This is a genomic window from Dyella subtropica (assembly GCF_026283965.1).
GTDB classification, from domain to species: domain Bacteria; phylum Pseudomonadota; class Gammaproteobacteria; order Xanthomonadales; family Rhodanobacteraceae; genus Dyella_D; species Dyella_D subtropica.
This window is the reverse complement of sequence record NZ_JAPDPD010000017.1, coordinates 1-115,343: the sequence shown is the minus strand read 5'-3', so window position 1 is coordinate 115,343 and position 115,343 is coordinate 1. Positions and strand designations below refer to the sequence as shown.

General features: G+C 64.0%; 94 protein-coding genes (1 of these 94 running past the window's edge). 48 read left to right on the top strand and 46 right to left on the bottom strand.

Going from position 1 to position 115,343, the window contains the following annotated elements:
* From OUZ45_RS15390 to OUZ45_RS15380, 3 genes are all read left to right on the top strand, one after another.
* Positions 1 to 765 carry the 3' portion of a LysR substrate-binding domain-containing protein gene (locus tag OUZ45_RS15390; protein ID WP_266171016.1) on the top strand. The gene continues 129 nt to the left of window position 1, outside the view, so only the last 765 of its 894 coding nucleotides appear in the window; its start codon lies beyond the left edge, outside the window; it ends in the stop codon at positions 763 to 765.
* A gap of 116 nt (positions 766 to 881) precedes the next feature.
* Positions 882 to 2,714, top strand: a complete 1,833-nt coding sequence (locus OUZ45_RS15385; RefSeq protein ID WP_266171015.1) for a monovalent cation:proton antiporter-2 (CPA2) family protein — start codon at positions 882 to 884, stop codon at positions 2,712 to 2,714.
* Between the two features lie 160 nt (positions 2,715 to 2,874).
* A complete protein-coding gene (locus OUZ45_RS15380) occupies positions 2,875 to 3,954 on the top strand; it encodes a glycosyltransferase family 9 protein (RefSeq protein ID WP_266171014.1) in 1,080 nt (359 codons plus the stop codon).
* Positions 3,955 to 3,978: 24 nt separating this feature from the next.
* Here the strand turns inward: OUZ45_RS15380 and OUZ45_RS15375 are convergent, their stop codons facing one another.
* Positions 3,979 to 7,446, bottom strand: coding sequence for an ankyrin repeat domain-containing protein (locus OUZ45_RS15375; RefSeq protein ID WP_266171013.1), 3,468 nt, complete (start codon positions 7,444 to 7,446; stop codon positions 3,979 to 3,981).
* A 72-nt stretch (positions 7,447 to 7,518) separates the two neighbouring features.
* Positions 7,519 to 7,812: a YcgL domain-containing protein gene (locus tag OUZ45_RS15370; RefSeq protein WP_266171012.1), complete on the bottom strand. Its 294-nt coding sequence runs from the start codon at positions 7,810 to 7,812 to the stop codon at positions 7,519 to 7,521.
* Positions 7,813 to 8,119: 307 nt separating this feature from the next.
* Here OUZ45_RS15370 and OUZ45_RS15365 point away from each other — a divergent pair, with 307 nt between their 5' ends.
* Positions 8,120 to 9,556 carry an OmpP1/FadL family transporter gene (locus OUZ45_RS15365; protein WP_266171011.1) on the top strand — a complete coding sequence of 479 codons (1,437 nt, stop codon included), beginning with the start codon at positions 8,120 to 8,122 and terminating at the stop codon, positions 9,554 to 9,556.
* A 107-nt stretch (positions 9,557 to 9,663) separates the two neighbouring features.
* Here OUZ45_RS15365 and OUZ45_RS15360 read toward each other — a convergent pair whose 3' ends face one another.
* The 5 genes from OUZ45_RS15360 to OUZ45_RS15340 form a co-directional block, all read right to left on the bottom strand.
* On the bottom strand, positions 9,664 to 11,073 hold the full coding sequence (locus OUZ45_RS15360; protein WP_266171010.1) for a coniferyl aldehyde dehydrogenase: 1,410 nt from the start codon (positions 11,071 to 11,073) through the stop codon (positions 9,664 to 9,666).
* Between the two features lie 5 nt (positions 11,074 to 11,078).
* On the bottom strand, positions 11,079 to 13,538 hold the full coding sequence (locus OUZ45_RS15355) for a TonB-dependent receptor (protein ID WP_266171009.1): 2,460 nt from the start codon (positions 13,536 to 13,538) through the stop codon (positions 11,079 to 11,081).
* 227 nt (positions 13,539 to 13,765) lie between these two features.
* A complete protein-coding gene (locus OUZ45_RS15350) occupies positions 13,766 to 14,926 on the bottom strand; it encodes an SO2930 family diheme c-type cytochrome (protein WP_266171008.1) in 1,161 nt (386 codons plus the stop codon).
* Between the two features lie 268 nt (positions 14,927 to 15,194).
* Positions 15,195 to 16,433 (bottom strand): parallel beta-helix domain-containing protein, encoded by a 1,239-nt coding sequence (locus tag OUZ45_RS15345; protein WP_266171007.1) that lies wholly within the window; start codon positions 16,431 to 16,433, stop codon positions 15,195 to 15,197.
* A gap of 142 nt (positions 16,434 to 16,575) precedes the next feature.
* The gene (locus OUZ45_RS15340; protein ID WP_266171006.1) at positions 16,576 to 17,661 is read right to left on the bottom strand and encodes an AraC family transcriptional regulator; all 1,086 of its coding nucleotides are present in this window, start codon (positions 17,659 to 17,661) and stop codon (positions 16,576 to 16,578) included.
* Positions 17,662 to 17,858: 197 nt separating this feature from the next.
* On the opposite strand from OUZ45_RS15340, the gene OUZ45_RS15335 reads away from it, so the two are divergent.
* A complete protein-coding gene (locus tag OUZ45_RS15335) occupies positions 17,859 to 18,671 on the top strand; it encodes an acid phosphatase (protein ID WP_266171005.1) in 813 nt (270 codons plus the stop codon).
* A gap of 139 nt (positions 18,672 to 18,810) precedes the next feature.
* On the opposite strand, the gene OUZ45_RS15330 is transcribed toward OUZ45_RS15335, so the two are convergent.
* Together OUZ45_RS15330 and putA are read right to left on the bottom strand one after the other, a co-directional pair.
* The gene (locus OUZ45_RS15330; protein WP_266171003.1) at positions 18,811 to 19,701 is read right to left on the bottom strand and encodes a class I SAM-dependent methyltransferase; all 891 of its coding nucleotides are present in this window, start codon (positions 19,699 to 19,701) and stop codon (positions 18,811 to 18,813) included.
* A 140-nt stretch (positions 19,702 to 19,841) separates the two neighbouring features.
* Positions 19,842 to 23,030 (bottom strand): bifunctional proline dehydrogenase/L-glutamate gamma-semialdehyde dehydrogenase PutA, encoded by a 3,189-nt coding sequence (putA, locus tag OUZ45_RS15325; protein WP_266171002.1) that lies wholly within the window; start codon positions 23,028 to 23,030, stop codon positions 19,842 to 19,844.
* Between the two features lie 236 nt (positions 23,031 to 23,266).
* On the opposite strand from putA, the gene OUZ45_RS15320 reads away from it, so the two are divergent.
* The 5 genes from OUZ45_RS15320 (at position 23,267) to OUZ45_RS15300 (ending at position 27,489) form a co-directional block, all read left to right on the top strand.
* Positions 23,267 to 23,707, top strand: coding sequence for a DUF2244 domain-containing protein (locus OUZ45_RS15320; RefSeq protein ID WP_266171041.1), 441 nt, complete (start codon positions 23,267 to 23,269; stop codon positions 23,705 to 23,707).
* 20 nt (positions 23,708 to 23,727) lie between these two features.
* Positions 23,728 to 24,669, top strand: coding sequence for a cytochrome c oxidase subunit II (gene coxB, locus OUZ45_RS15315; protein WP_266171000.1), 942 nt, complete (start codon positions 23,728 to 23,730; stop codon positions 24,667 to 24,669).
* Positions 24,670 to 24,722: 53 nt separating this feature from the next.
* Positions 24,723 to 26,339 (top strand): cytochrome c oxidase subunit I, encoded by a 1,617-nt coding sequence (ctaD, locus tag OUZ45_RS15310; protein WP_266170999.1) that lies wholly within the window; start codon positions 24,723 to 24,725, stop codon positions 26,337 to 26,339.
* Positions 26,340 to 26,393: 54 nt separating this feature from the next.
* Positions 26,394 to 26,525: a hypothetical protein gene (locus OUZ45_RS15305; RefSeq protein ID WP_266170998.1), complete on the top strand. Its 132-nt coding sequence runs from the start codon at positions 26,394 to 26,396 to the stop codon at positions 26,523 to 26,525.
* Between the two features lie 76 nt (positions 26,526 to 26,601).
* Positions 26,602 to 27,489, top strand: coding sequence for a cytochrome c oxidase subunit 3 (locus OUZ45_RS15300; protein WP_266170997.1), 888 nt, complete (start codon positions 26,602 to 26,604; stop codon positions 27,487 to 27,489).
* A 188-nt stretch (positions 27,490 to 27,677) separates the two neighbouring features.
* Here the strand turns inward: OUZ45_RS15300 and OUZ45_RS15295 are convergent, their stop codons facing one another.
* The gene (locus OUZ45_RS15295) at positions 27,678 to 27,893 is read right to left on the bottom strand and encodes a twin transmembrane helix small protein (RefSeq protein ID WP_131151818.1); all 216 of its coding nucleotides are present in this window, start codon (positions 27,891 to 27,893) and stop codon (positions 27,678 to 27,680) included.
* A 59-nt stretch (positions 27,894 to 27,952) separates the two neighbouring features.
* Here OUZ45_RS15295 and OUZ45_RS15290 point away from each other — a divergent pair, with 59 nt between their 5' ends.
* The 4 genes from OUZ45_RS15290 to cyoE are packed head-to-tail and all read left to right on the top strand — an operon-like array spanning position 27,953 to position 31,327.
* A complete protein-coding gene (locus OUZ45_RS15290) occupies positions 27,953 to 28,693 on the top strand; it encodes an SURF1 family protein (RefSeq protein ID WP_266170996.1) in 741 nt (246 codons plus the stop codon).
* Positions 28,690 to 29,259: a hypothetical protein gene (locus OUZ45_RS15285; protein WP_266170995.1), complete on the top strand. Its 570-nt coding sequence runs from the start codon at positions 28,690 to 28,692 to the stop codon at positions 29,257 to 29,259. The genes OUZ45_RS15290 and OUZ45_RS15285 overlap by 4 nt, the downstream gene beginning before the upstream one ends.
* Positions 29,259 to 30,428, top strand: coding sequence for a COX15/CtaA family protein (locus OUZ45_RS15280; RefSeq protein ID WP_266170994.1), 1,170 nt, complete (start codon positions 29,259 to 29,261; stop codon positions 30,426 to 30,428). The genes OUZ45_RS15285 and OUZ45_RS15280 overlap by 1 nt, the downstream gene beginning before the upstream one ends.
* Positions 30,425 to 31,327, top strand: a complete 903-nt coding sequence (gene cyoE / locus OUZ45_RS15275) for a heme o synthase (protein ID WP_266170993.1) — start codon at positions 30,425 to 30,427, stop codon at positions 31,325 to 31,327. Before OUZ45_RS15280 ends, cyoE begins: the two co-directional genes overlap by 4 nt.
* Here the strand turns inward: cyoE and OUZ45_RS15270 are convergent.
* Together OUZ45_RS15270 and OUZ45_RS15265 are read right to left on the bottom strand one after the other, a co-directional pair.
* On the bottom strand, positions 31,312 to 32,469 hold the full coding sequence (locus OUZ45_RS15270; protein WP_266170992.1) for an amidohydrolase family protein: 1,158 nt from the start codon (positions 32,467 to 32,469) through the stop codon (positions 31,312 to 31,314). The genes cyoE and OUZ45_RS15270 overlap by 16 nt on opposite strands.
* 10 nt (positions 32,470 to 32,479) lie before the next feature.
* Entirely contained in the window at positions 32,480 to 33,499 is a 1,020-nt protein-coding gene (locus tag OUZ45_RS15265; protein ID WP_266170991.1) for a radical SAM/SPASM domain-containing protein, read from the bottom strand.
* 456 nt (positions 33,500 to 33,955) lie between these two features.
* Here OUZ45_RS15265 and OUZ45_RS15260 point away from each other — a divergent pair, with 456 nt between their 5' ends.
* The 6 genes from OUZ45_RS15260 to OUZ45_RS15235 all read left to right on the top strand — a co-directional run bounded on the left by OUZ45_RS15260 (position 33,956) and on the right by OUZ45_RS15235 (position 44,959).
* Positions 33,956 to 34,204 carry a hypothetical protein gene (locus OUZ45_RS15260; protein ID WP_266170990.1) on the top strand — a complete coding sequence of 83 codons (249 nt, stop codon included), beginning with the start codon at positions 33,956 to 33,958 and terminating at the stop codon, positions 34,202 to 34,204.
* A 166-nt stretch (positions 34,205 to 34,370) separates the two neighbouring features.
* Positions 34,371 to 37,037, top strand: coding sequence for a magnesium-translocating P-type ATPase (gene mgtA, locus OUZ45_RS15255; protein WP_266170989.1), 2,667 nt, complete (start codon positions 34,371 to 34,373; stop codon positions 37,035 to 37,037).
* A gap of 293 nt (positions 37,038 to 37,330) precedes the next feature.
* Entirely contained in the window at positions 37,331 to 38,992 is a 1,662-nt protein-coding gene (locus OUZ45_RS15250) for a Na/Pi cotransporter family protein (RefSeq protein ID WP_266170988.1), read from the top strand.
* Between the two features lie 267 nt (positions 38,993 to 39,259).
* Positions 39,260 to 40,387 (top strand): efflux RND transporter periplasmic adaptor subunit, encoded by a 1,128-nt coding sequence (locus OUZ45_RS15245; protein WP_266170987.1) that lies wholly within the window; start codon positions 39,260 to 39,262, stop codon positions 40,385 to 40,387.
* The gene (locus OUZ45_RS15240) at positions 40,380 to 43,475 is read left to right on the top strand and encodes an efflux RND transporter permease subunit (protein WP_266170986.1); all 3,096 of its coding nucleotides are present in this window, start codon (positions 40,380 to 40,382) and stop codon (positions 43,473 to 43,475) included. The genes OUZ45_RS15245 and OUZ45_RS15240 overlap by 8 nt, the downstream gene beginning before the upstream one ends.
* A gap of 2 nt (positions 43,476 to 43,477) precedes the next feature.
* Positions 43,478 to 44,959, top strand: coding sequence for an efflux transporter outer membrane subunit (locus OUZ45_RS15235; protein WP_266170985.1), 1,482 nt, complete (start codon positions 43,478 to 43,480; stop codon positions 44,957 to 44,959).
* Between the two features lie 19 nt (positions 44,960 to 44,978).
* On the opposite strand, the gene OUZ45_RS15230 is transcribed toward OUZ45_RS15235, so the two are convergent.
* Complete coding sequence (locus tag OUZ45_RS15230; RefSeq protein WP_266170984.1) at positions 44,979 to 47,060, bottom strand: M3 family metallopeptidase; 2,082 nt, start codon at positions 47,058 to 47,060, stop codon at positions 44,979 to 44,981.
* Positions 47,061 to 47,597: 537 nt separating this feature from the next.
* On the opposite strand from OUZ45_RS15230, the gene OUZ45_RS15225 reads away from it, so the two are divergent.
* Positions 47,598 to 50,585, top strand: coding sequence for an Ig-like domain-containing protein (locus OUZ45_RS15225; RefSeq protein WP_266170983.1), 2,988 nt, complete (start codon positions 47,598 to 47,600; stop codon positions 50,583 to 50,585).
* Between the two features lie 316 nt (positions 50,586 to 50,901).
* Here OUZ45_RS15225 and OUZ45_RS15220 read toward each other — a convergent pair whose 3' ends face one another.
* The 5 genes from OUZ45_RS15220 to dnaG form a co-directional block, all read right to left on the bottom strand.
* Positions 50,902 to 52,071 (bottom strand): serine hydrolase domain-containing protein, encoded by a 1,170-nt coding sequence (locus OUZ45_RS15220; protein WP_266170982.1) that lies wholly within the window; start codon positions 52,069 to 52,071, stop codon positions 50,902 to 50,904.
* 87 nt (positions 52,072 to 52,158) lie between these two features.
* A complete protein-coding gene (locus OUZ45_RS15215; protein WP_266170981.1) occupies positions 52,159 to 52,383 on the bottom strand; it encodes a hypothetical protein in 225 nt (74 codons plus the stop codon).
* A 253-nt stretch (positions 52,384 to 52,636) separates the two neighbouring features.
* A complete protein-coding gene (locus OUZ45_RS15210; RefSeq protein ID WP_266170980.1) occupies positions 52,637 to 53,098 on the bottom strand; it encodes a GNAT family N-acetyltransferase in 462 nt (153 codons plus the stop codon).
* 75 nt (positions 53,099 to 53,173) lie between these two features.
* Positions 53,174 to 53,803 carry a DedA family protein gene (locus OUZ45_RS15205; protein ID WP_266170979.1) on the bottom strand — a complete coding sequence of 210 codons (630 nt, stop codon included), beginning with the start codon at positions 53,801 to 53,803 and terminating at the stop codon, positions 53,174 to 53,176.
* Between the two features lie 124 nt (positions 53,804 to 53,927).
* On the bottom strand, positions 53,928 to 55,667 hold the full coding sequence (gene dnaG / locus OUZ45_RS15200; RefSeq protein ID WP_266170978.1) for a DNA primase: 1,740 nt from the start codon (positions 55,665 to 55,667) through the stop codon (positions 53,928 to 53,930).
* A gap of 80 nt (positions 55,668 to 55,747) precedes the next feature.
* On the opposite strand from dnaG, the gene OUZ45_RS15195 reads away from it, so the two are divergent.
* The gene (locus tag OUZ45_RS15195) at positions 55,748 to 56,383 is read left to right on the top strand and encodes a GNAT family N-acetyltransferase (protein WP_266170977.1); all 636 of its coding nucleotides are present in this window, start codon (positions 55,748 to 55,750) and stop codon (positions 56,381 to 56,383) included.
* 142 nt (positions 56,384 to 56,525) lie between these two features.
* Positions 56,526 to 56,828, top strand: coding sequence for a hypothetical protein (locus tag OUZ45_RS15190; protein ID WP_266170976.1), 303 nt, complete (start codon positions 56,526 to 56,528; stop codon positions 56,826 to 56,828).
* Positions 56,829 to 56,834: 6 nt separating this feature from the next.
* Here OUZ45_RS15190 and OUZ45_RS15185 read toward each other — a convergent pair whose 3' ends face one another.
* Entirely contained in the window at positions 56,835 to 57,281 is a 447-nt protein-coding gene (locus tag OUZ45_RS15185) for a GatB/YqeY domain-containing protein (RefSeq protein ID WP_266170975.1), read from the bottom strand.
* A 165-nt stretch (positions 57,282 to 57,446) separates the two neighbouring features.
* On the bottom strand, positions 57,447 to 57,662 hold the full coding sequence (rpsU, locus tag OUZ45_RS15180; protein ID WP_055999514.1) for a 30S ribosomal protein S21: 216 nt from the start codon (positions 57,660 to 57,662) through the stop codon (positions 57,447 to 57,449).
* Positions 57,663 to 57,717: 55 nt separating this feature from the next.
* Here rpsU and tsaD point away from each other — a divergent pair, with 55 nt between their 5' ends.
* From tsaD to OUZ45_RS15160, 4 genes are all read left to right on the top strand, one after another.
* Positions 57,718 to 58,770, top strand: a complete 1,053-nt coding sequence (tsaD, locus tag OUZ45_RS15175) for a tRNA (adenosine(37)-N6)-threonylcarbamoyltransferase complex transferase subunit TsaD (protein ID WP_266170974.1) — start codon at positions 57,718 to 57,720, stop codon at positions 58,768 to 58,770.
* 133 nt (positions 58,771 to 58,903) lie between these two features.
* On the top strand, positions 58,904 to 59,263 hold the full coding sequence (folB, locus tag OUZ45_RS15170) for a dihydroneopterin aldolase (RefSeq protein ID WP_266170973.1): 360 nt from the start codon (positions 58,904 to 58,906) through the stop codon (positions 59,261 to 59,263).
* Positions 59,263 to 59,745 carry a 2-amino-4-hydroxy-6-hydroxymethyldihydropteridine diphosphokinase gene (gene folK, locus OUZ45_RS15165; protein ID WP_266170972.1) on the top strand — a complete coding sequence of 161 codons (483 nt, stop codon included), beginning with the start codon at positions 59,263 to 59,265 and terminating at the stop codon, positions 59,743 to 59,745. The genes folB and folK overlap by 1 nt, the downstream gene beginning before the upstream one ends.
* An 87-nt stretch (positions 59,746 to 59,832) precedes the next feature.
* On the top strand, positions 59,833 to 60,690 hold the full coding sequence (locus tag OUZ45_RS15160) for a DUF6159 family protein (protein ID WP_266170971.1): 858 nt from the start codon (positions 59,833 to 59,835) through the stop codon (positions 60,688 to 60,690).
* A 50-nt stretch (positions 60,691 to 60,740) separates the two neighbouring features.
* On the opposite strand, the gene OUZ45_RS15155 is transcribed toward OUZ45_RS15160, so the two are convergent.
* On the bottom strand, positions 60,741 to 61,487 hold the full coding sequence (locus OUZ45_RS15155; RefSeq protein WP_266170970.1) for a pteridine reductase: 747 nt from the start codon (positions 61,485 to 61,487) through the stop codon (positions 60,741 to 60,743).
* An 83-nt stretch (positions 61,488 to 61,570) separates the two neighbouring features.
* On the bottom strand, positions 61,571 to 62,332 hold the full coding sequence (locus tag OUZ45_RS15150; RefSeq protein ID WP_266170969.1) for a hypothetical protein: 762 nt from the start codon (positions 62,330 to 62,332) through the stop codon (positions 61,571 to 61,573).
* A gap of 214 nt (positions 62,333 to 62,546) precedes the next feature.
* Between OUZ45_RS15150 and OUZ45_RS15145 the strand changes: the two genes are divergently transcribed.
* Together OUZ45_RS15145 and OUZ45_RS15140 are read left to right on the top strand one after the other, a co-directional pair.
* Positions 62,547 to 64,742 (top strand): TonB-dependent receptor, encoded by a 2,196-nt coding sequence (locus OUZ45_RS15145; protein WP_266170968.1) that lies wholly within the window; start codon positions 62,547 to 62,549, stop codon positions 64,740 to 64,742.
* 150 nt (positions 64,743 to 64,892) lie between these two features.
* Positions 64,893 to 66,098: a class I SAM-dependent methyltransferase gene (locus OUZ45_RS15140; RefSeq protein WP_266170967.1), complete on the top strand. Its 1,206-nt coding sequence runs from the start codon at positions 64,893 to 64,895 to the stop codon at positions 66,096 to 66,098.
* 238 nt (positions 66,099 to 66,336) lie between these two features.
* On the opposite strand, the gene OUZ45_RS15135 is transcribed toward OUZ45_RS15140, so the two are convergent.
* The 6 genes from OUZ45_RS15135 to OUZ45_RS15110 all read right to left on the bottom strand — a co-directional run bounded on the left by OUZ45_RS15135 (position 66,337) and on the right by OUZ45_RS15110 (position 74,858).
* Positions 66,337 to 67,506 (bottom strand): acyltransferase family protein, encoded by a 1,170-nt coding sequence (locus tag OUZ45_RS15135; protein ID WP_266170966.1) that lies wholly within the window; start codon positions 67,504 to 67,506, stop codon positions 66,337 to 66,339.
* Between the two features lie 246 nt (positions 67,507 to 67,752).
* Complete coding sequence (locus OUZ45_RS15130) at positions 67,753 to 67,905, bottom strand: glycosyltransferase (protein WP_266170965.1); 153 nt, start codon at positions 67,903 to 67,905, stop codon at positions 67,753 to 67,755.
* Between the two features lie 117 nt (positions 67,906 to 68,022).
* Entirely contained in the window at positions 68,023 to 70,014 is a 1,992-nt protein-coding gene (locus OUZ45_RS15125) for an LTA synthase family protein (RefSeq protein ID WP_266170964.1), read from the bottom strand.
* A 76-nt stretch (positions 70,015 to 70,090) separates the two neighbouring features.
* Complete coding sequence (locus OUZ45_RS15120; RefSeq protein ID WP_266170963.1) at positions 70,091 to 71,320, bottom strand: multifunctional CCA addition/repair protein; 1,230 nt, start codon at positions 71,318 to 71,320, stop codon at positions 70,091 to 70,093.
* Between the two features lie 490 nt (positions 71,321 to 71,810).
* On the bottom strand, positions 71,811 to 72,758 hold the full coding sequence (locus OUZ45_RS15115; RefSeq protein WP_266170962.1) for a complex I NDUFA9 subunit family protein: 948 nt from the start codon (positions 72,756 to 72,758) through the stop codon (positions 71,811 to 71,813).
* Positions 72,759 to 72,776: 18 nt separating this feature from the next.
* A complete protein-coding gene (locus OUZ45_RS15110; RefSeq protein ID WP_266170961.1) occupies positions 72,777 to 74,858 on the bottom strand; it encodes a transglycosylase SLT domain-containing protein in 2,082 nt (693 codons plus the stop codon).
* Positions 74,859 to 75,059: 201 nt separating this feature from the next.
* On the opposite strand from OUZ45_RS15110, the gene OUZ45_RS15105 reads away from it, so the two are divergent.
* Complete coding sequence (locus tag OUZ45_RS15105; RefSeq protein WP_266170960.1) at positions 75,060 to 76,655, top strand: glycoside hydrolase family 17 protein; 1,596 nt, start codon at positions 75,060 to 75,062, stop codon at positions 76,653 to 76,655.
* Here OUZ45_RS15105 and OUZ45_RS15100 read toward each other — a convergent pair.
* From OUZ45_RS15100 to OUZ45_RS15080, 5 genes are all read right to left on the bottom strand, one after another.
* Positions 76,578 to 76,994 carry a hypothetical protein gene (locus tag OUZ45_RS15100; RefSeq protein WP_266170958.1) on the bottom strand — a complete coding sequence of 139 codons (417 nt, stop codon included), beginning with the start codon at positions 76,992 to 76,994 and terminating at the stop codon, positions 76,578 to 76,580. The genes OUZ45_RS15105 and OUZ45_RS15100 overlap by 78 nt on opposite strands.
* The gene (locus tag OUZ45_RS15095) at positions 76,991 to 77,800 is read right to left on the bottom strand and encodes an endonuclease/exonuclease/phosphatase family protein (RefSeq protein WP_266170957.1); all 810 of its coding nucleotides are present in this window, start codon (positions 77,798 to 77,800) and stop codon (positions 76,991 to 76,993) included. The genes OUZ45_RS15100 and OUZ45_RS15095 overlap by 4 nt, the downstream gene beginning before the upstream one ends.
* Before the next feature lie 100 nt (positions 77,801 to 77,900).
* The gene (locus tag OUZ45_RS15090) at positions 77,901 to 78,554 is read right to left on the bottom strand and encodes a thiol:disulfide interchange protein DsbA/DsbL (RefSeq protein WP_266170956.1); all 654 of its coding nucleotides are present in this window, start codon (positions 78,552 to 78,554) and stop codon (positions 77,901 to 77,903) included.
* A gap of 44 nt (positions 78,555 to 78,598) precedes the next feature.
* Positions 78,599 to 79,492, bottom strand: coding sequence for a thiol:disulfide interchange protein DsbA/DsbL (locus tag OUZ45_RS15085; protein WP_266170955.1), 894 nt, complete (start codon positions 79,490 to 79,492; stop codon positions 78,599 to 78,601).
* 63 nt (positions 79,493 to 79,555) lie between these two features.
* A complete protein-coding gene (locus tag OUZ45_RS15080; RefSeq protein ID WP_266170954.1) occupies positions 79,556 to 80,332 on the bottom strand; it encodes a c-type cytochrome in 777 nt (258 codons plus the stop codon).
* A 124-nt stretch (positions 80,333 to 80,456) separates the two neighbouring features.
* On the opposite strand from OUZ45_RS15080, the gene yihA reads away from it, so the two are divergent.
* Complete coding sequence (gene yihA, locus OUZ45_RS15075; protein WP_266170953.1) at positions 80,457 to 81,095, top strand: ribosome biogenesis GTP-binding protein YihA/YsxC; 639 nt, start codon at positions 80,457 to 80,459, stop codon at positions 81,093 to 81,095.
* A 215-nt stretch (positions 81,096 to 81,310) separates the two neighbouring features.
* Here the strand turns inward: yihA and OUZ45_RS15070 are convergent, their stop codons facing one another.
* Positions 81,311 to 81,802, bottom strand: coding sequence for a GAF domain-containing protein (locus OUZ45_RS15070; protein ID WP_266170952.1), 492 nt, complete (start codon positions 81,800 to 81,802; stop codon positions 81,311 to 81,313).
* Positions 81,803 to 81,861: 59 nt separating this feature from the next.
* Between OUZ45_RS15070 and OUZ45_RS15065 the strand changes: the two genes are divergently transcribed.
* From OUZ45_RS15065 to dcp, 4 genes are all read left to right on the top strand, one after another.
* Positions 81,862 to 82,542, top strand: coding sequence for a TMEM175 family protein (locus OUZ45_RS15065; RefSeq protein ID WP_266170951.1), 681 nt, complete (start codon positions 81,862 to 81,864; stop codon positions 82,540 to 82,542).
* A gap of 2 nt (positions 82,543 to 82,544) precedes the next feature.
* Positions 82,545 to 83,216 (top strand): dethiobiotin synthase, encoded by a 672-nt coding sequence (bioD, locus tag OUZ45_RS15060; RefSeq protein ID WP_266171040.1) that lies wholly within the window; start codon positions 82,545 to 82,547, stop codon positions 83,214 to 83,216.
* A 35-nt stretch (positions 83,217 to 83,251) separates the two neighbouring features.
* A complete protein-coding gene (locus tag OUZ45_RS15055) occupies positions 83,252 to 83,602 on the top strand; it encodes a hypothetical protein (protein ID WP_266170950.1) in 351 nt (116 codons plus the stop codon).
* Between the two features lie 98 nt (positions 83,603 to 83,700).
* Positions 83,701 to 85,902 (top strand): peptidyl-dipeptidase Dcp, encoded by a 2,202-nt coding sequence (dcp, locus tag OUZ45_RS15050; RefSeq protein WP_266170949.1) that lies wholly within the window; start codon positions 83,701 to 83,703, stop codon positions 85,900 to 85,902.
* A gap of 50 nt (positions 85,903 to 85,952) precedes the next feature.
* Here the strand turns inward: dcp and OUZ45_RS15045 are convergent, their stop codons facing one another.
* The 4 genes from OUZ45_RS15045 to bufA2 form a co-directional block, all read right to left on the bottom strand.
* Positions 85,953 to 86,819, bottom strand: a complete 867-nt coding sequence (locus OUZ45_RS15045) for an AraC family transcriptional regulator (protein WP_266170948.1) — start codon at positions 86,817 to 86,819, stop codon at positions 85,953 to 85,955.
* 125 nt (positions 86,820 to 86,944) lie between these two features.
* Positions 86,945 to 87,724 carry an HvfC/BufC N-terminal domain-containing protein gene (locus OUZ45_RS15040; protein WP_266170947.1) on the bottom strand — a complete coding sequence of 260 codons (780 nt, stop codon included), beginning with the start codon at positions 87,722 to 87,724 and terminating at the stop codon, positions 86,945 to 86,947.
* Positions 87,721 to 88,572 carry an MNIO family bufferin maturase gene (gene bufB / locus OUZ45_RS15035; protein WP_266170946.1) on the bottom strand — a complete coding sequence of 284 codons (852 nt, stop codon included), beginning with the start codon at positions 88,570 to 88,572 and terminating at the stop codon, positions 87,721 to 87,723. The genes OUZ45_RS15040 and bufB overlap by 4 nt, the downstream gene beginning before the upstream one ends.
* A gap of 61 nt (positions 88,573 to 88,633) precedes the next feature.
* Complete coding sequence (gene bufA2 / locus OUZ45_RS15030; RefSeq protein ID WP_266170945.1) at positions 88,634 to 88,912, bottom strand: BufA2 family periplasmic bufferin-type metallophore; 279 nt, start codon at positions 88,910 to 88,912, stop codon at positions 88,634 to 88,636.
* 307 nt (positions 88,913 to 89,219) lie between these two features.
* Between bufA2 and OUZ45_RS15025 the strand changes: the two genes are divergently transcribed.
* Positions 89,220 to 89,681 carry a DoxX family protein gene (locus tag OUZ45_RS15025; RefSeq protein ID WP_266170944.1) on the top strand — a complete coding sequence of 154 codons (462 nt, stop codon included), beginning with the start codon at positions 89,220 to 89,222 and terminating at the stop codon, positions 89,679 to 89,681.
* A gap of 62 nt (positions 89,682 to 89,743) precedes the next feature.
* Here OUZ45_RS15025 and OUZ45_RS15020 read toward each other — a convergent pair whose 3' ends face one another.
* The 5 genes from OUZ45_RS15020 to trxA form a co-directional block, all read right to left on the bottom strand.
* Positions 89,744 to 91,111 carry a glutamate--cysteine ligase gene (locus tag OUZ45_RS15020; protein WP_266170943.1) on the bottom strand — a complete coding sequence of 456 codons (1,368 nt, stop codon included), beginning with the start codon at positions 91,109 to 91,111 and terminating at the stop codon, positions 89,744 to 89,746.
* Positions 91,112 to 91,177: 66 nt separating this feature from the next.
* Positions 91,178 to 92,602: a sensor histidine kinase gene (locus OUZ45_RS15015; RefSeq protein WP_266170942.1), complete on the bottom strand. Its 1,425-nt coding sequence runs from the start codon at positions 92,600 to 92,602 to the stop codon at positions 91,178 to 91,180.
* Positions 92,577 to 93,242 carry a response regulator gene (locus OUZ45_RS15010; RefSeq protein WP_266170940.1) on the bottom strand — a complete coding sequence of 222 codons (666 nt, stop codon included), beginning with the start codon at positions 93,240 to 93,242 and terminating at the stop codon, positions 92,577 to 92,579. Before OUZ45_RS15010 ends, OUZ45_RS15015 begins: the two co-directional genes overlap by 26 nt.
* A 125-nt stretch (positions 93,243 to 93,367) precedes the next feature.
* Positions 93,368 to 95,146, bottom strand: a complete 1,779-nt coding sequence (gene rho / locus OUZ45_RS15005; RefSeq protein ID WP_266170939.1) for a transcription termination factor Rho — start codon at positions 95,144 to 95,146, stop codon at positions 93,368 to 93,370.
* 151 nt (positions 95,147 to 95,297) lie between these two features.
* Positions 95,298 to 95,624 carry a thioredoxin TrxA gene (gene trxA, locus OUZ45_RS15000; protein WP_266170938.1) on the bottom strand — a complete coding sequence of 109 codons (327 nt, stop codon included), beginning with the start codon at positions 95,622 to 95,624 and terminating at the stop codon, positions 95,298 to 95,300.
* Between the two features lie 442 nt (positions 95,625 to 96,066).
* Between trxA and OUZ45_RS14995 the strand changes: the two genes are divergently transcribed.
* From OUZ45_RS14995 to ung, 5 genes are all read left to right on the top strand, one after another.
* Positions 96,067 to 97,791, top strand: a complete 1,725-nt coding sequence (locus tag OUZ45_RS14995; protein ID WP_266170937.1) for a DEAD/DEAH box helicase — start codon at positions 96,067 to 96,069, stop codon at positions 97,789 to 97,791.
* A 95-nt stretch (positions 97,792 to 97,886) separates the two neighbouring features.
* Positions 97,887 to 98,564: a cell division ATP-binding protein FtsE gene (gene ftsE, locus OUZ45_RS14990; protein WP_266170935.1), complete on the top strand. Its 678-nt coding sequence runs from the start codon at positions 97,887 to 97,889 to the stop codon at positions 98,562 to 98,564.
* A 35-nt stretch (positions 98,565 to 98,599) separates the two neighbouring features.
* Positions 98,600 to 99,550: a permease-like cell division protein FtsX gene (gene ftsX, locus OUZ45_RS14985; protein ID WP_266171038.1), complete on the top strand. Its 951-nt coding sequence runs from the start codon at positions 98,600 to 98,602 to the stop codon at positions 99,548 to 99,550.
* Between the two features lie 137 nt (positions 99,551 to 99,687).
* Complete coding sequence (locus tag OUZ45_RS14980) at positions 99,688 to 100,530, top strand: response regulator (RefSeq protein WP_266170934.1); 843 nt, start codon at positions 99,688 to 99,690, stop codon at positions 100,528 to 100,530.
* Positions 100,527 to 101,234, top strand: coding sequence for a uracil-DNA glycosylase (ung, locus tag OUZ45_RS14975; protein ID WP_266170933.1), 708 nt, complete (start codon positions 100,527 to 100,529; stop codon positions 101,232 to 101,234). The genes OUZ45_RS14980 and ung overlap by 4 nt, the downstream gene beginning before the upstream one ends.
* Before the next feature lie 21 nt (positions 101,235 to 101,255).
* Here ung and OUZ45_RS14970 read toward each other — a convergent pair whose 3' ends face one another.
* Complete coding sequence (locus tag OUZ45_RS14970; protein WP_266170932.1) at positions 101,256 to 101,930, bottom strand: Fe2+-dependent dioxygenase; 675 nt, start codon at positions 101,928 to 101,930, stop codon at positions 101,256 to 101,258.
* A gap of 207 nt (positions 101,931 to 102,137) precedes the next feature.
* Here OUZ45_RS14970 and OUZ45_RS14965 point away from each other — a divergent pair, with 207 nt between their 5' ends.
* The 7 genes from OUZ45_RS14965 to OUZ45_RS14935 all read left to right on the top strand — a co-directional run bounded on the left by OUZ45_RS14965 (position 102,138) and on the right by OUZ45_RS14935 (position 112,749).
* A complete protein-coding gene (locus OUZ45_RS14965; RefSeq protein ID WP_266170931.1) occupies positions 102,138 to 103,094 on the top strand; it encodes a hypothetical protein in 957 nt (318 codons plus the stop codon).
* Positions 103,095 to 103,263: 169 nt separating this feature from the next.
* Entirely contained in the window at positions 103,264 to 104,121 is an 858-nt protein-coding gene (rpoH, locus tag OUZ45_RS14960; RefSeq protein ID WP_266170930.1) for an RNA polymerase sigma factor RpoH, read from the top strand.
* Positions 104,122 to 104,219: 98 nt separating this feature from the next.
* Positions 104,220 to 104,921: a response regulator transcription factor gene (locus OUZ45_RS14955; protein WP_266171037.1), complete on the top strand. Its 702-nt coding sequence runs from the start codon at positions 104,220 to 104,222 to the stop codon at positions 104,919 to 104,921.
* Entirely contained in the window at positions 104,918 to 106,330 is a 1,413-nt protein-coding gene (locus OUZ45_RS14950; protein ID WP_266170929.1) for a sensor histidine kinase, read from the top strand. The genes OUZ45_RS14955 and OUZ45_RS14950 overlap by 4 nt, the downstream gene beginning before the upstream one ends.
* 588 nt (positions 106,331 to 106,918) lie before the next feature.
* Complete coding sequence (locus OUZ45_RS14945; protein WP_266170928.1) at positions 106,919 to 110,125, top strand: efflux RND transporter permease subunit; 3,207 nt, start codon at positions 106,919 to 106,921, stop codon at positions 110,123 to 110,125.
* Positions 110,115 to 111,320: an efflux RND transporter periplasmic adaptor subunit gene (locus OUZ45_RS14940; RefSeq protein WP_266170927.1), complete on the top strand. Its 1,206-nt coding sequence runs from the start codon at positions 110,115 to 110,117 to the stop codon at positions 111,318 to 111,320. The genes OUZ45_RS14945 and OUZ45_RS14940 overlap by 11 nt, the downstream gene beginning before the upstream one ends.
* Positions 111,304 to 112,749: an efflux transporter outer membrane subunit gene (locus OUZ45_RS14935; protein WP_266170926.1), complete on the top strand. Its 1,446-nt coding sequence runs from the start codon at positions 111,304 to 111,306 to the stop codon at positions 112,747 to 112,749. Before OUZ45_RS14940 ends, OUZ45_RS14935 begins: the two co-directional genes overlap by 17 nt.
* Before the next feature lie 56 nt (positions 112,750 to 112,805).
* Here the strand turns inward: OUZ45_RS14935 and tal are convergent, their stop codons facing one another.
* Positions 112,806 to 113,795, bottom strand: a complete 990-nt coding sequence (gene tal, locus OUZ45_RS14930) for a transaldolase (protein ID WP_345781261.1) — start codon at positions 113,793 to 113,795, stop codon at positions 112,806 to 112,808.
* Positions 113,796 to 113,797: 2 nt separating this feature from the next.
* Positions 113,798 to 115,153, bottom strand: a complete 1,356-nt coding sequence (locus tag OUZ45_RS14925) for an NAD(P)/FAD-dependent oxidoreductase (protein WP_266170924.1) — start codon at positions 115,151 to 115,153, stop codon at positions 113,798 to 113,800.
* Between the last annotated feature and the right edge of the window lie 190 nt (positions 115,154 to 115,343).

Genomic DNA, 115,343 nt, shown 5'->3' with positions numbered 1-115,343 from the left:
AAGCTGGAGGATCAGGCCGGCACGGAGATCCTACGGCGGCACGGGCGCGGCATGGCGCTGACCGAGGCCGGCGAAACCATGCTGGCCTATGCGCGCCGTCTGCTTGAACTCAACGACGAAGCCGCCGCGGCGATCCACGGTGTGGCGCTGGAGGGCTGGATTCGCCTGGGCTTGCAAGAGGATTTCGGCGAATCGTTGTTGCCGGATGTGCTCGGCCGCTTCGCGCGGGCACATCCCAAGGTGCGCATCGAGGCGCGCATTGCACGCAATTCGGAATTACTCGATCGGGTGACCACAGGCCGGCTCGATCTCGCATTGGCGTGGGATGCCGGCATCGTCACGCCTCATGTCGAACGCATCGGCGAGGTGCCGATGTGCTGGATCGGCTCGGGCGTTGGCGAGCTTGGCTGGTCACGCGATGGTGATGAGCCCTTGCCGCTGGTGTCGCTGGATGCGCCCTGCCTGATGCGCACGGCCGCGACCACGGCGCTCGATCGCGCCGGCATTCCGTGGCGCATCGCCTTCACCAGCGCGAGCCTCGCGGGTATCTGGGCCGCGGTGGCGGCGGGACTTGGCGTGGCCCTGCGCACTCGTGTGGGTTTGCCTGGCACAGTGCGGGGGTTGGACGCGCGAGAGGCGGGGCTTCCTGAGATGCCGCTGCTAGGCTTGAACTTGCATCGCGCGGAGAAGGAATCGGCACCAGCGATTGCGCGACTCGAAGACATACTGCGCCAGCGCCTTGAAGGTTTTCCGTGGCGCGCTTGAATGTCGCCAGAGCGCTCGTCTCGACCCTGATGTTGGCGCCGTTCTTGAGCATGTGGCGTTCGCAATGAAGAGCAGCGTGGAATAATCGGGCCAATCCTTCGCTGTCGGGCGTGCACGTGGAAAGCCATTCCTTCCTCAACACCGCGCTGGTGTTTCTGCTGGCGACGGTTATCGTCGTGCCGCTGACCAAGCGGTTCCGCCTGGGCGCGGTGCTGGGTTTTCTGCTGGCCGGCATGGCGGTCGGCCCGCAGGCGCTGGGACTGGTCAGCGATACGGCCGGCGTGTCGACCATCTCCGAGTTTGGCGTGGTGCTGATGCTGTTCGTGATCGGCCTGGAGCTGTCGCCGCAGCGTCTATGGGTGATGCGGCGTTCGGTGTTCGGTGCCGGCGTATTGCAGGTGCTGTCGTGCGGCCTGGTGATCGGCATGGCTTGCTATTACCTGTTCGGTCTCACCGCCCATGCCGCAGTCATGGTCGGCGGCAGCCTGGCGCTGTCGTCCACCGCGTTTGGCTTGCAGATCCTGGCCGAGCGCAAGGAGGCCGGTTCGGCTTATGGACGTCAGACCTTCGCCATCTTGTTGTTTCAGGATCTCGCGGCCATCCCGCTGATCGCGGCGGTACCGCTACTGGCCAGTACCGCCTCACCGCACGGGTTGGACCCGCGAGCTATCTTGCAAACCGTCGGTGCGATCGTGGCGGTGGTGGTAGGCGGACGTTATCTGTTGCGTCCGGTGTTCCGCTTTGTGGCGCGCGCCAAGGCGCAGGAAGTCTCCACGGCCACCGCGTTGTTGGTGGTGCTGGGCACGGCCTGGTTGATGGAAGAGGTCGGTGTGTCGTCGACGCTGGGCGCCTTCCTCGCGGGCGTGCTGCTGGCCGATTCAGAATACCGGCACGAGCTGGAGTCGCATATCGAGCCGTTCAAAGGCTTGCTGCTCGGGCTGTTCTTCGTCAGCGTCGGCATGTCGATGGATCTGTCGCTGCTGTTGCATCAGCCGTTGCTGGTGCTCGGCCTGACGCTCGCTGTGTTGTTGGTGAAGGCGCTGCTGCTGTGGCCGTTGGGGCGCATCGTCGGCGCGCTCAACAACGCCGACACCTTGCGCATGGTGGTGCTGCTGGCCTGCGGCGGCGAATTCGCCTTCGTGGTGTTGAAGCAGGCGGCGGAGCAGCGCTTGATCGCCGAATCGCTGCAAGGCCTGATCGTGCTCGCCATCACGTTGTCGATGGCAGTGACGCCGCTGGTGGTCGCGCTGGTCGCCAAGCTGATCGACGTGAAGGCGAAGAAGCCCACGCGTGAGTACGACACCATCGAAACCGATGCGCCGCGCGTGATCATTGCGGGCTTCGGCCGCGTGGGACAGATCGTCGGCCGCGTGCTGCGCGCGCAGCGCATCCCCTTCGTGGCGCTGGAGTCGTCGGTGGAGCAGATGGAGACGGTGCGCCGTTTCAATAACACCTCGCTGTTCTTCGGCGATCCAGCGCGGCCGGACTTGCTGCGCGCCGCGCAGGCGCACCAGGCCGAGGTGTTCGTGCTGGCCACGGACGACCCGGAGGCGAATCTGCGCATCGCACGGTTGGTACGCCGCCAGTATCCGCACCTCAAAATCATCGCGCGTGCGCGCAATCGCCAGCACGCGTTCCGTCTGATGGACCTGGGCGTGGAAGAGCCCGTACGCGAGACCTTCCATTCCAGCCTCAAGATGACGCGCAAGACGCTGGAGGCGCTGGGCCTGTCCGGCGAGCTGGCGGCGGATCGTGTCGAGCGCTTCCGCCAGCACGACATCAAGTTGCTGAAGGCGCAATACCTGGTGTACGACGACGAGACCCGTCTGGTGCAGACCTCGAAGGAAGCACTCGACGACCTGATGCATTTGTTCGACGCGGATGACGACCCTGTCGCCAAGCAGGAGCGCGAGCAGGTCTCGCTGGGGCCTTTGCAGGATCAGAGCTGAGAGTCCGTAGTCGGTTTTAAGAACTTGCGGCGCCAATGGCACCGGATTCGTAACTCATTTCGACACTGACCATGGAATGATGGCGATACCGGGAAGCCGTGCCGCCGGGGGGCGGGCCGCTTCCGGATCGGGCAGGTCCCGATGTGCGCGTGTGTGGTTCATGGTTACGTCTGCAGTCCAGTCTCCGGTAGTGATTCGTTTTGGCCGTGTCGGCGACACGGTGATGTTGCAGCCGCTGCTGCACAAGCTGCACCTGCGCTATGGCGCACCCTGCCGCCTGGTGGCGATCGGCGATTGGTCGCGTGTGCTGTACGAAGGCAATGATGACGTGGCTGAAGTGCTGAATTTCCAGAGTCAGCGCGGATCGCTCTGGTTCAATCCGCAGCGCTTGCGTGTCGCGCTGGCGCTGCGCCAGATGCGCACCGCGCCGTTCTATATCTGCGAGCCCGATGTACGCACCCGCACCAAGGTGCGTCCCATGCTTGCGCTGGCGCGCGTGCCGTTGGAGCACTGCGTGTTCATCGAGGACATCCCGATGCAAGAGGGCGAGCATTGGGTGGATTGGCTGCTGCGCTTTGCCGACCAGACGCCGTCGGCCTTCGCTGATACTCCGACGCTCCCGGCTGCGCAGCCATTATCGCCACGGCTCCTCCCCACCGCGAACGAGCGGGCGGATCTGCAGGTCTGGTTACGCGAGCAAGGCATCGGCGGGCATCCGCTGGTGCTGCTGCAGCCGGCGAACAAACGCACCATGCGCTGGAACGGCGTGCGCGCCGCCAATGACGACGAAAAGTCATGGCCGGTGGAGCGCTGGGCGGGGCTGGCGCGTGCCATCCTGCAATGGCAGCCGGAGGCGCGGGTAGTGTTGTGCGGGTCGCCGGCCGAGGCGGGATACATGGAGACGATACGCGCGGCCGCGAATCATCCCCATGTGGTTTCTCCACGCGGTGGCCTGCCGCTGGGCCACCTGCGCGCTCTGATGGAAGTAGCCCACAGCATGGTCTCGGTGGATACCGGTCCGGCGCATCTGGCCGCCGCCGTGGGTTGCCCGCTGGTGGTGCTGTTCGGCAATCGCTGGCCTTGCACCTGGGTGCCGCGCAGTGCGTCTGGCAGCCCTGTCGCCGTGCTGGGTGGTTTGCCGGAGATCAGCCGCGTCGATCAGATCGACATGGATGCGGTGGCGCAAGTGTGGTGGCGCCTATCGCAGCAAAACGCAAAAGTTGCCGCGAAGGCCATGTAGGAGCGCACCCTGTGCGCTCCTACATCAATCGGCGGGTTGGGCCGGCTGGCGCAGGGTCTGGCGCACGCTGGGCATGGCGCCGCTGCGCGCGGCCAGTTCGTGCGCGATATCGACGAAGCCGAGTTGGCGCGCGACGTCTGCCGCTGAGCGGCCGAAGGCATCGATCGCTGAGCGATTGGCGCCACGTGCGAGCAGCACACGTGCCGGTGGCAGCAAGGCGTGCATCGCGCAGGCGTGCAGGGCGGTGACGCCGCGCTGGTCGGCGTGCTCCAGCTGCGCGCCGGCATCCAGCAGCACCGGTACCAACGCGCCGATATGCGTCGCATCGCAGTCGCTACCCGGACGCAGATGTGCGCCGAGCAACAGCAGCAGCGGCGTCTTGCCCTCAGCGTCGGCACGATTGACGTCGGCTTGGCGCTTGAGCAGTGCGTCGAACAGACGACGCGCGCGCAGGCTGTCGTTGTGTTCGAAGCCAAACTGCGCGGCAGCATGCAGCGCGCTATGTCCGCGCGCGTCGACGGCGTTGATGTCGGCGCCGGCATCCAGCAGTTGCTCGACGATCTCCGGGTAGCCCATGGCAGCAGCCACCATCAATACGGTGGCGTCGCCGGGCAGGCGTTGATCGGCGGCAACGCCATGCTCCAGCAGCAGGCTGACGAGCGTGTCGCGGCGCGCGCCCACGGCGGCGGCCAGCGGCGTCATGCCGTTAGCCGCGGCCAACGCAGTGTCGGCGCCGGCGTCGAGCAGGCGAGCGGCGATCTCGCGGTGTCCCGCACCGCAGGCATGCAGCAGGGCGCTGGCGCCTTGGCGATCCTGGGTGTTCACGGCATAACCGAGTTCGAGCAGACGCTCTACGGCGGCCATCGCGCCGACGGCAGCGGCGGCGGGCAGGTCGTCGGCGCGCAAGGGGCGGCGGGGCCGCACCCAATCACCCCAGTCGAGCCAGCGCTCGACCGCGTCGTGATCGAACGCCAGGCCCAGTGGTGTCTCACCGCTGGCATCGGTGGCTTCCGCATCGGCGCCATGCGCTACCAGCACGCGCACCAGTGGCAAGGCCTTTTCGCCATGCTCCAAAGCGGCGAACAGCGGTGTGCGGCTCTGAATGTCGCGAGTGTTCGGATCGCAACCGCGTGCCAGCAGGGCTTGCAGTACAGGCAGCTGTCCCTGCGCAGCGGCGAGATGCACCGGCGTGCGCTCGCGCGCATCCGTGCCGAACGGATCGGCGCCACGCTCCAGCAGGCCCAAGGCCAAGGCGGAGCTCGCAGCGCTGTCGTCGAGGCGCAATAGCACCTGGGCCAGCAGGCCGGCACCGGCTGGGCTGGCGCCAGCGGCGAGCAGATCGTCGATGGCTTCGCAGGATGCAGGCAGTTGCAGCAGCAGTGCGTCGAACAGGCGACGACCCAGCGGCGGCAGCGCGTGTTCCGCGCCTTCAACGACTTCGGCGTCGTCGACCAGCTGCGGCTGCAAGCGCGCCTCCGGCGAAAGCGCGTGATCGAGCAGCCAGCGGCGGGCGCCACCCAGGCCTGGGCCGGCCAGGTCGAGATAGAGCTGGGCCAGTTGCGACTGCGGCCAGTCCTTCACGCGCTGGGTAAAGGTGGACACCACCGCCCAGTGACCGAAACGCAGCGCATCGAGTAGATGGGCCGGTGTGTCGGCGCCTTCGGTGATGACTTCGTCGAAGTGCAGATTGGTGGGCAGTGGCGTTTCGGGATCGAGCAGGGTGACCAGATCCCAACGGCCTGCGGCGGCCGCATGGTCGAGCGCGCTGCGGCCATCGCTGCCGACCGCCTTGGGTTCGGCGCCGAGAGCGATCAGCGCACGCACGGTTTCCGCGTGCGCATGCGGCGACTGGCAGGCCAGCGTGAGTGCGTCGCGGCCGTGACGGTCGCGCACGCGCGCATCGGGCTGCGCTTCGGCCAGCAACTGCACGATGCCGACGGCACCGGCCCGCGCGGCCTCCATCAGTGCGGTGCTGCCGCGATGGTCGGCCAGCAACACGTCGGCACCGGCGCCGCGTAGCGCGCGGGCGATCTGTTCGTGGCCTTCGGCGGCGGCCTCCATCAATGCGCTGCGATGGCGTGCGTCAACGGCGTTCACGGCGGCGCGATGCTTGAGCAACATGCGCACGCCTTCCACGTCGTCGTCGGCGATGCCGGCCGCGGCGACCAGGGCCGGTTCGCCATCGGGCGGGGTAGGTTTGGCGCCGCGTTCCAGCAGGAACTTCACCAGCGGCCAGTTGGCCGCGCGGCAGGCGGCCGTGAGCGGACTCACGCGGCTGCGGTTGAGCGCATTCACTGGCGCGCCAGCATCCAGCAGCATCGCCGCCACCATGGGTTCGCCACTGAGCACCGCACCGTGCAGTGCGGTGTTTCCTTCGGCATCGGCGGCCAGCGCGCTGGCGCCGTTGGCGAGCAGGGTCATCACGGCGTCGGAGCGGCCGTGCCAACTGTCGCGAGTGGCGGCCAGCAATGGAGTGAATCCACCACTGGCGCGATTGACGTCGGCACCTTTGGCGATCAGCGCGCGCAGCAGGCGCATATCGGGCAAGAGCGCCGCGAGCATCAGCACGGGGCGCTGGTCACGATCGCTCGAGGGTGGGGCCGTATTCGGATCGGCGCCGGCTTCAACCAGGGCCAGTGCACGCTCGATGTCGCCGTCGCGTGTGGCGGCGAGCAGGGCCTGTGCCTGCTCGGGCGTACCGGCGGTGCGCTCCTGTTCGTTCAACACCGGCGGTGCGGGTTTGGGCGCGGGAACAGGGCGCGCTTCCTCGACGCCGGCCGAGGGCTGGCGCAGTGGGCGACGACCTTCGCACAGCAGGGCGCGCAGCGTGCGATTGGCGATCACCAGGCAGCCCAGCGGCAGCAGCACGACGCCGTAAATGACCAAAGCGGTCACGCGCAGTTCCGACGGCAACACGCCGTACAGACCGGACAGCACGATCGCCGTGAAGGCGAGTACCAGCAGCGCGATTGCGGCGGGCAGGTAGTGGGTGAAGAACCGCTCTTCGCGAGAAAGATGGCGCCCGAAAGCGATGCTGCGCGCGGTGGCGGTGAAGATCCACGAGCCGTCACTTTGCGGCGGATAAGCGTCGTCCCACACGTAGACCAGGCCAAACGCCGGCCACATCCGCCACAACGCGGCCAGCGCCACCACCAGCGCTGCGGCCAGCATCAGCGCCGCGCTCAGGCTGTGTTCCTGGTTGAGTTTCAGCGTCGGCCACGCGACCAGCAGGAACACCAGCACCACATAGCCGGTGAACATCACCAGATGCGCGGCACCGCGCCGTAACACCGTCCGTCCAAAACGCGGCTCCGGATCGAAGCCGATCGCGTGGCACACCGCCGCCATGGTCAGTGTATTGGCCAGCAGCAGCGGGATAAGCGACAGCGGATGCGCGCTCAGCGCGGCGATGGCCACGGCGAGCAGGCCGGGTACGAACCAGAGCAGGGCCTGCAGGAAGGGCGGCGGGCGGCGCGTTTTCGAATAGGACATGGGCGCGGAGTATAGGAATCGTTAGAACGACAGAAGGTAATCCGGTGTTAACACCGCCGGAGGCGAGGCAGCTCAGCCGTCTTGGCTGTCGTGCGGTGCATTCTTGTAAGCGGGATGGTTGGCCGTGGCCAGCGTCTCCGACGGCGGCAATTGCAGGTGCCAGCCCTGGGTAACTAAATGTTCGAGCACGATGTGGACGTCTTCCTGCGGCAGGCGGCGTTCGGGGTGCAACTCCACTTCAAGCACGAAACGAAGGTCGCCCAGCATCAGCGCCAGGGATTCAGGCAGCACACTGAAATCATCACGGCGGGCCAGCCAGAGATAGGTGCCGGCCTTGCGCAGGCTGATGTAGACAAAACAATGCATGGAGGACACCCGGCGACTGGTGGAGCGTGTGAAGAAGGCGCACGTGCATCAGCGCATACGGCAGACCGCCATAGTCCGCGCCCAGGGCGCCGCGGTCAACGCATGAAGACGTGATCTCCCGGCATTCGATGGCGAACGGCGTGCAATGGTGTCCATCCACCACATGGTTTGCTGCAACCGCACTTGCAAGCCCTTTCCCTAGCCGGCACAGTGCCGGCCGGGGATGTCAAACGCGCGTATGAATTTTCTTGCCGGTCAGCCCCTTACTGTGACCCGAGTTGGACCAACGATAAGCAGGAGCTATCCGATGCAGAAGTCTTTCCGTTCCTTTTCGCGCGCGGCGCGTCCGCTCGCGTTCGCCGCGCTGAGCCTGGCCGTCGTCGGCGCCCTGACCGCACCGCAGCGCGCCGAAGCCAGTGCCTTCCAGCTGAAAGAAGACAGCGTCAAGAGCATGGGCCGCGGCTACGCCGGCTCGGCAACGGCCGGTGGCGACGCCTCGGTGGCGGTGAACAACCCTGCCGCGATGAGTGACCTCAAGGGCACCTACTTCCAGGCAGATCTCACGGCGATCAACTTTGGCGCCAAATTCACCGGTTCCGCGCATGACGCCCTGGGTCGCCCGATCAGTGGCGGCAATGGCGGCGATGCTGGCACCACGCTGCCGGTTCCCTCGGTGTTCTTCGCCACCCAGGTGGCCGATCGCTGGCATATCGGCGGCGGCATTTCAGTGCCGTTCGGCCTCAAGACCGACTACGACAAGAACTGGGTGGGCCGCTACAACGCCATCCACACCAAGCTTGAGTCGTTCGATGCCACCCTGTCGGCCTCGTATGACGTCACGGACACGTTCGCCCTGGGCGCCAGCGCGATCGCGCAGCGCACCAACGCGACCCTGACCAGCGCGATCAACTTCAACGCCGTTGGCCTGGGCGTGGTGCAGCAGGCCGCCATGGCCGGTGCGATCACCCCGGTCCAGGCGCAGGCGCTGGCCCAGCAGATCGGCATCATCGTACCGCCCGGTTCGGACGGTTATGCCAGCATCAAGGGCAACGACTGGGCCTACGGCTGGCAGCTCGGTGCCTACTGGAAGCTGACGCCGAACGACAAGCTGGCGCTGAACTACCACTCCAAGATCTCGCACACGATCCAGGGCAATGCGAACTACATTGTTCCGACCAATGTGCAGGCCTTGTTGGGTAGCCCGCAGGTCAGCGCCTTGTTGGGCGGCGCCGTGCCGTTCCAGCACACCGGCGGCACCGCCGCGTTGACCACGCCGGCCTCCGCCACCGCCAGCTACTGGCACCAGGAAGAGAAGTTCGGCCTCGGCATGGACGTGTCCTGGACCAAGTGGGATGTGCTGAAGCAGTTGGTTGTGAAATACGACAACCCGGCGCAGCCGCAGACGGTTGAGCCGTTCAACTGGCGCAACACGTGGTATATCGCCGTGGGTGGTGACTACTACCTCAACGACAAGATCACCTTGCGTGGCGGCCTCGCCATCGATACCACGCCGACCCGCGCCAGCAACCGCGATCCGCGCGTGCCCGATTCGACCCGCCAGACCGCTTCGGTGGGTATCGGCTACAAGGCCAGTGAGCACTTCGAGATCAACGCCTCGTATGCGCACATCTTCGTCAACAGCGCGCATCTCAATGGCTCGGTCAGCCCGACCGGCGATGTGTTGAGCGGCAACTACGACGATTACGGCAACTTGTTTGGTATTTCGGCGCAGTACAAGTTCTGATCGCTGTTTCGCGATTGGATTTCGGCAAGAACGAAACCTCCCCGCAAAAGCGGGGAGGTTTTTTTGTGCCCATGCGATCCCGTTGACGCGACAACCAAAAACGATGCTCAACCCCGTTTAAGCATGATGCTGAGCATGCGCTTGAAGCGTTCGCCGTACGGCGGGTTGAGCAGGCCTGCCCCGTTGAATCGCGCCTGGTGGAACACGGGTTTCATATGGGAGAAGGTGCGGAAGCCGGTTTCGCCATGGTAGCCGCCCATGCCGGAGGGGCCTACGCCGCCGAAGGGCAGGCCGTGTTGGGCGATGTGGTAGAGGGTGTCGTTGATCGTGACGCCGCCGGCCAGGGTGCGGGTCAGTACGTTGTCGATGGTGGCGCGGTCTTGTTCGAACAAGTACAGGGCCAGTGGGTGGGGATGCGATGCCACGTAGGCGATGGCCTGGTCGAGGGTGTCGTAGGGCACCAGCGGCAGCAGTGGGCCGAAGATTTCTTCCTGCATCACGGTCATGTCGTCGTTGACGCCGGTCAGTATCACGGGCATCAGGCGGCGGCGCGTCGGTTGATCGCGGACATCGCCTAGCGGCTCCGCGCGAGCGCCGTCGCGAAGGGCGTTGTCGCGCAAGTTGGCGAGGCGCTGGTACTGGAGGTCAGAGACGATGCTGGCGTATTGCGCGTTGTCCTGCAGAGCGGGATATAGACGCGATGCCACGTTGCGTGCGGTGGCGACGAATTCGGGCATACGTGCGCGCGGCAGCAGTACGTAGTCCGGGGCGATGCAGGTCTGGCCGGCGTTGAACAGTTTGCCGACCAGGATGCGCTCCACGGCGTGATCGAACCGCGCGCCGGGGCCGAGGATCGCAGGCGACTTGCCGCCCAGTTCCAGTGTCACCGGCGTGAGGTTGGCCGAAGCCGAGCGCATCACGTGGCGGCCCACCGCGGTGGATCCGGTGAACAGCAGATGGTCGAACGGTAGGGCGGAAAAGGCTTGCGCCACGCTGGCGTCGCCATTCACCACATGCACTTCGTCCGGTTGGAAATAGCGCTCGACCAGGTTGGCGAACAGGGCGGAGAAGTTCGGCGTGAACTCGCTCATCTTCACCATCACGCGGTTGCCGGCGGCGAGTGCGTCGATCATCGGGCCGATGGCGAGGTAGAGCGGGTAGTTCCAGGGCACGATCACACCGACAACGCCCAGCGGCTGCGGGCGCACTTCGTTGCGCGCGGGCAGGAACAGCAGGCCAGGGAGGTGGCGTCGCGGTTTCATCCAGCGACGGCCGTGGCGCAGCGTGTGGCGTAGCGTCGACAGGCTGGGAAACACTTCCAGCAAATCGGTTTCTTCCGCGGGCCGGCCGCCGAAATCGTCGTTGATGGCGTTGGCGATATCGCTTCGGTGTTCGTTGATCAGGGCCTGCAGCGCGCGCAGTCGTGTCGCGCGAGTGGACCACGCAGGCATGGGCTCGCGCGCATGGGCTTCGCGCATCCGCAGGAGTTGGCTGGTCAGCGAGTCGGTATGGTTCATCGTCATCAGAATTTGGCGCGGAGTTCCACGCCCCACATGCGCGGCGGCGTGATGTTGGCGTAGGGCGTACCGAACACGGTGGTGCTGATGTTGTCCACGCCCGTCACATAGCGATTATTGAACAGGTTGCTTGCATACAAGGCCACGCCCCAGCGATCGCCGGCCGAATGCCAGTCCACTCGTGCATCGGTGCGCTGCTGGCTTTCGCCGACTTTGAAGTTGGGGCTGATCACGCAGGTGCCCTGCAGTCGCGAGTCGTTGTTGCAGCGGCCAGGGCCGCGATAGGCGTAGCTCAGATCGAATTCCAGCGAACCGTTGACCACGTTGCGTAGGGTGTAGGAGACGCCCGTGGCGTAGGAGAAGCGCGGTTCGCCGGTGGGCTGCCCGGTTAGGTTGGCGCCGGAATCCGCGACGGCCTTACGGTAGGTGGCGTCGATGTAAGCGCCTGTGAAATTGAATCGCAGGTCGGTCACCGGTTGCCACTGCGCTTCCAACTCCAGGCCCTTGGCTTCCTGGTTGGTGCTGTTGACCAGGTAGCGCGGCACGCCGGAGCCGGCGCTGTTGGGATCGAGGGTGAGCGACTGTTTGTTGTCGTAGCGGTAGTAGTACACCGAGGTGTTGAGCAGCAGGTTCTGTTCCGGGAAAACGCTCTTCACGCCGGCCTCGTAGTTGATCACCTTCTCCGGCGCGAAGCGCGAACCCACCTGCACGCTGTTGAAGCCACCGGCCTTGTAGCCCTTGGTCACCGAGGCATAGCCCATCACGTCGGGGGTGAACTTGTAATCCACCACCACACGCGGACTGAGGTTGTTCCAGGTGTTCTTGAACTTCACCGGCACGCCGATCGCATCGGTGAAGATGATGTTGTTGCTGAAGGCGGCCAATGCCATCTGCGCGTCGGGCGGCAGCATGCCGGTGATGCCGGCCTGGTTCAGTGCCTGCACAGTGGCGTCGAACTGTGGCGCGCTGCGCGGCATGTTGTACCAGGAGAAGGTTTTCTGGTCGCGCGTGTATCGAATGCCAGTGGTGATGTTGAGGCGGTCGTCGATATGCCAGATCACGTCGCCGAACGCCGCATAGGCCTTGAACTTGCCGTCATTGCTGATGGCTTCGTGCCAGGGATCGCCGAGCAGCGTGTACGGCAAGCCCATGCCTGCCAATGCATTGCTGATATCAGTGAGTGGTGTGCCCACGTGCATGACGTTTTGCGCCAGCGTGTCGAGGCTGTCGGTATAGAGGTTGGTCTGGCTGGTCTGGCGCGCTTGCTCCTGGTAGTAGCTCACGCCGCCGACCCAGTCGGCGATGCCGGTGTTGCCCGACAATTTGAATTCCTGATACCAGCTGTTGTTGTGCTCGATGTTCGTGGTATCGAGATACGTGACGATGTGATTGGTGCCGTCGTAATCGCCACGATTGAACGTATCGAAGCCGCGCCACGCGGTAGTGGAGACCAGGCTGCCCCAGCCGAAAGAATGATCCAGCGACAGCGTGACGCCATCGAAAGTGCGCGACTCGCGTGCGCCGACGGCATCGTTATATAGCGGCGCATGCAGCGGGTTGAGATACGTGGCCGGGTTTGCGGGAAACGGTGGGCGCTGGTTGGTGTCGTTCGACAGCGGAATCAGGCCGATCGCCGGGTGCGGCGGCTGGTTGAGCTTCTCGTGATCCCACGACAGCAACATGCGGGTGTCGGAGGTGATGTTCCAGCGGAACACTGCGCGCGTACCCCAGTCGTTGTCTTCGCCATAACGCTTGCCGGTGGCGGCATCCTTGATCCAGCCGTCGCTCTGGTTGTCGAGCACGCTGAAACGCAGCGCCATGTCCTGGTTGATCGGCAGATTGATCAGCGCGTCGGCATAGCGTTTGCCATAGTTGCCGATACGCACGCGCCCCTTGGCTTCGAAACGATCGCTGGGCTCGTTGGTGACGATGGAGATCGCGCCGGCCGCCGCGTTGCGCCCAAACAGCGTGCCCTGTGGACCCTTTAGCACCTCGATGCGCTGGATGTCATTGAAGGCGAGCAGCGCACCGCCGGAGCGGGCGGCGTAGACGCCATCCACATACACGCCCACAGCGGGCTCCGTGCCAATGCCGAAGTCGCTGGTGGAAATGCCGCGCAGTTGGTAGTTCGGTTGGGTCGGCTGGGTGGCGCTGATCACCAGACCGGGGACGAAGATATCCATCTTGCTCAGGTCGGTCGCTGCCAGCGTGTCCACCTGCTTGGAAGTGATGATCTGCAGCGGGATCGGCACCGACTGCATTTCCTGGCTGCGACTCTGCGCGGTGACGGTGATGTTGCCGAGTAGCTTGGCCTTGGCCGGGTCGGCGTTGCCCTGGTCTGCGGGCTTGTTGTCCTGCGGCGACGGATCGTCGGCAAACGCGGGATGGATGCTGCAGAGCATGAGCGCAGTACCGCCCAGTATCTGGCGAAGGCTGATGGTCAGCGGACGTGGACGGATGGTCATCACCGGTTTCTCCCCTCGGTAGTGAAGCCGCGGTGTGGCGGCTGCCGTGCGTTTTTGTTGGATGGATGAAGCAGTGAAGCAATGAAGCGGGGAGTGTTGTCGCAAGGGCCTACCCCTCCCCAACCCTCCCCTGCAAGCAAGGGAGGGAGCAGGGTGTCGCGAGCCTTTAGCTCCTCCCCTTGCTTGCAGGGGGAGGCTGGGAGGGGGTAAGCCCTTGCGACACCCTCTCAATGCACCGTGACGCAGCTCCCCGGCTGCGCCGCGATCCATGCCTTGATCAATGCCACGCCTTCGCGATGCACCGTGCTGCGTCCGATCTCCGGCATCATTTCGCCGGGGTCGGCCGAAGCCATGCGATACGACAGGATCGAGTCGTCCGGCTTGCCGGGCACGATGTCGAACATGTGATCGCCGGTGCCGCGGCCGGCCGCTACGGGTGGTTTGCAGACGCCCAGGTGGCGGTCTTCCGGTGCACTCGCATCCAGCGTCAACGAAGTGGTGTTGGCCGCGCCCTTCGGGTTGTGGCAATGCCCGCAGTTGATGTCGAGATAGGCGCGTGCGCGTGCGTCGAGCGAGGCGTGCTCATCCGCCCAGTTCGCGTTGCGTGGTGCTTGTGCGGGTGCCGGCGCGCCGGTGAGGTAGCCCACCTTCATCAGATGTTCGAGCTGATTTTCGTCGCCGCTGGCGTAGTGATAATCGCGATTGAGATGGCGCGCCTTCGGGCCGATCGGGTGAATCTTGCGTGTCACCCAGTCCTGCGCATGGCAGCTGGCGCACTGGCTTTCGTCGGGCACGACGTAGTTGAAGTCTTCGCGTGAGTTGTCGGCAGCGACCAATGTCAGCGGCAACACGGCACCGGTGCGCGCAAGGTCCGCCTCAGTCTGCGCGTCGTTCCACACGTAGGGCATTGCCGCCCAGCCATCTGCGCGATGCACCAGGACGCGCGTTTCGATCAGATGCACGTGCGAAAGATCCAGGCCTTCGCCGGCGAAGTCGTGCGAGCTGTCATAGGTGCGCGCGACATCGCCCGTTTTGCCGTCAGCGGCTTTCGGGTAATAGAAAGTTTTGCTTAGCACCGTGCCGACCGGGAAGTCGAAGGTGTTGGTCGGGTCGTACTTCACCGACACGCCCTTCGGCATCCAGATCGTGCGCAGCTTGTGCGCGTAATCGGTGAACAGCGGCGTGTTGAGGTCGTACGGCATCACTCCCTGGTTGAGCATGAGCTTGCCGTCGCGCACTTCCACCACGTGCCAGTCGCTGAGCTTCGGTGGCCGTCCTTCCGGATGGAAAGCCACCGGGTCTATCTCCCGGTGGCAGGCGGTGAGGCAAAGCAGGGCGGTCAGCGCGAATGCGCGCATCCAGAACTTCATCGACATCGATACGCGCATTAGTGCCTGCTCCATGCCTTTGCGTAGCTCGCGTTGCTCCTTTGTGGGCGCCAGGTGGTGGGGCGTGGCGCAGTGTTTGACTGGCCGTCAAACCAAGCCGCGCGTCGCCGCCTGGCGCCCACAAAGGAGCAACCCTGCGGGCCGGGTCTGTTTGCCCGCATGGCGGCGTCATCACTCGGTTGTGTACGGACGTACACGCCCTCGTTCTTCCTTGCCCTGCGCGCAAACAGATCCCGGTGCGGGCCACGCAAAGGCATGGAGCAGGCACTCATGCTTTTGGTGCCGGCTCAAGCACGACGGCGGGCAGCTTCGGCAGCGTGCACTCGAAGGGCTTGGTATCGGTGCTGGGGTTCTTGTAGCCGTTCGGACCATCCGCACTCAGTACACCGCTGACGTCCTGGATGCAGATGCGGTCATTGGCCGGCGGCAGGCCATCGACCAGCGTCTTGGTGTCGGCGTAGCCATCCCACAGTACGTCCGGGAAGTGGCCGGTGAGGCCGTAGACGGCGGTCTTCAACATCTTGAAGTCGACGCCATCGGGCGAGTCGCCGCCGCCCTTGAGGCGATTGCCGTAGACGAAGATGCCCTTCGGATACGGGTTGTAATCCGCCGCCACACCCTTGGTGTTGTAGTAGTTGGTGGAGAAATAGCTGGAGATGATCACGTTCGCCGTCTGGTGATTGACGATGTCGTTGTCGAAGATCTCCACTTGGTCGTTGGAGTTCACCACCACGCCCGAGCCGGCCGGCACGCTGGCCACCGCTGCACCCTTGGCGGCGAAGTTGCCGAGGTTGTTGTCGATCACCTGATTCTTGAACGCGCGCGTTGCCTTGCCCGCCTGCGACAGGTTCGGCATGTTGAACACCAGGATGCCGCCGGTGTTGCGGGTGGCGGTGTTCTCGTACACGTCGGCGTTGATCGAGTTCTCGATCTCGATGCCGGCCACGTTCTGCTCGGCGCGATTGCGGCGCACGATGATGTTGCGCGACTGGCCCACGTAGATGCCGGCGTCGGAGGCGCCAATCACCACCGAGTCCTCGATCAGCACGTTCTCGGTCTTCACCGGATACAGGCCGTAAGCGCCGTTGGTGGTCTTGGGGCCGCCGGTCCATTCCACGCGTACGCCGCGGATGGTGATGTTCTTGCCCTGGTTGATCTTGAGCGCGTCGCCCTTGGTGTCTTCCAGCGCGAGGTTCTCGATGGTGAAGTCGCTGGCGTTCACCAGCAGGCCTTCCGGCCCTACTACCTGGCCCTTGAACGACAGCACGGTCTTGTCCTTGCCGGCGCCGCGGATGGTGACGCCGTCGGCGCGCAGGCTCAGGCCGCGCTTAAGCGCGTAGTGGCCGGCGGGAATCTCGATGACGCTGCCGGGTTTGGCGTCCAGCAACTGCTGTTGCAGCTTGGCCTGGAAGGCACTGTCGGCTTCGCTCTGCGCGACCGGTTGATCGTGACCGCCGCAACCGGCAAGCGCTGCGCCGAGCGCGACGGTGAGTACTAACTTGCGCATGTTCGGTGAACCTCCCCAGGAACCGAGAACATCAAAGCGCCGTGTCGGGCGCCGTCTGTAGGCCACTGTTGCGCAATGCGGCGCGATGGGGGAGGGCAAAACGGCCAAGTGCCGGGGGGCAAATCGGCCAGATTCGATGCGTTTACGCCGCCGCCCGTCTTGCGGCCTGCGGCGGCATGCCGGTCCAGCGTTTGAACGCACGTCGAAATTCACGCGGATCGCTGAAGCCCAGCTCGCTGCCGATCTCCGCCACGCTCAGGGCGCCGGCCTGCAGCAATTCCAGGGCGCGCTCGGCGCGGACACGGTCGTGGATTTCGCGGAAGATGCGACCGCTCTCGGCCAGCTTGCGGCGCAATGAGCGTTCGCTGAGGTTGAGCGTGCGGGCCACGTCCTGCAATTTGGGCTGGTCGCGCAATTGACTGCGAAGCAGGCGTTCCACCGCCGCGACGATTTCCTGGTGCGGCTCGCCGCCATCCGGGGTCATTTGCTGCGCGCACAGTGCCAGTGCCTGACGAGCGGTCAGCGGGTTGTGGCCGGGCAGCGGGCGCGCCAGCCACTGGGTATCGATCAGCAGGCGGTTCTGCGCGGTGCCGAAGCGCACTTCGCAGTCGAACAGCTTCTCGTGCTCCTTGGCATAGCTCGGGCGCGGATAACCAAATTCGACGCGCACCGGCCGCAGCTCGGGGCCGACCAGTTCGCGCGCAATCATCAGGCAGCTGGCGAATAGTTCTTCGCAGAAGAACGGCAGCAATTCGGTATCGCCAAAGCGCGGCCATGCGACCAGGGCCACTTCGCGCTCGCTGACCACCTCGAAATTCAGTTCGAGCAGGCAGCCGCAGATTTTGTGGTGCGCGACGCCGGCCATCATCGCCTCGCCCAGGGTGCGCGATGTCATCATGGCGAGGCCGAGCAGGCCGAAGCCGCCGATGGTGCCCTCGCGGCCGATGCGCAGGCCGGCGTCGGGCACGTTCAGCGCCTGCAGCGCGCGCCGCACGAAGGTACTGGCCTGGCGGTAGGACACACGCAGCGAAGGGTCGGCGATCTGTGTCCGCGAAAGCGCCAATCCGGCGAACCACGACCGGGTGTCCACGCCCAGCGCATCCGCCATCTGCATCAGGTACAACAATTTGTTCGACGGAAACTCGGCCGCCGTGTAGCGCGGATCGTCCGAGGCCAACGGGTGAGTCGCGACATGAGGGAGGCCGACCAGGGCGGCGGGGCGTGCCATCGTTCCTGTTGCTCCAGCGCAGGGTGCCGGCAACGGCCGGCAGTAAAGCTGTCTCTATAGCACGCACGCCGCGCACTCGTTTGCGCGATGCACAAACCTGGGACCCTCTGATCAAGATTGGGGCCGTTGCCGTTTGGCATCTTGTGCGACTTCCGGGCGGCTGTTGATATAGCCCTTTCCAATACCGAGGCGAACCCATGGGCAGGACCATCTTCAAGCTGTCGAGCCTGGTGTTCGCACTCGCGCTTGCGGGTTGTGCGACGGCGCCACAAACGCAAACGCCCATGGCTGCGACCACCGAGAGCAAGGGCTATCTGGCCGAACCGATCGCGCTGCACATGGCCGAGGTGCTGGCGCCTGCACCCCAGCCGGGGTCGGCGCGTTACGAGGCGGATCGCCAGGTGTTTCGAGCTACTCGCAAGCTGGAAGGCACGCCACGCTGGACGCTGGCGACCAGCGACGTGAATCTGGAGGTGCCGGACATGTTGCGGGACTTCAGCTGCGCGATGGGTGCATCGCTCGACGCCTCACGCCTGTCGCGTCTCACCGCCATGCTCAAGAAAGTCGATGCCGATGGCGTGAGCATCACCGAGCCCGCCAAGAAGGCCAATCATCGCCAGCGTCCGTTTCTTATCGATGAGGGTGCGGTATGCCAATCGAAGGAAAAGCTGGCGCGTAGTTTCGATTACCCCTCGGGCCATTCCACCTGGGGTTGGACCGTGGGTCTGATTCTGTCCGAACTGGCGCCTGACCGCGCCAATGAAGTGCTGCTGCGCGCACGCTCATTTGCGGATAGTCGTGTGGTGTGCGGTGCCCACAACCTCAGCGCGATCCAGGCGGGCCAGATCAATGGTTCGGCCATCGTGGCGAGGTTGCATGCGGAGCCGGCGTTCGAGGCAGATATGGCGGCGGCACGGAAGGAGCTTGATGCTTTGCGTGCGTCGGATGTGTCGTTGCCTGGGGCGCAGTGCGCGGCGGAGCATGCGTTGATTGTGGATGCGCCGTATTGAGGTGAGTGATTCGCGCTGGGGGGTAAGCCCTTGCGACACGCTCCCCCATAACGCGAAGACCACTAAGCGACAGCTGCCGCACCCACCGTTGGAGCGATTCGGCCAAACGAGGCCGGCAGCACGCCGTCCCTGGCAACGTTCAAGTGACCTTGCGGAACCAGAAGCTTGAGCCAGCGCCGACTCGCGCGGCAGACGCTCCAAGAGCTTTGTCCAGCGCCGGGCGCAAGAAATGATGCAGGTACATCCCAGCGAGCTCGACCTGGTACATCGTGGACCCCGTGAGCAATGCGCGCAGAAGATACTGCTCGTTCCAGCTCCTGCCTTCGGTCAGCACCCAATCTTGCGGGTACTCCATAGGCAGCCAAATATCATGGACGTGAATGAGCACGCCAGCGCGCAGGAATGGCAGCACCTCGAAGAACAGATGATTGACGTCGGACCCAGTCTTGCTCACGTGGGATGAGTCGACAAACAACACGTCGCCACTCTCCAGTGCGGCGAACACCTGCAGGTCGACGTCTTGTACCTTGCTTTGAATTAGCCTCACGTGAGGTAGTGCGCCAAGGAAGGGGCGCGGAAACGGCTCGATCGCAGTGACCTGCATTTGACCGGCAAACTTCTCGCTTACGACCTGGCTCATCACCATCGTCGAGAAGCCTGAGCCCACCTCAATGACTCGCTTGGGTCGGAACGCTTCCAGCATCCCGACAAGCATCCGTGCATCCAAATCACCGAACTGACCGTTTTCGGTGAAGAAGCGCGGCGGTGCGCCCGCCGCCGGAGGATTGCGGTCGAATTGGCAGGCCGCCATCGCATGGCCCACCTCTCCGGCCAGCAATCTGGCCTGATGTTCGGGGCGGAAATCCAAGCCCGGCATGTGCTCCGGGGACTGGCGCTCGGCCGACCAGATGGCCGCTGTGCGCTGCTTCACTTCGACCCGGTCAACGATCGGCGAATAGAAGCCTGTGCGTGTGAGGTCGAGTCCAAAACGCTCCTGCAGGCGGTCCTGCGTCCAGCGTCGAAGTCGCATAAATCTTGTAAGCACAGATCCCTCGCAGCAGTGACGGTTCTCGATGGTAAAGCACGTCGCCCTGCAGGGCACGGTGCTGCTTGGCCGTGAAGACACAAAAAAGCCCCGCGCGAACCGCGCGGGGCTTTCTTCGCGTGCGCTTACTCGCCGATCGTCAGCAACGACGCATTACCACCCGCCGCCGTGGTGTTGATGGTGAGCGTGCGCTCGCCAGCAAAACGCAGCAAATAGTGCGGGCCACCGGCCTTGGGGCCGGTGCCGGAGAGGCCTTCGCCGCCGAACGGCTGCACGCCGACCACGGCACCGATCTGGTTGCGGTTGACGTAGCAGTTGCCGACGCGTGCGCGGCTCTGGATGAACTCCACGGTGTCGTCGATGCGGCTGTGGATGCCCAGGGTGAGGCCGTAGCCGGTGGCGTTGATCGCGTCGACCACCTTGTCCAGCTCGCTGCCCTTCCAGCGGATCAAGTGCAGCACCGGGCCGAACACTTCGCGAGTGAGCGTGGATAGCGAGGGAATTTCATAGGCGCGCGGTGCAAAGAAGGTGCCGTTGCCGGTGATGGCCGGGTCGAGTGCGACTTCGCCGATCTTCTTTGCTTCTTTGTCCATGCGCGCGGCGTGGTCGACCAGGATTTTCTTCGCATCCTCGTCGATCACCGGGCCCACGTCGGTGGAGAGCAGGGCCGGGTCGCCCACCTTCAATTCGGCCATCGCGCCGGTCAGCATGGTGCTGACCTTGTCGGCGATGTCTTCCTGTACGAACAACACGCGCGCGGCGGAGCAGCGCTGGCCGGCCGACTGGAACGCGGAGGAAATCACGTCCTTGACGATCTGCTCGGGCAGGGCGGAGGAGTCGGCGATCATCGCGTTCTGGCCGCCGGTCTCGGCGATCAGCGCGGCGATCGGCGCATTGCGTGCAGCCAGGGCGCGGTTGATCGCCCAGGCGGTTTCGGTGGAGCCGGTGAAGGCCACACCAGCCACGCGCGGATCGCGAGTCAAGGCAGCACCGACGGTGGCGCCGTCACCGGGCAGGTATTGCAGCACGTCGGCCGGCACGCCAGCTTCCTGCAGCAGCTTCACTGCGGCATAGCCGATCAGGCTGGTCTGCTCGGCCGGCTTGGCGATCACGGCGTTGCCGGCGGCGAGTGCGGCGCTGACCTGGCCGAGGAAGATTGCCAGCGGGAAGTTCCACGGGCTGATGCAGACGAATACGCCACGACCATTGAGGAAGAGCTGGTTGCTCTCGCCGGTGGGGCCAGGCAACTGCTCGGGCTGGCCGAACAAGCGGCGCGCCATGGCGGCGTAGTAGCGCAGGAAGTCAGCCGCTTCGCGGATTTCGGCGATGGCGTCGGGCAGGCTCTTGCCGGCTTCACGTACGCACAGCGCGATGAACTCGCCGCGGCGCGCTTCGAGCTGCTCGGCGGCGTGCTCCAGGATGGCGGCGCGGCTGGCGGCCGGCAGGCGATCCCAGTGGTGGTGGGCGGCGACGGCGTTGGCCAGCGCCTTCTCCACCGTGGCGCTGTCGGCGGTGATGTAGCTTCCGATGGCCTGGCGGCGGTCGGCGGGGTTGGTCACCTGCACGGTCGCGCCGGTGCTGCTCGCGCCCGGCACCAGCGGTGCCGCGGTCCACGGACCGGACTGGGTGTTAATGGCCTCGGCGAGGGCCTTCAGTTCGTTGTCGTTGGCGAAGTTGATGCCCATGGAATTCTTCCTGGATACAAAATTTGCATTCTGCGCAAGCGCAGAGTGGTCACCGTAGAGATTGACCGGCAGCGGGATGCGCGGATGGGGGATGGAGGCGAAGGCGCGTACCGTTTCGCACGGGTCGGCGACCAGTTCGCGCACCGGCACGCTCTCGTCCACCACGCGGTTGACGAAGCTGGTGTTGGCGCCGTTCTCGAGCAGGCGGCGCACCAGGTAAGGCAACAGGTCTTCATGGCTGCCCACCGGCGCGTAGACGCGGCAGGGCACGTTGAGGCGATCCTTGCCGATCACTTCGGCGTACAGATCGGTGCCCATGCCGTGCAGGCGCTGGTATTCGTAGGTGCGACCCCTGGCGGCGTGATGCACGGCCGCGATGGTGTGCGCGTTGTGCGTGGCGAACTGCGGGTAGATCAGTTCGATGCCGGCGTCGAACAGCTTGCGCGCGCAAGCCAGGTACGACACATCGGTATTGGGCTTGCGCGTATACACCGGGTAGCCGGGCAGGCCGTTTTCCTGCGCGCGCTTGACCTCGGCGTCCCAGTACGCGCCCTTCACCAGGCGCACGTACCAGCGGCGGTTGGCCGCGCGCGCGGTTTCGATCAGCCAGTCGATGACGAACGGTGTGCGCTTGGAGTAGGCCTGCACCACGATGCCCAGGCCGTTCCAGCCTTGCAGTGACGGATGTGCGAACACCTCGCCCATGATGTCCAGCGACAGCTCGAGGCGATCGGCTTCCTCCGCATCGACCGACAGCGCAATGCCGTGCTTCATCGCCAGCTGCGACAGTTCCAGCAGCTTCGCGGTGAGGTCGCGGCGTGCGCGTTCGCGGTTGGCGACTTCATAGCGCGGATGCAGCGCGGAAAGCTTCACCGAGATCGACGGCGCGTCGGTGTGATTCGCGAACGGGCCGCGCGCACCGATGGCGGCGATCGCATTGCGATAGTCCTGCTGATAGCGCTCGGCCGTCTGGCTGGTCAGCGCGGACTCGCCGAGCATGTCGTAGGAATAGCGATACATCGCGTATTCCTTCTGCGCGCAGCGATCCAGCGCTTCGCCGATGGTGCGGCCCATGACGAACTGGTGACCCATGATGCGCATGGCCTGGCGTACGGCCAGACGGATCGCCGGTTCGCCGGCGCGGCCGACCAGGCGCTTGAGGGCGCCGGTGAAGTCGTGGCGCGTGTCTTCGGCCAGGTTGACCAGATGGCCCGTCAGCATCAGGCCCCAGGTGGAGGCGTTGACGAACAGCGACTCGCTTTGGCCCAGGTGCTTCTTCCAGTTCGCATCGCCGAGCTTGTCGCGGATCAGCTTGTCGGCCGTGGCCGAATCTGGAATGCGCAGCAGCGCTTCGGCCACGCACATCAGCAGCACGCCTTCCTCGCTGGAAAGGTCGTACTGCCGCATGAAGGACTCGACGGCGCTCTGATCCTTGGCGCGCACGCGCACCCGGGTCACCAGATCAGCGGCGAGGTCGATCACCTTTTCGCGTTCGACCGGTGGCAGGGTGGCCTGGGTGAGCAGGTCATTGACCGCTTCGGTCTCGTCGCGCAGCCAGGCGGCAGTGATGCGCGCACGGGCCGGCTCGGCGCCGGTGGGAAGTTCGGGGCTGAGAATGGGCTGGGTCACAAGGCTGTCAATAGAGTAGGGAAGCGCAGGAAGTCCGGGATTGTACGCGCTCGCTAAGAGCACACGCATCCGTATGCGCGCGCCGTGTGGGGATATTGCAAGCTCATGGCAAGGTCAAGCGCCTGCGACATTCTTGCCCGTTCGGTCAGCGCGGCCTATCATTCGCGGGTTCCAGGCACGCCGGTGTTCCCATGATCGTGCTTCGACCAGCTGACGCCGGCCTGCCGTGCGCGACGATGTGGCTCAAGCCCAATCGCGCACTCAGCCGACGCGACCTGCGTCGATTGATCGGGTTATTGGCGGCTTTGGCGCTGACGACGGCCGGACTGGGCGCGTGGCAGGGGAATGTCTTCGCTCCGCTGTTCGCCCTGGTCGAGTCCTCCGCGGTGGCTCTCGCCCTGGGCGTGGCCTGGCGGGCTGGCGACCGCAGCGAGCGCATCACCCTCGACATGTCGTCGCTGGAGGTGCAATCCCTGCCAGGCCGGCGCTGTACGCGTTTCCAGTGCTACTGGGTGCGGGTGCAGTTGAAGGATGGGGCGGGGCACCGTCGTCTGCTGCTGACGTCGCATGGGCGCGAGCTGGAAATCGGGGTTTTTCTCGCCGATGAGGAACGCGCCGAGCTGTCGAGGAAACTCATGGTGTTGCTGGACGATATCAACCGCCAGCCGCGCAGGTAGGTTCAACAAAGGTGCAAGACATGACATCTGGCAGCATCAGGCCCGGCGGCATCAAGCGAGCAGTCACAGCGTTGGCGTTGGCCGCCTTCGCGTTGTTCGGCAGCGTGGTTCAGGCGAACCCCGAACCCGGACAGCTGAACATGCCGCGCGGCGTGACCACGTATTCAAACGTGCCGTATTTCCTGAACAACGTTGCGCTAGGTGTCTGCGTCGTCATCGGCATCCTGGTGTTCGGTGCGATGTTCATCGCCATGTTCCGCTTCCGCAAGTCGCGCGGCGCCGTGGCCGAGAAGTGGTCGCACAACACCACGCTGGAGATCGTGTGGACCACCATCCCGGTGATCATCCTGATCGTGCTGGCCTACCTGGCCACCGGCGGTCTGAAGACCTTCTCCGACACCACCAATGCGCAGATGACCGTCAAGGTCACCGGCTACCAGTGGAAGTGGCGCTACGACTACGTCGACTACCAGGGCAAGGCGATCGACAAGGTCGGTTTCATGTCCAAGCTCGATCGAGAGAGCGACGAGACCCGCCAGCTGAAGTCGGGCCTGGACCCGAATGCGGTCAAGGTCGACGGCTACAACACCTATCTGATCAATGTGGACGAGCCGCTGGTCGTTCCCATCGATACCAAGATCCGCTTCGTGATCACCGCGGGTGACGTCATTCACTCCTGGTGGGTGCCGGCGCTGGGCTGGAAGATGGACGCCATCCCGGGCATCGTCAACGCGGCTTGGACCAACATCAAAGAGCCAGGCGTGTATCGCGGCCAGTGTGCCGAGCTGTGCGGCCAGGACCATGGCTTCATGCCGATCGTGGTGAAAGCCGTGCCGAAGGCCGAATTCGAGCAGTGGCTGGCTTCGAAGCAGCAGTCGGCGACGCCGGCTCCGGCCGCCGCTTCCACGGCTGCCGCGCCAGCCACGGCACAGGTTGCTCCCGCACAGACCCCCAAGGGTTGATCCGGCTGCTCACGCAGTTCCACGTTTTTCGCATTAGGTAGAGGTGCAAGGCCATGGCCCACGCAGCCACCCACGATCACCACGACGACCATCACGGCGCGCCGAGCAATTTCTTCACGCGCTGGTTCATGTCCACGAACCACAAGGACATCGGCACGCTGTACCTGGTCTTCTCGCTGCTGATGTTCTTCATCGGCGGCAGCTTCGCCATGGTGATCCGCGCCGAGCTGTTCAAGCCGGGCCTGCAGCTGGTGCAGCCGTACTTCTTCAATGAAATGACCACGATGCATGCGCTGGTCATGATCTTCGGTGCGGTGATGCCGGCCTTCGTGGGCCTGGGCAACTGGATGATCCCGCTGATGATCGGTGCGCCGGACATGGCGTTGCCGCGCATGAACAACCTGTCGTTCTGGATCCTGCCGTTCGCCTTCGCGCTGCTGCTGTCCACCTTGTTCCTGCCGGGCGGCGGCCCGGCCGGTGGCTGGACCATGTACCCGCCGCTGTCGCTGCAGGGCGATTCGGTCGCCTACGTGGTGTTCGCGGTCCACTTGATGGGTATCAGCTCGATCATGGGCGCGATCAACATCATCGCGACCATCCTCAACATGCGCGCCCCGGGCATGGACCTGCTGAAGATGCCGGTGTTCGTGTGGAGCTGGCTGATCACGGCGTTCCTGCTGATCGCGGTGATGCCGGTGCTGGCCGGTGCGGTGACCATGCTGCTCACCGACAAGTACTTCGGCACCAGCTTCTTCAATGCGGCCGGTGGCGGTGACCCGGTCCTGTTCCAGCACATCTTCTGGTTCTTCGGGCATCCCGAGGTCTACATCATGATCCTGCCGGCCTTCGGCCTGGTCTCGGAGATCATCCCGACCTTCGCCCGCAAGCCGATCTTCGGCTACAAGGCGATGGTGTACGCGATTGCCTCGATCGCTTTCCTGTCGTTCATCGTGTGGGCGCACCACATGTTCGCGGTGGGCCTGCCGCTGGGCGGCGAGATCTTTTTCATGTACGCGACGATGCTGATCGCGGTGCCCACGGGCGTGAAGGTGTTCAACTGGGTCAGCACCATGTGGGGCGGCTCGATGACCTTCGAGACCCCGATGCTGTTCGCGGTCGCCTTTGTGATCCTGTTCACCATCGGCGGCTTCTCCGGCCTGATGCTGGCGCTGGCTCCGGCGGACTTCCAGTACCACGACTCCTACTTCGTGGTGGCCCACTTCCACTATGTGCTGGTGACCGGCGCGATCTTCGCCATCATCGCCGGGTCGTACTATTGGCTGCCCAAGTGGACCGGCCACATGTACAGCGAGTTCTGGGGCAAGGTGCACTTCTGGAACAGCGTGGTCTGGGTGAACGTGCTGTTCTTCCCGCAGCACTTCCTGGGCCTGGCCGGCATGCCGCGCCGTATCCCGGACTACAACGTCGCGTTCGCCAACTTCAACATGATCAGCTCCATCGGCGGCTTCTTGTTCGGCGCCTCGCAGCTGATCTACGTCGGCGTGATCATCCACGCGGTGTGGTTCTCCAAGAAGAAGGCCCCCGACCGCGTGTGGGAAGGGGCCAAGGGTCTGGAATGGACCGTGCCGTCGCCGGCACCGCACCACACCTTCGAGCTGCCGCCGGTGATCCACGACGACGAGCTGGCTCACGGTCACGTTGAAGATTGATAGATAAGGTCACCTCGGCCGCTTGCGGCTGAGGTGATTGGAAACTGCGTTCAGATGACTCAGCAAGACACGGATTCGAGCAACGAAGCGCGCCGAAAGAGCGCGAAGCGGACCGCGCTGGTGGTGGCCGTGATCGCAGCAGCGATCTTCCTGCTCTCGATCCTGCAGATGTTGAAGGTCAAGTAAGGCAGTCAGGTTTTGCATTTCCCCGCGCAATTCGGCGGGGTGGAAGTAACAAGAGAAAATCCACGGGAATCTCACCATGGGTCAGCAGCAAGGCGCTTATTTCGTTCCGTCCAAGAGCCATTGGCCGATCGTGGCCGCGGTCGTCATGTTCGTCACCGTGTTCGGTGCCGCGCATTGGCTGAACGCACAGCCCGGTGAGGCCGGCTTTGGCAAGACCGTGCTGACGGTCGGTTTCGTCGGCATCTTGCTGATGTTCTTCGGCTGGTTCCGCTCGGTGATCCGCGAGTCGCTCGCCGGTAGCTACAACCACCAGGTAGACACCTCGTTCCGCATGGGCATGATGTGGTTCATCTTCTCCGAGGTGATGTTCTTCGCGGCCTTCTTCGGCGCGCTGTTCTATGCCCGCATGTTCTCGGTGCCGTGGCTGGGCGGCGACGGCCATGGCGTGCTGACCCACCAGTTCCTGTGGAGCGACTACGCCGCGGCCTGGGGCGCTAACGGTGGCGGCGGCCCGGGCAAGGTTGGCGGCGACTTCCAGACCGTGGCGGCCTGGGGCCTGCCGCTACTGAATACGCTGATCCTGCTCAGCTCGAGCATCACCGTGACCATCGCGCACCATGCGCTGAAGGCTGGCCATCGTGGCAAGATCCTGGTGTTCCTCGGCCTGACCGTGCTGCTGGGCGCCAGCTTCCTGTACTTCCAGGCGCACGAGTACATCGAGGCCTACAAGGAGCTCAACCTGACCCTGCAGAGCGGCGTCTACGGTTCGACCTTCTTCATGCTCACCGGCTTCCACGGCATGCATGTGACGTTGGGCACGATCATGCTGGCGATCATCTGGCTGCGCTGCGCCAAGGGTCACTTCACCAAGGATCACCACTTTGGTTTCGAAGCGGTGGCCTGGTACTGGCACTTCGTGGACGTGGTGTGGCTGGGCCTGTTCATGTTCGTCTACATTCTTTGAGAACGCCGCTGGCGTTCACAACAAAAAGCCCGCCAAACACGGCGGGCTTTTTTGTCTCTGTAGGAGCGCACCCTGTGCGCGAACCCAAGGTCATCGCTTCGTAGGTTTTTCGCGTACAGGGTGCGCTCCTACCGGTACCTCGCACGAGGTGTCGCATGCAAAGCGCAGGCGGCACCGGGACGGTACAATCACTGACCCACGCCGTGCGGGTGCAGCCAGCCCATCCAGATGCCGAGTACGACCATCAGGATGAGTAGCACCGAAAGCCCGATACGGCGGGTCAACGCCCATACCGTGCGCTTGCTGCCGTCCTTGTCGGTCATCATGAAATACAGCGCTTGACCGAGATTGAATAGCACCACCAGCAGCAGGATCACCAGCGCATATTTGTAGATGGTTTCCACGTGATTGGTCCAAACGACGACGACATCCGCAGTATAGCGGTCGCTTGTGGTGGCTCTGCATGAGTCTGCTGCGGCGTCCTGCCTGGTGGGCCGTGCTGCTGACGCTGGCCGGAACCTTGCTGTTCCTGCGTTTGGGCGTGTGGCAGCTGCATCGCGCCGACGAAAAAGAAGAACTTCTGCGTCGCTATGCCACATCGGCCACGGCTCCGGTGCGCGAATTTGCCGCGGTGGCCGAAGCACCACCTGTGAACGCCTATCCGCGCGTGCAGGTGCGGGGCGAATACCTGACTGATCGCGTCTACCTGCTCGACAACCCCAAGCATGACCAGCGTGGCGGCGTGGAGGTCTATGCACCTTTCCGTCTGCATGGGCAAAGCCGTTTGCTGTTGGTCGACCTGGGTTTCCTGCCGGGCAACGGCACGGACCAGACGCCGCAGCTGCCGCCGCTACCTGGCGGTGAGCGCGAGCTGCAAGGCCTCTACTTGCCGGCGCCGGGTGTGGGTTTCGAAATGGGCGGCGATGCGCTGGCGCGCCAATCGCATTGGCCCAAGACCACGGTCTACCTGGACCTGGCGCAGGTCTCCGGCGATCTCGGTATCTCGCTGTATCCGCGCGTGCTTTCTCTCGACGCGGACCCTGCTGCTATCTATGTGCGCAAGCACACGCCCGATTTCACATCGATGCCGTCCGCGCGACATCGAGCCTATGCTTTTCAGTGGTTCACCTTCGCCGTGGTGGCGGTGGTGATGTTTTTGATCCTGCACCGCAAGCGCAAACCGAAACCCTCGGACCAGCCATGAACAAGCCAGCCAACGCGGCACGACGCAGCAGCCGCCTGAAACTCCTCCTGATCATGGCCGTGTTCGCCGCGCCGATCATCGCCGCCGGTGTACTGACCTTCAGCGGCTGGCAGCCGGGCGGCAAGGGCAATGGTCAGCCGATCGCGCCGCAGCGTAACTTCGCAGACGAGAAGCTGCGCGTGTCATTGGCCGACGGTCAGGTCTGGGCATGGCGTGCCACCGAGCCACAGCTCACCCTGATCGCGCTGCCGGGGCCGGATTGCGGCAGGCAATGCGTGGACACGCTGACCAAGATGGCCGCGGCGCGCATCACGCTCAATCGCAACGCACCGCGCCTGCGCCTGCTCTTCGTCGGCACGCCGCCGGCTGACGCCGACAGCGACGGCATGAAGAATTACTGGCAGATCGGCAGCGACAGCGACGGCAAGCTCGCTGCATGGCGCCCAACCTCGCCGGACAGCGTGAGCGCGCTGCTGGTCGAATCCAACGGCACCGCACTTGCCCTGTATCCTGCCGGCTTCGATCCGACCGGTCTGCGCAAGGACCTGCAGAAGGTGATTCGCTGATGTCATCCCGCTCCGTGAAAATCCTGCGCGGCCTGGCCTTGCTCGCTGCCGTGTTTGCCTTCGGCGTGGTGATGTTCGGCGCCTTCGTGCGCCTGTCCAACGCTGGTCTGTCCTGCCCGGACTGGCCGACCTGCTACGGCAAGGCCAGTTGGCCCGAACACCAGCATGAAATCGCCCAGGCCAACCAAGCCTTCCCGGATCGTCCGTACGAAACACACAAGGCCTGGCGTGAACAGGTGCATCGCTTCCTCGCCGGCACGCTTGGTGTGCTGGTGCTGACGTTGGCGCTGATCGCCAGCTGGCGGCGGCCGTGGGCACGCTATGCCGTGATACTTGGCGCGATCTTCGCGGCGGCAGGTGTGGGCCTTTACATGCACGGCGAGCACCTGTGGTCGTCGGTGCTGTCTGCCTTCGCGATAGGGCTTCCGCTGATCGCCGCCGCAGGTCTGAATCGACCGGGCGCGTGGCGCATCAGCGTGCTGGCGCTGGCGGTGATCATTTTCCAGGCCATGCTCGGCATGTGGACGGTCACCCTGCTGCTCAAGCCGATCGTCGTGATGGGACACCTATTGGGCGGCATCACCACGTTCGCCCTACTGGCTTATGCCGCGCTGCGCTTCGCCGGTGTGGGTGCCCGCGACGACAGCTACGCCGCGCTGCGTCGCCTGGTAGTGATTGGCGTAGTGCTGCTGATCGCGCAGATCGCTTTGGGTGGATGGACGTCCGCCAACTACGCCGCGCTCGCCTGCGGCACTGATTTCCCCCAATGCCTCGGCCAATGGGCGCCGCCGGCCGACTTCAAGGAAGGCTTCGTGTTGTGGCGAGGCATCGGCGTGAACTACGAAGGTGGCGTGCTCGACATGGCCGCGCGCAGCGCCATCCAGATTGCGCACCGCATCGGCGCACTGGTGGTGTTCGGCTATCTCGCGTGGCTGGCATATAGGGTTTCGCGTCGCGGGTTGCGCGCCTTCGGTGTGGCCATCGTGGTGGTGCTGATATGCCAAGTGCTGCTGGGCGTGAGCAATGTTCATTTTGGCCTGCCGTTGCCGGTGGCCACGCTGCACAATGGTGTCGCCGCGCTGCTGCTGTTTGTCTTGCTGGCCACGCTGGCGCGTACGCAACGCAAGCAGGATGACGCCATGTTCCAGAACCTGGGACGACACGCATGAGCCGTTTCAACGAATACCTGGAATTGACCAAGCCGCGCGTCGTTGCGCTGCTGGTGTTCTGCGCCGTCATCGGCATGTTCCTCGCCGTGCCGGGCATACCGCCGTGGCGTGCGCTGGTGTTCGGCACGCTGGGCATCTGGTTGGCGTCCGCCTCGGCCGCGGCGTTCAATCACCTGATCGATCACCGCATCGACAAGCTGATGGCCCGCACCGCCCATCGGCCGCTCGCCACCGGACATCTCTCGCTGAACCAAGTGCTCACCTTCGCACTCGTGCTTGGCGTGGTCTCGATGCTGGTGCTGGTGTTTCTGGTGAACCCGGTGACCGCACTGCTCACCTTCGGTGGCCTGATCGGCTACGCCGTGATTTACACCGCCTACCTCAAGCGTGCGACACCGCAGAACATCGTGATCGGCGGTCTCGCAGGCGCGATCCCACCCGTGCTCGGCTGGACAGCGGTCACTGGAGCCCTGCATCCGTTCGCGTTGCAGCTGTGCTTGATCATCTTCGTGTGGACGCCGCCGCATTTCTGGGCGCTGGCGATCTTCCGCCGCGACGATTACTCGCGCGCGCAGGTGCCGATGCTGCCCGTGACCCACGGCGTAGTGTTCACGCGCTGGCATGTGCTGTTCTACACGATCCTGCTGGTGCTGGTGACTTTGCTGCCTGCGCTGACCGGCTACAGCGGCCTGATCTATCTCGGCGGCGCAGCGATTTTGGGTGCTGGCTTCCTCTACTACGCCGTGCGCTTGCTCAACCCACCCGACGAACTGTTTGCGATGAAGGTATTCAACTATTCCATCGTGTATCTGATGGCCTTGTTCGCCTTCTTGCTGGTGGACCATTGGCTGGTTGGGCCCGTTGTGCAACAGGGGCTGTCGTTTCAGCCGGTGTCGTAAACACGGTCCGCGCCGTTTACCGGTGACGGCTGCGTCGATTTGCTCAGAGCATCCACAGGGGCGGGCTGGGCATCTGCCATGGCTCGGCGATACAAGCGCGCGCCGTTATTCCACAGGATGCGGGATTTTGTTTGCATGGACAGATCCTGGCGCGCGACAAAGGTGCTGACGGCGTCTGGAAACATGCTGTCGCGGTGAGGGTAATCGGTGGCCATGACGATGCGGGTATCGCCGATGGCGGCGACGACCTCCGCCAGGTATTGCTCGCCGGCATCGGCGGATACATAGCATTGCCTGTGAAAATAGTCGCTAGGTCGAAGCGCCAACGGGACGTCCAGGTCCTCCGGAAATTTTTCGTACGTATCGTCCAGGCGCCATAGCCACCAGGGCACCCAGCCGCAGCCGCCTTCGAGAAAAGCGCATGTGAGTCCGGGGTGCCGTTCGAGAACGCCGCCAGCGACCAGGCTCGCGAAAGCGAGCATCAGTTCGAGCGGATTGCGCGCGGCGTCGGCGATCAAGCGTCCGCCGCTGTGATCGATAAAACGGCGCCCGATATCGTCGCGCAGTGTCCATACGCCGGTGGGATGAAAACAAACGGGTACGCCGAGGTCTTCGATGGCCTGCCACAGCGGTTCGAAATAGGGATCGTGGATGTGCTGGCCGTTGACCGGGTTGGGATTGCCGATCACGGCGACGGCGCCGAGTTGTTCCACGGCACGCTTCACTTCCTTCACCGCAAGCCCCACGTCGTGATAGGCGATTTGCGCAGCGAACTTGAGCCGCTGTGGATCATGGGAGCAGAAGTCGTGCGTCCAGTCGTTGTGCGCACGCGCCAGGGCGTCGGCAAAGGAAGGGTCGATGTCGTCATGCATCTGCACGTGCCGCCCGCGGGTGCCGAACAGCACGGCAACATCGATCCCTTCGATAGCCATCGCCTGCAAGTGCGAGGGCGGGTCGTAACCCGCCGCGGATGCCTTGCGATAGTGTTCGTGCCGCTCTTTCGTCGTTGGATGCGGCGAGCCCGCGGCAGGCCGCGGGCGGGGTGCGAGCGTCCTGTACCGTTCATCGAGATGGCGTGACCACAGATCGTCCGGCTCGATGGTATGCAGGTCGGCATCGAAGACGCGAAAGCCGCTTTTCATCCCGCGTCCTTCAGAGCGATTTGCTGATGAAGGGGTTGGGGCGGTAGGCCGTCTGCTCCGGTGGGCAGCCAATGCTGGGCTTTTCCGGGCTGCAGTCCGGGGCCGGGATTTCAGGTCCGCATGGTCCGGGATCGATCTCTGGCCCACATTGTCCAGGATCGCGCTCTGGCGTACACGGTGGCGCGGGTTGTTCGGGCGAGCACATCGATGCATTGAGCGCGCGTGGTATCGCGGCGCTATGAGCCTCGATCAAGGCGTCGCGGAAATCACGCAATGCCTGGCCGCCGAAAGCCGCGCTCAAGCCGCCACGGCTGACGTGTCCGAGCGAGGCGAAGCGCGCGAATACACAGGGGTAGATCTCCCCATCCGAGCTGACGCAAACCTTCCCGTCGCGGCAACGCCCGCAGAGTTCTTTCAATGGCGGTTGCGACGAACGCTCATGCGAACCGCGTCCGAGTCCGCGCAAGCGATCGACATGTACGGCGGCGACGCCGGCTTCGCGCAGCCGCTGTTCGGCTTCATGCACGTCGTGGGCATTGGCTTTCATTGCGATGATGCTGGCACGCACGGGCAGGCCGGCGTCGACCGCCCAGCGCAAGGCGCGATCGGTCTTGTCGAAACTGCCGTTGCGGCGCGTGACCTGATCGTGCACCGCGCCGGTCGAGCCATAAACGGAAAACGCCAGGTTGACCCGATGCTGGAGAAAAACCGCTTTCAGGTCTTCGCTGAAATGCGTGCCGTTGGTGTAGACGCAAACATGCTCGTAGCCGAGCTTGCGCGCATGTCCGATCAATGCCGGCAAGCCGGGATAGAGTGTCGGCTCGCCACCGATGAACTGCACCTTCTTGCAGCCAAGCGCAGCAGCTTGATCCAGCGCGTCGAACCAATCGGCGAGGTTCATGCCTTCGGACAGAGGTCGCTTGGGTCCGGAGTCCGCGTAACAATGGACGCATTCCAGATTGCAGCGTGCGGTGAGTTCCAGCCAGATAAAATCGAGTCGCTCGCGAGTAACCGTGACCTGAGCTTGCATGGTCTATCTCCTCCGCGGTGGCGTGTCGTTTTGATCGAGATGCGGTGCCGGCAGTCCTCTGGACAATCGGGCGCCAAACTACCGCGAAAGCGGGGACGCTTCCACGATCCGCAACGCCCGATGGCACCGACGATGGCCGGGCGAACGGTTTCATGGCGAACGCATGAACTTTCGGCCGCATTCTCTCTTTCCGAAGGTTGACAACCCCGCAGTGCAGCAAGACAATGCGCGCGCCACCCGGCGCGTCGCGCCCGTGGCATCCCTGTCCGACCAAACCAAGGCATATGGACGTTTACCCTAGTCGCAACGTCGACATCCGCGAGCATCGGGTGCCGGCATTGCATAACAAGCTGATTGTCTGCGGCGACCGCCTGCGGTCGGCTGGCGCTTTCCTCGACTAGGGAAGTCCGGCCCACCTCCGATGGCGCCGTGGGCGCCATGACGAGGAGATGGGCTATGAAGCTCCTTCGCAATTTTATCCGTCTGCGCACTGCAGGCCGTTCCCTATGGGGCGGTAGCCGTGACGTTTCCCGCCGTTCCTGGACGATCACCGTGCCGCAGCCGCTGGTTCAGCCAGCTCAGCCGGCCGTGATCGACATGCATTGGAATGCCGACCCGGCCCGTGGCCGCCCGGTCGCTCGTTGGCACGAGCACGCTGCATCGAAAACGCACGGTCATCTGCAGCTGGTATCTAGTCACTGTTGAAGATATCAACGATGAAGCGCGCTGCTTTCCGTAAAGGATGGCCCCCGCCAGTTCCCTGGCGCGGGCCGCACATGCGGTCGTAGCACGGGCATCGGCGTCATGCGCGGGCAACGGCCCGCCGACTCGCTGATCCGCCCAGATACCACGAAATCCACGGAAGCGAGTCATGATCAAGCATTCCTCCCAGACCGTCGCAGGCAAGACGGCCGGTAAGAGCGCATCCGCGCCCGTACGCGTATCTGTTGCCATGGAAGCGTTCCGCCACAACGAGGCCTTGTTCGCCGCGTTGGACACGAGCGCCGCCGGCCTCAACGAAGAGCAGATCGCCGAGCGCCTCGATCGTGACGGCCTCAACGAGGTGTCGCATGAGAAGCCGCCGCACTGGTCGCGGCAGTTGCTGCGTGCATTCAAGAACCCGTTCATCATCGTGCTGCTGGTGCTGGCCGGCGTGCAGTTGTTTACCGATTCCAGCGACCTGACCGGGCCGATCATCATCGCGGTGATGGTGGGCATCAGCGTGCTGTTGAGCTTCACGCAGGAATACCGCTCGTCGAAGGCGGCCGAGAATCTCAAGGCGATGGTGCGCAACACCGCCACTGTCACGCGCCGCGCTTCCGACGGCCACAGCGAGCGCATCGAAGTGCCGGTGGGCGAGCTGGTGGCAGGCGACATCGTGCATCTCGCCGCAGGCGACATGGTGCCTGCCGATCTGCGCCTGTTCAGCGCGAAGGACCTGTTCATCAGCCAGGCGATTCTCACCGGCGAATCGCTGCCAGTGGAGAAGGCCGCGCCGACGCCTGCGCAGGTGTCCGAGGAAGCCGCGCAAAGCGCGCTGGACAATCCTCTCGACTTGCCCACCGTCTGCTACATGGGTACCAACGTGGTCAGCGGCACGGCCAGCGCGGTGGTGGTGGCGACCGGTTCGCGCAGCTACCTCGGTTCGCTGGCGCGCACCATCGTCGGCCAGCGCGTGCAGACCAGCTTCGACCGCGGCGTGAACAGCGTGAGCTGGCTGCTGATCCGCTTCATGGCGGTGATGGTGCCGATCGTGTTCCTGATCAACGGCCTGGACAAGCACGACTGGCTGCAGGCCTTTTTGTTCGCGCTTTCCGTCGCGGTGGGCCTTACGCCGGAAATGCTGCCGCTGATCGTCACCGCCAACCTGGCCAAGGGCGCGCTGGCGATGTCCAGGCGCAAGGTGGTGGTGAAGCGCCTCAATGCGATCCAGAACTTCGGCGCGATGGACGTGCTGTGCACCGACAAGACCGGCACGCTCACGCTGGACAAGATCGTGCTGGAGCGCCACCTGGATCTGTACGGCGAGGAATCGGACGAGGCGCTGGAGTACGGCTATCTCAACAGCCGCTTCCAGACGGGCCTGAAGAACCTGATGGACAAGGCCGTGCTGACGCACCGCGACCAGGAGGAAACGGCCGCGCACTACCGCATCGTCGACGAGATTCCGTTCGACTTCCAGCGCCGTCGCATGTCGGTGGTGCTGGGCAACGGCGACGGCCACGAGCTGCTGGTGTGCAAGGGTGCGGTCGAGGAAATGCTGTCGATCTGCGACTACGCCAAGGCCGGCGACGAGGTCCTGCCGATGACCGACGCGCAGCGCGCCGACATCAAGGCGATGACGCGTGGCCTCAACGAAGACGGCCTGCGCGTGCTGGTGGTAGCCATCAAGCATCAGCCGCCCGCCGGCCGCGCCTACGGCGTGGCGGACGAGAGCGGGCTGATCGCGATCGGCTGCCTGGCCTTCCTCGATCCGCCGAAGGACTCGGCCGCCACAGCCATTGCCGCGCTCCACCATCATGGCGTGGATGTGAAGGTCATCACCGGCGACAACGAGGCGGTGACGCGCAAGATCTGTCGCGAAGTTGGCCTGGATGTGGAGCACTCCGCGCAGGGCAAGCACATCGAGCCGCTGGACGACGCCGAGCTGGACGAGCTGGTCAAGCGCACCACCGTGTTCGCCAAGATGTCGCCGCTGCAGAAGGCGCGCGTGGTGAAGTCGCTGCAGCGCCAGGGTCACACCGTGGGCTTCCTCGGTGACGGCATCAACGACGCGCCGGCCTTGCGTGAAGCGGATGTGGGCATCTCGGTGGATACCGCGACGGATATCGCGAAAGAATCCGCCGACATCATCCTGCTCGAAAAGAACTTGATGGTGCTGGAAGAGGGTGTGATCGAAGGGCGCATCACCTTCGGCAACATCATCAAGTACATCAAGATGACCGCCAGCTCCAACTTCGGCAACATGTTCTCGGTGCTGGTGGCGAGCGCGTTCCTGCCGTTCCTGCCGATGCTGCCGCTGCAGATCCTGGTGCTGAACCTGCTGTACGACATCTCGCAGCTGTCGATTCCGTTCGACCGCATGGACGACGAATACCTGCGCAAGCCGCGCAAATGGGATGCCAGCGATATCGGCCGCTTCATGGTGTGGATCGGTCCGGTCAGCTCGATCTTCGACATCACCACGTTCCTGCTGCTGTGGTACGTGTTCGGCGCGAACTCGGGCGAGCATCAGCCGCTGTTCCAGTCGGGCTGGTTTATCGAGAGCCTGCTCACGCAGACGCTGATCGTGCACATGATCCGCACGCGACGCATTCCGTTCCTGCAGAGCGTGGCGGCGGCGCCGGTACTGGCGTTGACCACCGCCATCATCATCATCGGCATGCTGGTGCCGTACACGGGCCTTGGCGCGAAGATTGGCATGGTGGTGCTGCCAACGGCGTTCTACGGCTGGCTTGCGCTGACCGTGTTGACCTATGTGGTGCTGGTCCAGTTGATGAAACTGTTCTATATCCGCCGTTACGGGCGATGGCTGTGATCTTGTCTTCTGATTGGCGTCGAATCTCAGCTACGCGAGCTCTGTGCTCCCTCCCCCGCTCGCAGGGGAGGGCTGGGGAGGGGTGAGTACTTGAGAAAGCGTTTCGGGAGAGGTTTTCGCAAGTGTTCACCCCCCCCTCCCGGCCTCCCCCTGTCCCACGGGACTAGCTTTGCGTCGCAAGCAGGGGGAGGGGAACATCGCGCCAGCTGAGATTCGACACCTTCTCCCCCGTAGTGAATAGAGCCGGGGGAGAAGGGGCGGCCGCCATAGGCACACTTTTTTAGGAGCGGCACATGAAAGGCACCTTCGCCTTACTCGACATTGCCGGCTACGTCGCCCTGCTGCTGTGGGGCACGCATATGGTCACCAGCGGCGTGCTGCGTGGCTATGGCAGCGCGCTGCGCCGCTGGCTGGGGCGTTACCTGGGGCATCGGCCGGCAGCCTTCGCTTTCGGTATCTGCCTCACCGCGCTGTTGCAGAGCAGCACCGCCACCGGCCTGATGGCGACCTCGTTCGCTGCCAGTGGCTTTCTCGGCCTCGCGCCGGGCCTGGCGGTGATGCTGGGTGCCAACGTCGGTACCACGCTGATCGTGCAGGTGATGTCGTTCGACATCTCCGTGGTAGCGCCTGTGCTGATCCTGCTGGGTTTTGCGATTCATCGCCGCAGCGACGATGCGCGCTACGAGAATCTCGGTCGTGTGGCGATCGGGCTGGGCCTAATGCTGCTGTCGCTGCATTTGTTGGTGGTGTCGCTGGCGTCGATGGAGAACGCACAGGCGCTGCGCGCAGTGCTGCAGGGCCTAGCTAGCGAACCGGTTCTGGCTATGTTGGTGGCGGCGCTGGTGACCTGGCTCTTCCACTCCAGCGTCGCCATGGTGCTGCTGATCGCGTCGCTGGCCAGCGCAGGCGTGGTAGATGCAGCAGGCGCGTTGGCGCTCGTGCTTGGCGCCAATCTCGGCAGTACCGTGCCGGCATTGTTGGAAGCCAATACGCCGGTGGCCCGCCGTCTGCCGCTGGGCAATCTGCTGGCGCGCGCTTTCGGATGCATTGTCTGCCTGCCATTGCTGCACCCGCTGGCGCACTGGCTGGTGCCGCTCGGCGCATCGCCAGCGCGCATCGCCGTGAACTTCCACACCGCGTTCAATCTCGGGCTGGCGTTGCTTTTCATCGTGCCAGTCGAGCGCATGGCGCAGCTGCTGGTGCGCTTGCTGCCGGATCCGCCGCAGCCGAACGATCCGGGCGTGCCGCAGTATCTCGACGAGGGCGCGCTGGATTCAGCCAATGTGGCGCTGGCCAATGCCGCGCGCGAGTCGATGCGCATGGCCGATATGGTCGAGGGCATGTTGAAAGGCTTGGTGGAGGTATTCGGCAAAGACGATCGCGCACGTGCCGCTGCCACCAGCAAGATGGATCCCTGGCTCGATCGCCTAGGTATGGCAATCCGCGGCTACCTCGCCGACCTGGGTGGTGAGGCGTTGAACGAGGAAGACGGCGAGCGCAGCCAGGAGATACTCGCCTTCGTGATCAACATCGAACACATCGGCGACATCACCGCTAACAACCTGATGGAGTTCGCCGCCAAGAAGGCGGAGCGCGGCCAGGATTTCTCGGCCGACGACATCCAGGATCTGGCCGCGATGCATGCGCAGGTCATGGAGAGCCTGCGGCTGGGCCTCGCCGTGTTTATGCGCGGCGATCTGCGCGCGGCACAACAATTGGTGGCGCGCAAGGAAGTGCTGTGGCGTCTGGAGAGCGAAGCCTCCGAGCGGCACATCCGTGCGCTGCGCGAGCAGCGCGATGGCGGCGGCGGAGGCGATGTCTACCTGCGCATCCTGCGCGACCTCAAGCGCATTCACTCGCACCTGGCGGCGCTGGCCTACCTGCCGCTGGAACGTGCCGGCCTGCTGCAAGGCCGGCTGGTGCGCGAATCCGCCACCCCGCGAGCGGCTGTCTGAGCAAGCAAATCGAACGAGGAGAGAGCCGACCTTGGACCCAGACCCTACAACCAGCGATGTAAACCCGACACACCGTTCGTACTGAACGTCGTCTCCGCGCCGCTCTCCTGAGCCCCGCCCGGACGCGGCGGCCGGTGACGGTTCGACCGCGGACGGGTTGCGCTTGCAGTCTCAGCCAGGCTGCCCGCTTCCCCCTCCGTATGCTTGCCTAGTGGTCGCGCGATCGCAGCCGGCTTGCACGTGCCTCATGCCAACAGGGGAAACCCCATGCTGTTCCGCTCAAAAAAAATATCGCCCCGCCTGATCTTCGCTGTCGCGCTGCCCGTCCTGCTGGGCGCGTGCTCGCACGGTGACGGCCAGCAAACAGCCGCCCCCGCTGTGGTGGACGATCACGGCGTGCTGCGCGTGCCTGAGAAGTCGCCGTTGCGCACGCGCCTGAAAGTGCAGCCGGTGGAGCTGCGTGACCTCGCGCATCCGTTGTCGGCCCCGGCCATGGTGGAGGCCGATCCGGCCTACACGGCGAACATCCTGCCGCCACTGACCGGACGCATTGCGGAACTGAAAGTGAGGCTGGGCGACCGCGTGACTCGTGGCCAGGTGCTCGCCGTGATCGCCTCGGGCGACTACGCGCAAGCGATGTCCGATAAGCAAAAGGCGAGTGATGCACTGGCCCTGGCCAAGAAGACGCTGGATCGCGCGGAAGGCGTGAAGCAGGCCGGTGGCTCAGCGCAGAAGGACCTGGAAGCGGCGCAAAGCGTCATGGTGCAGGCACAGGCCGAGTACGACCGTGCCGCCACCCGCCTGGCCTCGTTGGGAGACTCCGCGCCGGGTAAGGGCGGCGCGCATCGCATGGTGGTGGTTTCGCCCACCGACGGCAGCGTCACCGCGTTGTCCGCGGCGGTCGGCGGGTTCGCCAACGATCCGAACGCGCCTTTGATGACCATCACCAACCTGGGCCACATCTGGGTCACCGCCAACGTCGCCGAGAACGAAGCCAATCAGGTGGCGCCGGGGCAGCCGGCGGACGTGGTACTGCCGGCCTGGCCTGGCCGCAGCTTCCACGGCACGGTGCAGTCGGTAAGCGACGTGCTGGACGCGGACTCGCGCCGGGTCAAGGCGCGCATCGTCATTCCGAACGTCGACGGCGCGCTCAAGACCAACATGTTCGCCACCGCCACCTTCCAGGTGCCACAGCCGAAGGCGCTGCTGGTGCCGCAGTCCGCGCTGCTGATGAACAACGACAGCGTCACCGTGTTCGTCGAAGTGTCGCCGTGGGCGTTCTCGCGCCGCACGGTCGAGCTGGGCCAGGACGAAGGTGGCGATGGACGCATCACCAAGGGCCTGCAGTCCGGTGACCGCGTGGTCGTGGCGGGCGGAGTGCTGATCAATGATTGATAAGATCATCGAGTGGTGCCTGCACAAGCGCACGCTGGTGTTCGGCGTCACCATTCTGGTGGTGATCTACGGCCACTACGCCTGGACGCAGCTGGCGGTGGAGGCCTATCCGGAACTCAGCGACGTCACGGCGCAGGTCACCACTCAAGTGCCGGGCTTGGCCGCGGAAGAAATCGAGCAACAGATCACCACACCGCTGGAGCGCGCGCTGGCCGGTACGCCCGGTCTGGTGTCGATGCGTTCGAGCAGCACGTTCGGCCTGTCGCTGATCACCCTGGTTTTCCGTGACGGCGCGGAGGATTACTGGTCGCGCCAGCGCGTCACCGAACGCCTGGCCGGCGTGACCTTGCCAGCGGGTGTGACACCCGCGCTGGACCCGGTCTCCGGGCCGGCTGGTGAGATCTACCGTTACACACTGGCCTCCGACACCAAAAACCTGATGGAGCTGTCGGAGATCCAGCGCTGGAAGGTGATCCCTGCACTGCAGCAGGTGCCCGGCGTGGCCAACGTCGACAACTTCGGCGGCTTCACCAAAGAGTTCCAGCTCGAAGTGGATCCGCAGAAGTTGTTGCAGTTCGGCGTGGGCATGAACGACGTGATCACCGCCATCAGCGCCAACAACACCAATGCCGGCGGCGGTCGCGTGACGCGCGGCGAGCAGTCGTATGTGATCCGCGGCGAAGGCCTGATGCGCACGCTCAAGGACATGGGCGACATCGTGGTGACCCAGCACAACGGCAACCCGATCCGCGTGCGCGATCTCGGCAAGCTTCAATACGGCCATCAGATCCGCGAAGGCATCCTGGGCAAGGACAACAATCCAGACACCATCGAGGGCATCGTCGACCTGCTCAAGTACGAGAACCCCTCGCAGGTGCTCAAGGGCATCCACGCCAAAGTGGATGAATTGAACAAGCAGCTGGCGCCGATGGATGCGCGCATCGTGCCCTTCATCGACCGCGACGAGTTGGTGCAGGCCACGGTGAGCAAGGTCTCGCACACCGTGATCGAGGGTGTGGGCCTGGTCGTCATCGTGCTGATCCTGTTCCTGGGCAGCCCGCGCAGCGCGATGGTGGCGGCGGTGACCATTCCGTTCGCGCTGGTCACCGTGTTCATCGTGATGCATTTCACCAAGATGCCGGCGAATCTGTTCTCGCTCGGTGCGATCGACTTCGGCGTGATCGTGGACGGCGCGATCGTGGTCACCGAGGCGATCTTGCGCAAGCGCGAGGCTCGGCCGCAAGCGTATCTGCATGAGGCGGACGTGCTCTCGGCGACCAAGCAAGTGGCACGACCGATCTTCTTCGCCACCTTGATCATCATCACGGCCTACGCGCCGCTGCTGGCGTTCGAACGTGCCGAAGGCAAGCTGTTCTCGCCCATGGCGCATACCGTGGGCTATGCCTTGCTGGGCGCGCTGCTGTGCGCCATCACGCTGGTGCCGGCGCTGACCTGGCTGGCGCTGCGCAAGCCGCGCCAGATGTTCCACAACAAGCCGCTGGAGCGGCTGCAGGCGGGCTACCGAAACCTGTTGGAGAAATTGCTGGGCCGGCCGCGCATCACCTACGGCATCGCTGCTGCGGCACTGGTCGCCGTAGTGACGCTGGGCATCAGCATCGGTCGCGAGTTTCTGCCCGAGCTGGATGAGGGTTCGCTGTGGGTGCAGGTGCAGCTGCCGAGTGGCTTGTCGTTGGAGAAGGCGAGCGAGATGGCCAGCGAATACCGGCGCGTGGTGGGCGAGTTCCAAGAGGTGAGCTATGTGGTCACCCAGCTCGGCCGCAACGATACGGGCAGCGATCCATGGACGCCGTCGCATATTGAATCCGGTGTGGGCCTCAAGCCCTACGACTCCTGGCCTTCGGGCGAGACCAAGGCCGACTTCGTGCGCCGCCTCAATGCGCGCCTGCAACAGATCCCGGGCGTCAGCGTGGGCATCAGCCAGCCGATCATCGACGGCGAGAACGACATGGTGGGCGGTGCGCACAGTCCGCTGGTGCTGCGCATCTACGGCGACGACTTCAAGGAGCTGCGGCGCATCGGCGGCGAAATCGTCGACGCGTTGCACGGCGTGCGCGGCACGGCCGACGCTTCGATCTTCCAGGAGCCGCCGATTCCGCAGCTGACGGTGAAGGTGGATCGCGACGCCGCCGCGCGCTACGGCATCAATGTGGCGGACATCAATACCTTGATCCAGACCGGCGTGGGCGGTTCGGCGATTACCCAGGCCTACGTCGAAGATCGCATGTACAACGTGACCGCCCGCGTGCCGCATCAAGTGGCTGCCAATCCCGAGGCGCTGGGCAAGCTGGTGCTCACGGCGCCGTCTGGCGCGCGCGTGCCGCTGGCCATGGTGACCAAGATCACCCTGCAGACCGGCGAAAGCACCATCGCGCATCAGCAGGGGCATCGTCAGTTGACCATCCGCATCACCAACCGCGATCGCGCCCTGTCCGACTACTTGGCCGAGGCGCAGGACAAGATCGGCAAGACCGTGCATTTCGACGCTCAGAAGTACCGCCTGGAATGGGCCGGTCAGTTCGAGAACCAGCAGCGTGCGCAGGCGCGCCTGGTGCTGGTCATGGGATTGGTGTTGGCCGTGATGGCCGTGTTGCTGTTTGCCGAATTCGGCAGCCTGCGCCAGGCCCTGCTGGTGCTGGCCGTGGTGCCGCTGGCGACGCTGGGCGGACTGATCTCGCTGCATGTGAAAGGCGAGACGCTGAACATCGCCACGGCGGTGGGCTTCATCGCCCTGTTCGGTGTGGCCGTGCAGAACGGCATCATCATGGTGGCGAACTTCAACCGCATGCGGCGGGAAGGCAACGGTGTGCGCGATGCCGTACTGCTCGGTGCTACCGAGCGCTTCCGCCCGGTACTGATGACAGCGACGGTCGCGAGCGTGGGTATGTTGCCGGCGGCGCTGGCCACCGGCATCGGCACTGACGTGCAGCGTGGCCTGGCGACCGTGGTGGTCGGCGGCCTGGTGATCGCGACCCTGCTGACGTTGTTCATTCTTCCCGCTTTCTATGACGTGCTCGAACGATTCGTCGAGCGCCGCCATCGCCAAACGCATCCGGCGAAGGAGCTCTGACCATGCGTGCAATCACCATGAATCTGCTCGCCTGCGCGATGACTATCGCGTTGGGTGGGTGTGTCGTCGGCCCCGATTACAAGCGTCCCGACACGCCTCAGGCCAAGGGCTACACACCGACTCCGCTACCTGCGGCGACCGATACGGCGCCGGTCGGCGGCGGCAATGCTCAGCGCTTGGTCGAGGGCATGGATATCCCGGGCCAGTGGTGGACGTTGTTTCACTCCGAAGCGCTCAATGCGCTGATCGACGACGCGCTCAAGCACAACGCCGACCTCACCGCGGCAAAGGCCGGCTTGCGTGCGGCGTGGGAAAACGTCTACGCCCAGCGCGGCGCCTACTTTCCAGTGGTGACGACCGGCCTCAATCCGACGCGGCAGAAGATCGCCAAGGACCTGGCCAGCCCCGCGGCTTCCGGCGAAAGCATGTACAGCCTCACTACCGCGCAGGTGTCGGTCAGCTACACGCCCGACCTGTGGGGCGGCAACCGTCGCCAGGTGGAGTCGCTGATGGCACAGGCCGATGCGCAGCGTTTTGAACTGGAAGCGACCTACCTCACGCTGACCTCGAACGTGGTCAATGCGGCGATTCAGGAGGCGTCGCTGCGCGCACAGATCGCGGCACAGGAACAGATCGTCGCCAGCCAGCAGAGCATTGTCGACTCGTTCCAGCGACAACATGCGTTGGGCCAGGCATCGGATCTCGACGTCGCCGCGCAAGTGGCGGCACTGGAACAGAGCCGCGCCGCATTGCCACCTTTGCAGAAGCAGCTGTCGCAGCAACGCGACCTGCTGGCAGCGTTGACGGGACGCATGCCTGACGACCAGATCGATGCGAAGTTCGAGCTGGATGGATTGCAGCTGCCGGAGGAATTGCCGGTGAGCCTGCCTGCGTCGCTGGTCAATCAGCGGCCCGACGTGCGTGCTGCTGATGCGCAGTTGCATGCAGCCAGTGCGCAGGTCGGCGTGGCCATTGCCAATCGACTGCCCAACGTGCAGATCAATGCCACGCTCGGTAGCGCATCGACCAAGGCCAGCGAGCTGTTCCACGGCGGCAGCGGCTTCTGGAATATCGGCGGCTCGGTAACACAGCCGCTATTCGACGGCGGCAACCTCAAGCACAAGCAGCGGGCAGCCGAAGCCGCTTACCAGCAGAGCATCGCAACGTATCGGAGCACGGTGATCGCCGCGGCACAGAACGTGGCCGATGTGTTGCACGCGATCCAGCTGGATGCCACTGCGCTGGCAGCGACGCAGCGCGCCGACAGCGCTGCGCAGCATAGCTTCGACGTCGCGCAGCGACAGCTTGCGCTTGGCGATGTCAGCCAGGTTGCGATGCTCAACGCACTGGTGACGAGGCAGCAGGCGCTGATGGCGCTCGCGCAAGCGCGCGCCGGGCGATACTCCGACACGGCTGCGTTGTTCCAGGCCTTGGGTGGTGGCTGGTGGCACCGCGATGACGCGGCGGTGTCGAAGGCCAAGTGAATGTAGAGGGTGCCTGGCTCTAAGAGCGGGGCACCTTCTGCTCCTGCGCCGTCGAGGGCGGGTCGGTGAACTCCTCGTTGATCCAGGACGCCAGCGACTTCATGTCCTGTGGGCGGCCAAGGAAGTGCTTCACCAGCTCGGCCGCGGGTCTCGTTGCGCCGGGTGCGATGACGGTTTGCCGGTAGCGCATGGCGGCTCGGCTGTCGAAGGGATGGCGGGTGTCAAACTGCCGGAAGAAGTCCACGGCGATGACCTTGTCCAGCAGATAGGTGTAGTAGTTGGAGGTATAGCCGGTCAGATGGGTGAAACTCGCATAGGGATGCGCGTCGGCCAGGCTGTCGTACGGCGCGAAGCGCTTCTCGTCGTCCATCCAGACCTTGCCGAAATCGATCTCCTGCGCCGGCAGGTCGTGCATCTGCAACGCGTAGGTGGCGGAGACCATTTGTTGTTGCAGCCATGACCCGCGCCCGTAGGCCGTCGAGCGATTCATGGCCTGGATGGTGGCCAGCGGTAGCACTTCGCCGGTTTTGTAGTGCCTGGCGAAGCCTTGCAGCACGGAGGGTATGCGTAGGAACTCCTCCAGCATCTGCGGCGGCGCCTGGATGAAGTCGCGCTCGACGTTGAATGCCGATTGCGCGGACCACCGCGTCTGGCTGCCGAGGATGTGCTGCATCTGCAGGCCGAAGTCATGGAAGAACGTGACCACGTCGCTGTAGTCCATCAACCCGGGGTCGTTCAGTTCGTGGTCGTCCGGATGGCCGCCGGCAAAATTGCAGACCACGACTCCCTCCGGCATCTGCCGGCCGCCGATGCCCGGTACCAGCGCCCAGGCGGAGCATCCCTGGTTCTTGCCGTCACGCGGATGCATGTCGAGATAGATGCGGCCGATCTTTCTTTCGTCATCCAGTACATCGAAGACGGTCACGGCAGGGTGCCACACCACGGCATCGCTCACCGGGCGGAAGCTGACATGGAAGATGCGCGCCGCGGTGTCGAGCACGCCTGCCTGCACGGCGTTGAACGGGAAGTACGGACGCACCGTCTGCGCATCGAAGTCGTACGTGGCCTTGCGATACTGTTCCTGCCAGTAGTTGAAGTCGGCGCGGCTGATGCTGGTGTCCGCTTGTTTGCCATGCACGAAGTCGCGTAGCAGCCTTGCTTCGCGGTCAGCCGCGGGACCGGCTGCCGCTTGCAGTTGATCGAGAAACTGCTTGGCTTCGGCCTTGCCGCCGATCATCTGATCCGCCATGGCCAGGTCGGCGTACGTATCGAACTTCAGCAGATGGGCCAGCTCTTCGCGCGCCTGCAGCAACTCGCGCAGTACCTTGTCGTTGGCCGGCCAGCCCCGGTTGAGATACGCCGTGGCCAGGTCTTTGCGTAGCTGCGCGTTACTGGCGAACTTCGCTATGGGCGTGACATCGGGCTGGTCGGTGGAGAGGGTGATGCGGCCACTGGCATCCGGTTTGTGCCGGGCCATAAAGTCGCTGGGCATGCCTGCCAGCTGGTCCGGAGTCACGCTCAGCAGGCGTTTGTCCTCCTGCACGTTGCGGCTGAAGCTCAGCTCCAGCGCAGCGATCCGGTCGCGCAGTTGCCTGATGCGTTCGCGGGTGGCGGCATCGCGATCGACGCCAGCCAGCCGGAACTCGAGCAGGCTGCGATCCAGATAATGGCGGGTCGCGGGGTCGGCAGCTTTGCCCGCATCCGATTCCGATAGGGCCCGCAATGCATCGTAGGTGGCGACGTCGAGGGTGATATCCGTATCAGCCGCCGAGAGGGCTTGCTGCAGTTCCTGCCCTTTATCGCGCAGGGCCTTGTCGGCGCCCAGGGCGTTCAGCATATGCGCCTGCCCAAAGGCCAGGCCGAGCTGATTGAGCGCCTCGTCATAAGGCACCAGCGTGTTGTCGATCGTGCGCTGGCCCTGCACGGCATGCAGCTTCGCGAGCTGCACCTTGATGCCGTCCATCCGGGCATGCACCCACGCATCCAGACTGGCGCTGTCACCGCCGCTCCAGCCGTGCAGCGGGTCGGTGGAAGGGGCCGCCTGCACGCCGACGGCAACAAGCAGCGCGAAGGCCGCGCCAAGCCATGGCTTCGTCTTCATCCAGCGGAGCCTAGTGGGCGTGCAACGGCCAACACCATGTGTCCAAAGGCATGGATGGCTTGATCTGCATGAGGTACAGCGTCGCGTCGCAACGTATCGGAGCACGGTGATCACCGCGGCACAGAACATGGCCGATGTGTTGCATGCGATCCAGCTGGATGCCACTGCGCTGGCAGCGACACAGCGCGCCGATGGCACAGTTTCGACATCGCGAAGCGATAGCTTGCGCTTGGCGACATCCGTCAGGTTGCGATGCTCAACATGCTAGTGACGAGACAGCAGGCGCCGATCGCACGCGCAAAAACGCGCTCGTCGGTACGCCGACACGGCTGCGTTGTTCCAGGCATTGGGCGGTGATGGGTGGCGCCGCGATGATGCGGCCCCTACGACATCGACGATGAAGAAAGAGTCAACGCGATCACCGTGTTCAAAAGTGTGTGCGCTGTCACGCGCAAGGACGCGCGTCGACATCTCGTTGTCAACTCGGTCTGCATGATGGTCCCCGGGGAGTCCACAACTTAAAGTGGGGATACATCAATGGAGTTGAAGACGATAGTTGCCGGCAGCCTGATGGCTGCGGGTGTATTCGTATTTGCTCCGGTTATGGCGGGGACCATGCCGGATCACGAGGAATTCGAAGCTGCGCTGCATGTGCCGTTCAATGCAGCCGCTGCACGTCCTATCACCTTGCAGTTCTCTTATCCGGGCGCCGGACCGGGCACGCCGGTGGCGTGGCAGGTCGATGTTCTGAACCGCAGCGGCGCCGTATTGCGCAGCTGGCAGGGCCAGGGCGCGATCAATGCGGGTCGCGCGCAGGCCAACATCGCATGGGATGGCCGTGACCGTACCGGCCAATCGCTGGCCGCCGGCTACTACACCGTGCGCATGCGCGCCATCGCGGTGGACAACGACGTGGCCGCACGCATCGGCACCGGCCTCGCACAGAACGCACTGCAGCTGGCACGCACCCGTGCGCCGCAGGCGATCGAAGAGCAACTGTACGACGTGAAGTTCGGCACCGTGGCCGCGCCGCATATGCCTAGCTTCACCGCACTGCATCACACCAGCAAAACGACGGGCGCCGTGCTCAACCAGTCGGTACCGGTCGGCGGCCTGCCGTACACCATCTTCTACGGCAACCTGCACAGCCAGACCAACCACAGCGACGGCGGTGGTGTGCTCTCCACGTGTGTCGGTGCACAGAACCCGCAGAGCGGTGCCTACGGCCCGGCGGATGCCTACCAGTACGCCTTGAACGAAGGCTTGGACATCCTGATGACGTCCGAGCACAACCACATGTACGACGGCTCGACCGGCACCAACCCCTCGGCCAACCCGGCCACCGCGCACAACCTGTACCAGTCAGGGTTGCAGGCGGCCAGCACGTTCAACAGTGCGCATAGCAACTTCCTCGCCGTCTACGGCCTGGAGTGGGGTGTGATCAGCAATGGCGGTCACCTCAACATCTTCAACACGCCCAGCTTGCTCGAGTGGGAGTACAACAGTTCGGGTCAGTTGATTGGCGACATCTTCACCGCCAAGAGCGATTACGGCACGCTCTACACGCTGATGAACACCAACGGCTGGGTCGGCCAGTTCAATCATCCTGCCAGCAGTGGCCAGTTCAATGTCGGCGGTACCGATCTCGCCTACACCGCCGATGGCGATCAAGTGATGGCGCTGGCTGAAGTGCTCAACAGTTCGGCGTTCTCCAGCAACACCACCGAGACCGAGACCAGCCGCACCAGCTACGAGCCGGCCTACAACATCCTGCTCGAACGCGGCTATCACGTGGCGCCCACCTCCGACCAGGACAACCACTGCGCCAACTGGGGCGCCAGCTACACCAACCGCACCGGTGTGCTGATCCCCAACGGCACCGCGCTGAGCCTGAGCAGCTTCCTCGATGCACTGCGCGCGCGCCGCGTGTTCGCCACCGAGGACAAGACCGGCCAGATCGTGCTCACCGCCAACGGCAACCTGATGGGCCAGCGCTTCAACAACAGCGGCGCGCTGACCCTTACGGTGAACTACGCCAGCAGCGCAGGCCACACCGCGCAACGCGTGCAGGTATTCGAAGGCGTGCCGGGCAGCAACGGCACGGTGACGGAAACCTCGCAAACCGCCACCACCACCATCACCCCGGCCAATGGCGATCACTTCTATTACGCCAAGATCACGCAGGAAGACGGCAATCAGCTGTGGTCCGCGCCGGTGTGGGTCACCGAAGGTCCTGGTGGCGGCAACCCGCCGTCGGTCAGTGCGTCGGAGAGCGGTACGTCCGGCAGCATCACGTTGTCGGCCAACGCCACTGATCCCACCGGCATCACCAAGGTGGAGTTCTACGTCGACAACGTACTCAAGTCGACGCTCACCGCTTCGCCGTACCAGACCCCGCTGGACTCCACCACGCTGAGCAACGGGAGCCACACGCTGATCGCCAAGGCTTATGACCCGGCGAATAACGTCGGCACCAGCAGCGCGGTGAGCTTCAATATCTCCAACACCACAGGCGGTACGCCGACGGTGAGCGCGTCGGAAACCGGCACCTCCGGCACCATCACGCTGTCGGCGAACGCGACCGACCCCACCGGCATCACCAAGGTGGAGTTCTACGTCGACAACGTACTCAAGTCGACACTCACCGCTTCGCCGTACCAGACCACGCTGGACTCCACCACGCTGAGCAATGGCAGCCACACGCTGATCGCCAAGGCTTATGACCCGGCGAATAACGTTGGCACCAGCAGCGCGGTGAGCTTCAACATCTCCAACACCACAGGCGGCACCCCGACGGTGAGCGCGTCGGAAAGCGGCACCTCCGGCACCATCACGCTGTCGGCGAACGCGACCGACCCCACCGGCATCACCAAGGTGGAGTTCTACGTTGACAGCGCGCTGAGCGGCACCGTGACTGCGGCGCCGTACCAGATGTCGCTGGATTCCACCAAGCTAGCCAATGGCACGCACAGCCTGATCGCCAAGGCCTACGACCCAGCGAATAACGTGGGCACCAGCAGCACGGTGAGCTTCAGCGTTTCCAACAGTACGGGTGGTGGCGGTACCGAGCTGATTCAGAACAATAGCTTTGAGAGCGGCATCCCGCCGTGGACGCAGACCACCGGCGTGATCAGCAACGACGCCAGCGAACCGGCCCATACCGGCAGCTGGAAAGCCTGGCTGGATGGCTACGGCACCACTCATACGGACTATGTGCGCCAGAAGATCACCATCCCGGCAACCGCCACTAAGGCCACGCTGGACTTCTTCATGCACATCGACACCGCCGAAACCACAACCACCACCGCGTACGACAAGCTCAGCGCGCAGGTGATCAACCCGGCGGGCCAGTACGTCACGCTGCAGACCTGGTCCAACCTCGACGCCGCCAGCGGCTACGTCGAACACACCGTCGATCTGTCGGCCTATATCGGTCAGACCATCCAGATCAATTTCTACGGCACCGAAAACGCCACCAACCAGACCTCGTTCGTGATCGACGACGTCAGTGTGAAAGCGCAATAAGCCATCAAGACGGGAGGCCCATGTGGCCTCCCGTTTTGCTGTAGACAGTTCATGGGTGTTGCAGGTGAGTTGGCTTTCAGTGGCTCTCACGAACCGTCTGCGTTACCTCACGGATCACCACGGGATCGTCCAGAATTTTGTGTTTCTGATTTGGAATGACGATCGAAGCCAGAAGGCTAGCTGCCTTCGCGCTTCTCCACATGGTCACGCGCATACATTGGCAACGCGATGGAATCAATCGCGCCCGAGAAGGCAGTGACTTCCGTGGCCTTGTCCATCTGATGGAGCGTCTGCAGGTTTGCCGAGCGTCAGGCGCTCAGGATTCCGGACTCAGCTCGTACTTGCCCAACGTGATCCAGATGTTCGCAAATTCGCGAGCCACGTCCTGACGGTCGCCGTCGCTGATGTTGGTGATCAGGATGCGACCGGCACCGCTGATCGGATTGAACGACATCTGCGCGGTGACGCCGGCGTCGCCACCGGTATGGCCGAGTTCGCCACGTTCCGATCGCTGCCAGAACAGGGCTTGATCGAGGCCATCACCAGGACGTACGCCTTTGGGTCGCTGTGCTTTCGACCATTGCGGCGAGAACATGCTGCGAAACGAACTGGCGGACAGCAGGCCGGGCTGACCCTGATAGCCGCGGATCATGGCGGAAAGAAATTTCCCGAGATCCTTGCAGGAGGTATAGAGGCCGCTACCGGGGTAGGCCGGGAAAGCGTAAGGCGCGATCGCCGCTTTGCTCTTGTCATAAAGCGTCGCCATCGATCCATGGGCATCGCCTGGGAACCAACCCGTCGCGTCCATGTTCAGCGGCCGGAAAATGTGCTCTTGCGTGTACAGCCGATAGGGTGTGCCTGCCTTCGTCTCTATAGCCAGTGCGGCCAACGCGGATCCGAACTGGCTGTACTTGTAGGTGGTACCAGGGCGAGCCTTGCTGAAATTCGCCTTGTCGTAGTTAGCGCCCTTGGGGTCGAGGTAAGACTTTAGCGAGGCCTTGATGTCGAAAGCGGGGGCGCCTTTGACATAGCTTTGGCTATAGAAAGGTTCGCGATCGACGATGCTGGATGTGTGCGTCGCCAATTGACGAAGCGTGATCGGAGTCGAGGGCGCGCCTGGATTCCTGACGGCGAACGGCAATGCGGTATCGACGTCCGCGTCCAGCGCGAGCGACCCGTTCTCCACCATCTGCATCAGCGACACCGCGATCAGGGTTTTGCTGATCGAAGCCACAGGCTGGACGGTATCGGCCGTATACGGGCGCTTCTGCGCGATATCCGCATAGCCGAACCCTTGCGCATATCGCACGCCACCGGCGTCCACCACGGCCACGCAGAAGCCGGGCAGTACGGACTTGGCCTGCATGGACTGGAGTGCGCGACCAAGGGTGGGCGGGGCTTGCTCGGTTCGGGCCGTGGCTTGCATCGGCAGGCCGATGAAAAGGCTGAGCCAGGCGGATAAAGCAAAATAGGTGGACTTGCCCATACGTGATTCCTTTACGTTCTTTGAGTGGCAGCGCGGCTGTTGATGACGATCAAAGCCTCTGCGCTTTGCCTTGAGATGGCAGCGGTGCTACAGCCGCGGATTCTGTTTCGTTGTGCCATCTTTCAGTGACACTGCGATTCTCGCGTTGCCCTGGTCGAGCACAGTGCCATCGGGAAGCATCCAGCCGTGCATGATGTTGGGCCGATCAAGCTGCAGGAAGGGCGTGCCGAGCATGTCGGCAGAAGAAATTTGCGTAGCGAGCGGTAGCGTAGGCCGAACGCAAAGAAAGAAGGCGGCGGTGATGCGTCGCATGAAATGTGTCACGTCCTTGTACACGATGAAGACATAGTTTGGCGTCGGCGCTTTTGGCTGGCTAGTGCTGGTGCGTTGCCCGAAATGCTTGGGAGGCCGTGTTGGTGCGCGCGATGCGCTCCGCGTCGATGGGATGGCTGGACAGATAACACGGGCCCTGCAGGAGCTTTGGGAAGTGGCTCATCCGGCGATGCGCTCGCACGTTCTTGTGTCGCTTGGGCGCCTTATCGGTGTGGACGTGCAGCTCAACGCATCAGAGCAGCTTGCGATACACGATGAAGCCTGACTTCTCCGCCACCTTGTCGTACAGCTGCATCGCCGTGGCGTTGGTTTCGTGGGTCTGCCAATAGACCCGAGGAGAGCCGGCGCGTTTTGCGGACTCGTAGACTGCGTTGATCAGTGCGCGCGCGATGCCCTTGCCACGGGCGGCTTCCGTGGTGAACAGGTCTTGCAGGTAGCAGCTGAGGCCGATCTGCGTAGTGCTTCGATGGAACAGGAAGTGCACGAGGCCAAGCAGTTGGCCGTTACTCTCAGCGACCAGTGCATGCACCGGTTCGTTGTCGTCGAAGAAGCGCGCCCAGGTGGTTTGCGTGATCTCTTCCGGCAACGCGGTTTGCTCCTTCCTGCCGTAGAACGCGTTGTAGCCATCCCATAGCGGCTTCCAGGCAGTGAAGTCTTCTTTGGCTACCGGCCGTACAACGATCTGTTCGCTCATCGGTGCGCTCCGCTTATGCTTCAAGTTCGATTTCGAGACTGTCACGCAGCAACACCGTCTGGGTGTGTAGCGAGATCAGGAATCCGAAGCCTCGCACTGGGCGGTGCGCCGCCTGTGCCGCCACCACAACACCAGTAATGCCAATAGCACGATGCCGCCGAGCACCCACAGGCTGCTCTGGCCGCGGCGTATCCACATCACTAGCCATTCGTGGTTGTTGGCGCCGAAGTAGCCCAGGTATACCCAGATGGGAACGCTGATCAGTGCGGCGAGACCATCGAGCAGGAAGAAGCGCAGGAAGGACACGCGGTGGGTGGTGCCGGCGGTGATGTACACGGCGGTGCGCATGCCGGGCAGGAAGCGGGCGAAGAACATCATGCGATTGCCGTAGCGCTCGAATTTCTCCTGCACTTTGGCGTAGCGCTCGGGGGTGAGCACGCGCGCGACCACGCGCCATTGCAGGATGCGAGCGCCGTAATGGTGGCCCAGCAGAAACATGCCCGCGTCGCCCAGCAGCACGCCCACCATGGATACGGCGAACATCACGTGCACGTTGCCGTAACCCAGGCCGGTGATCACGCCACCGGCGACCAAGGTGATGTCCTCGGGCAACGGCGCGCCGGCACCGCACAGCATCAGTGCGATGAAGACGGCGGCGTAGCCGTTCTCGGCAAACAGCGTGATCAATCGTTCAAGCAGGTCCATCTACATCCTTGCCTGTCGTGCCCGGCCCACCGGTGAAAACAGTGGGCGATGATCCCACAGGCCGGCGACTTCATGTGCGCTGGGCCGTGGGGGCGGAGCGACCAAGGATAACCGCATGGGGGGATTAGCTCGATGCAACCGGCGGTTGCACTCGGGCCGCCAACAGTTCGCGCAGTTCGGCCTTCTCGGCACTGTCCAGCGTGCCTTCGCGGCTCTTGGCAGTGAGCATGTCGCGCCGTTGGGTGATCGCTTGCTGCTCCATGCGCTGCAGTGCATCGAAGAACTCGATGCGTTGGATGGCAGGTTCGCCCACTACAGTGGCAGCCATCAATTTTTGCAGTGCGGGATATTCCGGCCGTTCGGCGTAGTGCTCCACCAGCATCGCCGGATTGATGCCGGGACGCGAACGCGCCATGTCGATCAGTTCGGCCAGCAGATCGATGCCGGGCTTGTCCAGGCGCAGGAAGCGGTAGGGGCGCTCCACCTGTTCGGCCATGCCGGGTTGGGCCAGCAGCAGGGCGATGGCACTGCGTACCAGGCTGCGTTGCACGGCGACCGGGCGTTGTGCGGGGCGTCGTGCGGCGGCATCGGGCTCCAGCACGGCGCGGGCGCCGGTGCGCTTCTCCAGTTCCTGCGCCATCAGATCGCGGAAGGCGCCGTCGGGCAGCTTGGCGATCAGTGGGCGGGCGCGCTCGGCCAGGCGTGCGCGGCCGTCGAGGCTGCCGGTGTCCACGTCGTGCGAGAGCTCGCCGAAGAAGTATTCCGACAGCGGTGTCGCGTTCTTCAGGCGCTGCTCGAAGCCGCTTTTGCCTTCCTTGCGGATCAGTGTGTCCGGATCTTCGCCGTCGGGCAGGAAGAGGAAATAAGCCTGGCGCCCGTCGCGCAAACGAGGCAAAGCGGATTCCAGCGCCTTCCACGCGGCGGCGCGACCGGCGCGATCGCCGTCGAAGCAGAACACCACATCGGGCGCCGCGCGGAACAGCACTTCGGTGTGCTCGGGCGTGGTGGCCGTGCCCAGCGTGGCCACCGCAATGGGCAGGCCGGCCTGATGCATGGCGATCACATCCATGTAGCCCTCGACCACCACGATGCGGCTCAGGCTGGCGTTGGCCTGCTTCACCTGCCACAGCGCGAACAGTTCGCGGCCCTTGTGGAACAGGGGAGTCTCGGGCGAGTTGAGGTATTTGGGCGACTGCTCGGAGCTCAATACCCTTCCGCCGAACGCGATGACACGGCCGCGGCGGTCCAGGATCGGAAACATCAGCCGCTCGCGGAAGCGGTCGTATTTGCTGCCGCGCTCGTTGCTGGCGACCATGCCGGCTTCGTTGAGCAGCTGCATGCGGCGCGGTTCATTGGCGCCCAGCGCCTTCATCACGCCGTCGTAGCCGGCCGGCGCCCAGCCGATGCGGAAACGCGCGATGGTCTCGGCGTCCAGGCCGCGCTTCTTGCAGTACGCCTGCGCCTCGGCGCTACGCGGCAGCTCACCTTCGTACCAGTGTGCCGCTGCGTCCAGCAGGCTGTAGAGGTCGGTTTTATCTTCACGCGGGGCGTTGTCGCGGCCGCCCTCGTGGGGCACTTTAAGGCCGACTGACTGCGCCAATTCTTCCACGGCGTCCGGGAATTCCAGGCGGTCGTAGTCCATCAGGAATTTAATGGCGCTGCCGTGCGCGCCGCAGCCGAAGCAATGAAAGAACTGTTTGGTGGGACTGACGTAGAACGACGGCGTGCGCTCGTTGTGGAACGGGCAGCAGGCCGTCCATTCGCGCCCGGCTTTCTTCAACGGCACACGCCGCTCGATCACGTCGACAATGTCGACGCGGGCAAGCAGGTCGTCGATGAAGCTGTCGGGGATGCGTCCGCGCATAAGTGTCTTAGTTTACCGGGGGTGGCCCACGCTGCGGGGACTCGCTTTATGCTGATCTGGATACTTGGGAGGGATGAGTCATGTCGGCAAGTGCGCGGGTTCGCTTTCGTTCGGCCACGGCGGAGGATGTCGAACGGGCGGTGCCGTTGATGCACAGCTCAGGGCCGCCTGCATTCGATTACGTATTTTCGTTGCCGGGACGGGAGGGCGCCCAGGCTTTCCTGCGGTATGCCTTTGTCGACGGTGCGGGTGAGTTTGGCTGGCGCAACCACCGCGTGGGCGTACTCAACGGCCGAGTGGTAGCGGTAGGGGCTGGTTTTGGCGCGGAAACGCATTGGTCGTTCACGCTGGCGGCAGCGCGGCAGATCCTTGGGTATTACGGGCTGCGACATGCCGCTGGCGTTATCGCGCGCGGCTTGCGGGTGGAGTCGGTGATTCCGCCACCGTCTGGCGATATGCATTACCTGGCGCACCTGGGTGTGGCGCCCGAGCTGCGCGGCCAGGGTATCGGACGCGCGTTGATCGATCATCTGGTGTCTGAGGCGGGCCGGCTGGGGCGGCGGCGCATGGTGCTGGACGTGGCGACCAGCAATCCGCGCGCCGAGGCGCTTTATGCGCGCTATGGCTTCGGCGTCACCGGCGAGCGCACCTCCGCGCTGGCGAACGCGCAAGGCAGCGTTCCCGGACATCGCCGCATGGAGTGGCGCGCCCCGTAAGAGCGCACCCTGTGCGCGATGAGGCGTGTGGATGGGTGTTGTCTCCGCCAGGTCGCCCACAGGGTGGGCTCCTACCGAGTACTGGCGCCCTGGTAACGCGAGGCGCAGTAAGCTCGCACCACTGGGTTGAAGGAGAAGGACGATGCTGCTGACAGCGATGTTGATGCGCTCGCAGCGCGCCATCGTGGGCCGCTTCGAGCAGGCTGGCATTACCCGTGCGGAGGATGCGCGAACCGCCGAGGAGCTGGGATTGAAGCCGGGCCTGGCCTGGCACCAGCTGGTCGGGCATGTCGTGCTGCGCTGTCCTGGTGAGGGGCGCTATTACCTGGATCTGGCGAATTGGGAACGCTTGCGCCGGCGGCTGCACCGCAACGCCTGGATGATAGGCGTTGCGGTCGTCGTGCTGTTGGCGCTGCTGCTCTGGCTGCGCGCAGCAGCGGCCTGAGAGCGCTCAGCCGGCCAGAAGCGCCTTGATGCGGCCGGAAACGACGGCCATGTCGGCGCGGCCGGCAGCCCTTTCCTTCACGGCGGCAACCACTTTGCCCATGTCGCGGGCGGAGGTGGCGCCGGTGTCGGCGATGGCGGCCGTGATGATGGCGTCAATTTCCGCGTCGCTGAGTTTGGCGGGCAGGTAGGTTTCGATCACCACCATTTCGGCGCGCTCGACCTCGGCCAGGTCCTCGCGCTTGGCGGCCTCGTACTGGCTGATCGAATCGCGGCGCTGCTTGAGCATCTTCTCCAGCACGGCCAAGACCTGGGTGTCGTCCAGTTCGATCCGTTCGTCCACTTCGCGCTGCTTGACGGCGGCCAGCATCAGGCGGATCACGCCCAGGCGGTGTTTGTCGCCACCGCGCATGGCGGTCTTCATGTCTTCAGTGAGCTGCAGCTTGAGAGTCATGACTTATCCTCGGGAACGCACAAAGCCGGCGTTGCTCAAGGCAACGCCGGCCAGTGTAAGGTCAATAAGACAGCGGCGGCGGATTAACGCGCCAGCTGTCGGGCAACCCGGGTCGTGGCGCCGTAGCGCCTGCGACCAGCCGTCCGCACAGGGCGGACGACGGACTCAGTACATCCGGGTCTTGCGCGAGACGTCGCGCGAGAGACGACGCAGGTGACGCTTCACCGCGGCAGCGCGCTTGCGCTTACGCTCCTGGGTCGGCTTTTCATAGAACTCGCGCTTGCGGGTCTCGGCAAGGACGCCGGCCTTTTCGCAGGTGCGCTTGAACCGACGCAGGGCAAGCTCGAACGGCTCGTTCTCGCGAACTTTTACGCTGGGCATGGAAACTCCGAGTGGTAAACTTGCCCGTCGAATCGGGCGAGCCGCGAAGTATAGCGTGGACACGAAGCAATTTTCAAAGCCCGTGCTGGGCATCGAGACATCCTGCGACGAAACCGGCGTGGCTCTGCTGCGCTGGGAGCCCGCTGCACCGGGTCGTGGCCTGCTTTCACATACGCTCTACAGCCAGATCAAGCTGCATGCCGATTACGGTGGCGTGGTGCCCGAACTGGCCAGTCGCGACCACGTACGCAAACTGCTGCCGCTGGTGCGCGAGGCGTTGGCCGAGGCCGGCTTGACCCCCCAGGACTTGGGTGGCGTAGCTTACACGGCCGGCCCCGGTTTGGTCGGGGCGCTGCTGGTGGGTGCTTCGGCGGCGCGCGCCATGGCCTGGGCGCTGGGCATACCGGCCATCGGCGTGCATCACATGGAAGGCCACTTGTTGGCGCCCTTGCTGGAGGAAGACCCGCCGGAGCCGCCCTTTGTGGCCCTGCTGGTGTCCGGCGGCCATTCCATGCTGGTCGAGGTGAAGGGCATTGGACGGTATCGCATCCTCGGCGACACCCTGGACGACGCGGCCGGCGAAGCCTTCGACAAGACCGCCAAGATGATGGGCCTGCCGTATCCCGGCGGTCCGGCGCTGGCGGAGCTGGCGCAGCAGGGGCGTGCCGGTGCCTTTCGTTTCTCCCGGCCGATGACCGACCGGCCGGGACTGGATTTCAGTTTTTCCGGTCTGAAGACTCAGGTGCTGCTGGCCTGGCAGCAGTCCGACCACACCGATCAGACCCGTGCCGACATCGCCCGCGGCTTCGAAGAGGCCATCGTCGACACGCTCGCCATCAAGTGCCGTCGCGCATTGCACGCCACTGGCGCCAAACGCCTGGTGATAGCCGGCGGCGTCGGAGCCAACAAGCGGTTGCGCGAGGACCTGGCGGAAGCTGGGTCGAAGGAAGGCTTCCGCGTGTATTTCCCGAGGTTGGCGTTCTGCACCGACAACGGCGCGATGATCGCCTTGGCTGGCGCCATCCGCCTGGCCAGCGGCCAGCATCAGGATGAAACCGTGCAGGTGTTTCCGCGCTGGGATCTGGAAAGCCTGCCGGCCGTCGTCTAGGAGCGCACCCTGTGCGCGATAGGTGCTCTAAGTAGTTCCGACAGCGAGGGCATCCTGCCCCTTTCGCGCACAGGGTGCGCTCCTACAACAAATGTCGCTTGCATCGGCGCGGTTTCTTGCCGACCCTAATCGCATGGATATCGTTTTCATCGAAGACCTGCGCATCGACACTGTCATCGGCATCTACGACTGGGAGCGGCGCGTGCGCCAGACCCTGTCGTTCGATATCGAGATGGCGTTCGACAACACCCGCCCTGCGGCCACCGACGACATCGCCGACACGCTCAACTACAAAGAAGTCTCCAAGCGCCTGATCGACTACGTGAGCGCTTCCAGCTTCGGCCTGGTGGAGACATTGGCCGAGCGTTGCGCGGCGATCATCCGCGAGGAGTTCGGCGTGAGCTGGGTGCGGCTGAAACTTTCCAAGCCCGGCGCGGTGCGCGGTTCCAAGGCCGTGGGCGTGCGCATCGAACGCGGTCAGCGACCCGACTGATGGCGCGTGCCTATCTGAGCCTCGGCTCCAATGTCGAGCCGCAGCGTTATCTGCATGCCGCCTTGGACGAGTTGCGCACACGCTTTGGCGCGTTGGATGTGTCGCCCGCTTATCGCAGCAAGTCGGTGGGTTTCGATGGGCCGGATTTCGTCAACCTGGCGGTGGGGTTGGATACCGACCTCTCGCCCGAAGCGTTGAATGAATGGCTGCATGCATTGGAGGACCGCCATGGCCGTCGCCGCGACGTGCCGCGTTATTCCGATCGCACGCTCGACGTCGACATCGTGCTCTACGACGACCTGGTGCGGCAGGGCGAGGGGCATCTGGAGATTCCGCGCAAGGAACTGAAGCACGCCTTCGTGTTGCGTCCTATCGCTGATATCGCGCCGGAGTTGCGCCATCCGGTGAGCGGTAAGCGCATGGCGGCGTTATGGGCGGCTTTTCCGGCGGACAGCGAGCCGCTCTTCCTCGAGCCTTTATAGCGTTCAGACGGGTGAGGCTCCCCACTATCGCCCGTCACGCGCGAGTGATAGAACACGCACCTCATCACCAAGGAACGAGGTAGGGGTATGGCGGGCAAATTCGCGCGCAGTTGGAATCTGATGAAAGCGAGCGCAGCGGTGCTGCGTTCCGACAAGTCGTTATTGATGTTCCCGTTGCTGTCGGGTCTGTGCTGCCTGTTGGTGGCGGCGAGCTTCTTGATCCCGATCGGCTTGGCTGCGATGGGAGCGGAGCACGCGGGAGTCAGTGAGCGGGGGCTTTCCGTGGGTGCCTATGCGGCATTGTTCGTGTTTTATCTGGTGCAGTACTTCGTGATCTTCTTCTTCAACACCGCGCTGGCCGGTGCCGCATTGATGCGCCTGCGTGGCGAACCGACCAGCTTCGCGGCCGGTTTCGACATCGCCAAGTCGCGTGTGGTCAGCATCTTCGGCTATGCGCTGATCGCCGCCACGGTGGGTCTGGTGCTGCGAGCGCTGCAAGAACGGCTGGGATTTATCGGTCGACTAGTGGTCGGGATGCTCGGTCTGGCCTGGACGGTGGCCACGTTCCTGGTGGTGCCGGTGCTGGCCAGCCAGGACATTGGCCCGGTGGATGCCGTGAAGCGCAGCGTGGAACTGCTCAAGCAGACCTGGGGCGAGAACCTGATCGGCAACGCCGGCATCGGCGTGGTGTTCGGCCTGGTGATGTTCATCGCGGCGCTGGTGTCGGCCGCGTTGATCTTCGGTGCGGTGAGCACCCAGTCGGCCGTTGCCATCGTCGCGGCGTTCGCGGTGGTGATCGTTGGGCTGACCTTGCTCGGCCTGATCCAGGCTAGCTTGCAAGGCATCTACGCGGCGGCGCTGTATCAGTACGCGGAAGAAGGCATGGTCGGCGGCGGTTTCGATCAGGCCGTGCTGGAGCAGGCGTTTCGGCCCAAGCAGAAGTAAGCGGCTCGAAGCATTCAAGCCATCGAGGGCGGCAGCGATGCCGCCCTTTTTTATACCGACAACGAACGCCCGCCATCGATGCGGATGATCTGCCCGGTCACGAACGGCGCATCGCGTAGCAGCCACAGCACCGCACCGGCAACATCGTGCGGCGAGCCGGCGCGTTGCAGCGGCGTGCGGGCGAGCATGGCCTGTTGATCGTCATAGGGCTTGCCGTCGCTGGGCCACATCACCGCGCCGGGTGCTACGCCGTTGACGCGAATGTCCGGGCCGAGATCGAGCGCCAGTGAGCGCGTCATCGCCGCCAGCGCAGCCTTTGCCATGCAGTACACCGGATGTTCGGCGAGGGGCCGTTCCGCATAGATATCGACCAGGTTGACGATGGCGCCCTGCGTGTCGCGTAGCGCCGGCACGGCGGCCTGGGCGAGAAAAAAAGGTGCCTGCGCGTTGGAGGCGAACAGTTCGTTCCATTGTGCGGAAGTGGCCGTGCCGACCGGCGTGGGATAGAACGCGGAGGCGTTGTTGATCAAGGCGTCCAGGCGGCCGAACTGCGCCACGGTGGTGTCGATCAAGGCCGGGAGAGCATCGAGGTCGGCGAGTTCCGCCTGCAGTACCAGCGTGCTGCAGGCGCGGCGTTCTTCCAGTTCAGAAGCCAGCGTACTGGCCTCGGTCACCGAGCGCCGGCAGTGCAGGGCAAGGTCGTAGCCCGCCGCGTGCAGCGTCCGTGCGATCTCGGCCCCCACCCGTTTGCCGGCGCCGGTGATCAGCGCGACCGGACGTTCCTGGTGTGGGTTCATGCGCGGCTCCTGCGTGCGTCGGCGTGGCTCGCAGCTTGCCGCAAAGCGCCCGGGCCGTCATCCCGCGAGCGCGGGTCGCAGCGCTATTCGGGCGGTTGCTTGCGGTCGATGGTCTTGCGCGCGATGCGGCTGACGGCACGCGCTGCACCGCTGACGGCCTTGTCAGTGACCTTGTCCGTCGTACGTCGCACGACACCGGGTTTGGCATGGGTCCATGGCGTGGCCGGCTCGGCAGCGCCTTCCGTCTCGAAGTCGCTGCCGAACATGGCGATCGCCGTACTCGCAACTTGTCCGGTGTCGTAATAGGCATAGGCGCCGACGCCGAGTGCACCCACCACCGGGAGCCAGCGCGACAGCCCCTTGCCGACCGTGCGCTGGGTGACCTTCACGCCGATGCGCTTGGCGATACGTTCGGCCACGGCATAGGACATGCGCCGAAACAGCAGGCGATCGCCCATGCGTACCACCAGGTCGCGAAACGCCTGTGCGGCCGTGTGGCGAAACAGGCACCACAGCATCTGTTCGCGTCCCAGTGCGGTGTGCTTGCCGTAGGCGGCGGCGATGTCGCTGACCATCTGTGCCTGGATCTTCCAGATGGCGATGAGCTCGGGCAGCACGGTGAGCCAACCCAAGGGGCCGGGCGGCAGCGCGAGCGACCCGGCGGTGAGCGCGGCACGTTGCGCGGCGCGATTGGCCAGCTTGCGCGCCTCGGCTTCGGGATCGTGGCTGGTGTCCACTTTGCTGCCGGGAATCTGGCTGACGAAATCCAGGATCGCCTTGGTGATGCGGCTGTGCTCGTCCGCGACGATCACGGCGGGAAGCTGCTTGCTGCTGCTCTCGGTCATGCGGGGGCTCCTTGCGCGTGCGGGCAGTCTAGATGGCTTTCATGAAGACATCGCGAACCCGGCGTTCGTTGAGGCAGGAGATCCCCGGGTCGTTGCCTGCGCAGGATATTGCGGTAACGGATGTGACTTCTGGGGCAGGTATTGGGGTGGATTCAATGGCAATGTTATAACGTATCGAAAACAGCGCCCCCTCCACCTCTTTCCCGAGCTCCTGATGAAGCCCACTTTGCTTGCCTTCAGTCTTGCTGCCGCACTGGCCGCCGTATCCGTTCACGCCGCAGAACCCACCACGCAAACCGTGGACGCCGCCAATCCTCCCGCGAAGGTCGACACTGGGTCGGATGCCGCGGACGGCGCGACGCGCAACAAGCCGGGCAACAAGGTGCAGCAGCTGAGTGCGATCGACGTGACGGCGGCGCTGGATCAGTCGCGCAATGCGCTCTCTCCCGATACGGGCAGCAGCCAGTACGTGATCGACCAGAAGGCCATCCAGGCCCTGCCGCTGGGCGACGCCACGCCGTTGAACCAGGTGCTCCTGCAGGCGCCAGGCGTGGTGCAGGACTCGTACGGCGGGCTGCACGTACGCGGCGATCACGCGAACCTGCAGTACCGCATCAATGGCGTGATCATCCCCGAATCGATTTCCGGCTTCGGTCAGACCCTCGATGCGCGCACCATCAAGAATATGAAACTGCTCGATGGTGCGCTGCCGGCACAGTACGGCCTGCGTACCGCGGCGGTGGTGGATATCACCACCAAGAGCGGGCATGACCTCGGCAACGGCGGCAGTGCCGGCATCACCGGCGGCTCGTTTGGCACCATCAATCCCAATGCGTCGGTATGGGGCAGCAGCGATCGCTGGAGCTGGTTCGTCACTGGCAACTATCTGGAAAGCGATGTCGGCATCGAGAACCCCGCCTCAAGCCGCAAGCCGGTTCACGATCGCACGAATCAGGTGAAGGGATTTGGCGACGTCTCCTATCTGATCGACAACGACACACGCATAAGCTTCCTGTTCGGCGCCACCAACAATCGCTTTCAGATTCCGAACAACCCGGGCCAGACGCCGCAGTTCGGTTATCTGGATCAGACCACGTTCGACTCGGCTAGGCTCAACGAACGCCAGCGCGAGACCACTCGCTTTGGCGTCCTTGCACTGCAGGGCAAATTCGGCCGCACCGACTACCAGGTATCGCTGGGTCAGCGTTACAGCAGCGTGGGCTTCACCCCCGACGACATCGGCGATCTGATGTTCAGAGGCGTGGCGTCCGATATCCATCGCAACAACCGCGCCAGCACCCTGCAGGCGGATTTCTCCACACCGATGGGCGACAACCACACGCTGCGTTATGGCTTGTACGGCTCGTTCGAGCACGGCCATACCAACAACGATTCGTTGGTATTTCCGGCCAACGCCGACGGCAGCCAGGCCAGCACCACGCCCATCGACATCGTCGATAGCAGCCGCCTGATCGCGCGCACCTGGTCGGCGTACGTGCAGGACGAGTGGAGCATCGGTGAGAAGTGGACCGTTAACTACGGCCTGCGTGGCGACCGCTATCAGCTGTTTCGCACCGAAAGCCAGCTGAGCCCGCGCCTGGGCCTGATCTATCAGGCCAGCGACAGCACCACGCTGCACGCCGGCTACGCGCGGTACTTCACGCCACCAGCCACCGAGGTGATCGATAGCCGCAACATCGCCAAGTTCGACGGCACCACCAATGCCTTGCCGAGCGGCGCCAACACCACGCCGTTGGCGGAGCGCTCGGATTACTTCGACGCCGGCATCTCGCAGCAGTTCGGCAAGACGTTGACGCTGGGCCTCGACGCCTACTACCGCAAGGTCAAGCGCCTGCAGGACGAGGGGCAGTTCGGTTCGGCGTTGATCTATTCCAACTTCAACTACGCGGACGGTCGCGTGCGCGGCGTGGAGTTCACGGCGAATTACGACAGCGGGCCACTCTCGGCCTACTTCAACCTGACCTATAGCCGTGCCATGGGTCGCCGCATCATCACTGGTCAGTACAACTTCGGGCCGGAAGAGCTGGACTACATCGCTAATCACTACATCCATCTCGATCACGACCAGAAGTACTCTTCGTCCGGTGGCGTCAGCTATGCCATCGACGATGCCACCAAGGTGGGCGCGGACTACCTGTTCGGCACGGGCTTGCGTAAATCGGCCAGCGGCATCCCCAATGGCGGCCATGTGCCGGCTTACTTCCAGCTCAACCTCAACGTGTCGCACGACTTCAACTTCGATGGCTTCGGCAAGCTGCACACGCAGTTGGCGTTGATCAACGCGTTTGACCGCACTTACCAGCTTCGTGACGGTACCGGGGTGGGTGTCGGCGCTCCGCAGTTCGGGCCGCGTCGCGGTTTGTACTTGAGCGTGCAGAAGGAGTTCTGACCGCGCTCCTCCATCTCCCCCGTGCACAAATTGGTGCACGGGGGAGAGGGCTGGGGTGAGGGGGCTCGCGATAGTGCTAAACGCGGCTGCCCCGTGGCTTTTGGCGGCACGAGTCAGGCACCCACCTAGGCATCGGCTATCCTTGCGCCGATGAACCCGAGCACTTCCTCCCGACTTCCCGTCCCCGGCGCCGACGAGCGCGAACACTCCGACCGGCTGCTGCAACGGCTGCGCGAGGAGATCGCTTCGCACGGCCCCATGCCGTTCTCGCAATACATGGAGCGCTGCCTCTATGCGCCCGGCCTTGGCTACTACAGCGCGGGTGCGACCAAGTTCGGCGAGGCGGGCGATTTCGTTACGGCACCGGAACTGGGCGAACTGTTCGCGCGCTGCGTCGCACGAACCGTGCAGCCCGTACTGGAAATGCTGGGCGACGATGCTGATTTCCTCGAACTGGGCGGCGGCAGCGGCGCCTTCGCCGAGGCGGCGCTACTGGCGCTGCATGCCGAAGGCAGCGTACCTCGCCACTATCTGATCCTGGAGCCCAGCGCAGACCTGCGCGAGCGCCAGCGCGAACGCCTCGCCACCGCCTTGTCGCCCGAGCTGTTCGCGCGCGTGCAATGGCTGGATCGTCCGCCCGAGCAGGATTGGCGCGGCGTGCTATTCGCCAACGAGGTGATCGACGCACTGCCCACCACGCGCTTCGCGATGCGCGACGGCGAGGTGTACGAAGAGTATGTGGCGCTCGATGGCGAAGGGCGCCTGATGCGCGTCGACCGCCCGGCTGACGCGTTGGTCGCCGGTGCAGTGCGGCACGTTGAGCGCGATCTCGAAACCGAGTTCGCCAACGGCTACCGTTCGGAGATCCTGCCGCAGCTGCCGTACTGGATGCAGGCCATCGCGGCTTCGCTCACCGCCGGCATCATGCTCTTCATCGACTACGGTTACGTGCGCCGTGAGTTCTACCAACCCGACCGCACCGACGGCACGCTGATGGCGCACTACCGCCACCATGCGCACAATGATCCGCTCTATCTACCCGGTCTCAACGACCTCACGGCGTCAGTAGATTTCACTGCGCTTGCCGAGGCCGGCAACCAGGCCGGCTTTGGCGTGGCGGCCTATCTGCCGCAAGCCCATTTCCTGATCGCCGCCGGTTTGCAGCAGGCGTTCGAAAGTGCCTATGAAGAGGCCAGCGATGAAGCGGCGCGCTATCGTCTGGCCCAACAGGTGAAGCGACTCACTTTGCCGGAGCAGATGGGCGAGCGCTTCCAGGCCATGCTGTTCGCCCGCGGTATGGACGTGGTGCCGCTGCCGGCCGAGATGCTGGCGGCCGATCAGGGGGCGAGGCTCTGAGGTTTGAAAGCTTTTATCGGCTCCGGGCCGGGCTGCAGCGTCCGAGCACAAACCTGGCGCCTTTAGGCGTGGACATTATCGAGCTGGCGCGTGGGTAGAGACGGGCCCGACTGCCTTTGACCATATCCGGCGATTGGTGGACCGCATCGGCGCCTGCGTCTCCAACGCTAAACACCAGTCTCGCTAGGTTGAATGATGCGGTGCCTTGTGTGCGAAAGCAGGGAGAGAGGTAGTGGAGTCACCCAGCTTCCTCGGCTTCGGTGACGCTACTGACGCTTTTCCCACTTCGCTGCATCGTAGACTTCAACCGCAAATAAACCTCACGCGGAAGCGATTTGAGAGAGAGCATCGGCTTTTCGATGACGTGCCAGGAGAACACGGCTAGGAGAAGAGCAAGTGGCCAGGCGATTAGCGCGTTCGCTAAGGAAGAGATGCCGGGGATTTGGTGAGCCACCGCTTGTTGAACGGGGAATCCCCAAAGGTATAGACCATACGAATAGTCCCCGAAACGGTTGAGGGCATACAACGGTGTGTTGTAAGCAAACGCGAATACGAAGCTGGCCAACGCGGCCGCCATTGCAAATGGGTAAAGGCCACTGTCACGCAAGAGCCAGGCCAAGGCTCCGGTCAGCAATGCGATGGGCCAGCCGACATATACCCACTGCCGATTGACGAAACAGAAGGCGCCCAAGGCGAAGTAGGCCGCGAGCTGGACGAAGGCCGGCAGCGGAATCAGTGGAATAGTGGCGGGTCTGTGCAGGCCCCATGCAAACAACGCCACAATCAAAATGTTTGCTAGGTACTTGCGCGCCAGAATTCCTAACACCCCGGCGATCGCAACCCATAAATACATTCGGACCTCGGCCGGCAACGTCCAGATCGACCCGTTGACCGCGCTGTGTACCTGACCCCCGGTAAACACACCAGGAAGGTTGTAGACGATACCTATCCCAAGCTCAATATTTTTCGTGACGTAGTGCATGACCTGGTGGTCGCGCAGATAGTCGCGGAGCGGGAGTTCAGTGAAGATTGCCCCGAGCAAAAATGCCGAGCCCAGCAAGCAGAATGCGTAGGCGGGGTAGATTCTCAGAAGGCGCGCCCATAAAAAGCTGGGCAAATGACGGCGGCGAAGATAGCTGCCGGTAATCATAAAGCCACTTATGACGAAGAACACGTTAACTGCCAAGGCGCCCGAATAGATGCCCCACCCGAGCCAAGTGAACAGGTCAGGCCGACCATCTCCACTAATCGCCTCACCATGCCCATAGATGACCATACTGGCGGCGAGCAAGCGAAGTAACAGGAAGTTGTCCTGATCTTGGCTCAACGCATCGGTGAGTGTTCTTACTCGGAACAGATCCCTCAAGCTTGCATTTGCGCTCGCGCAGAGCACCCGTCGCAGCGTCATTCTTATCCTTTAAAGTACTGAATCGACTAATATTTAGTGATTTCGCTGGGCACTTGTACATGCCCCTCGGCTCAACCCCTACAGGTGATAGCCAAGAAACGATTTTCGCGGATATTGCTGGTCATCGAGGACGCGATTGGGATTTTGATCAGTGCTCAAGCCTCCCACGGATGTGGAGCGCACGGCTCCTACGCGGCCGTAGCGCCCACCAGGTGCATTTCTTGAGTCATTCGTGGCGCCGGCGGCTCACGCCGCTTCGACAGTGGAATTGTTGTCGTAGACGTAGACGCGCGCCTGCGGCAGCGCGGCGGCAAAGTCGCGCACGACGATGGGAATGGCGACGGCTTCATTGAAACAAGGAATCAATACCGCAACACGCGGCATCCATGTCTGGCTCATGGTGGGCCCGATCCAAACTGTCCGTGGAGATGGTTGGCCGCCCGATGGGCTGCCGCTGCGGGGTTGCAGCGGCGCCATCATAAACGAGCAGCGGTGCGCTCGTGTTGCTGAGGATTGCTACTGTGCCGGACTGGCCTCGCCAGCGGCAGCGGCTGGCCGCACCGGCGTGCTGTCCTCTTTGCGCCGCCCCAGTTGCTGATTTTTATACAGGTGCGCGGCCACCTGGTAATAGGCCGTCGCCTGGTCCACCAGCTGCTGGTCGATCGGCTTCACTGGCGTGCCATCGCCGGTTTCGAAGTCCGGGCGCATCTGTTCAAGGCGGCGCTGCGGTTCGAGCACAGTAAGTATGTCGCCGTGCAGGTAACCAAGCTTCTCGTAGGTAGCGGGGAAGGCGCGTTCGCGGCCGGGTTCGAGCTGGAACAGGTCGTAGCCGAAGAAGCGGCTGCGGTAGCTGAAGTTCATCAGGCCCAACAGGGTTGGCACGATATCGGGCTGGCCCATCAGGCGATGCACGCGCTGCGGCTGGATGTGCTTGGGCGCATAGATCCACAGCGGGATGTGGTAGCGGTTGATCGGCACGCTGGTGCGGCCGGCGCTAGAGGCGCAGTGGTCGGCAGTGATGACGAAGATGGTGTCGTCGAAGTACGGCTTGCTGCGCGCGCGCTTGATGAAGTCGGCGATGGACCAGTCGGTGTAAGCCACGGCCGCTTCGCGCGTGCCGTTCTTCTGCGGCACGCGATCGGCCGGCACGGTGAACGGGCGGTGGTTGGAGGTGGTCATCACATGCAGGAAGAACGGCTTGCCTTCCGCGTGGATGCTGTCCATCTGGCGCAGCGCGAGCGTGTACAGATCTTCGTCGGCCACACCCCACACGTTCTCGTGGTGGATCGGCTCGCTCTTGGCGATGTCGTTGCGATCCACCGTGCGATAGCCGTTATGGCTGAAGTAGTAGTTCATGTTGTCGAAGTAGCCGTAGCCACCGTAGACAAAGTCCGACTGGTAGCCGCGGTCGTTGAACACGCTGGCTACCGAGAACAGGTTTTCGTTGTTGTGCGCCTTTACCAGCGAGTCGCCAGGGGTCGGCGGAATCGACAGCGACAGCGCTTCCAGGCCGCGCACGGTGCGCGTGCCGTTGGCGTAGAGGTTGTCGAAGAACAGGCTCTGGTCGACCAGCGCATCGAGGTTGGGCGTGATGTTGCGGGTGTCGCCGAAGGTTTGCATGAAATCGGCAGAGAGGCTTTCCACGCTGATCAGCACCACGTTGAGGTGCTTCTCCGGCCTGGCGTGGCGGATTTCGCGAGTGAGATCGCGTGGATCGTCGCTGACGTAGGTGGCCTCTTGTGTCTTGAGCATCGTGCGCACGTCGCGGAAGGCCTGTTCCTCCGGCAGCATGGTGTAGAAGCGCGAGTAGTCGAGGTGGCTGCTGCGGAAGGCGGCGAAGAATTCGTAGATGCCGTTGCCCGACAGTTCGTTGACGAAGTTATTGTCGGTGCGGTCCTTCAGCGTGCCCTTGAATGCAAAGGCGGTGAGCACGGTCAGCATCAGCCAGGTCAGCACGACCTTGCCGCGCTGCAGGAAGCGGCTGCCGCTGTCCTGCGTGCGCAGGCCGCGACGGCCGATCGCCAGCACCGCCAGCACCGCCAGCGCGAGCAGGCTCAGCCATTGGCCAAGCGGATAGGACTCACGGATATTGCCGATCACTTCGGTGGTGTAAACGAGGTAATCCACGGCGATGAAGTTGAAGCGGGTGCCGAATTCATTCCAGAACACCAGCTCCGATACCGCCACGAACATCAGCCCGTAGAGCAACACCGCGCCCAGCGCGTAGAGCACCCATTGCCCCGTACGCGACACATAGGCGCGCTGCGGCATCAGCCACAGGAACAGCACCAGCGGCCAGGCCACGTAGATGAAAGTGATCAGGTCGTAGCCCAGCCCCACGCCAAAGGCATAAAGCCAGTACAGCGGGTTGTGCGGCACGCCGCCGCCGGACATGCCTAGCAGGACGATGCGGGTGAGGGCGCCGAGCACGACATAAGCGATGCCTAGCCACCACAGGGGGCGAAAGCGTTGACGCAGTGGTGACGTGGAACGGGCAGTGGAAAACATGGGCGACTCCGGGCGCAAGTTCATGAAAACGCCCGACTTCGGTGACAGGCAGCATTCTCTTATACAACGGATCGCCCTATGAGGCGACGCGTTTCACCGCCTCGATGGCCGTTGTGCGGGCCTTTTCCATGGCCGCGCCCACGTCCGGCCCCTGCAATCCCTGGGCGATGAAGGCGCTCGCTCCGACGTCCGCCGCCGCTGCCCGTGCTGCGCGCAGATAGCCGGCCTGAGGATAGGCATCGTCCTCATGCCCCAGGCGGCCGCGCTTGTCCGCTTCGCAGGCGGCGAGGAAGATTTCCAGCCGTTCGGGACGACGCAGCGCATCCAGGGCGATCAACAGGCGCAGCACCGTCGCCGGCTTCAGCTCGAAAGCGCGATGCGCGTTGAGATGTTCGCGGCAGACCTGTTCAGCCAGCGCGGCATGCTCGGTGGGCACGCGCAGCCGGGCCGCCAGCTGGCGCAGCGGCGCCACGCCGGCGTGCTCGTGGCCGACGTGCCGAGGCAGCACGTCGGCTGGTGTCAGGGCCTTGCCGAGGTCGTGAGTGAGCGCGCAGAAGCCGACCAGATCGTTGCCCGGTGCGATGCGCGCAGCCGCGTCCAGCACCATCTCCATATGAATGCCGGTGTCGACCTCTGGGTGAAACTCGGCGCGTTGCGGTACGCCGTACAGCGCGTCGATTTCCGGAAACAACACGGCCAGTGCGCCGCTGTCGCGCAACACACGCAGGAAGGCAGAGGGGCGCGGCTCGGTGAGCGCCTTTCGTGTTTCCTGCCACACGCGTTCCGGCACCAGATGATCCACTTCGCCGTTGCGCACCATCTGCTGCATCAGCGCCATGGTTTCGTCGGCGACCATGAAGCCGAGCGGCGCGAAACGCGCGGCGAAGCGCGCCACGCGCAGCAGTCGTACCGGGTCTTCGACGAAAGCTGGCGAGACGTGCCGCAGCACGCGCTGTTCGAGATCGCGCACGCCATTGAATGGGTCGACCAAGGCGCCGTGTTCGTCTTCAGCGATGGCGTTGATGGTGAGGTCGCGTCGCGCCAGGTCTTCTTCCAGTGTTACCGAGGGATCGGCCTGGAAAGCGAAGCCGTGATAGCCGCGACCGGTTTTGCGCTCGGTGCGCGCCAAGGCATATTCCTCGCCGGTCTGCGGGTGCAGGAAGACGGGGAAGTCCTTGCCTACCGGTTTATAGCCGAGGGCGAGCAGGTGGTCGGGCGTGGCGTTGACGACGACGTGGTCGTGATCGACGACGGGGCGATGAAGCAGTTTGTCGCGGACGGCGCCGCCGACGAGGTAGATGCGCATGCGGGGGATTCTGCCATGGGCACTTGTCTTTGCTTCCTCTCCCCTCGGGGGGAAGGGTTGGGGTGAGGGGCTGGCGCTCACGACGCCACTTCTACTTCGTCATTCCGGCGTAGGTCGGAATCCAGCGGCGTTGTCGCTCGATGTTCGTGTTGTCGCAGTCTGGCTCGCCTGCGGCGGGCTTCCGTCCTCCTGCCGGAGGCCGGGTCACTTTTCTCTGTTTGGCCAGAGAAAAGTAACCAAAAGAGAGGCCACCCCGGTTCCGCGCCCTTCGGCTTCGCCTGCGGGTTCGTGAGGTCTGGCCGGGCTTTTCGACACGACATCCCTGTCGTGTCGAAAAGGCGCAGGCATCCATGCCTGCGCCCCCTGCGGGGCCTGATCGTCCAGCCCTCACCGCTGCACAGGGGACCCCTGAAGATCAAAAGCGGTAGAGCAAGAGCAGCGCTCCGTTAGGTGAGCGGTAACGAACCCCGGCCTGCCGATTCTTCCCGCTTCAATGCCTCGAGCGAAACGTCACTCGCGCATGGTCCAGTCGTCGTTGCCGCACGGATCCGCTGAGCAATACCGGCAGCCACGGTGTGAGTGCCTGCGGGACGATGCCGAGGGCGGCGTAGCCGTCTTGCTTGCCGACGGAGTCGGTGCGCAGCGAAAGGAAGTTGTCGCGGGAGAAGGGTTTGCCGGGGATCAGTTCGGCGAATTGCGCCTGCAGTCGTCCCAGGCTGTCGGGTAGTTCCAGGATCGGCGTGCGTACGCCGAGGGTGTCGCGGATATTGCGCACGATCTCGCCCAGGGTCAGTACCTCGGGGCCGTACAGTTCGAAGCTGCGATCCAGGCTCAAGGTGTCGTCGGCGACGCAGTGTGAGATGGCGTCGGCGACATCGCCGACGTAGGTCGGTGCGAGCCGCGACGGCGCGCGTGCGAGCGGCAACACGGGCATTTTGTGCAGCAGGTTGGCGAAGCGGCTGACCAGGCCATCGTTGGCGCCGAACATGACGCTGGATTGGTAGATGGTCCAGTCGAGGCCTGACTGGCGCACGATGTTTTCCGCTTCGCCGCGCGTCTTGAGGTACTGCGACAGACCCTGGCCGGCCTTCAACGAACTCATCAGATGCAGGCGCGAGACGCCGGCGGCATGACAGGCCGCGGTGACGCGCCGTGGCAGTTCGACGTGGGTTTCCTGGAAGGTGTAAGGCCCTTGCGGGTTGAGGATGCCGATCATGTGGATCACCGCATCGGCGCCTTCGAACTGGCGCCGCAGCGCGTTGCCGTCGTAGACGTCGACGCTGCGGATCTCCACGCCGGGAACCACGAACAGTTCGCGGCGCCGCTCGCGGTTGCGCGAAAGCAGCACAATTTGATGGCCATCGGCGGCCAGGCGCGGCACGAGGTAGCTGCCGACGAAACCGGTGCCGCCGAGGATGACCAGTTGCTTCGTTTTCATGGCGATCGCACCTTATGACTAGCGCGCGGAGCCCGAGGTGGTGGTGGGCTCCATGCTGGTGGCTGACGCGGCGACAGAGCCGGTGTCTGCTGGTGCTACGGGTGCTGTGACGACCGGGCATGCCGCCGGTCTGCGTGCTGTCTGGCCATCTGGAAGTTTATACGCCTGGCCGATCGCCGGCATGCGTTCGGCCAGTGTGGTGGCCTTGCCGTTGAGGCGCCAGTCGTAGATCACGGCGAAAGCCATCACGCGTGCCACGTATTCACGGGTTTCCTTGAACGGGATGCTGGCTACAAATAGATCCGGCGCCAGCGAGCCGCGCGCAGCCAGCCACTGATCAACCCTGCCGGGGCCGGCGTTGTAGGCGGCACTGGCCAGCCATGGCGCGCCGTTGAAGCGCTCGGCCATCTGGGCCAGGTAGCGGGTGCCCAGGATGATGTTGGTGACCGGGTCGTACAGCGAGTCGCCACCCTCCCAGGTCAGGCCGTTGCGTTTGGCGACCAAGGCGGCGGTGCTGGGCAGTAGCTGCATCAGGCCGCGCGCATCGGCGCCGGAGCGCGCGTCGCTCATCCACGCGCTTTCCGCGCGCAGGATGGCGTAGGCCCAGGAAGGGTCGATACCGGCCTGTTTGGCCTGCGGCACGACGCCATCCTGGCTGGCCAGTGGAAAGCGCTGCTCGTAGTGGCGCAGTGCGTCGCCGCTGTTGAAGTTGAACACCGCGCGGTCGTACCAGCCGCGGCGGTAGGCGAGATCGGTGGCCAGTTTCACTGTGGCAGGGTCGGCGCCATCCAGCGCCTGGGTCCACTCGCGGCGGGCCTGTTTCGGCAGGTCCACGGCGTACAGCTCGAAGGCGCGCAGCAGGCCGCGATTGGCCAACAGCGCCTGCTCGCGCTGCGGGTCGCTTGGCAGCGCGAGCGGGCAAATCGCATAAGGCGCATCGAGGCGATCGGCGGCGAGAAAACCGAAGAAGGTCGGCTCCTGCGCCAGCGTGGCGAGCAGTTTGCGTGCTTCGGCGTCGCGATTCAGCGCGGTCAGGGCGCGGGCGCGGAACCAGCGCCATTCGCCATCCTGTTGCTGGGTGGCGGGCATGGCGTCGACGGCCGCGAGTGCGGCCTTCCAGTCCTGCTGGGAGAGCGCCACGCGCACACGCCATTCACGACTCGCATCGGTCTGGGCGCTGGCGGGTAGGGCGGTGAGGCGTTGCAGGGCGCTTTCATCGAAATCCGTGGCGTGAAAGACGGCCAGGGCGTTCAGCACGCGTCCGCGCTGCTCGGGAGTGAAGTTGAAGCGGTTCTGCAGTTTCTGCCATGCCGTATCGGCGACAGCCGACTGGCGCCGCGCCAGACGCTCCAAGGCGAGCATGGCGGCCTGTCGATGGCGCGGCGTGTCCGGCCAACTGTTGGCTTCCACCACGGCACCGCCCGGGTCACGCAAGGCCATCGCCAAGCGCTGTCCGGCTTGCACTTCATCGGCTGGTAGCCAGCCGGCCAGCGACGCGATAGTGCCGCCCTGCGCGGCGTCCGCGGCACGATCGATACGCGCCCACAGGCGCGGGCCGGTCAGCAGGCCCTGGTCGTGCGCCGTGTTGAGCACCGGGTCGCAGGCGCTGGGCAGGCTCGGTTTGTTCCACAGCGTGGCCAGGTCACGGTCGAAATCCAGTGTGCCACCGTTGGCCAGCTGCGCCTGCAGCGCGTTGCAGCTCAGGGCGTCGCCCATGCCGGGCTGGTAGAGCGAGAGGAAGCCAGCCCAATCCTTGCGGCGCGCCAGTTCAAGCAGGTAGTCGCGGCGCAGATCGCTGGCGGGAATCAGGTCGGGATAGCGCTTGAGGTAAGCGTCCACCGGCGCGCGCTCGAGCTGGCGCAGGTCATGCATGAGCGCGGCGGCTTCCAGATAGGGGTACAGCGGATAGTCGGTCAGGCCCTTGGCCAGGGGGCGCCAGCTATCGCCACCTTGCTGGGCGGTGGCATACGCCTGCTTGAAGGTCGCGCGCTGGGCGGCGCTGGGTTCGGCCGCCATGGTGGCGCTTCCGGCGAGCAGCCAGCCGGACAGAACAATGAGCACCTTGCGGGTGAGGCGCCGTGGCGCAGCGTGATGGGGCATGACAACTCCTTGAGCCGATCTATTCGCAGTGTAAGAGCCCGCCCTGCTCCAGCTGCGGTGTCTGGTGCGCACGGCAGGGTGGCAAATCGCCGCTGAGCGGGGCGTTAAAACGTTGGTGACACGGCGCGGGCTTTGCAGGGTGCCTGATAGACTTGCGCGCTTTCCAGGCGCCGCGGTTGGCGCAGACCCCACAGGTAGCGCATGTCGTCATCGCCCTCGCCTTCGTCCCGTGCGCGCACCTTCGTGTGGCTGGTTCTGGTGCTTGCTGCTTGCACGGGCGCACTGTGGTGGTGGCTGATCGGCCGGCCGGTGGCACTGCCGGAAGCGCCGTCGGCGCGCATCGCCTGTGTGTCTTACGCGCCGTTCCGCGAGCCGGGCGAAACGCCTTACGACCTCAAGGCTTTCGTCAGCCCCGAGCGCATCGACGCCGACCTGCGTGCCTTGTCGCAACGCTTCGATTGCGTGCGCACCTACTCGCAGGGGCAGGGCTTGAGTGCGGTACCGGAGATTGCTGGTCGCTACGGCATGAAGGTGCTGATGGGCATCTGGTTGGGTCGCGATCCGGTGGCCAACGCGGAGCAGGTGAAGCTGGGCATCGCTTTGGCGAATGCCCATCCGGAAGTGCTGCGCGGCGTGATCGTCGGCAACGAAGTGTTGCTGCGCGGTGAGCTGTCGTCGAAGGCATTGTCGGGCTATGTGCGCCAGGTGCGCGACGCGGTGCCGCGCTCGGTGCCGGTGAGCTACGCCGACGTGTGGGAGTTCTGGCTGCGCTATCCCGAGATGGTGGACGCGGTGGACTACCTCACCATCCACATCCTGCCGTACTGGGAAGACCAGCCAGTGCCGCCGGAGCGCGCGGTGCGCCACGTGGCCGATGTCTATGCGCAGGTGAAGAAAGCTTTCCCCGGCCGCGAGGTGATGATCGGCGAAACCGGCTGGCCCAGCGCCGGCCGCCCGCGTCGCGCAGCGAGCGCCAGCGTGGTGAACGAAGCGCGCTACATGCGCGAGTTCCTGCAGTACGCCGGCAGCGTGTCGATGCCATACAACGTGATCGAGGCGTTCGACCAGCCATGGAAGCGCGCGCAGGAAGGTACGGTGGGCGGTTACTGGGGCATCTTCGATGTCAACGCCAAGCCGAAGTTCGCCATGCAAGGCCCGGTGACGGAAGAGCCGCGCTGGTGGCTGGGCTGGGTCGCCGGTGTCGTGGGCATGTGGCTGTTCGCGCTGGCTGGGCTATGGCGGCGCGATTGGCGTGGCGTGCGTGGATGGGCGGTACTGAAACTGGCGGGCTTTGCGAGCGGTACCGCGCTGGCATGGCAGTACCGGCAGATGTTGTATGCCTGCCGCAATGCTTTCGAGTGGACGCTGTCGATCGGCGCCTGCCTTATCGCACTGGGTACGGCCATCGTGCTGGCACGCTGGATCGCGGCTCGCCTCGTCGGCGCGCCACGTCAACCGATACCCGGTGGCTGGCTACGTTTTGGATGGCTGTTCGTACTGGCGTTGGAAGGTTTGTTGCTGGTGTTCGACGGCCGTTACCGCGACTTCCCGCTGGGGCTGTTCGCACTGCCGTGCATCGGTTTCGCGCTGGCCGGATGGCTGGATGGTTGTCGCGATACGCCAGGCTTGCAGCTGGAAGAACGCTTTCTCGCGTTCTGGCTGCCTGCGCTGGCTGCCGTGGTAGTGGTGCAGGAGATCGGATTGAATCCGGTGGCTTGGTTATGGCTGGGTTTGAACCTCGTTATCGCCTTGCCCGTCTTCGTCGCCTGGCAACGTTCCCGCCTGCAGGCGCAGTAGGCGCAGACAGCCCACCAGCACGGCGAAGGCGCCGGCTTCGTAGCAGTACATCTGCAGCGCGAACAGGCCCACCGCAGCGGCCAGCCAGGCTGTAAAGGGATGCTTCCAGGCCAGCGCCAGCGCAGCCACCACCAGTGCCGCCCAGCCATAGCCGTAGTTGAGAAAGCCAAGCACCACCGCCTGCCGCCATGGGCACCAGACCGGGTTGGTGGCGGCGCCATCGCATAGATGCGCCATGTCGCTGGGCTCGATCACGCCATAGCGGATAACGGCCGTGAGCAGGCCGACGATGGCGAGCAGCAGCCAGGGCAGGGAGAGACGCAGCAGGGTTGGTTTCATCGGCGAAGTTTATGCGCGCGTGGCGCGACGTGGTTGGGCAGGCGAATTTCCGCTGCCAGCGGCAAGTGATCGGAGAACGCCTGCGGTAGCGCCCACACCTTGTCCAAGTGGATCGCGTCGGTGGTGAGGATGTGGTCCAGCGCACGGCGCGGCTTCCAGCTGGGGAAGGTCGGTGTCGGATGCGGCGGCGGGGTAAGGTTGGATCGGGCGAACAGGTGTCGCATCTCGTTGCTGCCCGCGTCGGTATTCAGATCGCCCATCAGCACGGCGTGCGGATAGTCCTGCAGCACCTCGGCGATGAAGGCGAGTTGGCGCGCACGCGCCGGAGCGCTGAGCGAGAGATGGGCAATCATCACGGCCAGCGCGTCGTTGCCTTCGCCGAAGCGCGCCAGTAGGGCGCCGCGTCCGGGAATGCGGCTGGGCAGGGGATAGTCCAGTACGCTGCTCGGTTCCAGCCGGCTGATGAGGCCGTTGGCGGAATGCGCTAACCGCGCCATCGGCCGGTTCGGCTGGTGGCTCCAGAACGGCATGCCCGATGTTTCGGCCAGATAACGCGTCTGGTTGAGGAAGCCCGAACGCAGACTGCCTGCATCGGCCTCCTGCAGACCGATCACGTCGAACTGTGGCAGCACTTCGGCGAGGCGATCGAGATTGTCCAGCTTGTTGCGGCCGGGCAGCACCGCGTTGATGCTGCGCGTGAGGTATTCGCTGTAGCGCTGCACGCTGGCGCCCGCAAGGATGTTGCAGCTCAGCAGTCGCAGGCGACGTTCGGGTGCGGCGGCTTTAGGAGGAGCGGCGCGGTTCATCGGGTCACGGTGCACGGGTGGGGCATCAGCGATATCGGCAAGCATGCCCAGCCGGACGTGAATACAGGGCCGTCGAAGGGACGGCCCTGCGAGGTGGGGCTTACTTGCCGTTGAGTTCGCGTTTGACCAGCCACTGGGTGAGGGCGGAGAGCTGGTCCAGTGTTTTGATTTTCTCATTGCGGTACTTGCCGTCGACCACGATGGTCGGCGTGCCGTCGATCTGCCATTTCTGGAAGAAGGTCATGTCGCGCTTGATCTGCGCGGTTACTTCGTCCGAGCTGGCGATGCTGAGGAACTTGGCGCGGTCCACGCCCTTGCTGGCGTAGAAGTCGGCCAGTTCATCCAGCGTCGAGATCGGGTAGTGCTCGTCGAACTTGGCCTGGAACAAGGCCAGGTGGGTCTGGTCCACTACACCTAGCTGCTTCGCCGCATAGAAGGCGCGGGCATAAGGCAGCCACTCGTCGTTGAACGCGGCCGGCACCAGCTTGAACACCACGCCAGCCGGCAGTTGCTTACGCATTTGCTCGGCGATCGGCGCGAAGTGTGCGCAATGCACGCAGCCGTAGGAGAACACCTCGACCACTTCCACCTTGCCGTCACTGCTGTAGCGCTGTGCGGGGGCCGGCAGGGTCACGTATTCGGTGCCCTCGGTGTAGGGGGCGGGCGCCGAAGAGTTGGACGCCGTGCAGGCGCTGGTCAGCAACAGACCACCGACAAGGGCGACGACGCGCAGACGGGCAAAACGCTTGAACATGAATATCTCTCCGCGAAAACGACGGTGGTGCCGCCCTGGATGCTTTACTTGCCGGCGGCTTCTTTCGCCACGAGCCAGCGGGCAAGCTCGATCGCCTGCGAATAACCGCCGGCGCTAACGCCGTCAAAGCGATACTTGCCGTCGACGATAATGGTCGGCGTGCCTTCGACACCGTAGGCCTTCACCAGCTCGTCGGCACGCTTGACCTTGGTGTTGATGGCAAACGAATTGGCCACAGCGACGAATTCCTTCGGGTCTGCGCCGAACTTGGCGTAGACCTTGGCGGTGTCCTCGATGGTGGGCAGTGCCGACATGGCCTTCAGGCTCTGGCCGCCGGGCTTCATCGCGCTCAGCTCACCGCTCTTCCACACCGCGTCGTAGACCGCGTCATTGCCCTTCTCGGCGACGCCCAGTGCCTGCGCCGTGAGGTAGGCGCGCTGAAGCATCGGCCAGTTTTCCTGCGGCATGAACGAGGCAGGCAGGTAGGCGATCACCGCACCGGCCGGCATGTTCTTGGCGAACTGGTCGACCAGCGGATGGAACTGGTTGCAGGCCGGGCAGCCGTACGAGAACACCTCGACCACTTCGATCTTGTCGGTGTCGGTCATCTTCGGCTGAGCCGGCTCGATGCGGAAGTAGTGCTTGCCCTCGACCCACTTGCCATCGTCCACGAACGGCTCGGCCTTGGCGGACGCGGTCGGCGTTGCAGCAGCGGGCGCGGCTTCCGGCTTGGCGCTGTCAGCAGCTGGAGTGGCGGCAGCGGTGCTGGCCGCGGCGGGTGCAGGGGCCGAGGCCGGAGCAGCCGGTGCTGGCTGCGCGGGTGCGCTGGCGGCCGGCGTCGGAGCGGGCTGCTGAGCGGCGCTGCCGTTGTCGCTGTTGCTGCTGCATGCGGCAAGCGCGAACAGGGCGGTACACAGGAAAGGCAGGCGTTTCAGCATGAGATACCTCGGAAAGTCGTGACGTAAAACGATAACGCCGGCCCCGGGGCCGGCGTTGATCGATCAGGGCGTGGCAGGCTTGCTGGCGGCGCCTTCGGCGGCGTGCAGGCCCTCGATATAACTGGCCAGCGCGGCGATATCCTTGGCGTCGAGCTTCTGCGCGATGCCCGGCATGATCTTGGCGTGGGCGTCGTCACCCCAGCTGGTGCCATCGTGCATGGCTTTCAGCGTGGCCTCGATGTACTGGGCGTGCTGGCTGGTCAGCTGCGGGTACATGGCGCCCGGGTTGCCGCGGCCGTCGATGCTGTGGCAAGCCATGCAGGCCGGGATGCCGCGGGTGTTGTCGCCTTCGCGGTACAGCTTCTGGCCGTGCTCGACCAGCGCCGCATCGGCCACGCCCGGCAGGGCGGTCTTGGTGGCGAAGTAGGCGCCGATGTCGCGCATGTCCTGATCGGACAGCGGGGCGGCCATGCCCATCATGATCGGGTTCTGGCGCTTGCCGCTCTTGAAGTTGGTGAGCTGGTGAGCGATGTACTGCTGGCTCTGGCCGGCCAGCTTGGGATACTGCGCGTCGCTGGAGTTGCCGTCCATGCCGTGGCAGGCGCCACAGGCGGCGGCCTTGCCGGCACCGGCGCTGGCATCGCCCAGCTTGGCCCCGGCGGGTGCTTCGGTAGCGGGAGCAGCGGCGTGCTCAGCGCTGGTGGCGGCAGCTGGCTGGGCGGTGGCCGCGGCGGCGGGCTTGGCGTCCTGCGCCGCAACCACACCGGCGGATAGCGCGAAAACGAAGGCTACGGCATATCCAAGAACAGCGGGCCGGGAACCAGCGGGCCGAAAACTCATACACTTGTCTCCAGAAAAACTGCTATGGCTGCACGGCGCGCGACGTTGCGGCGCTGTAACTGGCAGAAACTTTGGAATTATCCCTGCCGCGCCGTAGCCGGTCAAACCAGAAGATTCTCTATATATGGCCTCCAATCCCCTTCAGGGTGCCCAGTTCGTGCTGGCCGCTCATCGCATCCACCAATTGCCTGCCGATCAGGGTGCGGAAGTGGCCTTCGCTGGCCGCTCCAATGCCGGCAAGTCCAGTGCCCTGAATGCCCTGACTGGGCATCGAGGATTGGCGCGCACCTCCAAAACACCCGGCCGCACGCAACAGATGGTGGCGTTCTCGATGCCATCGCTGGCGCAAGGCGATGGCCAGCCGCCGCTGCAGGTGCGTCTGATCGACCTGCCCGGCTACGGCTACGCCAAGGTGCCGCCGGAGTTGCGCGACCACTGGAAGCAGGAAATCGATGCTTACCTGCACCAGCGCCGCAGCTTGCGTGGCGTAGTGCTGATCGCCGACATCCGCCATCCGCTGAAGGAATTCGACCGGATGATGCTGGAGTTCTGCTTCCAGACCCATCTGCCCTGTCACTTGCTGCTGACCAAGGCGGACAAGCTCTCGCGCGGGCAGGCCGCGCAGGCGCTGGCCGCGATGCGCAAGCAATTCGGTGTCGAGGGTTTGCAGGCGTCAGTGCAGGTGTTTTCCTCCAGCGAAGGCACGGGCGTGGAGGAAGCGCGTGAGGCAGTGGTGACATTTCTGCGCCAGCCGCGCGAGTAAGAGCCTGCTCAAAATCTCTACGGCGGCAAAGATGGAGCGGTACTGAGGGATGTGTTCTGTGTTCGCGACGCCCGCTGCGTAAGCGGCCAGGTCGCGATCCCCCAACATCAAAGCAATAAACCGCGACCCAAAGGCTTACCTCCCCGCGCGGAGGGCGAGCAGTTCAATATAGAACCAGAGATTTCGAACAGGCTCTAAGCGTGGCTGGCCTGGTATCAGGTGTTTACGGCTTCCATGAAAACAGCGCACAGCGCTTCCATGCCGGCGCGGTCCTCCTCGTCGAAGCGCGCCACCACCGGGCTGTCCACATCCCACACGCCGAGCAGGGTGCCGTCCGCCTTGACCAGCGGCACCACGATTTCCGAGTTGGACGCCGCATCGCAGGCGATGTGGCCTTCGAAGGCGTGCACGTCACCCACTAGCTGGGTCTCGCGCGTTTGCGCCGCCGTGCCGCAGACGCCGCGTCCGATGGCGATGCGTATGCAGGCCGGTTTGCCCTGGAACGGGCCGACCACCAGCTCCTTGCCGTCGTATAGATAGAAGCCGGCCCAGTTCAGTTCGGGCAGGCTGTTGAAGACCAATGCAGCGAAGTTCGCGGCATTGGCGATCAGATTGGGTTCGTCCGCCAGCATGCCGCGGGCTTGCGCGCACAAATCCTCGTAATGCTCACGCTTGCTGGTATAGGTTTGCGTGGCGACTTCGAACATAGCGTGGGTCCGGGCGGAAAGCTCGTATTATGCGCCCACCATTGACCAGGGACGCTGGGATGAACGCGATCGTGCATCGGGAAGGCGTGGAAGCAGGCCGGCTGGACATGTTCGTCGACGGCGCCTTCGCCTTCACCCTGACCTTGCTGGTGATCGGCGGCGGAGTGATTCCCAGCAGCACCGACAAATTGCTAATTGCTCTGGGCGGCATCCCCGCCTTCGCCGCCAGCTTCTTCCAGATCACCTTCTTCTGGCACGGCCACGTGCGCTGGCGCGAGCGCTGTCCTGAGAGCGACACGATGAGTCGCTGGCTGTCGCTGCTGCTGGTGTTCTTTGCGCTGATCTTCATCTATCCGTTGCACATGGTGTTCGCCAGCGTGTTCAACGGCATCAGCCCCATCTTTCCGAGTGAATTTCGCCCGGCGAGCACCGCGGACATGCGCATCCTGTTTGCCTGCTATGGCCTTTGCTACGCCTGCATGGCGGGCACGTTGACGGCGTTGTTTCACCATGCGGCACGCCGTGCGGAGCGCGAGGGCTTCGATGCAAGGGAGGCGCAGCTGGGTCTGTGGATATGGAGCGTACCGGCGGTGATCGGCCTGGTCTCCGCGTTGGTGGCTCTGTTGATGCCGCTGGAAGCACCAGGCTGGCTATGGGCGCTGCCGGGCTGCATGTACTCGTTGTTGTTCCTGATCGGCCCGGTGGCCGCGCGTTTCCGTCGCCGGTACGGCATGGCATGAGCATGCAGGCCGTCTTTATCGCCGGCACCGATACCGGCATCGGCAAGACGCACGCCGCCTGTGCACTGTTGCATGCTCTCCGTAACGCTGGCGAAGCCGCCTGCGGCATGAAGCCGGTGGCGAGCGGCTGCATCGATACGCCGGACGGCCTGCGTAATGAGGACGCGCTGGCTCTGCAGGCGGCCAGCAGCGTGTCCGTGCCCTACGAGCTGATCAACCCGATCGCTTTGCGCGAGGCATTGTCGCCGCATCTTGCGGCAGCCCATGCCGGCGTAACCATCTCGCTGCCGCCGCTGCGCGATGCGTTCGATGTTTTGAGCGCGAGTCATGACAAAGTGGTGGTGGAGGGTGTCGGCGGCTGGCTGGTGCCGTTGGCGCGGGGGCTGTCGGCGGCGGATATCGCGAAGGCGTGGCGCCTGCCGGTGATCCTGGTGGTCGGCCTGCGGTTGGGTTGCCTCAGCCATGCCTTGCTCAGCGCGCGGGCGATCGTCGCCGACGGCTGCGAGCTGATCGGCTGGATCGGCAATCTTGTGGATCCGGCCATGCTTGCCGCGGAAGAAAACCTGGCGACCTTGCGCGAGTTGCTGCCGGCCCCTTGCCTTGGCGTACTGCCGCATGGTGTCACGCCCGCGCAGGCGGCCAGTGAGCTTGACGTCAGCGCGATGGTGGATTGAGTTTGATATAGAGGAACTTCGCGAAGGAGCATGCCATGGCTGGTCGCAGTCACTACTTTCTGTCCATCGCCGATCTCGCTCACGCACGCGGCGCGGATCCGTTGCTGAGCTATGACGGCGCCGGGCCCAATGATTTTGCCGCCACCTTGCAGGAAGCCCTGCGCCAGCCCGGCCTGTTCGAACGCTGGCGCGTCACGCAGCCCGAGCCGGACGAAGTGGACCCCGCACTCGGCGCCACCGATCTCGACGCATCGGTGAATGCGCGTGTGGCGGATTTGCATACCGACGTCGATCTGATCACCAACCTGCCGATGCGCATCGTGCGCCATCGCTTGAACCTGCTGATAGGGCCGAGCTGGCAGTTGCGCGACATGCGTTCGGCTTAAGATTTGTCGTGGTACGACGGCGGTAGCTGACTTCCGGCTCTTGGAAGAAGCTGCCGGCTATGGTTAAAGTCAAAGGCTGTCATCACCTAGGAAAACCGATGCCTCGTCTCCGCGCACTCGTGATTGCCACGTCGATCGCCCTTGCTGCCTGTTCGCAGCCGTCCAACGATGCCGCCAAGTCCAGCGAACAGCCTGCATCGGCATCGACCGCCAAAGCCGGGTCCACCGCGACGGCCGAAGCCAGCGCGGCCAACCCGTTCTTCGTTGCCAGCACGCTGCCGTTCCAGGCGCCGCCGTTCGACAAGATCAAGGAAAGCGATTACCAGCCGGCGATCGAAGAGGGCATGAAGCAGCACCTCGTCGAGATCGAGAAGATTGCCAACAACTCGGAAGCGCCGACGTTTGAGAACACCTACGTGGCGATGGAGAAATCCGGTGCGCTGCTGACCCGCGTGCAACGCTCGTTCGACGCCGTCACCGGCGCCAACACCAGCGATGCGCTGCAGAAGGTGCAAGAAGAAGAGGCGCCCAAGCTCGCCGCACACCAGGATGCCATCTATCTCAACGACAAGTTGTTCAAGCGCGTCGAAACGATCTATGAGCAGCGTGATGCGCTGAAGCTCGATCCGGAATCGCTGCGCCTGGTGGACGTGGTCTACAAGAATTTTGTGCTCGCCGGCGCCAAGCTGTCCGAGGCTGACAAGGCCAAGCTGAAGGATCTCAACAAGGAAGAGTCCACGCTCAGCACGCAGTTCACCAACAAGTTGCTGGCCGCGACCAAGGCCGGTGCGCTGGTGGTGGACGACAAGAGCAAGCTGGCCACCCTTTCCGATGGTGACGTCGCCGCTGCCGAGCAGGCCGCCAAGGATCGCAAGCTCGACGGCAAGTGGGTGCTGCCGCTGCAGAACACCACGCAGCAGCCGGATCTGCAGAATCTGACGGATCGCGCCACGCGCGAAGCGATGTTCAAGGCTTCGTGGGATCGCGCAGAACACGGTGATGCCAACGACACCCGCGCCATCATCGAGCGCATCGCGCAGCTGCGTGCGGAGCAGGCCAAGCTGGTCGGTTTCCCGAACTACGCCGCTTGGAAGCTGGAAGACCAGATGGCCAAGACGCCGGAGGCGGCGATCAAGTTCATGCAGAACCTGGTGCAGCCCGCCACGACGCGTGCGCAGGCCGAGGCTAAGGACATCCAGGCGGTGATCGATCAGCAGAAGGGTGGTTTCAAGGTCGAGGCCTGGGACTGGAGTCACTACGCCGAGCAGGTGCGGAAGGCCAAGTACGATCTCGACGAATCGCAGATCAAACCGTACTTCGAGCTGGATAACGTGCTGCAGAACGGCGTGTTCTACGCGGCCAACCAGCTCTACGGGCTGACCTTCAAGGAGCGCAAGGACATTCCGGTGTATCAGCCGGATGTGCGTGTGTTCGAAGTGTTCGACAAGGACGGCACGTCGCTGGCGTTGTTCTATTGCGATTACTACAAGCGCGATAACAAGAACGGCGGCGCCTGGATGAGCAACTTCGTCGACCAGTCGAAGCTGCTGGGCACCAAGCCGGTGATCTACAACGTCGCCAACTTCACCAAGCCGGCACCGGGCCAGCCGGCGCTGCTGTCGTTCGACGACGTGACCACCATGTTCCATGAGTTCGGTCATGGCCTGCACGGCATCTTCGCCAACGCGCAGTACCCCACGCTCTCGGGCACCTCGACGGCGCGCGACTTTGTTGAATTTCCGTCGCAGTTCAACGAGCACTGGGCGACCGACCCGAAAGTCTTCGCCCACTACGCCAAGCACTATCAGACCGGCGAGGCGATGCCGCAGCCGCTGGTGGACAAGATCAAGAAGGCGGCCACCTTCAACAAGGGTTACGACATGACCGAGCTGGTCGCCGCCGCCCTGCTCGACATGAATTGGCACAGCCTCGGCACCGACGCGCCCAAGCAGGACGCCGACAAGTTCGAGGCCGATGCGCTGAAGAAAGACAAGATCGACCTCAGCTACGTGCCGCCGCGCTACCGTTCCAGCTACTTCCAGCACATCTGGGGTAATGGCTACGCGGCCGGCTACTACGCCTACCTGTGGACGCAGATGTTGTCCGACGACGGCTTCGAGTGGTTCAAGGAGCACGGTGGTCTTACCCGTGAGAACGGGGACCGCTTCCGCGACATGATTCTCTCGCGTGGCAACACCGTGGAACTGGGCCAACTGTACCGCGACTGGCGCGGCAAGGACCCAAGCGTGGAGCCGATGCTGGTCGATCGCGGGTTGAAAGAAGCGCCAAAGAAGAAGTGAGTTGCGCCTCTGATGAATGATGAAAAGGGCCGGCTTTGCCGGCCCTTTTTTTACGCCGCACAAACGTCCGCACGAACCCTGCCCGGACAAACTCCGCTGACCCGTTTGAACAGGCGGCGGAATGCCGCTTCGCTGCTATAGCCGAGTTGCTGGGCAATGCCCGCCACCGATTGCTGCCTATCGCGCAGTAACTGTTCGGCGATGCTTACGCGCCATTGCGTGACGTATTGCATCGGGGGGATCTTCATCAACTGCGTGAAGCGTTCGGCAAACGCGGAGCGCGACAGGCAGGCGAGTGAGGCCATCGATTGCATGGTCCAGGGGTGGCCGGGGTTCTCGTGCACGGCCTGCAAGACCCTGGCGATGCGCGGATCGGCCAGCGCGGCAAACAGGCCACGGCGTTCGCCGGCACGATTGGCGTAATCGCAAACGGCAAGCGCGAACAGTGTGTCGGCGAGCTTGTTCAGCAGTACTTGCCGCCCAACGTGCCCTGTGTTGACGATGTCGACCATCATCGTCGACAGCTGCCGGAATGTAGGATCAGCTTCTTTCGCACGCACCGCGAAGCAGGCCGGAAGCGCATGACCGAGAGGGTGCTGCGAATGTCCCGGGAAATGCAATTCGCCGCAGATGAGGCTGGTTTGGTCGGTGAGCTTCATGCCCATTTCCCCATCGACACTCAGGCGATGTGGATCGCCATGCGGGAAGATGACCAGGTCACCGGTCTCCAGTTCCAGTGCTTGATCGAGTACCGCGCCCTCGACCTTGCATCGTCCGACGCCCACCAAATGAAACAAGCCGCAGTGGTAGCGGGGTTCATCGAGGAACCAGGAGCCGCAGCGATGCAGTTCGGCAATCACGTCCACGCGCAGCATCGACTGGCTCAGCAGTGATTCGAGCGCAGGCTCGATCGGCATCGGGCGCGACCCCTGGGATAAGGCGTGAGATAGAGCGGGATGGTGTTCGATGTACACGGGCGATCCTTCCGTCGAGTAACACTCAGACTCCATTTCGCCGGAAGTACGTCACGGGTTACATGCGGCTAGGCCAGCTCCCAGCCGCTGATCAGGCCATCATCCAGCCACTGGCGCAGCAGCGCCGCCATGCGTGGCAGCGCGTTTGACGGATCATGGTGTTCGGTCAGGCGCTCGCAGAGCTGGGCGAACGTTTCATGCTGCGTCGCACCAGTCAGTGCGGATAGTTCATCCGCCTCGACAAGGCGGTAACGCACGGTCAGCAACTGCCGCCAGACCAGCAGATACCGTGGCTTGTCGTAGTGGCGCAGGCGAGGTCGCTGCTTGTTGCCATCGGCCGCGCGGCGGAAGGCATCCACGTTGTACGGACTGGCGAGGATCTGTAGGTGGCTCTGCGAGCGCAGACGCAGCGCTGCCCACGACTCGGCAGGCACATCGACAAGAGCAGTGGCGCTGAGCGTCGGCTCGTCCGTGGCATCGAACGCGGTGGAAATGGCCCAGTCCAGGCGTGCCATATCGGCCAGCTCGGGTTTGTCGCGCCAGGGCAACCCGTATTCCAGAAAGGCGGCCAGGCCCGCACCGTGCCAGCGGATGTTGTAGTGCCCGGAGGGGTGGGTTTCGATATAGCTCTCCAGCAAGTGGCCGAAACGCCGGCCTGCCATGAGGCCAAGCCCCGGATATTCCGTACCCAGCGCATCGCGCAGGCGTATGCGATAGCCGTTCCGGTAGATGGCCAGCCGGCTCGTTGTATCGGCGGAGTTGTCGCCGCACAAATCCCGCAGCCGTGGCGCTCTGTCGGCGAGTACCGCCTGCAGAAGGCGTTGCTGAAGCGTCTGCAGGTTGCTCATGCCGCTTCCCGGAGAAGTGGCGCTGCGAGCAGGCGTGCGTGGTCGAGTTCGGCCAGCAATTCGGCCAGCGGCGGAATGTGATCGTCGCGCTCGATCATGGTCGACACCTTGCCGTAGCGACGCACCGCTTCGACATAAAGATTCCAGACCGGGTCGATGATCGGCGCGTCGTGCGTGTCGATGAGCAGTCGATCGCCGTGCTCATGCCCGGCCAGATGAAACTGCTGAACCCGCGATGCAGGTATGCCGTCGAGATAGTCCAGCGGAGAAAAGCCGTGGTTGTGCGCGCTGACGTAGATGTTGTTGATGTCGAGCAGGATCAGGCAATCGGCACGTTCGGCGACGGCCGCCAGAAATTGCCATTCCGTCAGTTGTGATTCGGCGAAGCTGATATAGCTGGAAACATTCTCCAGCAGAATGCGCCGCCCCAGTACGTCTTGCACGCGGCGTACACGATCGACCACGTGAGTCAGCGCTTCTTCGGTGTAAGGCAATGGCATCAGGTCATGCAGATTGATCCCTTGCACGCCCGTCCAGCACAAATGATCCGAGATCCAGGCCGGTTCGACGCGCCGCGCCAATGCGGCAAGTCGCGCGAGATAACCGTCGTCCAACGGATCCGCACTGCCAATCGACATCGACACGCCGTGCATCACTAACGGAAAGCGCTCGCGAAATTTCTCCAGCCATACCAGCGGGCGGCCGCCGGGAATCATGTAGTTCTCGGAAACAATCTCCAGCCACTCGACGTTGCCGGGATGTTCGAGCAACGTTTCGTAGTGATCGACGCGCAAACCCAGGCCGTAACCCAGGTAAGGCAATGAGTGGGAGTGTGTCTGGGTAGTCATGGCAAACGGGTCTTGAGCGGGCGGGGCTTGCACCATGAGCCGGCAAGCCCCGCCGCGTGCGTCAGGCGGACTTCTTCGCTTCGGCCTGGGCGGCCTCGCAGTCCTTCTGGGTCTTCTGCATGGTGAAGCCCTGGCCCTTGCATGCGTTCTGACCCTTGCACGCATTGGTGGCCTGCTTGCAGGCGCCGTGGCCCTTGCAGGACGACGAGTTCGTGCACTTGACGCTGGCGGTATCGCCCGTGGCAGTCTTGTCGGCAGCCGAGGCGGACATCGTGGTGACGGCGAACAGACCGGCGACCATCATGGCCATCGCGGCGCCGTTGAGTTTGTTGGTCTTCATGGATAACTCCTGCTGGGTGGTGTGGGCCGCAAGCGGATGCGGCAGGTGGAAAAGGTTTCGCCGAGTCCAGTCCGTAGACGACGGTGGACGGTCCTGGCGTATGCATTCTCCGTAGCCGGTGGGTGGCTGACTGTTCCCAGGCATCCCGTTTTTGTACCCGATCGTCCGGCATGGGAGGTCTTCCTCGAGCGCCAAGCATGACCGGACAAATAGCAAGAAAGCGTGGACGCCTGAACATGGCGGGGGCCGATCGGCGCACGCATGATGCGGGCACTGCACTTTGACCAGACTCTAAGGGACTCCCACGATGCGACAGATGATCGCTGCCAAGGCCTCGCGCCTGCTTGAGATGCTTCATACCGGCCGTTGGCTGGGCCCGTTGGTCATGCGGCTGGTGTTCGGCTATTTCTGGCTGGAGACGGGTATCTCCAAAGTACATAACCTTGATGGATTTACGCAGCGGTTTATGGGTTGGGGCATTCCCTTTCCGGCGTTCAGCGCAGGACTGTCGGCGTGGGTCGAGCTGCTGGGTGGCTTGCTGCTGATGCTGGGGTTGTTCACCCGCCTTGTGTGCATCCCCATGCTCGTCAATATGGCGGTGGCGGTAACCCTGGTTGTTTCGAGCAACCTGATGGGCCTGGACGACTATGTTGAAGCCGACGAAGTGGTGTACAGCCTGATCTTCTTCTGGCTGCTGATCGCCGGACCGGGCAAGGTCAGCCTCGATACCCTGGTGGCCCGCTGGCTGGGTATTCGCACGCAGGGCTGATGAATGCGCCTGGGGCTTCTCCCCCGTGCACCCATCGGTGAACGGGGGAGAGGATGAAGGGCTTAGTAGGCGAACTCGTGGAATGCCGGGTCGACGCTGCCGCCCCACGCGCTGTTGAAAAGCTCCAGCTTGCGTTCGGCGGGCGTCTGGTTGGCCTCGACGATTTCGATCAGCGGTTCGAGGAAGATGCTCTCGTCCGCACCGTTGCGGTTGAGTTTCTGGCGGCGCTTGAGTCCGTGCGCTGCGATCTTCAGCGTCTCGGCGGCCAGTTCGCGCACGCTGTAGTTGCGGAACGGCAGTTTCAGCGCGTGCTTCGGCACGCCGTCGCGCAAGGCATGGCGTTCGGCGCGGTTGAAGTCCTTGACCAGATCCCATGCGGCGGCAAGAGCCTCGTCGTCATAGAGCAGACCCACCCACAAAGCGGGGAGGGCGCAGAGCCGGTTCCACGGGCCGCCGTCGGCGCCGCGCATTTCCAGGTACTGCTTGAGGCGTACTTCGGGGAAGGCAGTGGTGAGGTGATCGGCCCAGTCCTTCATGGTGGCTTTCACACCAGGCAGCGCTGGCAGATCACCCTTCATGAAGCGCTTGAAGTCTTGCCCGGCCAGGTCGATGTAGCGGCCGTCCTGGTAGCTGAAGTACATCGGCACGTCGAGGATGTAGTCGACATAGCGCTCGTAGCCAAAGCCGTCTTCGAACACGAAGTCGAGCATGCCGGTACGGTCGCCGTCGGTATCGGTCCACACATTGGAGCGGTATGACAGATAGCCGTTTGGACGTCCTTCCGTAAACGGCGAGTCGGCGAACAGCGCGGTGGCGATGGGCTGCAGCGCCAGGCTGGTGCGGAACTTGCGCACCATATCCGCTTCACTGGAGAAATCCAGATTGACCTGCACGGTGCAGGTGCGCGTCATCATGTCCAGACCGAGCGAGCCGACCTTGGGCATGTACTCGCGCATGATCTTGTAGCGACCCTTGGGCATCCACGGCATTTCGTCGCGGCGCCATTTGGGCTGGAAGCCCATGCCGAGGAAACTGATGCCGAGATCGTCGGCGATCGAGCGCACTTCCTCGAGATGCGTGTTCACCTCGCAACAGGTCTGGTGGATGGTTTCCAGCGGTGCACCGGAGAGCTCCAGCTGACCGGCAGGCTCCAGCGTGATCGAGGCCTTGTCGCGCGATAGCGCCACTGGGTTCTCGCCCTCGCGTGCCACATCCCAGCCATAGCGTGTGGCCAGCCGTTCCAGCAAGACGCGAATGCCGCGCTCGCCATCGAAGGTAGGTGGGCGCAGGTTGTCGCTGAGGAAGCCGAATTTCTCGTGCTCGGTGCCGATGCGCCAGGCTTCGATGGGCTTTTCGCCGGCGGCGAGATAGTCAGTGAGCTGCTGGCGGTCGCCAATGGGCGTGCTCTTGACGGCACTGGGTATGGACACGGGTGACTCCTCAACGGGGCAGACCCCACAGTGGGGGTGTTCCGCACATTTTCAAAGTGCCGTACGTCAGCCTGCCGACGAAGAGCGGCGAGCGTCGGGATCCGATGCCGGGAAGTCGATACGCATGCGCGTGCCGCGGCCGCAGCGGCCGTCGAGGATGCTGAAACTGGCGCCGTGGGCGCGGGCGGATTCCTCCACGATCGACAATCCAAGGCCGCAACTGTCGCCGCCGCTGTCCTTGCCGCGATAAAAGCGTTCCTTCACGCGTTCGCGCTCGGCCGCTGGAATACCGCTGCCGGTGTCGTCGACCTCGAGGAACGGCTGGCCCTGCGTCATGCCGCAGCGGATGGTGACGTGGCCGCCGGGTGAGGTGTGGCGGAAGGCATTGTCGAGCAGGTTCATCAACAGCTCGTGCAATACCCAGTACACGCCGGTGACCTCCGTCGGCTGGCAATCCGCGCCCAGGTCAATGCCGTGCGACAGCGCGCGGTCCAGCGACGCGCCGATCACCTCGGCCACCAGCGTGGGTAGCTCGATGGGCAGGAAATGGCTGGGGCGGTGGGCTGACGGCTCGGCGCGCGCCAGCGCAAGCAGTTGGTTCGCGGTATGGGCCAGGCGATCGATGCCGCCGTGCAGCAGGTCGATGCGGGCTTGCAAGGGCGTGTCAGCGGCTTCGCGCCCGAGTACTTCCAGTTGCGCTTTCAGGCCGGTGAGTGGCGTGCGTAGCTGATGCGCTGCGTTGGCGAGGAAATGCTGCTGCGCCAGAGCGGATTCGCGCACCGTGCCCAGCAGGGTGTTGAGCGAGTCGACCAAAGGCAGTACCTCGCTCGGTACTTGCTCGGTGGGCAGTGGACTCAGAATGTGCGCCGGCCGTTGCGAGATCTGCTCGCGCAGGCGCTGCAGCGGGCGCAGCGCCACGCTGATGCCGAGCAGGGCGATGCCGAGCACCAGCAGCATTTGCACGCTGTCGTTGATGCCGAAGGACACATCCATCTGGTGCACGGCGCGGTCGCGGCGATGCGGTGTCTCGCCCGCGGTGATCACCAGCGACTCGCCAGCCTCGGTGAGGCGGTAGCTCACCAGGCGCAGGTTCATGCCGTGGTATTCGGCGTCCTGGTAGGTGAATTCGTCATGGTGGCGTGCGGGTACCACGGGAAGATCGGCTGAGCCGGCCAGGGTCGCGCCCTGCTCATTGCTGACGCGATAGAAGAACTGCTCTTCCGGCAACGCGCGCAACGGCAGCGGGTGGTCAGGCACGGTGATGTCGAACTGGCCGCCCGGCTGGCGGTGAATCTGCGCCGCGATGGTCAGTGCCGCGTGCGATAGCGAGCGATCGAAGGCGGCATAGATCGGACTGACGATGGAATGGTGGTCAACGGCAATGCCGATCACCAGCATCAGCGCCAACGGGGCCAGCAGGTACCCAAGGAGGCGACGACGTACGCTGGGGCGGAACCGCTTGATATCAGCCGTCCTCGAGGCGATAGCCAAGCCCGCGGATACCGCGGATCGAAGCGGAGTCGCCCAGCTTGCTGCGCAGGCGCGACACGTGTACCTCGATGGCGTTGCCGGAGATGTCCTCGCTCCAGCCCGCGATGGCCTGGGTCAGGCGTTCTTTGCTCACCACCTTGCCGCTGTGATGGGCCAGGCATTCGAGGATCGACCATTCGCGGCGGGTGAGTTCCAGCGCTTCGCCGGCGGCATTGAGCGCGCGGCGTCCGGCCAGGTCGATGCGCAGGCGGCCCACGGTCAGCTCGTTCGCGGTGGCGGCGCTGGCCCGGCGGATCAGCGCGCGGCAGCGGGCGGCCAGTTCCGGCAGGGCGAAGGGTTTCACCATGTAATCGTCGGCGCCCAGGTCCAGCGTCCCGACACGGTCGTCCAGGCTATCCCGGGCGGTCAAGATCAGCAGGGGCAGGGCCTTGCCGGAGCGGCGCAGCCGGCGCACCAGGCTGAAGCCGTCTTCGCCTGGCAGCCCGAGGTCGACGATGGCGAGGTCGTAATGGGCGCTTTCCATCATGCCGGTGACCGGTTCGGCCACGCCGGTGTGGTCCACCACATAGCCCTCGCCGGTTAGGCCACGCACGATGCCATCAGCAACCAGCGGATCGTCTTCGACAAGCAATATGCGCATACGGGCTACAGTGGAAAGGGTCCGGGCAATGCTAGCAGTTGCGTGGACGGTCGAAACAGCGGGTGCTGAGCGGCCAAAAGAAAGGCCGGCGCAAGGCCGGCCTTTCTCGGGAGCGCGGAGAGGCCTCAGCGCTTCATGGAGTTGAAGAACTCGTCGTTGGTCTTGGTGTTCTTCATTTTGTCGAGCATGAACTCCATCGCCGCCAGCTCGTCCATCGGATGCAGCAGTTTGCGCAGGATCCAGATTTTCGACAGCAGGTCCGGATCGATCAGCAAATCCTCGCGGCGGGTGCCGGAGCGGTTGATGTCGATGGCCGGGTACACGCGCTTTTCGGAGATGCGGCGGTTCAGGTGCACTTCCATGTTGCCGGTGCCCTTGAACTCTTCGTAGATCACCTCGTCCATCTTGCTGCCGGTGTCGGTCAGCGCCGTGGCGATGATGGTCAGCGAGCCGCCTTCTTCCACGTTGCGCGCGGCGCCGAAGAAACGCTTCGGACGCTGCAGCGCATTGGCGTCGACACCACCAGTGAGCACCTTGCCGGAGCTGGGCACCACAGTGTTGTAGGCGCGGGCCAGGCGGGTGATGGAGTCGAGCAGGATCACCACGTCCTTCTTGTGCTCGACCAGGCGCTTGGCGCGCTCGATCACCATTTCGGCAACCTGCACGTGGCGTACGGCCGGCTCGTCGAAGGTGGAGCTGATGACTTCGGCGCGCACAGTGCGGGCGATTTCCGTCACTTCCTCCGGACGTTCATCGATCAACAGCATGATCAGATGCACATCTGGATGGTTGTACTGGATGGCCTGCGCGATGTTCTGCAGCATCATCGTCTTACCGGACTTGGGCTGCGACACGATCAGGCCGCGCTGGCCGCGACCGATCGGCGCCACCAGGTCCAGAATGCGGCCGGTGATGTCTTCGGTGGAGCCGTTGCCGCGCTCGAGATGGAACGACTTGCGCGGGAACAGCGGCGTCAGGTTCTCGAACAGCATCTTGTTCTTCGATGCTTCCGGCGGATCGCCGTTGATGTCGTCGACCTTCAGCAGCGCGAAGTAGCGCTCGCCTTCCTTCGGGTGGCGCACGCGTCCGGTGATGTAGTCGCCGGTGCGCAGGTTGAAGCGGCGAATCTGGCTGGGCGATACGTAGATGTCATCCGGGCCGGCCAGGTAGGACTCGTCGGCCGAGCGCAGGAAGCCGAAGCCGTCCTGCAGGATTTCCAGTACGCCCTCGGCCCAGATGCCGCCGCCGGAGCGGGCATGCGCCTTGAGGATATTGAAGACCACGTCCTGCTTGCGGGCACGGGCGACGCCTTCCTGGATGCCCAGCGATTCGGCGAATTCCAGCAACTGGATCGCGTTCTTGCGCTTGAGCTCGGTGAGGTTGATCAGGCGGTCGTTGCTGCCGGCATCGGCGTAGTCATCGTCCACCGGCAGGCCGTTGCTGCTGCGTTGGTGCTGCTGTCCGCCACCACCGCCACCACCCTGGCCACCTGGGCGCGGCTGGTTGCGTTCGTGGCGACGGCGACGGCCGCGGCCGTCGCGATCGTTGCGGTCATTGCGACGGTCGTTCGGGTTGTTCGGATTGCCGCCGCCCTGATTCGGTTGGCCGCCTTCGCGCGCCTGCTGCGGCGCGGCGTCGCGCGGTGCGTTGTCACCCTGCGAGCCGCCGTTGTCGACCGGCAGGCTGGCCTGCACCGGTGCCTCGAAGGTTGGGGCTGGGCGCTCGATCGGGGGCAGCGGTGGCGGGGCGATGACCGGCTTTTCCGCCTTCGGCGCACCGTCGGCGCTGGCCGCAGCGGCGTTCGCAGCCGACTTGCGCGGCGCACGGGTGCGCGGCGTGTCAGACACGGTCTTCGGTTCGGCGCTCTTGGCGTCGGTCTGGTCTTTGCTTTCGATATCGGACACGGGCAAACCTCACGGGGCGCCGTTAATAACAGGAGGGAAGGTTGCGCTCTAAGCGCGGAGGGCGCGGGGGACGAGGTGTCCCGACAGGCCAAGTGAATCTAACACCCGTCGCGTAACGCCGTAAAGCGGGGCGACGGGTGTTATGCAGTGATTAGATCGCTTTGTCGATCATCTGGGCCAGCTGACCCTTGCTCACGGCGCCGATCTGGGTGGCTTCGACCTTGCCGTTCTTGAACACCATCAGGGTCGGAATACCGCGCACGCCGTAGTTGCGCGGGGTCTTCTGATTGTGGTCGATGTTGATCTTGGCGATGCGCAGCTTGCCCTCGTACTGCTTGGCCAGCTCATCCAGGATCGGGGCGATGGCTTTGCACGGACCGCACCATTCGGCCCAGAAGTCCAACAGGACGGGGGTATCGGACTGCAGCACTTCCTGCTCGAAGGCGTCGTCGCTTACGTGGGTAATCAGGTCGCTCACCGGGTTCTCCGAAGGTAGGCGGGGGGAAGGTTTGACGACCACGCGGCCAGCATCGGCTACACTGGGGCGCCCATGAAGCGCGGGTCGAACCGGAAAAGGAAGTGATGCCGTTGCGGCAGAACTCCATTCCAGCGTAACTCGGGGCGCGATTCAAGCGATTCAAGGGCAGTAACGGACGGTTCCGTTGTCATAGGTGAAAGGGCTCCCCATCGACAGTATGGGCAGTCCTTTGAGCTATGCCAGCGGAACTGCCTGTTGCCGATGCCTCTTTCCGGCGCCAGTCACGAAGTGCATCGCGGTTCTCCGCGACCTTCGCCGCCTGCCGGCCATCCCTACATCTTTATGGCCGCGCCGCACCTCCACCCCGTCCCGGGCTGTCATAGCCGCGGGACCGGGCAAGCCGCTGTTGTGGCCGCGCCCGTACCGCCATTCGACTTTATCCATGTCCCAAACTGTACTCACTGATACTTTTTTCACCAATTTCGAACTCCATCCCCTCCTGCAGCAGGGGCTTGACGACAGCGGTTTCACCCGCTGCACGCCGATCCAGGCGCTGACCCTGCCGGTAGCGCTGACCGGGCGCGACGTCGCCGGCCAGGCCCAGACCGGCACCGGCAAGACATGCGCCTTCCTGGTCGCCATGATGAATCGCCTGCTGACCCGCCCGGCCGTGGCCGAGCGCAAGGACAGCGATCCGCGCGCCCTGGTGATTGCGCCGACCCGCGAGCTGGCGATCCAGATCGAGAAGGACGCCAAGGCCATCGGCCGCCACACTGGTCTGAAGACCGCGCTGATCTACGGCGGCGTCGATTACGACAAGCAGCGCCAGCAATTGCACGACGGTTGCGACATCATTATCGCCACGCCTGGCCGCCTGCTCGACTACTACAAGCAGAACGTGTTCGGCCTCAACGGCGTCGAAGTGATGGTGATCGATGAAGCCGATCGCATGTTCGACCTCGGTTTCATCAAGGACGTGCGCTTCATCTTCCGCCGCCTGCCGGCGCGCGAGCAGCGCCAGGTGCTGCTGTTCTCCGCCACGCTGAGCCATCGCGTGCTGGAGCTGGCCTACGAGCACATGCACAACGCCGAGAAGCTGGTGGTGGAGACCGAGAACGTCACCGCCGACCGCGTGCGCCAGCAGGTCTACTTCCCTTCCAAGGAAGAGAAGATGCCGTTGCTGCTCAATCTGCTGGAGCGGACCAATCCCAGCCGCAGCATCATCTTCGTCAACACCAAGGCGGCCGCCGAGCGCATCACCGATCGTGTGAAGCGCCAGGGTTATCGCGTGGGTGCGCTGTCCGGCGACGTGCCGCAGCTCAAGCGCCAGAAGTTGCTGCAACGCTTTCAGGACGGTCAGCTCGACATCCTGGTGTGCACCGACGTCGCCGCGCGCGGCCTGCACATCCCGGCCGTCAGTCACGTGTTCAACTACGACCTGCCGCAGGACGCCGAGGATTACGTGCATCGTATCGGCCGTACCGCGCGCCTGGGCGCCGAGGGCGACGCGATCAGCTTCGCCTGCGACCTTTACGCCATGTCGTTGCCGGATATCGAAACCTATATCGGCCAGCGTATTCCGGTTGCCAGCATGGAGCCTGAGCTGCTGGTGATGCCGAAGCCGCGCGAGATCGACGCCCAGTTCGTTGCTGATGCAGCCGCGGACAGCGCCGCGTTCGGCGACAAGGTGGAGTCCCGCGAGAAGGATGGCGGCTCCTCGCGCAGCCGTTCGCGCAGCCGCAGTGGCGAGCGCCCGGCGCGGGATGGCCAGCCGCGTGAGCCGCGCAAGCCGCGTCCCGAGCGTGCCGCAGCGACCGAGACCGCGACGGCCGAGCAGACACGGCCGGTGCAGCCCGCACCTACGCCAGGCCAGGAAGCGGCCGGCGCCGAAGGCGAGCGCAAGCGCCGTCGTCGTCGCGGCGGTCGCGGCCGTCGTCGCGACGATGTGCCGGGCACCGGTGAGGTCAACACCAACGCTTCCACGACGGGCGAAGGCAGCCGGGGTCCGCGTGGCGAGCGGCGTCCTTCGCGTGAGCGCGGTGCCGCTGACGGCGGTTCCCGTCCGTCGCGCCAGGTGGCCTTGACGGCCGGCCATGGTGCCGAGCAGGCGGCGCCGAAAAAGCAAGGCTTCTTCCGTCGCCTGGCACGGCTGTTCACCGGTCGCTGAACCAGACTCCGCCGCGCGCGAAAAACGCGCGGCGGGGGATCACCTTCGCATGCGCATCCCTTATCCTTGTGCGGCATCATGATTGGGGACACGCGGTGATCCGCTTCGATCAAGTCAGCAAACGCTACGAGGGCGGCCATGAGGCGCTGTCGCAGCTTTCATTCCATGTCGCGCCCGGCGAAATGGCGTTTGTCACCGGACACTCCGGCGCGGGCAAAAGTACGCTGCTGAAGCTGCTCGGCCTGATCGAGCGGCCTTCGCATGGCCTGATCACGCTGGATGGGCAGAGCCTGTCAAAAGTGGGCCGCGGTGGCATTCCCAAGCTGCGTCGCCGCATCGGTATGGTGTTCCAGGACCATCGCTTGTTGATGGATCGCACCGTGTTCGCCAATGTCGAATTGCCGTTGGTCATCGGTGGCATCGCGCCGGTCGAGCGCGGTCGCCGCGTGCGTGCGGCGCTGGAGAAGGTGGGGCTGCTGGCCTATGAGCGCCAGTTGCCGGCCACGCTATCCACTGGCGAGCAACAGCGCGTGGGCATTGCCCGCGCCATCGTGGCCAAGCCGACCTTGCTGATCGCCGATGAACCCACCGGCAACCTCGACCCGCAATTGGCCGTGGAGATCATGAGCCTGTTTGCCGAATTCCAGCAGGTGGGCACCACGGTGCTGGTCGCCAGCCATGACCTGCCGTTGATCAAGCGCATGCGCAAACGCGTAGTGGTGCTGGATCACGGCCGTCTGGTGGCCGACGTGGCCGCGCAGGAGGTGCTGTGACCACGCCCTCGGAATTCCCCAACGAAGCGCCGGTCATGGCCGAGGCCGCGCCGCGGGTAGAGCGCAGCCGTGCCCGTCCGGTGGCGAGCTGGCGCGAGCACCATGGCTGGAGCGCAGCAGCCAGCTTGCGCCGATTGATGTCGCGACCAGTCGGTACCTTGCTCACCGTGGCGGTGATGGCGCTGGCATTGGCGTTGCCGCTCACCTTCTATCTGCTGCTTGGCAACGTGCAAAAGCTGGGCGACGTGCTGGGCCAGAACCAGACCGTGTCGATGTTCCTGCAGCCCAGCCAGAGCGGCACAGCGGTTGACCTGCTTGCTACCAAGCTGCGCGAGCGCGCCGATATCGCAACCGTGAGCGTGAAGACGCCACAGCAAGGCATGGACGAGCTGGCCAAGATGCAGGGTTTCTCTGGCGCGCTGCATATGCTGGACAACAACCCGCTGCCCTATGCCATCGAAGTGCTGCCCAAGCCGGGATTGAATGCGGACGACGTCGCTCGCTTGGTCACCGACCTGCGCGGTATGCAAGGCGTTGATCTGGTGCAGGACAGCGGTACCTGGCGCCAGCGCCTGGATGCACTGCTCGGCGTGGGCAATCGGGCCGTGCTGGTATTGGCCGTGCTGTTGGCGCTGGCCGTATTGCTGGTCGTGGGCAACACCGTGCGCGTGGATATCGCCAGTCGCAGCGAGGAGATCGGCGTGCTGATGCTGGTGGGTGCCAGCCGGGCCTTCGTGCGGCGTCCTTACCTTTATGCCGGCATCTGGTATGGCCTGTTCAGCGGCGCGCTCGCCGCCGGGGTCGCGATGCTGGTCGAAATAGCGCTGGCGGAGCCGGTGACACGGCTCAGTCATGTCTATGACGGCAAGCTACAGGTAGGCGCGCTGCCGGTGTGGGTGCTCGGTGCCGTGCCGCTGGTTGCGGCGTTGCTGGGTTGGCTGGGCGCGCGTCTGGTCAGTGCCTGGCAGTTGCGCAAGGCGTCTTGAGCGGAGCCCGGGTCGCATAGGTGACGCCGGTCGCAGGCAGCGCACCGCCATCGGTGCAAGATGCCTGAGTGTGGGGGCGCAGGGGGCGTCCGTCGGATCATGGGCAGGGACGCCACGTGACACGTGGATGGATACTAATGAGTGTAGGTTTCAGCAACCGTATTATCAGCGCCGCACCGCGCGTGCTGGTCGTGGATGGTTCCAAAGTAGTGCGGCAACTGATTTCCCGCGTGCTCCAGGCCGAATTGCCTGAAGCCGAGGTCGTGGGCTGTGCGACCGGCGCCGAGGCGCAGCAACTGCTCGAAGGCGGGGTGTTCGACTTCATCACCATCGCGCTGCGCCTGCCCGACATGGACGGCCTGGAGCTGGCGCGTTACGTGCGCGAGTCCGCACCGCAGATTTACGTGCCCGTGGTGGTGGTGTCCGGCGATGTGGACGACCGCCTGCATCGGCGCACGCTGGGCGAACACGTTACCGACTACTTCGACAAATCACTCGGTTTTCAGGCGTTGGCTGAATTCATCCGCGGCTATGTGCGGCCGGAAAATTCGGCTGAAGGCGAAGTGCTGTACGTGGAAGACAGTCGCGTAGTCGCACTGGCAACGCGCCGCATGCTGGAAAAGTGCGGTCTTACCGTACGCCACGTGATCAGCGCCGAAGATGCGCTGACGTGGTTGGATACTGCGCAGACGCAAGGCCAAGTGGGCGCCGACATTGTGCTTACCGACGTCAGCCTCAAGGGCGAACTCACCGGTGGCGATTTGCTTGAGCGTATCCGTCGCGATTACGGTTACAGCAAGGGGCGGCTACCGGTGCTGGTGATGACCGGCGACGAGAATCCAGTCAACCAGGCCGCTCTGCTCAAGGCTGGCGCCAACGACCTGGTCGAGAAACCCATCGAGGAAAAGCTGTTGATCACCAAGGTCCTGTTCCAGCTGCGTGTCGCCCGGCACCTGCGCCTGCGCGACGAAGCGGCATGAACGAAGGCCGCATCAAACTGCAGCCGGCCTGGAAAGAACGCATCGGCGACTATCTTGAGCGGCCCGACATGCAAGCCTTGTCGAGTTTCCTGCGTGCCGAGAAGCAGGCTGGCAAGGTGGTGTATCCGCCCGGGCCGGAAATCTTTGCCGCGTTCGATCACACACCGTTCGATGCTGTGCGCGTGGTCATCCTCGGCCAGGATCCATATCACGGCCCGGGGCAGGCTCATGGCCTGTGTTTTTCAGTGCGGCCCGGCGTACCGCCGCCGCCGTCGCTGCAAAACATCTTCAAGGAAATACAGCGCGACCTCGCCATTGCGCCGCCGGGCCATGGGTGCCTTACGCCTTGGGCCGATCGCGGCGTGCTGTTACTCAATAGCGTGCTGACCGTGGAGCAGGGCTTGGCCGCCTCTCACCAGGGCAAGGGCTGGGAAGGGTTTACCGATGCGGCCGTCGACGCGCTCAACCGCGAACGCGAAGGGTTGGTGTTCATGCTCTGGGGCAGCTACGCCCAGCGCAAGGGCCAGCTGATCGACACCCGCAGGCACCTGGTGCTGAAGTCGGTGCACCCCTCGCCGCTATCGGCCCATCGCGGCTTCCTGGGCTGCGGGCATTTTTCCAAGGCCAACGCCTACCTGGAAAGTCGCGGGCAGGCGCCCATCGACTGGGCGCTGCCGTCGCGCGCACAGCTGACGGGCGATTAGCGACGCGCTGCGACAGGGCCGTCAGAGGTCGGCCCACATCCGCAGCAGGTTGGCGTGTGACTTGCTCACCGCGTCGAAGGTGGGGCTTTTCCCTTCGCGGCCGAAGATCTGCCGTTTGGCGTTGTCCAGGTCCCACAGCAGCTCGCGCTGCGCCGGGTCGCGCACCTGACTCTGCACCCAGATGATCGCCGCGTCGCGCGCGCCGCGCGTGACCGGGCTGACATGGTGCAAGGTGTTGGCCGGGTAGGCGATGGCCGAGCCCGCATCCAGCTTGAACTGGCCACCGAGGCCGTTGGTGAGTACCACCAGTTCGCCGCCGTCGTAGCTTTTGGGGTCGGACAGGAACACGGTGATCGCGATGTCAGTGCGCACCGCCTGGCCCATGCCGCCCATGACGGCCGCGTCCACATGCGGGCCGTACTGCATGCCGGTGCCGTAGCGGTTGAACAGCACCTGGGTGGTCGCTACCGGCAGTAGTGCCGACTGCAGAGTGCCGTTGCGCATGAACGCTTCGCTGACCATGTCCGCCAGCCGTTCGTAGCCGGGCGTGCTCGGCGTCAGCTGCAGGTTCTTCTTCACCTCGCGCGCCGACCAGCCGGCGGTGCTGGCGCCATCGGCAAAGCTGGCGCCCTGCAGCGCGGCGCGGATGGCCGCTAGTTGGTCGGCGCTCAGTACGTTGGGGACGCAGAGGATCAAGGCGCGGGTCCTTTGAATGGAAGGCAGTGGAGCCGGCAAGACCGGCGCCGCGTCATGGTAGCGGGGCATAGCGCAGGCTGGGAACACGGCGGGGTCTTGAAAGCCGCGGGTGTTGGCTTCGCTAGGGAGGCAAATCCCGCGACGAGTACAATGTGCGATCCCACGATGCACGCGTGGACTACTAACGGATTGAGAGACGTAGCGAGTATGAGTGGAGCAGACCAGGTGGCCGACGATTCGGGCAAGGTGATTCCGGCAGCGAACCGGCCGAAGGTCGTCGTATGCATGACCACCCACGAGCGCCAGGATTGCGCGCGAATCAACATGGAGATCGTGAAGCTCAACTACCCGGAGCAGTGGCCGATTGTGCACGCCTGCTCGGGTTCCTCTTACGAGCCGTACATGGAGGATGAGCTGGTCCGGTGCCAGCCGCTGACCATCATCGATGGCGCGCTGAATCTCGTGAAAAAGTCATTTCGCGCCGCGGCCGACAAGTACAACCCGGATTACATCATTCATCTGGATGCCGACACCTGGGTTTTCGACCAGGGCATGTTGCAGCGCTATATCGACTTGTTGGCTCGTGACGACAAGGCCGTCGTTGCGGCGTCCTCGTGGAGTACCGACCAGCGCCCGAAATGGAGGCAGTCGAAGCACCCGTTGGTTCGCCTCAAGGGGTATCTCGCCAGGCTGCTCAATGGTGCCGGGATCGATTTCGGCATCAAGCGGAAAGACACGTTGTCCACGCAGTTCTTCATCGCGAAAAACGACCCGCGGTTCCTGAATCTGCTGGAAACCCTGGTGCCCGTCGAGGGGCATACGCTGGAGACGGACTTCTATGCGGACGTGGTCAAGACCTTCGGTCCCAAAGCCATCATCGGCATGGTCGAGCGGGAGCCGGTCCATCCGGAAAATCGGCATTGGTGCCCCCAAATGACTTTGCATTGTCAGCATTGGCCGGAACAGTTGCCACGGCCGCCCGGCATGGCCGAGAGGGTGGTGGCCGATGGCAAATACGCTGACGGCATCTCAGGGCAATACGAGATTCCCGGCAAGAAAGATGTCCTGAAGGCCTACGGCTTTAGTCACCTGGGGCCCGCCATGCGTCGCCTGCTCGAATCGACCGACTTGAGCTACTACAACGCCAAGGCCAAGCGATATTGATCGTCGAGGTTGGCGACCCAAGGTCGGGGGAGGCGGTACCTGGCGGCAGTGGACGAATCCTCTTGATTCGTGTACTATTGGGTTTAGTAAAGCGGCTGGAACTCTTTGGCCGCTTTAGCACTCCTAGTCCCCGAGTGCTAAGCTGATCCCACATCAGGAGGTTCCACACATGTCTCAAGCCTTGGTGACCGCCAACCTGCCGGTTCCTAGTGTCGTTGGCAGTCTGGATGCCTATATCTCGGCGGTGCACCGGATTCCGGTGCTCAGCCAGGATGAGGAGCAGGCGCTGTCGCGCCGCTACAACGAAGAAGAAGACCTGGCTGCCGCCAGGAAGCTGGTGATGTCGCATCTGCGGTTCGTGGTGCACGTGGCCCGCGGCTATAGCGGCTACGGCCTGCAGATCGCCGATCTCATTCAGGAAGGCAACATCGGCCTGATGAAGGCCGTGAAGCGTTTCGACCCCGACCAAGGCGTGCGCCTGGTGAGCTTCGCCGTGCACTGGATTCGTGCCGAAATGCACGAGTTCATCCTGCGCAACTGGCGCATCGTCAAAGTGGCCACCACCAAGGCGCAGCGCAAGCTGTTCTTCAACCTGCGCAAGAGCAAGAAGCGCCTGGGCTGGATGAACGCCGAGGAAGTGCGCACGGTGGCGAAGGATCTGGGCGTGCCGGAAGCAACCGTGCGCGAGATGGAATCGCGCCTGTCCGGCCGCGACATCGGCTTCGAAGCGCCGGCCGATGCCGACGATGATGCGAAGCCGGCACCGGAAGCATTCCTGATCGACGAAGGCGCCGATCCGTACGAGAACGTCGCCGACGCCGACCAGGCCGATAACCAGCTGGAAACGCTGTCTGCCGCATTGCGGAACCTGGATGAGCGCTCGCGCGACATCATCCAGCGCCGCTGGCTCAATGAAGAAAAGGCCACGCTGCAGGATCTCGCTGATGAGTACGGCGTTTCCGCCGAACGCATCCGTCAGGTCGAGGCGAACGCGATGAAGAAGATGCGCGGCCTCTTCGCCGCCTGATTCCCAAAACTGGCGTTACCATGATGACGGCCCCCTCTGCGGGGCCGTCAGTTTTTGCGCTGACATCGTCCATCGTTCCCGAGACAGTCAACGACATCATGCCCAGAGTGCTGGTTATCGAAGACGACGAAGTCACGGCCCGTGAGATCGTGGCCGAGCTGAGCGCGCACGGCATGACCGCCGAATGGGTGGCCGATGGCCGTGAAGGATTGGCGCGCGCCACAGAGCAGAACTACGATCTGATCACCCTCGACCGCATGCTGCCCGGCATGGAAGGCGTCGAGGTGGTTGCAGCGTTGCGCCGGCAACAGATCGACACGCCGGTGCTGATGATTAGCGCACTCAGCGATGTGGACGACCGGGTGCACGGCCTGCGTGCCGGCGGCGACGACTACCTCACCAAGCCGTTCGCGCCAGACGAGATGGCCGCCCGCGCCGAAGTGCTGCTGCGTCGCCGGCAACCGCAGCAGAACGACACCCGTCTGCGCGTCGGCAATCTGGAGCTGGACCTAGTGCGGCACGTGGCCTATCGCGACGACCAGCCCTTGACCCTGCAACCCACGGAATACCGCCTGCTGGAATGCCTGATGCGCCACTGCGGTCAGGTACTGACCCGCACGATGATTTTCGAGGCGGTCTGGGGCTTCCGTTTCGACCCCGGCACCAACGTCATCGACGTGCATATCGGCCGGCTTCGGCGCAAGATCGACGGCACTGGCCAGCCGCCACTAATTCGCACCGTCCGCGGCACCGGCTACATGATCACCTCAGTACCCCAGAACGCTCGGGCCTCGTCATGACTGCTCGTCCCAACGCCTGGCGCTCCACCACCTCCCGCCTGATCCTGATCTATGGCGCACTGTTCGCCGTGTGGGGTTTGGTGCTGGTCGGCGTGATCCAGTGGGAGACCACACGCTATCTCAATACCGTGATCGACCAGATGCTGGAACAGCGCATGCAATATCTGGCCAATTCGGATGCGCAGCGGCTGCCCTCGGCGGTGGATGCGGCAAGCGCCATCGACCCGCACGGCATCATGTCTGTGGGCTTGTTCGACGCCAGTGGCCATGCGATAGCGGGCAATATCGCGCATATACCGTCCGAGCTCGCGGCCGACGGCCAAGTACGTTTGTTGGCGCGCGGCATGCCGCGGCCCGATCGCGATGCATCACGCGTGCGCGCACGTGCACTGGCGACTCGTCTATCGGACGGTCGCGTACTGGTGATCGCCAAGGACAACAGCACCGTCGACGGACTCGGCGTGATCGTGTGGCGCGCGCTTCTGTGGGCCCTCTCGCTAACCATCATCCCTGGTCTGTTCGGCGGCTTTCTATTGCAGCGCGGGCCGGAGAAACGCATTCGTGATTTGCAGCAGGCTACCGAGCCGATCCGCCAGGGCGATCTCGCCAAGCGTTTGCCGGTAAGCAAGCGCGGCGATGAGTTGGATGTGCTGGCGGGCATCGTCAACACCATGCTGGGTGAGATCGAGCGCCTGATGAATGAAGTGAAGGGCGTGTGCGACAACATCGCGCACGACCTGCGTACACCACTGACCCGTTTGCGCGCGCGCCTGTATCGCGCGCAGCAGCAGTTGTCGGAGCAACCCGAAGCGGCGCTGGTGGAGGCGAGCATCGAGGATATAGACGCGGTGCTGGGACGTTTCCGTGCATTGCTACGCGTCTCCGAACTCGAAGACAGCCATCGCAACGCGTGCTTCGCCGAGGTGGATCTAGGGCGGGTGTTGCAACAGGTGCACGAGTTCTACGCACCCGTGGCTGAGGACCGCGGCCAGCCGTTCGCTCTGGAGGTAGAGCCGATGCAGCCCGTGCGCGGAGACGCGCATCTGCTGTTCGAAGCGCTGGCGAACTTGGTGGGCAATGCCATCAAGTTCACGCCGAATGGCGGGCAGGTGCGGTTGCGGGCTCGCATGGATAGCCGCGGGCCGCGGGTGGACATTCTCGACAGCGGGCCGGGCATTCCGGCGGATGAGCGTGATGCGGTGACGCGGCGGTTCTATCGCGGGGACAACAGTCGGACCACGCGAGGGTCGGGGTTAGGGCTGAGCATCGTCAGTGCGATCGTGCGGTTGCATGGGTACGCGTTGGATATTGGCGATGCGGCGACGGGCGCGCGGATCACGTTGTATTGCTATCCGGTGAAGCCAGGCGAAGTGCCGGGTACCTGTTTGTCGCGCGCCGTCAGCGCCTGACGCTCTTGGCTCCCTCGTCCCCGTTCACCCATTTGTGCACGGGGGAGATGGTTGGGGTGAGGGGCGGGTGCTTGCGATACCGCTTCTATTTCGGCACCTCGGCGTAGGCTGAGATCCTGTGGTGTTGCCGCTTCAATGTTCACGTTGTCGCGACCTGGCTCGCCTGCCGCGGGCTTTCGAACCGCTGCCGAGGTTCGAATCACTTTTCTCTGTTTGACCAGAGAAAAGTAAGGCGGTTTCAATGACCGAGTGCAACACCCCATCATGGCTCTAGCAAAGGGTTTGGCCCGCTGGGAGCCGGTCAATGGCTTCGCAAAGATCAAAAGCAAACCCTCGCTCATCGGGAGGTGGTCATATCCAGATGGGGTGAAAAAAGAGCTCCATGTCGACGTGAGATGTTCCACGGCTTTCTTGCAGTGGGGTGTCATAAGTCACGACGATCCCCAAAAACCAACACCCATGCGGTGTTTGCTGATCAACGTGATTCTTCGACGGCCAAGATGAAAATATCTTCATCCATCCGGCCGGTTGAGCACGGCGTGTGCGTGCGAAAATTCCTGCATCACAATTCGCGCACGGAGTCCCCGCATGCTTGGCATCGTCCGGGTCGCGCTTTCGAAGCCCTATACCTTTGTTGTTCTCGCACTGCTGATCCTCATCATCGGCCCGCTGGCCGCGATGCGGACGCCGACGGATATTTTTCCGGAAATCAAGATTCCGGTGATCAGCGTGGTGTGGCAGTACACCGGCTTGCCGCCGGATCAGATGGCGGGGCGCATCACTTCACCGTTCCAGCGCGTGCTGACCACCACAGTGAATGACGTGGAGCACATCGAGGCGCAGTCCATCGCGGGCTTCGGTGTGATCAAGATCTTCTTCCAGCCCACGGTCGATATAGCCACCGCAAACGCACAGGTGACCGCGGTTGCGCAGACCATGCTACGGCAGATGCCGCCGGGCATCACGCCACCGCTGATCCTCAACTACAACGCATCCACCGTTCCCATCATTCAGCTCGCGCTGTCCGGTAAGGGCCTTAGCGAGCAAAACCTGGGTGACCTCGCCATCAATGCGGTGCGCCCGGTGCTGACCACGGTGGCGGGTGCGTCGATCCCGTATCCGTTCGGCGGCAAGACGCGCCAGGTGCAGATCGATATCGATTCGGCCGCCTTGCAGGCGCGAGGGCTGTCGGCGCAGGACGTGGCCAATGCACTGGCCGCGCAGAACCTGATCGTGCCCGTCGGTACGCAGAAGATCGGTTCCTACGAATACACCTTGCAGCTCAACAACGCGCCGTCGGACATCAACGCGCTGGGCGACCTGCCGGTAAGGACGGTGAATGGCACCACGGTCTACATCCGCGATGTAGCCCATGTGCGCGATGGCAACCCGCCACAGACCAATATCGTGCATGTGGACGGCGGCCGTTCGGTGCTGATGACGGTGCTGAAGAACGGTTCGGCTTCCACGCTGGCGATCGTCGAAGGCGTGAAACAGAAGCTCGCGGCTGCAAAAGACTCGTTCCCCGATGCGCTGGAGATCGCGCCGATCGGCGACCAGTCGATGTTCGTGCGCGCGGCGATCAGCGGTGTAGCGAAGGAGGGCATCATCGCGGCGGCGCTGACCAGCCTGATGGTCCTGCTGTTCCTCGGTAGCTGGCGTTCCAGCGTCATCATCGCCACCTCGATCCCACTGGCGATCCTGGGCTCCATCGCGGCGCTGTCGGCGGTGGGCGAGACCATGAACATCATGACCCTGGGTGGCCTGGCGCTGGCAGTGGGCATCCTGGTGGACGAGGCCACAGTGGCCATCGAGAACATCAACTGGCATCTCGAACAGGGCAAGGATGTGGAAACCGCGATCCTGGATGGCGCGCAGCAGATCGCGACACCCGCGTTCGTATCGCTGCTTTGCATCTGCATCGTGTTCGTGCCGATGTTCTTTCTCAAGGGCGTGGCGCGCTATCTGTTCGTGCCGATGGCCGAGGCGGTGATGTTCGCCATGGTCTGCTCGTACATCCTGTCGCGCACGCTGGTGCCGACGATGGCGAAATACCTGTTGAAGCCCCATGCGCCGCATACCGACGAGCACGGCAACAACGCTGTGCTGCCGCCGTCGCGTAATCCGCTGGTGCGTTTCCAGCGTGGTTTCGAGGCGCGTTTCGAGCAGGTGCGTTCGGTGTATCACGGTCTGTTGGCGATGGCGCTCGAACACCGACGCGTGTTCGTGGTGGGCTTCCTTAGTTTCATCGTGCTTTCGTTCGCACTGGTGCCGTTCCTCGGGCGCAACTTCTTCCCGTCGGTGGATGCCGGCCAGATCCTGTTGCACGTGCGTGCGCCGGTCGGTACGCGCGTTGAAGAAAGCGCGACGTTGTTCGCCAATGTGCAGGCCTCGATCCGGCGCATCATTCCACCGGATGAGCTGGGCACGGTGGTGGATAACATCGGCCAGTCCATCAGTGGCATCAACACGGTATACAACAACACCGGCATTACGGGTTCGTGGGACGGTGATATCCAGCTCTCGCTAAAGGAAGGCCATCGCCCCACGGCAGAATATGTGCGCGAGATGCGCGAACGGCTGCCGCGCGAATTTCCCGGTGTGACCTTCTCGTTCCCGCCGGCGGACATCATCAGCCAGATCCTCAACTTCGGCTCGCCCGCGCCGATCGACCTACAGATCCGCGGCAACAACCTGCCGAAGAACTTCGCCTTCGCCAATCAGTTGTTGCGCGAGATCCGGCGCGTGCCGGGCGTGGCCGACGCGCGCATCCAGCAGTCGCAGTCGAATCCGACCTTCGCGATCGATGTGGATCGCACGCGGGCACAGTTGCTCGGTGTCACCCAACGCGACGTCTCCAACAGCCTGGTGGTGAACCTGGCGGGCTCCAGCCAGGTGGCGCCGACGTTCTGGCTGAACCCGGTGAACCAAATTTCTTACCCCATCGTGATGCAGACGCCGCAGTACAAACTCGATTCGCTATCCGCGCTGGAGAACCTGCCAGTGACGTCGAGCGGCGGCGGCCAGTCGCAAATCCTCGGCGGTCTCTCCACCATGACGCGTGGCGCCAGCAATGCGGTAGTGAGCCAGTACAACATCCAGCCAATGGTGCAGATTTTCGCCACCACGCAAGGGCGTGATCTTGGCGCAGTGGCTGCAGACATCCAGAAGATCGTCGACGCGCACGCCAAGGATCTGCCGAAGGGCTCGTCCACTGCACTGCTGGGCCAGGTGCAGACCATGAACAGCGCCTTCTCCGGCCTGATCTTCGGCCTGCTCGGTGCGGTGGTGCTGATCTACCTGTTGATCGTGGTGAACTTCCAGTCGTGGAGCGATCCGTTCGTGATCATCACCGCGCTGCCCGCCGCGCTGGCCGGCATCGTGTGGATGCTGTTCGCCACGCACACCACGCTGTCGGTGCCCGCGCTTACGGGCGCCATCATGTGTATGGGTGTGGCCACGGCCAACTCGATTCTGGTGGTGAGCTTCTGCCGCGAGCGTCTGGCCGAACATGGCGACGCACATCAGGCTGCTCTGGAGGCTGGTTTCGTGCGCCTCCGCCCGGTGCTGATGACGGCGCTGGCGATGATCATCGGCATGGCGCCGATGGCGTTGGGCATGGGCGAGGGCGGCGAGCAGAACGCGCCGCTCGGCCGCGCCGTGATCGGCGGCCTGATCTTCGCCACCGTCGCCACTCTGTTCTTCGTACCCGTAGTGTTCCGCATCATTCACGCGCGGCATGGCCGCGCATCTGCCCCGGCACTTGCTTCCGGAGAGCCCGCCCATGTTGCCTGATACCCACAAGCCCACCCCCATCTCTCCGCGTCGCATGAAGCGCGCCGGGTGGGTCGCAATCATCGTCATCGTCATCGTCGTCGTGGCGGTGAGCGGCGTCGCCACTCGCGCCAACGACGCGCGCAAGCTCAGAAGCTGGACCGAGGCACACGCCGTGCCCACGGTCAGCGTGGTGGCGGCGGAGCGCAGCGATAGAGGTTCCTCGCTGGATTTGCCCGGCCGTCTGGAAGCCTATTCGCGTGCGCCGATCTACGCGCGCGTCAGTGGTTACCTGAAATCCTGGAAGGTCGATATCGGTGCGCCGGTGAAGGCCGGCCAGCTGTTGGCGGAAATCGAAACGCCCGATCTCGATCAACAACTGCTGCAGGCCAAGGCCGACCTCGCCAGTGCCGAAGCGAACGCCGCACTCGCCGCCACGACGGCCAAGCGCTGGCAGGCGATGCTCGGTTCCGACTCAGTGTCGCGCCAGGAAGTGGACGAGAAGAACGGCGACTACACCGCAAAACAGGCGATCGCCAAAGCGGCGAAGGCCAACCTGGACCGCATCGAGGCGATGAAGGGTTTTGCCCGCATCGTGGCTCCGTTCGATGGTGTGGTGACCGCGCGCGAAACCGACGTGGGCGCACTGATCAATGCTGGTAGCGGCAGTGGCCCGGAGCTGTTCGTGGTCTCCGACATGCGCAAGCTGCGCGTATACGTGCGCGTTCCGCAGAACTACGCGCCATTGATTAAGCCCGGTGCCATCGCCCAGCTCACGGTGCCGGAGTATCCAGGGCGCACGTTCCAGGCCAGGGTTGAGGCATCGGCGGGCGCAGTGAATGCCGAGTCCGGCACCACGCTGATTCAGCTCGCTGCAGACAATGCCGATGGCAAACTGATGCCTGGTAGTTTTGCCAGTGTGAAGCTGGATCGCCCGGCTGACGTTACCGCGCTGCGTATACCGGCCAGTGCGTTGATCTTCGACGATCATGGGCCGCGCGTTGCGACGCTGGGCACGGACGGCAAAGTGTTGTTCAAGAAGGTCACCATCTCGCGCGACTACGGCAAGTCGGTGGAGATCGGCTCGGGCCTCGGCGAAGACGATCGCGTGATCGAAAGCCCGCCAGACGGCCTCGCCGATGGCGATCACGTACAGACCTCCCCAGCGACCGAATTGGCCAAGGCCAAAGAGCATGGCAATGAAAAGCAGGCCTGAGCGTGCGCTGACGTTCGCACTGGCAGTCACCCTGAGCGGTTGCTCGCTGGCGCCGGCCTACAAAACGCCGCAGGTGCCGGTAGCGGAGCAGTACCAGGAGCACGGCTCCGCGCTTGGCAAGGGTTGGGTCGAAGCGCAGCCGGCAGACCAGTTGCCGCGCGACGCTTGGTGGACGCTCTACGGTGACGCACAGCTCGATCAATTGCAGCAGCGCCTGCTCCACAACAACGCCGATCTCGCCGCCGCACTGGCGCACTATCAGCAGGCGCAGACGTACAGCATGCAGGCGCGTGCGGGGTTGTTCCCGCAAATCGGCGCGAGTGGTAACGCGCAGCGTGACCGGCAATCGGAGACCAGGCCGTTGCGTGGCGCCACGTCCTCGGCCAATTACAACAGCTACACGCTGGGTGCCCAGGTCGACTACGAGCTGGATCTATGGGGCCGCGTGCGCAACACCGTTGAGGCTGGCAAAGACGATGCACTGGCTGCGGCCGCCGACCTCGCTTCCGCGCGTTTGAGTTTGCAGGCGCAGCTGGCCGACAACTACATCGTGCTGCGCGGACTGGATCAGCAGATCAAGCTGCTGCAGGAAAGTATCGCCGCGTACGAAAAAGCATTGCAGCTGACGCAGACGCGACACGCTGGTGGCATTGCCTCGGGGCTGGACGTGGCGCGTGCGCAAACGCAGCTGTCTTCGGCTAAGTCGATGGGTTCGCAGACTCAGGCGCAACGTGCCATGGTCGAGCATGCGATCGCCGTGCTGGTCGGCGAATCCGCCTCTAAGTTCAGCCTGGCGCCAGAGACGAAAACACTGCCGTTGCCGACGGTGCCGGTCAGTCTGCCGTCCACCTTGTTGGAACGTCGCCCTGATGTCGCCGCAGCAGAGCGGCGCACGGCGGCTGCGAACGCACGCATCGGCGTGGCACGGGCGGCGTACTTCCCGTCACTGAACTTGAGTGCGCTGGGCGGCTTTCAGAGCGCCGAATATGCGGGCCTGCTTGCCGCGCCGAATCGCTTCTGGGCGATCGGGCCAAGCTTGCTCCTCAATGTGTTCGACGGTGGTCGCCGCAAGGCGAGTGTGGAAGCGGCGAAGGCGGCGACCGACGAAGCGGGTGCGCATTATCGCGGCGTGGTACTTACCGCCTTCCAGCAGGTGGAAGACAGCCTCGCGCAACTGGATCACTACGGCTCAGCGCGTTCGGATCAAAAGGATGCTGCCGAAGCGGCGACACGCTCGCTGGATCTGGCGATGGATCGCTATAAGCAGGGCGCGGTGGGTTATCTCGACGTGGTGCAGGCGCAGACGGTGTCGCTTGACGCGCAACGCAGTCTGCTCGATCTGGATACGCGGCAGTTGCGTGCCAGCGTGCAGTTGGTGCGGGCGCTGGGTGGTGGGTGGCGCGCAGACGAGACGACGGCCGAGAAATAAGTGGAGAGGAATGAGAAACGAGTTTGTACCCCTCGTTTCTCGTTCCTCATATCCCTCTAGAGTTTTGCCGCCAATAGCGTCTCCAGCTTGCGCTGATCGGCAGCAAACTTGCGGATGCCATCAGCTAGCTTGTCGGTCGCCATGGCGTCTTCGTTATGACCCCAGCGGAACGCAGGCTCGCTGATCGGCGCGATTTTCTCTTCGCGTCTGCCGTCGTCCTGCAGCACGCGCGGCAGCACATCCTGATTTGCTTCAAGCTTTTCCAGCAGATCCGGGCTGATGGTGAGTCGATCGCAGCCTGCCAATGCCTGGATCTGGCCGATGTTGCGGAAGCTCGCGCCCATCACCACCGTGTCGAAGCCGTGGCGTTTGTACCAGGCATAGATGCGGCGCACGGAGAGTACGCCCGGATCCTCGTCCGGCGCATAGCTCTTAGTGGAGGTGTTGGCCACGTACCAATCCATGATGCGACCGACGAAGGGTGAGATCAGGAACACACCGGCCTCGGCACAAGCCACCGCCTGCTCGAACGAGAACAGCAGGGTGAGGTTGCACTGGATGCCGCGACGTTCCAGCAACTTGGCGGCGCGGATGCCTTCCCAGGTGGAAGCGATCTTGATCAGGATACGGTCGCGTTGCACACCGGCCTCTTCATACAGGCCGATCAGACGCTCGGCCTTGGCGATGGTGGCGTTGGTGTCGAACGATAGGCGCGCATCCACTTCGGTGGAAACGCGGCCGGGCACCAGTTCGACGATCTTGCGGCCCACCGCCACGGCCAAGTGATCGCCAGCGTCGATCAACTGCTGCTCACGCGACCCACTCTGCGCCTTGGCCCACCGCACCGCCTCATCGATCAGTGGCGCATAGGCCGGCAGCTCGGTCGCTTTCAACAGCAGCGAAGGATTGGTGGTGGCATCCACCGGGCGATAGCGGGCGATCGCTTCGATGTCGCCGGTGTCGGCGACCACGGTGGTGTATTGGCGCAGTTGTTCGAGCTGGGAAGACACGGCGGAATCCTTCGAGGGGAACGGTGGATTCTTCATGGCTAGACCTCATCCGGCAAGGCTTCGCCCTTGCCATGCAGCTCATCGGAGCCAGTGACGATGCGTGCATGGCGTTGATAGGTCCAGTACGCCCAAGCCCAATCCAACAGCACCACCAGCCGGTTGCGAAAACCAATCAGGAAGTACACGTGGGCGACCAGCCACACCCACCAGGCGAACAGGCCGGAAAACTTCACTCGTCCAAACTGCGCGACGGCGGCCATGCGGCCGATGGTGGCCAGCGCGCCATCGTCGCGATAGCGGAATGGCTGGGCCGCCTTATCGCCGCGCAGCCGCGCCAGAATGCGCAAGGCCGCATGGCGCCCCATCTGCTTGGCGGCGGGCGCCACGCCGGGCACGGGTTTGCCGTCGGACTGGCTGGCGCTGGCGAGATCGCCCACCACGAAGACCTCGGGATGATGCGGCAGGTTGAGTTCGGGCGTGACCTGCACGCGGCCGGCGCGATCCAGCGGCATATGCAGTTTCTGGCCGAGTGGCGAGGCGGCGACACCGGCTGCCCATAGCACGGTTCGTGCGGGCAGGGGCTGGTCGCCCAGTGTCACGCCGTCGCCGTCGATGGCAGTGACGGCGGTACCGGTGCGTACTTCCACGCCCAATCGTTCCAGCTGTCGACGCGCCTTCTCCGATAGATCGGGCGCGAAGGCCGGCAGCAGACGCGGGCCGGCTTCCACCAGCAGCACATTGGCGCGACGCGGATCGCTGCGGCGGAACTCGCGCGGCAGCGTGTGGCGGGCGATCTCGGCCAAGGTGCCGGCCAGTTCCACACCGGTGGCGCCGCCGCCGACCACGACGAAGTTGAGCCAGGCTTGGCGGCGCGCCGGATCGTCCTCGCGCTCGGCGTGTTCGAAGGCGAGCAATACGCGACGACGAATGGTGAAGGCATCGTCCAGCGTCTTCAGGCCGGGTGCGTAGCGTGCCCAATCGTCGTGCCCGAAATAAGCGTGCGTGGCGCCGGTGGCGACGATCAGGAAGTCATAGTCCAGCGTGCCGTGTGCGAGCTGCACGCGGCGTTGATCGAGGTCGATGTCGACCGCTTCATCGAGCAGCACGGTCGCATTGCGCTGCTTGCGCAGGATCTGTCGCAACGGTGCGGCGATGGAGGGGGCGGAGAGCCCTGCGGTGGCGACCTGATAGAGCAGGGGTTGGAACAGATGATGGTTGCGCCGGTCGATCAAGGTGACGCGGATCGACGGGTCGTCGAGCTGGCGGGCGGCAGCGATGCCACCGAAACCGCCGCCAAGGATCACTACATGCTGTCGTGGATCAGGTTGTTGTGGATCGGGTTGTCGTGTATCCGGTTGTAGCGGATCGGGCGGCCTTACATCGGTATCTACCATGAGCTACCTCGAAGTGTGGAGGCTTCCGTGGATATTGGGGACGGAGCGCACCAATGATAGAGGCAGTCACTTAAGGACCCTCTGATTTATTCCGCGCAGGCGTCACCGTTGCTGTTTTCGCGCAGGTCGCCGTTGCGATGGCGACGGCAGACTGGACGTCTGTCTAGACAGCGCGGCGGCGACCTGCGCG

Coding starts and splice junctions, on each gene's coding strand:
- OUZ45_RS15205 (WP_266170979.1), bottom strand. CDS start 53,803: ATGGACCTGCTTGAACGATTGATCACGCTGTTTGCCGAGAACGGCTAC.
- ung (WP_266170933.1), top strand. CDS start 100,527: ATGAACGAAGGCCGCATCAAACTGCAGCCGGCCTGGAAAGAACGCATC.
- OUZ45_RS15305 (WP_266170998.1), top strand. CDS start 26,394: ATGACTCAGCAAGACACGGATTCGAGCAACGAAGCGCGCCGAAAGAGC.
- OUZ45_RS15040 (WP_266170947.1), bottom strand. CDS start 87,724: ATGAGCAACCTGCAGACGCTTCAGCAACGCCTTCTGCAGGCGGTACTC.
- OUZ45_RS14940 (WP_266170927.1), top strand. CDS start 110,115: ATGTTGCCTGATACCCACAAGCCCACCCCCATCTCTCCGCGTCGCATG.
- OUZ45_RS15150 (WP_266170969.1), bottom strand. CDS start 62,332: ATGACCGAGAGCAGCAGCAAGCAGCTTCCCGCCGTGATCGTCGCGGAC.
- OUZ45_RS15115 (WP_266170962.1), bottom strand. CDS start 72,758: ATGAAAACGAAGCAACTGGTCATCCTCGGCGGCACCGGTTTCGTCGGC.
- OUZ45_RS15010 (WP_266170940.1), bottom strand. CDS start 93,242: ATGCGCATATTGCTTGTCGAAGACGATCCGCTGGTTGCTGATGGCATC.
- OUZ45_RS15210 (WP_266170980.1), bottom strand. CDS start 53,098: ATGAGCGAACAGATCGTTGTACGGCCGGTAGCCAAAGAAGACTTCACT.
- dcp (WP_266170949.1), top strand. CDS start 83,701: ATGCCTCGTCTCCGCGCACTCGTGATTGCCACGTCGATCGCCCTTGCT.
- OUZ45_RS15290 (WP_266170996.1), top strand. CDS start 27,953: ATGAGTCTGCTGCGGCGTCCTGCCTGGTGGGCCGTGCTGCTGACGCTG.
- mgtA (WP_266170989.1), top strand. CDS start 34,371: ATGATCAAGCATTCCTCCCAGACCGTCGCAGGCAAGACGGCCGGTAAG.
- OUZ45_RS15270 (WP_266170992.1), bottom strand. CDS start 32,469: ATGAAAAGCGGCTTTCGCGTCTTCGATGCCGACCTGCATACCATCGAG.
- OUZ45_RS15110 (WP_266170961.1), bottom strand. CDS start 74,858: ATGCCCCATCACGCTGCGCCACGGCGCCTCACCCGCAAGGTGCTCATT.
- OUZ45_RS14925 (WP_266170924.1), bottom strand. CDS start 115,153: ATGGTAGATACCGATGTAAGGCCGCCCGATCCGCTACAACCGGATACA.
- OUZ45_RS15130 (WP_266170965.1), bottom strand. CDS start 67,905: ATGAGCCAGACATGGATGCCGCGTGTTGCGGTATTGATTCCTTGTTTC.
- OUZ45_RS15095 (WP_266170957.1), bottom strand. CDS start 77,800: ATGAACCGCGCCGCTCCTCCTAAAGCCGCCGCACCCGAACGTCGCCTG.
- OUZ45_RS15145 (WP_266170968.1), top strand. CDS start 62,547: ATGAAGCCCACTTTGCTTGCCTTCAGTCTTGCTGCCGCACTGGCCGCC.
- OUZ45_RS15105 (WP_266170960.1), top strand. CDS start 75,060: ATGTCGTCATCGCCCTCGCCTTCGTCCCGTGCGCGCACCTTCGTGTGG.
- OUZ45_RS14950 (WP_266170929.1), top strand. CDS start 104,918: ATGACTGCTCGTCCCAACGCCTGGCGCTCCACCACCTCCCGCCTGATC.
- OUZ45_RS15230 (WP_266170984.1), bottom strand. CDS start 47,060: ATGAAGACGAAGCCATGGCTTGGCGCGGCCTTCGCGCTGCTTGTTGCC.
- ftsX (WP_266171038.1), top strand. CDS start 98,600: ATGGCCGAGGCCGCGCCGCGGGTAGAGCGCAGCCGTGCCCGTCCGGTG.
- folB (WP_266170973.1), top strand. CDS start 58,904: ATGGATATCGTTTTCATCGAAGACCTGCGCATCGACACTGTCATCGGC.
- OUZ45_RS15025 (WP_266170944.1), top strand. CDS start 89,220: ATGCGACAGATGATCGCTGCCAAGGCCTCGCGCCTGCTTGAGATGCTT.
- OUZ45_RS15320 (WP_266171041.1), top strand. CDS start 23,267: ATGTGGCTCAAGCCCAATCGCGCACTCAGCCGACGCGACCTGCGTCGA.
- dnaG (WP_266170978.1), bottom strand. CDS start 55,667: ATGCGCGGACGCATCCCCGACAGCTTCATCGACGACCTGCTTGCCCGC.
- OUZ45_RS14965 (WP_266170931.1), top strand. CDS start 102,138: ATGAGTGGAGCAGACCAGGTGGCCGACGATTCGGGCAAGGTGATTCCG.
- OUZ45_RS15280 (WP_266170994.1), top strand. CDS start 29,259: ATGTCATCCCGCTCCGTGAAAATCCTGCGCGGCCTGGCCTTGCTCGCT.
- OUZ45_RS15365 (WP_266171011.1), top strand. CDS start 8,120: ATGCAGAAGTCTTTCCGTTCCTTTTCGCGCGCGGCGCGTCCGCTCGCG.
- OUZ45_RS15370 (WP_266171012.1), bottom strand. CDS start 7,812: ATGCATTGTTTTGTCTACATCAGCCTGCGCAAGGCCGGCACCTATCTC.
- OUZ45_RS14945 (WP_266170928.1), top strand. CDS start 106,919: ATGCTTGGCATCGTCCGGGTCGCGCTTTCGAAGCCCTATACCTTTGTT.
- OUZ45_RS15085 (WP_266170955.1), bottom strand. CDS start 79,492: ATGCTGAAACGCCTGCCTTTCCTGTGTACCGCCCTGTTCGCGCTTGCC.
- OUZ45_RS15225 (WP_266170983.1), top strand. CDS start 47,598: ATGGAGTTGAAGACGATAGTTGCCGGCAGCCTGATGGCTGCGGGTGTA.
- OUZ45_RS15235 (WP_266170985.1), top strand. CDS start 43,478: ATGCGTGCAATCACCATGAATCTGCTCGCCTGCGCGATGACTATCGCG.
- OUZ45_RS15285 (WP_266170995.1), top strand. CDS start 28,690: ATGAACAAGCCAGCCAACGCGGCACGACGCAGCAGCCGCCTGAAACTC.
- OUZ45_RS14980 (WP_266170934.1), top strand. CDS start 99,688: ATGAGTGTAGGTTTCAGCAACCGTATTATCAGCGCCGCACCGCGCGTG.
- folK (WP_266170972.1), top strand. CDS start 59,263: ATGGCGCGTGCCTATCTGAGCCTCGGCTCCAATGTCGAGCCGCAGCGT.
- OUZ45_RS15195 (WP_266170977.1), top strand. CDS start 55,748: ATGTCGGCAAGTGCGCGGGTTCGCTTTCGTTCGGCCACGGCGGAGGAT.
- OUZ45_RS15380 (WP_266171014.1), top strand. CDS start 2,875: ATGGTTACGTCTGCAGTCCAGTCTCCGGTAGTGATTCGTTTTGGCCGT.
- OUZ45_RS15090 (WP_266170956.1), bottom strand. CDS start 78,554: ATGTTCAAGCGTTTTGCCCGTCTGCGCGTCGTCGCCCTTGTCGGTGGT.
- OUZ45_RS15065 (WP_266170951.1), top strand. CDS start 81,862: ATGAACGCGATCGTGCATCGGGAAGGCGTGGAAGCAGGCCGGCTGGAC.
- rpsU (WP_055999514.1), bottom strand. CDS start 57,662: ATGCCCAGCGTAAAAGTTCGCGAGAACGAGCCGTTCGAGCTTGCCCTG.
- OUZ45_RS14995 (WP_266170937.1), top strand. CDS start 96,067: ATGTCCCAAACTGTACTCACTGATACTTTTTTCACCAATTTCGAACTC.
- rpoH (WP_266170930.1), top strand. CDS start 103,264: ATGTCTCAAGCCTTGGTGACCGCCAACCTGCCGGTTCCTAGTGTCGTT.
- OUZ45_RS15360 (WP_266171010.1), bottom strand. CDS start 11,073: ATGAACCATACCGACTCGCTGACCAGCCAACTCCTGCGGATGCGCGAA.
- OUZ45_RS15355 (WP_266171009.1), bottom strand. CDS start 13,538: ATGACCATCCGTCCACGTCCGCTGACCATCAGCCTTCGCCAGATACTG.
- ctaD (WP_266170999.1), top strand. CDS start 24,723: ATGGCCCACGCAGCCACCCACGATCACCACGACGACCATCACGGCGCG.
- tal (WP_345781261.1), bottom strand. CDS start 113,795: ATGAAGAATCCACCGTTCCCCTCGAAGGATTCCGCCGTGTCTTCCCAG.
- OUZ45_RS15245 (WP_266170987.1), top strand. CDS start 39,260: ATGCTGTTCCGCTCAAAAAAAATATCGCCCCGCCTGATCTTCGCTGTC.
- OUZ45_RS15265 (WP_266170991.1), bottom strand. CDS start 33,499: ATGCAAGCTCAGGTCACGGTTACTCGCGAGCGACTCGATTTTATCTGG.
- OUZ45_RS15375 (WP_266171013.1), bottom strand. CDS start 7,446: ATGTCCTATTCGAAAACGCGCCGCCCGCCGCCCTTCCTGCAGGCCCTG.
- bufA2 (WP_266170945.1), bottom strand. CDS start 88,912: ATGAAGACCAACAAACTCAACGGCGCCGCGATGGCCATGATGGTCGCC.
- OUZ45_RS15070 (WP_266170952.1), bottom strand. CDS start 81,802: ATGTTCGAAGTCGCCACGCAAACCTATACCAGCAAGCGTGAGCATTAC.
- OUZ45_RS15155 (WP_266170970.1), bottom strand. CDS start 61,487: ATGAACCCACACCAGGAACGTCCGGTCGCGCTGATCACCGGCGCCGGC.
- OUZ45_RS15220 (WP_266170982.1), bottom strand. CDS start 52,071: ATGGGCAAGTCCACCTATTTTGCTTTATCCGCCTGGCTCAGCCTTTTC.
- OUZ45_RS14955 (WP_266171037.1), top strand. CDS start 104,220: ATGCCCAGAGTGCTGGTTATCGAAGACGACGAAGTCACGGCCCGTGAG.
- OUZ45_RS15045 (WP_266170948.1), bottom strand. CDS start 86,819: ATGCCGATCGAGCCTGCGCTCGAATCACTGCTGAGCCAGTCGATGCTG.
- OUZ45_RS15055 (WP_266170950.1), top strand. CDS start 83,252: ATGGCTGGTCGCAGTCACTACTTTCTGTCCATCGCCGATCTCGCTCAC.
- OUZ45_RS15120 (WP_266170963.1), bottom strand. CDS start 71,320: ATGCGCATCTACCTCGTCGGCGGCGCCGTCCGCGACAAACTGCTTCAT.
- OUZ45_RS15335 (WP_266171005.1), top strand. CDS start 17,859: ATGGGCAGGACCATCTTCAAGCTGTCGAGCCTGGTGTTCGCACTCGCG.
- coxB (WP_266171000.1), top strand. CDS start 23,728: ATGACATCTGGCAGCATCAGGCCCGGCGGCATCAAGCGAGCAGTCACA.
- OUZ45_RS15240 (WP_266170986.1), top strand. CDS start 40,380: ATGATTGATAAGATCATCGAGTGGTGCCTGCACAAGCGCACGCTGGTG.
- yihA (WP_266170953.1), top strand. CDS start 80,457: ATGGCCTCCAATCCCCTTCAGGGTGCCCAGTTCGTGCTGGCCGCTCAT.
- OUZ45_RS15300 (WP_266170997.1), top strand. CDS start 26,602: ATGGGTCAGCAGCAAGGCGCTTATTTCGTTCCGTCCAAGAGCCATTGG.
- OUZ45_RS15350 (WP_266171008.1), bottom strand. CDS start 14,926: ATGCGCGTATCGATGTCGATGAAGTTCTGGATGCGCGCATTCGCGCTG.
- OUZ45_RS15330 (WP_266171003.1), bottom strand. CDS start 19,701: ATGCGACTTCGACGCTGGACGCAGGACCGCCTGCAGGAGCGTTTTGGA.
- OUZ45_RS15345 (WP_266171007.1), bottom strand. CDS start 16,433: ATGCGCAAGTTAGTACTCACCGTCGCGCTCGGCGCAGCGCTTGCCGGT.
- OUZ45_RS15260 (WP_266170990.1), top strand. CDS start 33,956: ATGAAGCTCCTTCGCAATTTTATCCGTCTGCGCACTGCAGGCCGTTCC.
- bufB (WP_266170946.1), bottom strand. CDS start 88,572: ATGACTACCCAGACACACTCCCACTCATTGCCTTACCTGGGTTACGGC.
- OUZ45_RS15135 (WP_266170966.1), bottom strand. CDS start 67,506: ATGACGCTGCGACGGGTGCTCTGCGCGAGCGCAAATGCAAGCTTGAGG.
- cyoE (WP_266170993.1), top strand. CDS start 30,425: ATGAGCCGTTTCAACGAATACCTGGAATTGACCAAGCCGCGCGTCGTT.
- OUZ45_RS15340 (WP_266171006.1), bottom strand. CDS start 17,661: ATGGCACGCCCCGCCGCCCTGGTCGGCCTCCCTCATGTCGCGACTCAC.
- OUZ45_RS15250 (WP_266170988.1), top strand. CDS start 37,331: ATGAAAGGCACCTTCGCCTTACTCGACATTGCCGGCTACGTCGCCCTG.
- OUZ45_RS15215 (WP_266170981.1), bottom strand. CDS start 52,383: ATGCGACGCATCACCGCCGCCTTCTTTCTTTGCGTTCGGCCTACGCTA.
- OUZ45_RS15140 (WP_266170967.1), top strand. CDS start 64,893: ATGAACCCGAGCACTTCCTCCCGACTTCCCGTCCCCGGCGCCGACGAG.
- OUZ45_RS15125 (WP_266170964.1), bottom strand. CDS start 70,014: ATGTTTTCCACTGCCCGTTCCACGTCACCACTGCGTCAACGCTTTCGC.
- OUZ45_RS15100 (WP_266170958.1), bottom strand. CDS start 76,994: ATGAAACCAACCCTGCTGCGTCTCTCCCTGCCCTGGCTGCTGCTCGCC.
- OUZ45_RS15185 (WP_266170975.1), bottom strand. CDS start 57,281: ATGACTCTCAAGCTGCAGCTCACTGAAGACATGAAGACCGCCATGCGC.
- OUZ45_RS15160 (WP_266170971.1), top strand. CDS start 59,833: ATGGCGGGCAAATTCGCGCGCAGTTGGAATCTGATGAAAGCGAGCGCA.
- OUZ45_RS15080 (WP_266170954.1), bottom strand. CDS start 80,332: ATGAGTTTTCGGCCCGCTGGTTCCCGGCCCGCTGTTCTTGGATATGCC.
- OUZ45_RS15190 (WP_266170976.1), top strand. CDS start 56,526: ATGCTGCTGACAGCGATGTTGATGCGCTCGCAGCGCGCCATCGTGGGC.
- bioD (WP_266171040.1), top strand. CDS start 82,545: ATGCAGGCCGTCTTTATCGCCGGCACCGATACCGGCATCGGCAAGACG.
- OUZ45_RS14935 (WP_266170926.1), top strand. CDS start 111,304: ATGAAAAGCAGGCCTGAGCGTGCGCTGACGTTCGCACTGGCAGTCACC.